General features: G+C 73.7%; 114 protein-coding genes (1 of these 114 running past the window's edge). 60 read left to right on the top strand and 54 right to left on the bottom strand.

Annotated elements, in window-relative coordinates; translation table 11 throughout:
- Window positions 1–676, top strand: the 3' portion of a protein-coding gene (locus tag AB0C04_RS23410) for an iron-siderophore ABC transporter substrate-binding protein (RefSeq protein ID WP_357058011.1). The gene continues 269 nt to the left of window position 1, outside the view; the window shows 676 of its 945 coding nt (coding positions 270–945); the start codon falls outside the window, past its left edge; its stop codon occupies window positions 674–676.
- Between the two features lie 111 nt (window positions 677–787).
- On the opposite strand, the gene AB0C04_RS23405 is transcribed toward AB0C04_RS23410, so the two are convergent.
- The 4 genes from AB0C04_RS23405 to trmB form a co-directional block, all read right to left on the bottom strand.
- Window positions 788–1681 (bottom strand): DUF559 domain-containing protein, encoded by an 894-nt coding sequence (locus tag AB0C04_RS23405; RefSeq protein WP_357058009.1) that lies wholly within the window; start codon window positions 1679–1681, stop codon window positions 788–790.
- A gap of 177 nt (window positions 1682–1858) precedes the next feature.
- Window positions 1859–2503 carry a hypothetical protein gene (locus tag AB0C04_RS23400; protein WP_350873089.1) on the bottom strand — a complete coding sequence of 215 codons (645 nt, stop codon included), beginning with the start codon at window positions 2501–2503 and terminating at the stop codon, window positions 1859–1861.
- A gap of 118 nt (window positions 2504–2621) precedes the next feature.
- Entirely contained in the window at window positions 2622–5135 is a 2514-nt protein-coding gene (locus AB0C04_RS23395) for a DUF3516 domain-containing protein (protein WP_357058007.1), read from the bottom strand.
- A 58-nt stretch (window positions 5136–5193) separates the two neighbouring features.
- Entirely contained in the window at window positions 5194–5823 is a 630-nt protein-coding gene (gene trmB / locus AB0C04_RS23390; protein WP_357058266.1) for a tRNA (guanosine(46)-N7)-methyltransferase TrmB, read from the bottom strand.
- Between the two features lie 489 nt (window positions 5824–6312).
- Between trmB and AB0C04_RS23385 the strand changes: the two genes are divergently transcribed.
- Both AB0C04_RS23385 and AB0C04_RS23380 read left to right on the top strand, forming a co-directional pair.
- Window positions 6313–6837, top strand: a complete 525-nt coding sequence (locus tag AB0C04_RS23385; RefSeq protein ID WP_357058264.1) for a hypothetical protein — start codon at window positions 6313–6315, stop codon at window positions 6835–6837.
- A 7-nt stretch (window positions 6838–6844) separates the two neighbouring features.
- A complete protein-coding gene (locus AB0C04_RS23380; protein ID WP_357058005.1) occupies window positions 6845–7618 on the top strand; it encodes a class F sortase in 774 nt (257 codons plus the stop codon).
- Window positions 7619–7624: 6 nt separating this feature from the next.
- On the opposite strand, the gene AB0C04_RS23375 is transcribed toward AB0C04_RS23380, so the two are convergent.
- The 3 genes from AB0C04_RS23375 to AB0C04_RS23365 form a co-directional block, all read right to left on the bottom strand.
- Window positions 7625–7924: an antibiotic biosynthesis monooxygenase gene (locus AB0C04_RS23375; RefSeq protein WP_350873085.1), complete on the bottom strand. Its 300-nt coding sequence runs from the start codon at window positions 7922–7924 to the stop codon at window positions 7625–7627.
- 28 nt (window positions 7925–7952) lie between these two features.
- Window positions 7953–8750 carry an exodeoxyribonuclease III gene (locus AB0C04_RS23370; RefSeq protein WP_357058002.1) on the bottom strand — a complete coding sequence of 266 codons (798 nt, stop codon included), beginning with the start codon at window positions 8748–8750 and terminating at the stop codon, window positions 7953–7955.
- Window positions 8751–8846: 96 nt separating this feature from the next.
- Complete coding sequence (locus AB0C04_RS23365) at window positions 8847–9767, bottom strand: PAC2 family protein (RefSeq protein ID WP_357058000.1); 921 nt, start codon at window positions 9765–9767, stop codon at window positions 8847–8849.
- Window positions 9768–10188: 421 nt separating this feature from the next.
- On the opposite strand from AB0C04_RS23365, the gene AB0C04_RS23360 reads away from it, so the two are divergent.
- The 3 genes from AB0C04_RS23360 (at window position 10189) to AB0C04_RS23350 (ending at window position 12141) form a co-directional block, all read left to right on the top strand.
- Complete coding sequence (locus AB0C04_RS23360) at window positions 10189–11052, top strand: peptidase M23 (protein ID WP_357057998.1); 864 nt, start codon at window positions 10189–10191, stop codon at window positions 11050–11052.
- Window positions 11053–11194: 142 nt separating this feature from the next.
- Entirely contained in the window at window positions 11195–11338 is a 144-nt protein-coding gene (locus AB0C04_RS23355) for a hypothetical protein (protein ID WP_350873081.1), read from the top strand.
- Between the two features lie 47 nt (window positions 11339–11385).
- Window positions 11386–12141, top strand: a complete 756-nt coding sequence (locus tag AB0C04_RS23350; protein ID WP_357057996.1) for an EcsC family protein — start codon at window positions 11386–11388, stop codon at window positions 12139–12141.
- Window positions 12142–12161: 20 nt separating this feature from the next.
- On the opposite strand, the gene AB0C04_RS23345 is transcribed toward AB0C04_RS23350, so the two are convergent.
- Window positions 12162–13013, bottom strand: coding sequence for a GDSL-type esterase/lipase family protein (locus AB0C04_RS23345; RefSeq protein ID WP_357057994.1), 852 nt, complete (start codon window positions 13011–13013; stop codon window positions 12162–12164).
- A gap of 241 nt (window positions 13014–13254) precedes the next feature.
- Between AB0C04_RS23345 and AB0C04_RS23340 the strand changes: the two genes are divergently transcribed.
- From AB0C04_RS23340 to AB0C04_RS23315, 6 genes are all read left to right on the top strand, one after another.
- Complete coding sequence (locus AB0C04_RS23340) at window positions 13255–14124, top strand: LLM class F420-dependent oxidoreductase (RefSeq protein WP_357057992.1); 870 nt, start codon at window positions 13255–13257, stop codon at window positions 14122–14124.
- An 89-nt stretch (window positions 14125–14213) separates the two neighbouring features.
- Entirely contained in the window at window positions 14214–14477 is a 264-nt protein-coding gene (locus AB0C04_RS23335) for a DUF6343 family protein (protein ID WP_357057990.1), read from the top strand.
- A gap of 12 nt (window positions 14478–14489) precedes the next feature.
- Window positions 14490–15908: an NADP-dependent succinic semialdehyde dehydrogenase gene (locus tag AB0C04_RS23330; protein ID WP_357057988.1), complete on the top strand. Its 1419-nt coding sequence runs from the start codon at window positions 14490–14492 to the stop codon at window positions 15906–15908.
- Between the two features lie 41 nt (window positions 15909–15949).
- Window positions 15950–16915 (top strand): TIGR03885 family FMN-dependent LLM class oxidoreductase, encoded by a 966-nt coding sequence (locus AB0C04_RS23325; protein WP_357057986.1) that lies wholly within the window; start codon window positions 15950–15952, stop codon window positions 16913–16915.
- Between the two features lie 37 nt (window positions 16916–16952).
- A complete protein-coding gene (locus AB0C04_RS23320; RefSeq protein WP_357057984.1) occupies window positions 16953–18533 on the top strand; it encodes a Na+/H+ antiporter in 1581 nt (526 codons plus the stop codon).
- Window positions 18530–18787: a UBP-type zinc finger domain-containing protein gene (locus AB0C04_RS23315; RefSeq protein WP_357057982.1), complete on the top strand. Its 258-nt coding sequence runs from the start codon at window positions 18530–18532 to the stop codon at window positions 18785–18787. Before AB0C04_RS23320 ends, AB0C04_RS23315 begins: the two co-directional genes overlap by 4 nt.
- Before the next feature lie 30 nt (window positions 18788–18817).
- Here AB0C04_RS23315 and AB0C04_RS23310 read toward each other — a convergent pair whose 3' ends face one another.
- The 4 genes from AB0C04_RS23310 to AB0C04_RS23295 form a co-directional block, all read right to left on the bottom strand.
- Window positions 18818–19351 (bottom strand): GNAT family N-acetyltransferase, encoded by a 534-nt coding sequence (locus AB0C04_RS23310; RefSeq protein WP_357057980.1) that lies wholly within the window; start codon window positions 19349–19351, stop codon window positions 18818–18820.
- A gap of 13 nt (window positions 19352–19364) precedes the next feature.
- Window positions 19365–20702: an MFS transporter gene (locus tag AB0C04_RS23305; protein WP_357057978.1), complete on the bottom strand. Its 1338-nt coding sequence runs from the start codon at window positions 20700–20702 to the stop codon at window positions 19365–19367.
- Window positions 20703–20887: 185 nt separating this feature from the next.
- Entirely contained in the window at window positions 20888–21154 is a 267-nt protein-coding gene (locus AB0C04_RS23300) for a hypothetical protein (protein WP_357057976.1), read from the bottom strand.
- A 75-nt stretch (window positions 21155–21229) separates the two neighbouring features.
- On the bottom strand, window positions 21230–23842 hold the full coding sequence (locus tag AB0C04_RS23295) for a glycoside hydrolase family 9 protein (protein ID WP_357057974.1): 2613 nt from the start codon (window positions 23840–23842) through the stop codon (window positions 21230–21232).
- A 246-nt stretch (window positions 23843–24088) separates the two neighbouring features.
- Between AB0C04_RS23295 and AB0C04_RS23290 the strand changes: the two genes are divergently transcribed.
- Complete coding sequence (locus AB0C04_RS23290) at window positions 24089–24814, top strand: protein phosphatase 2C domain-containing protein (protein ID WP_357057972.1); 726 nt, start codon at window positions 24089–24091, stop codon at window positions 24812–24814.
- A gap of 7 nt (window positions 24815–24821) precedes the next feature.
- Here AB0C04_RS23290 and AB0C04_RS23285 read toward each other — a convergent pair whose 3' ends face one another.
- The 3 genes from AB0C04_RS23285 to AB0C04_RS23275 are packed head-to-tail and all read right to left on the bottom strand — an operon-like array spanning window position 24822 to window position 28619.
- On the bottom strand, window positions 24822–27503 hold the full coding sequence (locus AB0C04_RS23285; protein WP_357058262.1) for an ATP-dependent helicase C-terminal domain-containing protein: 2682 nt from the start codon (window positions 27501–27503) through the stop codon (window positions 24822–24824).
- 28 nt (window positions 27504–27531) lie between these two features.
- The gene (locus AB0C04_RS23280) at window positions 27532–27732 is read right to left on the bottom strand and encodes a DUF397 domain-containing protein (protein WP_357057970.1); all 201 of its coding nucleotides are present in this window, start codon (window positions 27730–27732) and stop codon (window positions 27532–27534) included.
- 44 nt (window positions 27733–27776) lie between these two features.
- On the bottom strand, window positions 27777–28619 hold the full coding sequence (locus AB0C04_RS23275; protein ID WP_350873066.1) for a helix-turn-helix transcriptional regulator: 843 nt from the start codon (window positions 28617–28619) through the stop codon (window positions 27777–27779).
- Window positions 28620–28761: 142 nt separating this feature from the next.
- Here AB0C04_RS23275 and AB0C04_RS23270 point away from each other — a divergent pair, with 142 nt between their 5' ends.
- From AB0C04_RS23270 to AB0C04_RS23260, 3 genes are read left to right on the top strand one after another with little or no spacing between them, the layout of a single operon-like run.
- Window positions 28762–29388 (top strand): GPP34 family phosphoprotein, encoded by a 627-nt coding sequence (locus AB0C04_RS23270; protein ID WP_357057968.1) that lies wholly within the window; start codon window positions 28762–28764, stop codon window positions 29386–29388.
- A gap of 40 nt (window positions 29389–29428) precedes the next feature.
- A complete protein-coding gene (locus tag AB0C04_RS23265; protein ID WP_357057966.1) occupies window positions 29429–30958 on the top strand; it encodes an APC family permease in 1530 nt (509 codons plus the stop codon).
- Window positions 30955–31545, top strand: a complete 591-nt coding sequence (locus AB0C04_RS23260) for a GNAT family N-acetyltransferase (RefSeq protein ID WP_357057964.1) — start codon at window positions 30955–30957, stop codon at window positions 31543–31545. Before AB0C04_RS23265 ends, AB0C04_RS23260 begins: the two co-directional genes overlap by 4 nt.
- 153 nt (window positions 31546–31698) lie before the next feature.
- Here the strand turns inward: AB0C04_RS23260 and AB0C04_RS23255 are convergent, their stop codons facing one another.
- Window positions 31699–32514 (bottom strand): SigB/SigF/SigG family RNA polymerase sigma factor, encoded by an 816-nt coding sequence (locus AB0C04_RS23255; protein WP_357057962.1) that lies wholly within the window; start codon window positions 32512–32514, stop codon window positions 31699–31701.
- A gap of 378 nt (window positions 32515–32892) precedes the next feature.
- Between AB0C04_RS23255 and AB0C04_RS23250 the strand changes: the two genes are divergently transcribed.
- On the top strand, window positions 32893–33618 hold the full coding sequence (locus AB0C04_RS23250) for a hypothetical protein (RefSeq protein WP_357057960.1): 726 nt from the start codon (window positions 32893–32895) through the stop codon (window positions 33616–33618).
- 20 nt (window positions 33619–33638) lie between these two features.
- Here AB0C04_RS23250 and AB0C04_RS23245 read toward each other — a convergent pair whose 3' ends face one another.
- Window positions 33639–35228 carry a phospholipase D-like domain-containing protein gene (locus AB0C04_RS23245; protein WP_357058260.1) on the bottom strand — a complete coding sequence of 530 codons (1590 nt, stop codon included), beginning with the start codon at window positions 35226–35228 and terminating at the stop codon, window positions 33639–33641.
- A gap of 135 nt (window positions 35229–35363) precedes the next feature.
- On the opposite strand from AB0C04_RS23245, the gene AB0C04_RS23240 reads away from it, so the two are divergent.
- Window positions 35364–35492, top strand: a complete 129-nt coding sequence (locus tag AB0C04_RS23240) for a hypothetical protein (protein ID WP_357057958.1) — start codon at window positions 35364–35366, stop codon at window positions 35490–35492.
- 52 nt (window positions 35493–35544) lie between these two features.
- On the opposite strand, the gene AB0C04_RS23235 is transcribed toward AB0C04_RS23240, so the two are convergent.
- Together AB0C04_RS23235 and AB0C04_RS23230 are read right to left on the bottom strand one after the other, a co-directional pair.
- Complete coding sequence (locus tag AB0C04_RS23235) at window positions 35545–36531, bottom strand: pirin family protein (RefSeq protein WP_350873059.1); 987 nt, start codon at window positions 36529–36531, stop codon at window positions 35545–35547.
- Between the two features lie 9 nt (window positions 36532–36540).
- Window positions 36541–37023, bottom strand: coding sequence for a MarR family transcriptional regulator (locus AB0C04_RS23230; RefSeq protein WP_357057956.1), 483 nt, complete (start codon window positions 37021–37023; stop codon window positions 36541–36543).
- Window positions 37024–37178: 155 nt separating this feature from the next.
- On the opposite strand from AB0C04_RS23230, the gene AB0C04_RS23225 reads away from it, so the two are divergent.
- Together AB0C04_RS23225 and AB0C04_RS23220 are read left to right on the top strand one after the other, a co-directional pair.
- Window positions 37179–37709 (top strand): GNAT family N-acetyltransferase, encoded by a 531-nt coding sequence (locus AB0C04_RS23225; protein WP_357057954.1) that lies wholly within the window; start codon window positions 37179–37181, stop codon window positions 37707–37709.
- Between the two features lie 42 nt (window positions 37710–37751).
- Window positions 37752–38339 carry a DUF1684 domain-containing protein gene (locus AB0C04_RS23220; RefSeq protein ID WP_357057952.1) on the top strand — a complete coding sequence of 196 codons (588 nt, stop codon included), beginning with the start codon at window positions 37752–37754 and terminating at the stop codon, window positions 38337–38339.
- Between the two features lie 67 nt (window positions 38340–38406).
- On the opposite strand, the gene AB0C04_RS23215 is transcribed toward AB0C04_RS23220, so the two are convergent.
- On the bottom strand, window positions 38407–38991 hold the full coding sequence (locus AB0C04_RS23215; protein WP_357057950.1) for a general stress protein: 585 nt from the start codon (window positions 38989–38991) through the stop codon (window positions 38407–38409).
- Between the two features lie 82 nt (window positions 38992–39073).
- Entirely contained in the window at window positions 39074–39874 is an 801-nt protein-coding gene (locus tag AB0C04_RS23210; protein WP_357057948.1) for a helix-turn-helix transcriptional regulator, read from the bottom strand.
- A 139-nt stretch (window positions 39875–40013) separates the two neighbouring features.
- Here AB0C04_RS23210 and AB0C04_RS23205 point away from each other — a divergent pair, with 139 nt between their 5' ends.
- Complete coding sequence (locus AB0C04_RS23205; RefSeq protein WP_357057946.1) at window positions 40014–40514, top strand: metallophosphoesterase; 501 nt, start codon at window positions 40014–40016, stop codon at window positions 40512–40514.
- A gap of 13 nt (window positions 40515–40527) precedes the next feature.
- Here the strand turns inward: AB0C04_RS23205 and AB0C04_RS23200 are convergent, their stop codons facing one another.
- On the bottom strand, window positions 40528–40743 hold the full coding sequence (locus AB0C04_RS23200; protein WP_357057944.1) for a DUF3072 domain-containing protein: 216 nt from the start codon (window positions 40741–40743) through the stop codon (window positions 40528–40530).
- Window positions 40744–40881: 138 nt separating this feature from the next.
- Between AB0C04_RS23200 and AB0C04_RS23195 the strand changes: the two genes are divergently transcribed.
- Window positions 40882–41817 carry an FAD-dependent oxidoreductase gene (locus AB0C04_RS23195; protein ID WP_357058258.1) on the top strand — a complete coding sequence of 312 codons (936 nt, stop codon included), beginning with the start codon at window positions 40882–40884 and terminating at the stop codon, window positions 41815–41817.
- A gap of 55 nt (window positions 41818–41872) precedes the next feature.
- Here the strand turns inward: AB0C04_RS23195 and AB0C04_RS23190 are convergent, their stop codons facing one another.
- The 3 genes from AB0C04_RS23190 to AB0C04_RS23180 all read right to left on the bottom strand — a co-directional run bounded on the left by AB0C04_RS23190 (window position 41873) and on the right by AB0C04_RS23180 (window position 46124).
- A complete protein-coding gene (locus AB0C04_RS23190) occupies window positions 41873–43165 on the bottom strand; it encodes a cation:proton antiporter (protein WP_357057942.1) in 1293 nt (430 codons plus the stop codon).
- Window positions 43166–43272: 107 nt separating this feature from the next.
- On the bottom strand, window positions 43273–43950 hold the full coding sequence (locus tag AB0C04_RS23185; RefSeq protein ID WP_357057940.1) for an HAD family hydrolase: 678 nt from the start codon (window positions 43948–43950) through the stop codon (window positions 43273–43275).
- Window positions 43951–43994: 44 nt separating this feature from the next.
- Window positions 43995–46124: a SpoIIE family protein phosphatase gene (locus tag AB0C04_RS23180; RefSeq protein WP_357057938.1), complete on the bottom strand. Its 2130-nt coding sequence runs from the start codon at window positions 46122–46124 to the stop codon at window positions 43995–43997.
- Window positions 46125–46391: 267 nt separating this feature from the next.
- On the opposite strand from AB0C04_RS23180, the gene AB0C04_RS23175 reads away from it, so the two are divergent.
- Window positions 46392–47258 carry a hypothetical protein gene (locus AB0C04_RS23175; RefSeq protein ID WP_357057936.1) on the top strand — a complete coding sequence of 289 codons (867 nt, stop codon included), beginning with the start codon at window positions 46392–46394 and terminating at the stop codon, window positions 47256–47258.
- Window positions 47259–47336: 78 nt separating this feature from the next.
- Here AB0C04_RS23175 and AB0C04_RS23170 read toward each other — a convergent pair whose 3' ends face one another.
- Entirely contained in the window at window positions 47337–47690 is a 354-nt protein-coding gene (locus AB0C04_RS23170; RefSeq protein ID WP_357057934.1) for a DUF6401 family natural product biosynthesis protein, read from the bottom strand.
- Window positions 47691–47842: 152 nt separating this feature from the next.
- Between AB0C04_RS23170 and AB0C04_RS23165 the strand changes: the two genes are divergently transcribed.
- Window positions 47843–48289, top strand: coding sequence for a hypothetical protein (locus AB0C04_RS23165; protein WP_357057932.1), 447 nt, complete (start codon window positions 47843–47845; stop codon window positions 48287–48289).
- On the opposite strand, the gene AB0C04_RS23160 is transcribed toward AB0C04_RS23165, so the two are convergent.
- Window positions 48286–48498 carry a hypothetical protein gene (locus AB0C04_RS23160; RefSeq protein ID WP_357057930.1) on the bottom strand — a complete coding sequence of 71 codons (213 nt, stop codon included), beginning with the start codon at window positions 48496–48498 and terminating at the stop codon, window positions 48286–48288. The two genes, AB0C04_RS23165 and AB0C04_RS23160, sit on opposite strands and share 4 nt — an antisense overlap.
- A 155-nt stretch (window positions 48499–48653) precedes the next feature.
- Here AB0C04_RS23160 and AB0C04_RS23155 point away from each other — a divergent pair, with 155 nt between their 5' ends.
- Complete coding sequence (locus AB0C04_RS23155) at window positions 48654–49949, top strand: MFS transporter (protein ID WP_357057928.1); 1296 nt, start codon at window positions 48654–48656, stop codon at window positions 49947–49949.
- On the opposite strand, the gene AB0C04_RS23150 is transcribed toward AB0C04_RS23155, so the two are convergent.
- The 4 genes from AB0C04_RS23150 to AB0C04_RS23135 form a co-directional block, all read right to left on the bottom strand.
- Entirely contained in the window at window positions 49946–50206 is a 261-nt protein-coding gene (locus tag AB0C04_RS23150; protein ID WP_350873043.1) for a hypothetical protein, read from the bottom strand. The genes AB0C04_RS23155 and AB0C04_RS23150 overlap by 4 nt on opposite strands.
- A gap of 158 nt (window positions 50207–50364) precedes the next feature.
- Window positions 50365–50826: an SRPBCC family protein gene (locus tag AB0C04_RS23145; RefSeq protein WP_357057926.1), complete on the bottom strand. Its 462-nt coding sequence runs from the start codon at window positions 50824–50826 to the stop codon at window positions 50365–50367.
- A 49-nt stretch (window positions 50827–50875) separates the two neighbouring features.
- Window positions 50876–51292, bottom strand: coding sequence for a DUF2795 domain-containing protein (locus AB0C04_RS23140; protein ID WP_357057924.1), 417 nt, complete (start codon window positions 51290–51292; stop codon window positions 50876–50878).
- 45 nt (window positions 51293–51337) lie between these two features.
- Complete coding sequence (locus AB0C04_RS23135; protein ID WP_357057922.1) at window positions 51338–52318, bottom strand: YihY/virulence factor BrkB family protein; 981 nt, start codon at window positions 52316–52318, stop codon at window positions 51338–51340.
- A gap of 190 nt (window positions 52319–52508) precedes the next feature.
- Between AB0C04_RS23135 and AB0C04_RS23130 the strand changes: the two genes are divergently transcribed.
- Window positions 52509–52910: a ChaB family protein gene (locus AB0C04_RS23130; RefSeq protein WP_350873039.1), complete on the top strand. Its 402-nt coding sequence runs from the start codon at window positions 52509–52511 to the stop codon at window positions 52908–52910.
- A 63-nt stretch (window positions 52911–52973) separates the two neighbouring features.
- On the opposite strand, the gene AB0C04_RS23125 is transcribed toward AB0C04_RS23130, so the two are convergent.
- Window positions 52974–54407 (bottom strand): aldehyde dehydrogenase family protein, encoded by a 1434-nt coding sequence (locus AB0C04_RS23125; RefSeq protein WP_357057920.1) that lies wholly within the window; start codon window positions 54405–54407, stop codon window positions 52974–52976.
- 72 nt (window positions 54408–54479) lie between these two features.
- Here AB0C04_RS23125 and AB0C04_RS23120 point away from each other — a divergent pair, with 72 nt between their 5' ends.
- Window positions 54480–56084 carry an NAD(P)/FAD-dependent oxidoreductase gene (locus AB0C04_RS23120; RefSeq protein WP_357057918.1) on the top strand — a complete coding sequence of 535 codons (1605 nt, stop codon included), beginning with the start codon at window positions 54480–54482 and terminating at the stop codon, window positions 56082–56084.
- A 425-nt stretch (window positions 56085–56509) separates the two neighbouring features.
- On the opposite strand, the gene AB0C04_RS23115 is transcribed toward AB0C04_RS23120, so the two are convergent.
- Together AB0C04_RS23115 and AB0C04_RS23110 are read right to left on the bottom strand one after the other, a co-directional pair.
- The gene (locus tag AB0C04_RS23115; RefSeq protein ID WP_350873036.1) at window positions 56510–57277 is read right to left on the bottom strand and encodes a polyprenol monophosphomannose synthase; all 768 of its coding nucleotides are present in this window, start codon (window positions 57275–57277) and stop codon (window positions 56510–56512) included.
- 230 nt (window positions 57278–57507) lie between these two features.
- Entirely contained in the window at window positions 57508–57954 is a 447-nt protein-coding gene (locus AB0C04_RS23110; protein WP_357057915.1) for an SRPBCC family protein, read from the bottom strand.
- A 267-nt stretch (window positions 57955–58221) separates the two neighbouring features.
- Between AB0C04_RS23110 and AB0C04_RS23105 the strand changes: the two genes are divergently transcribed.
- Genes AB0C04_RS23105 through AB0C04_RS23070 form a run of 8 tightly spaced genes read left to right on the top strand, consistent with a single transcriptional unit; the run spans window position 58222 to window position 66873 of the window.
- On the top strand, window positions 58222–59847 hold the full coding sequence (locus AB0C04_RS23105) for an HAD-IIIA family hydrolase (protein WP_357057913.1): 1626 nt from the start codon (window positions 58222–58224) through the stop codon (window positions 59845–59847).
- Window positions 59844–60821 (top strand): glycosyltransferase, encoded by a 978-nt coding sequence (locus AB0C04_RS23100; RefSeq protein WP_357057911.1) that lies wholly within the window; start codon window positions 59844–59846, stop codon window positions 60819–60821. Before AB0C04_RS23105 ends, AB0C04_RS23100 begins: the two co-directional genes overlap by 4 nt.
- A complete protein-coding gene (locus AB0C04_RS23095) occupies window positions 60806–62023 on the top strand; it encodes a glycosyltransferase (RefSeq protein WP_357057909.1) in 1218 nt (405 codons plus the stop codon). Before AB0C04_RS23100 ends, AB0C04_RS23095 begins: the two co-directional genes overlap by 16 nt.
- Entirely contained in the window at window positions 62020–62718 is a 699-nt protein-coding gene (locus tag AB0C04_RS23090) for an SIS domain-containing protein (protein WP_357058256.1), read from the top strand. The genes AB0C04_RS23095 and AB0C04_RS23090 overlap by 4 nt, the downstream gene beginning before the upstream one ends.
- Window positions 62719–62728: 10 nt before the next feature.
- A complete protein-coding gene (locus AB0C04_RS23085; protein ID WP_357057907.1) occupies window positions 62729–64258 on the top strand; it encodes a PfkB family carbohydrate kinase in 1530 nt (509 codons plus the stop codon).
- Window positions 64259–64272: 14 nt separating this feature from the next.
- Complete coding sequence (locus AB0C04_RS23080; RefSeq protein WP_357057905.1) at window positions 64273–64956, top strand: SDR family oxidoreductase; 684 nt, start codon at window positions 64273–64275, stop codon at window positions 64954–64956.
- On the top strand, window positions 64953–65906 hold the full coding sequence (locus tag AB0C04_RS23075) for a glycosyltransferase family 9 protein (RefSeq protein ID WP_357057903.1): 954 nt from the start codon (window positions 64953–64955) through the stop codon (window positions 65904–65906). Before AB0C04_RS23080 ends, AB0C04_RS23075 begins: the two co-directional genes overlap by 4 nt.
- Complete coding sequence (locus AB0C04_RS23070; RefSeq protein ID WP_357057901.1) at window positions 65890–66873, top strand: DNA topoisomerase IB; 984 nt, start codon at window positions 65890–65892, stop codon at window positions 66871–66873. Before AB0C04_RS23075 ends, AB0C04_RS23070 begins: the two co-directional genes overlap by 17 nt.
- A 16-nt stretch (window positions 66874–66889) precedes the next feature.
- On the opposite strand, the gene AB0C04_RS23065 is transcribed toward AB0C04_RS23070, so the two are convergent.
- The gene (locus tag AB0C04_RS23065; RefSeq protein WP_357057899.1) at window positions 66890–67654 is read right to left on the bottom strand and encodes a TetR/AcrR family transcriptional regulator; all 765 of its coding nucleotides are present in this window, start codon (window positions 67652–67654) and stop codon (window positions 66890–66892) included.
- Window positions 67655–67736: 82 nt separating this feature from the next.
- Here AB0C04_RS23065 and AB0C04_RS23060 point away from each other — a divergent pair, with 82 nt between their 5' ends.
- Complete coding sequence (locus AB0C04_RS23060; protein WP_357057897.1) at window positions 67737–69308, top strand: MFS transporter; 1572 nt, start codon at window positions 67737–67739, stop codon at window positions 69306–69308.
- A gap of 111 nt (window positions 69309–69419) precedes the next feature.
- Here the strand turns inward: AB0C04_RS23060 and AB0C04_RS23055 are convergent, their stop codons facing one another.
- The 3 genes from AB0C04_RS23055 to AB0C04_RS23045 all read right to left on the bottom strand — a co-directional run bounded on the left by AB0C04_RS23055 (window position 69420) and on the right by AB0C04_RS23045 (window position 72399).
- On the bottom strand, window positions 69420–69923 hold the full coding sequence (locus tag AB0C04_RS23055; protein WP_357057895.1) for a hypothetical protein: 504 nt from the start codon (window positions 69921–69923) through the stop codon (window positions 69420–69422).
- Window positions 69924–69999: 76 nt separating this feature from the next.
- On the bottom strand, window positions 70000–71631 hold the full coding sequence (locus AB0C04_RS23050) for a RecQ family ATP-dependent DNA helicase (RefSeq protein WP_357057893.1): 1632 nt from the start codon (window positions 71629–71631) through the stop codon (window positions 70000–70002).
- A gap of 234 nt (window positions 71632–71865) precedes the next feature.
- Window positions 71866–72399: a hypothetical protein gene (locus tag AB0C04_RS23045; protein WP_357057891.1), complete on the bottom strand. Its 534-nt coding sequence runs from the start codon at window positions 72397–72399 to the stop codon at window positions 71866–71868.
- A 79-nt stretch (window positions 72400–72478) separates the two neighbouring features.
- Between AB0C04_RS23045 and AB0C04_RS23040 the strand changes: the two genes are divergently transcribed.
- A complete protein-coding gene (locus AB0C04_RS23040; protein WP_357057889.1) occupies window positions 72479–72970 on the top strand; it encodes a hypothetical protein in 492 nt (163 codons plus the stop codon).
- A 115-nt stretch (window positions 72971–73085) separates the two neighbouring features.
- Window positions 73086–73361, top strand: coding sequence for a hypothetical protein (locus tag AB0C04_RS23035; RefSeq protein WP_357057887.1), 276 nt, complete (start codon window positions 73086–73088; stop codon window positions 73359–73361).
- A 25-nt stretch (window positions 73362–73386) separates the two neighbouring features.
- Here the strand turns inward: AB0C04_RS23035 and AB0C04_RS23030 are convergent, their stop codons facing one another.
- Together AB0C04_RS23030 and AB0C04_RS23025 are read right to left on the bottom strand one after the other, a co-directional pair.
- On the bottom strand, window positions 73387–74337 hold the full coding sequence (locus tag AB0C04_RS23030; protein ID WP_357057885.1) for a TIGR03557 family F420-dependent LLM class oxidoreductase: 951 nt from the start codon (window positions 74335–74337) through the stop codon (window positions 73387–73389).
- Window positions 74338–74388: 51 nt separating this feature from the next.
- Complete coding sequence (locus tag AB0C04_RS23025; protein WP_357057883.1) at window positions 74389–74514, bottom strand: hypothetical protein; 126 nt, start codon at window positions 74512–74514, stop codon at window positions 74389–74391.
- A 214-nt stretch (window positions 74515–74728) separates the two neighbouring features.
- On the opposite strand from AB0C04_RS23025, the gene AB0C04_RS23020 reads away from it, so the two are divergent.
- On the top strand, window positions 74729–76228 hold the full coding sequence (locus tag AB0C04_RS23020; protein WP_357057881.1) for a glycoside hydrolase family 3 protein: 1500 nt from the start codon (window positions 74729–74731) through the stop codon (window positions 76226–76228).
- Between the two features lie 45 nt (window positions 76229–76273).
- Here the strand turns inward: AB0C04_RS23020 and AB0C04_RS23015 are convergent, their stop codons facing one another.
- Together AB0C04_RS23015 and AB0C04_RS23010 are read right to left on the bottom strand one after the other, a co-directional pair.
- Window positions 76274–76561, bottom strand: coding sequence for a GNAT family N-acetyltransferase (locus AB0C04_RS23015; RefSeq protein WP_357057879.1), 288 nt, complete (start codon window positions 76559–76561; stop codon window positions 76274–76276).
- Window positions 76558–77784 carry a cysteine desulfurase-like protein gene (locus tag AB0C04_RS23010; RefSeq protein ID WP_357057877.1) on the bottom strand — a complete coding sequence of 409 codons (1227 nt, stop codon included), beginning with the start codon at window positions 77782–77784 and terminating at the stop codon, window positions 76558–76560. Before AB0C04_RS23010 ends, AB0C04_RS23015 begins: the two co-directional genes overlap by 4 nt.
- Before the next feature lie 63 nt (window positions 77785–77847).
- On the opposite strand from AB0C04_RS23010, the gene AB0C04_RS23005 reads away from it, so the two are divergent.
- From AB0C04_RS23005 to AB0C04_RS22975, 7 genes are all read left to right on the top strand, one after another.
- Window positions 77848–78216, top strand: coding sequence for a hypothetical protein (locus AB0C04_RS23005; RefSeq protein ID WP_350873014.1), 369 nt, complete (start codon window positions 77848–77850; stop codon window positions 78214–78216).
- 62 nt (window positions 78217–78278) lie between these two features.
- A complete protein-coding gene (locus tag AB0C04_RS23000) occupies window positions 78279–79100 on the top strand; it encodes a DUF1206 domain-containing protein (protein ID WP_357057875.1) in 822 nt (273 codons plus the stop codon).
- An 81-nt stretch (window positions 79101–79181) separates the two neighbouring features.
- Entirely contained in the window at window positions 79182–80378 is a 1197-nt protein-coding gene (locus AB0C04_RS22995) for a mechanosensitive ion channel family protein (RefSeq protein WP_357057873.1), read from the top strand.
- Window positions 80379–80627: 249 nt separating this feature from the next.
- Window positions 80628–81062 carry a phage holin family protein gene (locus AB0C04_RS22990; protein WP_357057871.1) on the top strand — a complete coding sequence of 145 codons (435 nt, stop codon included), beginning with the start codon at window positions 80628–80630 and terminating at the stop codon, window positions 81060–81062.
- The gene (locus tag AB0C04_RS22985) at window positions 81059–81400 is read left to right on the top strand and encodes a DUF3618 domain-containing protein (protein ID WP_357057870.1); all 342 of its coding nucleotides are present in this window, start codon (window positions 81059–81061) and stop codon (window positions 81398–81400) included. The genes AB0C04_RS22990 and AB0C04_RS22985 overlap by 4 nt, the downstream gene beginning before the upstream one ends.
- Complete coding sequence (locus AB0C04_RS22980; RefSeq protein WP_350873009.1) at window positions 81397–81669, top strand: DUF4235 domain-containing protein; 273 nt, start codon at window positions 81397–81399, stop codon at window positions 81667–81669. The genes AB0C04_RS22985 and AB0C04_RS22980 overlap by 4 nt, the downstream gene beginning before the upstream one ends.
- A 287-nt stretch (window positions 81670–81956) precedes the next feature.
- Entirely contained in the window at window positions 81957–82160 is a 204-nt protein-coding gene (locus AB0C04_RS22975) for a cold-shock protein (RefSeq protein WP_007075740.1), read from the top strand.
- Between the two features lie 140 nt (window positions 82161–82300).
- Here AB0C04_RS22975 and AB0C04_RS22970 read toward each other — a convergent pair whose 3' ends face one another.
- Window positions 82301–82495, bottom strand: coding sequence for a hypothetical protein (locus AB0C04_RS22970; protein ID WP_350873008.1), 195 nt, complete (start codon window positions 82493–82495; stop codon window positions 82301–82303).
- A gap of 79 nt (window positions 82496–82574) precedes the next feature.
- Window positions 82575–83558, bottom strand: coding sequence for an aldo/keto reductase (locus AB0C04_RS22965; protein WP_357057867.1), 984 nt, complete (start codon window positions 83556–83558; stop codon window positions 82575–82577).
- Window positions 83559–83641: 83 nt separating this feature from the next.
- On the opposite strand from AB0C04_RS22965, the gene AB0C04_RS22960 reads away from it, so the two are divergent.
- Window positions 83642–84436: a trans-aconitate 2-methyltransferase gene (locus AB0C04_RS22960; RefSeq protein ID WP_357057865.1), complete on the top strand. Its 795-nt coding sequence runs from the start codon at window positions 83642–83644 to the stop codon at window positions 84434–84436.
- Entirely contained in the window at window positions 84433–85458 is a 1026-nt protein-coding gene (locus AB0C04_RS22955; protein ID WP_357057863.1) for an adenosine deaminase, read from the top strand. Before AB0C04_RS22960 ends, AB0C04_RS22955 begins: the two co-directional genes overlap by 4 nt.
- Before the next feature lie 285 nt (window positions 85459–85743).
- Here the strand turns inward: AB0C04_RS22955 and AB0C04_RS22950 are convergent, their stop codons facing one another.
- On the bottom strand, window positions 85744–87141 hold the full coding sequence (locus AB0C04_RS22950) for a HAMP domain-containing sensor histidine kinase (protein WP_357057861.1): 1398 nt from the start codon (window positions 87139–87141) through the stop codon (window positions 85744–85746).
- A 29-nt stretch (window positions 87142–87170) separates the two neighbouring features.
- Window positions 87171–87860: a response regulator transcription factor gene (locus AB0C04_RS22945; RefSeq protein WP_350873003.1), complete on the bottom strand. Its 690-nt coding sequence runs from the start codon at window positions 87858–87860 to the stop codon at window positions 87171–87173.
- A 73-nt stretch (window positions 87861–87933) separates the two neighbouring features.
- On the opposite strand from AB0C04_RS22945, the gene AB0C04_RS22940 reads away from it, so the two are divergent.
- A complete protein-coding gene (locus AB0C04_RS22940) occupies window positions 87934–88854 on the top strand; it encodes an ADP-ribosylglycohydrolase family protein (RefSeq protein WP_357057859.1) in 921 nt (306 codons plus the stop codon).
- A gap of 316 nt (window positions 88855–89170) precedes the next feature.
- On the opposite strand, the gene AB0C04_RS22935 is transcribed toward AB0C04_RS22940, so the two are convergent.
- Window positions 89171–90115, bottom strand: coding sequence for a DUF1775 domain-containing protein (locus AB0C04_RS22935; RefSeq protein ID WP_357057857.1), 945 nt, complete (start codon window positions 90113–90115; stop codon window positions 89171–89173).
- A 310-nt stretch (window positions 90116–90425) separates the two neighbouring features.
- On the opposite strand from AB0C04_RS22935, the gene thrS reads away from it, so the two are divergent.
- Window positions 90426–92432 carry a threonine--tRNA ligase gene (gene thrS / locus AB0C04_RS22930; protein ID WP_357057855.1) on the top strand — a complete coding sequence of 669 codons (2007 nt, stop codon included), beginning with the start codon at window positions 90426–90428 and terminating at the stop codon, window positions 92430–92432.
- A gap of 57 nt (window positions 92433–92489) precedes the next feature.
- Here thrS and AB0C04_RS22925 read toward each other — a convergent pair whose 3' ends face one another.
- Window positions 92490–93227: a D-Ala-D-Ala carboxypeptidase family metallohydrolase gene (locus AB0C04_RS22925; protein ID WP_350872999.1), complete on the bottom strand. Its 738-nt coding sequence runs from the start codon at window positions 93225–93227 to the stop codon at window positions 92490–92492.
- A 211-nt stretch (window positions 93228–93438) separates the two neighbouring features.
- Between AB0C04_RS22925 and AB0C04_RS22920 the strand changes: the two genes are divergently transcribed.
- Window positions 93439–93951, top strand: coding sequence for an HIT domain-containing protein (locus AB0C04_RS22920; RefSeq protein ID WP_350873373.1), 513 nt, complete (start codon window positions 93439–93441; stop codon window positions 93949–93951).
- Window positions 93952–94050: 99 nt separating this feature from the next.
- Here the strand turns inward: AB0C04_RS22920 and AB0C04_RS22915 are convergent, their stop codons facing one another.
- Complete coding sequence (locus AB0C04_RS22915; RefSeq protein WP_357057852.1) at window positions 94051–94533, bottom strand: hypothetical protein; 483 nt, start codon at window positions 94531–94533, stop codon at window positions 94051–94053.
- Window positions 94534–94627: 94 nt separating this feature from the next.
- Here AB0C04_RS22915 and AB0C04_RS22910 point away from each other — a divergent pair, with 94 nt between their 5' ends.
- The gene (locus AB0C04_RS22910; protein ID WP_357057850.1) at window positions 94628–95686 is read left to right on the top strand and encodes an aldo/keto reductase; all 1059 of its coding nucleotides are present in this window, start codon (window positions 94628–94630) and stop codon (window positions 95684–95686) included.
- 21 nt (window positions 95687–95707) lie between these two features.
- On the opposite strand, the gene AB0C04_RS22905 is transcribed toward AB0C04_RS22910, so the two are convergent.
- Window positions 95708–97870: an elongation factor G-like protein EF-G2 gene (locus AB0C04_RS22905; protein ID WP_357057848.1), complete on the bottom strand. Its 2163-nt coding sequence runs from the start codon at window positions 97868–97870 to the stop codon at window positions 95708–95710.
- A 251-nt stretch (window positions 97871–98121) separates the two neighbouring features.
- Here AB0C04_RS22905 and pgsA point away from each other — a divergent pair, with 251 nt between their 5' ends.
- The 8 genes from pgsA (at window position 98122) to AB0C04_RS22865 (ending at window position 104870) form a co-directional block, all read left to right on the top strand.
- Window positions 98122–98754, top strand: coding sequence for a phosphatidylinositol phosphate synthase (pgsA, locus tag AB0C04_RS22900; protein WP_357057846.1), 633 nt, complete (start codon window positions 98122–98124; stop codon window positions 98752–98754).
- Window positions 98751–99662: a phosphatidylinositol mannoside acyltransferase gene (locus AB0C04_RS22895; protein WP_357057844.1), complete on the top strand. Its 912-nt coding sequence runs from the start codon at window positions 98751–98753 to the stop codon at window positions 99660–99662. The genes pgsA and AB0C04_RS22895 overlap by 4 nt, the downstream gene beginning before the upstream one ends.
- Window position 99663: 1 nt before the next feature.
- Entirely contained in the window at window positions 99664–100824 is a 1161-nt protein-coding gene (locus tag AB0C04_RS22890) for a glycosyltransferase family 4 protein (RefSeq protein WP_357057842.1), read from the top strand.
- 80 nt (window positions 100825–100904) lie between these two features.
- Complete coding sequence (locus tag AB0C04_RS22885; protein ID WP_350872992.1) at window positions 100905–101408, top strand: hypothetical protein; 504 nt, start codon at window positions 100905–100907, stop codon at window positions 101406–101408.
- A 253-nt stretch (window positions 101409–101661) separates the two neighbouring features.
- Complete coding sequence (gene pdxS / locus AB0C04_RS22880) at window positions 101662–102579, top strand: pyridoxal 5'-phosphate synthase lyase subunit PdxS (RefSeq protein ID WP_357057840.1); 918 nt, start codon at window positions 101662–101664, stop codon at window positions 102577–102579.
- Window positions 102580–102586: 7 nt separating this feature from the next.
- Window positions 102587–103192 (top strand): pyridoxal 5'-phosphate synthase glutaminase subunit PdxT, encoded by a 606-nt coding sequence (gene pdxT, locus AB0C04_RS22875; protein ID WP_357057838.1) that lies wholly within the window; start codon window positions 102587–102589, stop codon window positions 103190–103192.
- 306 nt (window positions 103193–103498) lie between these two features.
- A complete protein-coding gene (locus tag AB0C04_RS22870; RefSeq protein ID WP_350872989.1) occupies window positions 103499–104248 on the top strand; it encodes a YebC/PmpR family DNA-binding transcriptional regulator in 750 nt (249 codons plus the stop codon).
- Window positions 104249–104255: 7 nt separating this feature from the next.
- Window positions 104256–104870 carry a DUF402 domain-containing protein gene (locus AB0C04_RS22865; protein WP_357057835.1) on the top strand — a complete coding sequence of 205 codons (615 nt, stop codon included), beginning with the start codon at window positions 104256–104258 and terminating at the stop codon, window positions 104868–104870.
- A 138-nt stretch (window positions 104871–105008) separates the two neighbouring features.
- On the opposite strand, the gene AB0C04_RS22860 is transcribed toward AB0C04_RS22865, so the two are convergent.
- The 4 genes from AB0C04_RS22860 to AB0C04_RS22845 all read right to left on the bottom strand — a co-directional run bounded on the left by AB0C04_RS22860 (window position 105009) and on the right by AB0C04_RS22845 (window position 109009).
- The gene (locus AB0C04_RS22860) at window positions 105009–106070 is read right to left on the bottom strand and encodes an ABC transporter permease (protein WP_357057833.1); all 1062 of its coding nucleotides are present in this window, start codon (window positions 106068–106070) and stop codon (window positions 105009–105011) included.
- Complete coding sequence (locus AB0C04_RS22855; protein WP_357057831.1) at window positions 106067–106960, bottom strand: ATP-binding cassette domain-containing protein; 894 nt, start codon at window positions 106958–106960, stop codon at window positions 106067–106069. Before AB0C04_RS22855 ends, AB0C04_RS22860 begins: the two co-directional genes overlap by 4 nt.
- An 82-nt stretch (window positions 106961–107042) precedes the next feature.
- Window positions 107043–107735: a response regulator transcription factor gene (locus AB0C04_RS22850; RefSeq protein ID WP_357057829.1), complete on the bottom strand. Its 693-nt coding sequence runs from the start codon at window positions 107733–107735 to the stop codon at window positions 107043–107045.
- Window positions 107732–109009 (bottom strand): sensor histidine kinase, encoded by a 1278-nt coding sequence (locus AB0C04_RS22845; protein ID WP_357057827.1) that lies wholly within the window; start codon window positions 109007–109009, stop codon window positions 107732–107734. The genes AB0C04_RS22850 and AB0C04_RS22845 overlap by 4 nt, the downstream gene beginning before the upstream one ends.
- Window positions 109010–109187 lie beyond the last annotated feature (178 nt).

Genomic DNA, 109187 nt, shown 5'->3' with positions numbered 1-109187 from the left:
GGAGAAGCTCGCCGGCATCAAGGAGGTCGGCGTGCTCACCGAGCCCGACCTCGAGGCGATCAACGCGCTCAAGCCCGACCTGATCCTGGGCAGCAAGTTCCGCCAGGAGAAGTTCTACGACGAGCTGGCCGCCATCGCGCCGACCGTCTTCACCGACAAGGTCGGCATCACCTGGAAGGAGAACTTCCTCCTCGACGGCAAGGCGCTCGGCAAGGAGCAGCAGGCGCGCGACCTGCTGACCGCCTACGAGACCAAGGCCAAGGAGTTCGGCACCAAGCTCGGCGACGCCGCCAGCCGCAAGATCTCCATCGTGCGCTTCCTCCCCGGCGCCATCCGGGTCTACGGCCCCGACTCGTTCTCCGGCATCGTGGTGGGCGACACCGGCCTGGGCCGGCCCGAGCGGCAGCAGCTCGCCGCCAAGGAGGACAAGCGCTTCGACGTGGTCAGCCCCGAGCGGATCAGCGAGGTCGACGGCGACGTCATCTTCGTGACCGCGTACGGCGACAAGGCCGCGGCCGAGCAGGCCAAGGTCACCGGCGGCACGCTCTGGAAGGGCCTCTCCGCAGTCAAGGCGAACAAGGCGTACGTGGTCGCCGACGAGGTCTGGATGACCGGCATCGGGGTCGGCGCCGCCAACAGGATCCTCGAAGACCTCCAGAAGCACCTCACCGCCTGACCCGCCCCCGCACCGATCAAGATCCGCGCAACTTCCCTGAAGATGCTGTCTCCGAGAGTTCGGAGGCAGCACTTCCCCCGAAGTTGCGCGGATCTTGGCGTTGGGGGTGCGTCACCGAGTGCGGGACGCCAGGGCACGTCGGAGTTCGGCGACGATGCCGTCGAAGTCCTCGCGGAACCGCTTCGCCGTCACGTGCAGCACTGTCCACCCCTCGCCGACTAGGCGGTTGAGGCGTCGCCGGTCACGGTGGAACTGCTCAGGATCGTGGTGCCACAGGCCGTCGTACTCGATCGCGACCCGGTGCTGTGGCCAGGCGAGGTCGAGCCGTGCGACGAATCGCCCCTCGTGCTCCAGCACGAACTGGCTGACCGGCCTCGGAAGGCCGGCCAGCACGAGCCGGACCCGTAGTCGGGACTCCGGAGGCGACTCCGCCCCCGGGTCGGCCAGCTCCGCCACTCGGAGCATGCGGCGCCATCCGCGCAGCCCGACCCGGCCGCGCGCGTCGTCGAGCAACTGATCCGTCTGCACCAGGCGTTGCCCGGCGATCCCGTCCACGAGGGCCACCGCCTCCTCGACCGGGAGCCACTGCGCCAGGTCCCAGCAGGTCCGCCGAGGCGTGGTCAGTGGAATCCCGGCACGGAGTCGTACGTCGGTCTCGGACACCTCTGTGGCGTGCACGGCGAGCCCCGCGACGGGACCGAAGCGCTGCCCCGCCGGCACCAGCACGTCGAGCGGTTCGGCGAAGCCGACTGATCCGACGCCGTAGAGCGCCGCGGCACTCCGACCCGCGATCGCCGCACTTGAGGGCAGGACCCATCGCACCGCGGCGAGGCAGCGGGTGCGGTGCGAAATCGTCAGTCGGGAATCGGCGTAGACGTCGCGGAACAGCGGCCGCCATGCTTTGCTGCGCAACTCGGTGCGGGTGAGCAACCCTCGGGTCACGACCTCGGAGCCCCGGAAGACCCGGCCGTGGAGAAGGTCTGGGCGGTGTGGGGGAACGGGCATGCTGCCACCCTGGACGACGTCCGCCGCCCCGCGCAGACCCTGTGGATAACCCCGGCGGGGGTACGCCAACGCAAGATCCGCGCAACTTCCGGGAAGATGTCGCCTCACGAGCCACGGAGGCAGCAACTAACCGGATGTTGCGCGGATCTTGGCGCTGGGCGTGGTGGGTGGGTGGGGTTAGGCGGCGGTGGTCCAGAGGGAGCGGAAGGCGGCGGCCTCGCCGGCGAGCCAGCGTTCGACCTGGTCGGCCTTGACGCCGTCGGGCATCCGGTGCGCCTGGCCGCGCCGGACGTCGACCAGGACCGGCTCGGCGTGCGGGAGCACCGCGTCCATGTGTCGGGCCATCAGGTGGAGCGTGGCGAGCGCGGTCTCCTCGCTCGGCGGGGCCTCGTCGAAGTGCAGCCGGACGGCCTCGACGCGTCCGTCGTCGTGACGTAGGCCGAAGTGCGGGTTGATCTTGACGGGCAGGTCGCCGAGCATGGCGAGCGCGTCGCGGGTCTGAGCCAGGTCGACCGAGGCGGGCTCGCCGAGGGAGTGCAGCCAGGTGGTCGCGCCGGGCACCAGCGCCTGGTAGAGCGGGCGCCAGCGCGGCTTGACCAGGTCGACCACCTGGTCGAGGTGGGTGCCGCCGGTGTGGAAGGCGATGTCGGCCTTGAGCGCCTTGACGAACTGGCCGTGCGGGTTGAAGCCGTGCCGGCTGGCCCGCTGCTTGCGCAGCCCGCCGACGAAGGTCGCCTTGGTCGGGCCGGTGCGGTCGACGTAGCGGGTGAAGCCGAGCAGGGTGGCGTAGGGGGTGAGCGGGGCGGAGGCGGGCGCGGTCACGGTCGTCCTCCCAGGTCAGGAACCGGTTTAGTACATACATTCTAATCGACGGTCCTGACATCGCCCAGCGCACGAAAGGGGCCGTCCGGGCATCCCGGACGGCCCCTGAAAAGAAGTTCTAGAGCTGGCCGACGGAGGTGATCCGCACGACAGCGGCGCCCACCTCGTCCGAGGCGACCAGGTCGATCTCGGCGCTGATCCCCCAGTCGTGGTCGCCGTCCGGGTCGTCCAGGATCTGCCGGACCGTCCACCGCTCCCGGCCCTGTTCGATCATGAGCAGCGCCGGTCCGCGGGCGTCCGGCCCGGTCCCGATCGAGTCGTACGACTCGAAGTAGGGCGCCAGCGCGTCGGCCCAGGCGTCGTAGTCCCAGCCGTCCGCGGCGTCGAGTTCGGCGAGCAGGTCCCAGCGGCGCAGCGCGGCCAGCTCCACCCGGCGGAACAGGGCGTTGCGCACCAGCACCCGGAACGCACGGGCGTTGCGGGTGACCGCCGGCGGTCGATCGTCGAGGGCGGCGTGCGCCTCGGCCACCTCGGCGACGTCGGACGGGTTGCGCAGCCGCTCCCACTCGTCGATCAGGCTGGAGTCCACCTGCCGGACCAGCTCGCCCAGCCACTCGATGAGGTCGACCAGCTCCTCGGTCTTCGCGTCCCCGGGGACGGTCTGCCGCAGCGTCTTGTACGCGTCGGCGAGGTAGCGCAGCACCAGCCCCTCAGAGCGGGACAGCCCGTAGAACTGCACGTACTCGGTGAAGGTCATCGCCCGCTCGTACATGTCCCGGACGACGGACTTGGGGGAGAGCTGGTGGTCGGCCACCCACGGGTGCCCCTGCCGGTACATCTCGTAGGCCGCGTCGAGCAGCTCCGCGAGCGGCTTGGGCCAGGTCACCTCGTCGAGCAGTTCGAGCCGGGCCTCGTACTCGATGCCCTCGGCCTTCATCGCGGCGACCGCCTCGCCGCGGGCCTTGAACTGCTGGGCGGAGAGCACCTGCCGCGGGTCGTCGAGGATCGACTCGATGACCGAGAGCACGTCGAGGGGGTACGCCGGGGATTCCCGGTCCAGCAGCTCGATGGCGGCCAGGGCCAGCGGCGACAGCGGCTGGTTGAGGGCGAAGTCGAGCTGGAGGTCGACGGTGAGCCGCACCCGGCGCCCGGTCTCGTCCGGCTCGGGCAGCTCCTCGACCACACCGCCGGCGCGCAGCGCCCGGTAGATGGCGATCGCCCGGCGGATGTGCCGGCGCTGGGCGGCCCGCTCCTCGTGGTTGTCGGTCAGCAGGTGCCGCATGGCGGCGAACGCGTCGCCGGGGCGGCCGATGACGTTGAGCAGCATCGAGTGGCTGACCTGGAAGCTCGAGGTGAGCGGCTCCGGCTCGGCCGCCACCAGCCGGTCGAAGGTGGGCTGCCCCCAGCCGACCGACCCCTCCGGCGGCTTCTTCTTGACCACCTTGCGCCGCTTCTTCGGGTCGTCGCCCGCCTTGGCCAGCGCCTTCTCGTTCTCGATCACGTGCTCGGGCGCCTGCACCACCACCCGGCCGATGGTGTCGAAGCCGGCCCGGCCGGCCCGCCCGGCGATCTGGTGGAACTCGCGGGCCTTGAGCAGCCGGGTACGCGTCCCGTCGTACTTCGAGAGGCCGGTGAAGAGCACGGTGCGGATCGGCACGTTGATGCCGACGCCGAGGGTGTCGGTGCCGCAGATGACCTTGAGAAGCCCGGCCTGGGCGAGGGTCTCCACCAGGCGGCGGTACTTGGGCAGCATGCCCGCGTGGTGCACGCCGATGCCGTGCCGGACCAGCCGGGACAGCGTCTTGCCGAAGCTGGAGGTGAACCGGAACCGGCCGATCGCGGCGGCGATCATGTCCTTCTCGGCCCGGGTGCAGACGTTGACGCTCATCAGCGCCTGGGCGCGCTCCAGCGCGGCGGCCTGGGTGAAGTGCACGACGTAGACCGGGGCCTGCTTCGTCTCCAGCAGCTCCTCGAGGGTCTCGTGCATCGGCGTCATCGCGTACGAGAAGAGCAGCGGGACCGGCCGCTCGGCCGACCGGACGACGGCGGTCGGCCGCCCGGTGCGCCGGGTCAGGTCGTCGACGAACCGGGTGGTGTCGCCGAGGGTCGCCGACATCAGGATGAACTGCGCCTGGGGCAGCTCGATGAGCGGCACCTGCCACGCCCAGCCCCGGTCGGGCTCGGCGTAGAAGTGGAACTCGTCCATGATCACCTGGCCGACGTCGGCCCGGGCGCCCTCGCGCAGCGCCAGGTTGGCCAGGATCTCGGCGGTGCAGCAGATGATCGGGGCGTCGGCGTTGACGCTGGCGTCCCCGGTGAGCATGCCGACGTTCTCCGCGCCGAAGATCTCGCAGAGGGCGAAGAACTTCTCCGACACCAGCGCCTTGATCGGCGCGGTGTAGAACGTGGTCCGGTCGTCCGCCAGGGCCGTGAAGTGCGCCGCCACCGCGACGAGGCTCTTGCCGGAGCCGGTCGGGGTATTCATGATCACGTTCGCGCCGGAGACGATCTCGATGACCGCCTCCTCCTGGTGGGGGTAGAGGTCGAGGCCGCGCTCCTTCGCCCAGCCGGCGAACGCGTCATAGAGGGTGTCGGGGTCTGCGCTTGCGGGCAGCGCGGCGGTGAGCGTCATATCCCGTCCATGGTGCCTGGATCATGCCCCTCCGCGCCAACCGGCCGCGGCCCGCCCGTCAGCGGCGGTGGCGGATCAGGTCGAAGATCGGGCGTCCGGCGGTGAGCGCCCGCCGTTCGAACTTCGTCACCGGCCGGTGCGCCGGCCGCGGGGCGAACCCGCCGTGGGGGTCGACCAGCTCCGGGTCGGCGTCGAGGGTGGCCCGCATCACGTCGGCGTACTCGGCCCAGTCCGTGGCGCAGTGCAGGGTGCCGCCGGGGGCCAGCCGGCTGCGCAGCAGCGCCACGTGCGCCGGCTGGACGAGCCGCCGCTTGTGGTGCCGGGCCTTCGGCCACGGGTCCGGAAAAAAGATGTGCACCGCGTCGAGCGAGTCGACCAGCAGCCGGCGGACCAGCTCCAGGGCGTCGCCCCGGGCCACCCGGACGTTGCCCAGCCCGCGCCGCTCCACCAGGCCGAGCAGGTTGGCGATTCCCGGCGTGTGCACCTCGACCGCCAGGTAGTCCCGACCCGGGTCGGCGCCGGCCATCGCGGCGGTGGTCTCGCCCATGCCCGAGCCGATCTCCAGCACCACCGGCGCTTGGCGACCGAACATCCCGGCGAGGTCGACCGGGCCGCCGGGCCCGTCCGGGACCTCCAGGCCGTACGCGGAGAAGAGCCGGCCCAGCGCGTCGGTCTGCCGGTCGGACATCCGCCCGCGGCGGGGGTGGAAGGTGCGGATGGTCCAGGGCGCCGCCGGGTGCTCCGCGGCGGCGCTGAGGTCGTGGTCGGTGAAGGTCACAGCGCTGCGAGCGTACGCGACCGTCCTGCCGGATCGGATGTGATGTACGCCCGGGGATGAGAGGATCCATCTCGTACGGCAGACCGGGCGGTCCGCTGCCCGGCACGTCCGCGACGGTGTCGGGAGGGGGTTGGTTCAGTGACCCGCGCTGGCTTCGTGCTGTCGGCCCTCGTCGCCGGTGTGCTGCTCGCTGCCGGCCCGAATCTCGGCGAGAGCCAACCGTTCGCCACCGGGCCGCCACCGGCCGGTGGTCCGGCGATCACCGGCGATCCCGCGCTTACCGTGGACCCGGTAGCGGCCACCGATCCGGCCCCCGGGAATGATCCCGCGTCGTCCGATGAGCCGGCGCTGGTCGTTGATCCGGCGTTGGCTGACGGCTCGGCGCTCGCCGGTGACCCGTTGCCGGTCGGCGACGCCGCCCTGGCCGGCGGGTCGGCGCTGGCCGGTGCGCCGGCGCCCGGTGAGCCGGGCAGCTCGCAGCCGCCGCCGAACCCGGTCGTCGACGTCTTCGTCGAGGTCAGCCCGAGCACCGTCCAGCCGGGCTACCTGGTCGGCATCAAGGCCAGCTGCCGGGACAACTCGATCCCGGCCATCGTGGTGTCGGACGCCTTCGGCCGGGTGCAGGTGCAGCCGCAGCGCGGCCTGCTGACCGCGTCGCCGATGGTGCGTGAACGCACCCGCCCCGGCAACTACCGGGTCAAGCTGGAGTGCCGTGACGGGGAGACCGCCTCGACCATGCTCCAGGTGGTCAAGGCGGTGAAGCCCAGCCGCGGCCCGGCCACCGGGTTCGGTGGCGGCGGCGCGGGCGGCTTCACCGGGGGACTGCTGGTGCCCGGTGGGATCGCGCTGACCATCGCCGGCCTCGTCGTCGCCGTCGTCGCGCTGCGCCGGCCGCGCACGGTGCGCGGCAGCAACCGAGGCTGAGCCCGCGATGCCGGCCCCCCGCCCCAGCCGCCCGCCCGTCGGATCGCCGGCCGACCGCTCGGCGCTCGCCCAGCGGGTCTCCATCACCCACGCGATCACCGCGCAGCCAGCCCCGCCGGTACGCCCCGCCGCCGGCCGGGGCACCGGCGTCCGGAACCGGCGACCCGGGCGCTCGCCCTGGACGGTGCCGATCGCCGTGGTGCTGGTGTTGGCCGGGGTCTTCGCCACCGGCGCCGGGTTGGGCCGCTCGGTCGGGCCGCTGGAGTGGGCCACCAGCGGCGGAGACCGGCCGGCCCGCAGCGACAGCGCCGCCCTGCGGGCCAGCCGTCCGGTGAGTCTCTCGGTGCCGACGATCAAGGTGTCCGCACCCATCGCGCCGGTCGGGCAGGCCCGGGACGGCTCGATCGCCGTGCCGCCGCTGGAGCGGCACAACGAGACCGGCTGGTACGACCGGGGCCCCACTCCGGGCGAGCCGGGTCCGGCGGTGATCGTCGGTCACGTGGACACCAAGAGCGGCCCGTCGGTCTTCTACGACCTGGGCAGGCTGAAGCCGGGGGACACCATCGAGGTGGCCCGGGCCGACCGGTCGGTGGTGGTGTTCCGGGTCGACACGGTGGAGCACTTCCCGAAGGACCGGCTGCCGGCCGAGCGGATCTACGGCCACGAGGGCCCACCGGCGTTGCGGTTGATCACCTGCGGCGGTGAGTTCGTCGGCGGTCGCACCGGCTACACGGACAACATCATCGCCTTCGCCTCGCTGCAGTCCACCCGGAAGCCGTAGCCCCGGTCAGGGCACCTGTTGGATCACCTCGAACTCGAGGAGGGTGGCGCCGGAGGCGACCGGGCGCTGCTGCTGCCCGGCGTGCGCGGCGCGGGACGGCCCGGCCGCCCAGGCCTGGTAAGCCTCCTCGGACTCCCACTTCGTGTACACGAAGTAGCGGCTCTCCCCGGCGACCGGGCGGAGCAGCTCGAACCCGAGGAAGCCGGGGGAGTTCTCCACCGCGCCGGCGCGGGCGGCGAACCGCTTCTCCAGCTCCTCGCCGGCACCGGGCGGGACGTCGATCGCGTTGATCTTCACGACTGCCATGCCCCCACCCTAACCAGCGGAGGCCGGCTCAGAACGTCTCGACCGCCGGCACCAGGGCGGCGTCCACCACGATCGGCGCGTGATCCGAGGGGCCCTTGCCCTTGCGCGCCTCCCGGTCCACGTACGCCGAGCTGACCACCCGGATGAACGGTGCGGAGGCGTACACCAGGTCGATCCGCATGCCCTTGTTCTGGTGGAACATCCCGGCCCGGTAGTCCCAGTAGGTGAACGGGTGCGGCCCCTTCATCGGGGTGGGCACCACGTCGCTGAGCCCCAGGTCGCGCAGCGCCGCCAGCGCGGCCCGCTCGGCGGGGGTGACGTGGGTGGAGTGGGTGAAGACCGCCGGGTCCCAGACGTCCGCGTCGGTCGGCGCGACGTTGAAGTCACCGCAGACCGCGAGCGGCAGCTCCCGGGTCAGCTCCTCCTCCAGCGCGTCGCGCAGCGCGGAGAACCAGGCGAGCTTGTACGCGTAGTGCGGGTCGTCGGGCGCCCGGCCGTTCGGCACGTACACCGACCAGACGCGCAGCCCGCCGCAGGTGGCCGAGATGGCCCGCGCCTCGGGCTCGGGGAAGCCCGGTTCGCCGGGGAAGCCGACCGTCACGTCGGTCAGGCCGACCCGGGAGAGCAGGGCCACCCCGTTCCACCTGCCGTCGCTGTGGCTGGCCACCGTGTAGCCCAGCTCGCCCACCTCGGCCACCGGGAAGGCGCCGTCCGGGCACTTGGTCTCCTGGAGGCAGACCACGTCCGGGGCGGTGCCGGCGAGCCAGTCGAGCAGCCGGGGCAGGCGGGCCTTCACCGAGTTCACGTTCCAGGTCGCCAGGCGCATGGTCCCAGCCTGCCGCATCGGTGCCCGGGGCGCCGGCCGGCGCCCCGGGATGTCGCGCCATCGCGGGTCAGCCCGGGGATGTCATCCCTTCGCGGGTCAGCTCCCGGGAGTGTCGTTCGGGCGGGTCTGCTCGGCCAGGAACCGCTCCAGCTCGGCGCCGAGCTCCTCGGCGGTGGGCAGCGGCCCGGCGTCCGGGGCGAGCAGGTTCTTCTCGCCCCGTCCCCGGGCGAACGCGTCGTACTGCTCCTCGAGGGCCTGGACCAGCGCCGCGGCGTCCTCGGTCTGGGCGACCTGCCGGTCGATCTCGACCCGGACCACCTCGGCGGCGGAACGCAGCCCGTCGCGGGGCAGCAGCAGCCCGGTGCTGCGCGAGATCGAGGAGAGCAGGACCTCCGCGGCGGCCGGGTACTCGGTCTGCGCCACGTAGTGCGGCACGTGGGCGGCGAAGCCGAGCGCGTCGCGGCCCAGCTCGCCGAGCCGGAACTCGAGCAGGTGGCCGACGCTCGCCGGCACCTGCACCTGCTGCAACCACGGCTCGTAGCCGGCGATCAGGTCGCGCCGGGTGGCGTGTGCGGTCACCCCGGTGGGCCGGGTGTGCGGCACCGCCATCGGGATCGAGTTGAGCCCGACGGTGAGCCGGACGTCCAGCCGGGCGGCGAGGCCGGCGACGGCCGCGACGAACCGCTCCCACTGCAGATCCGGTTCGGGGCCGGTGAGCAGCAGGAAGGGCGTCTCGTCGTCGTCGCGCAGCAGGTGCAGCTCAAGCTTCGGCGTGTCGTACGACTCCCAGTGGTCCTCGACGAAGGTCATCACGGGGCGCCGGGACCGGTAGTCGAAGAGCTGGTCGACGTCGAAGGTGGCGATGGGGCGCGCCTCCAGCGAGGTGAGCAGCTGCTCGCGGGCCAACCGACTGGCGTTGCCGGCATCGACGAAGCCGGTGAGGGCCTGGATCAGGACCGGCTGACCGAGGTCGGGCAGATCGTCGGTGAGCTCGTAGAGCTCGTGTGGGTCGAGCACCGGTGCGGACCTCCCTGGGATGTGCCTGTGGGGCGCCACCGCGTGCCGTGACGCCCGGTTCCGGCAACGTACCCGCCATCCTGGCGCATTCCTTCCCCGGGCGGTCCGTTCTCCGGGCCGGGATCAGGATCGGGCAAATCGCCTCATTCCACCAGTCGGCCCGCCGATGGTGCCCGTTCGGACGATGCCGGCATGGGACGGACGGCTGAGTTTGATGATCACTCCGGCGATCGCGTCCGGATGGTGGGTTTCCTCCCGGTCCTGCGCGGTCGAGTGGCGCAGGAGGTTTCTCCGGTCCGCGAGGTCCGTCCGCTGCTGGCCCCGGCCCGGCCCGACCGTCCCCCACCGGGCCCGAATAGTGTGGCCAGGGCCACGAGATCACCGAGGGTAATCAGCAGGGGTGCCTGCCTAGCCTCGGCTGATGCGTGACGACGACACCCCCGACGACCCGAACGCCCCCACCGACCCGTATGTCCACTCGGATGACCAGCCATCGGCCGAACGGCCGATCCGGTGGAGTCGTCTGCGGGCCGCAGGTGGCATCCGGAAGCTGAGCACCGCGCCGGGTCGAGTGCGGGTCGCGCTCGCCGCCGGCGTGGTCTGCTGCCTCGGTCTGGCGGCGTTCGCCCAGGTCGGCGACCGGACCGCCCAGGCGGACCCGCTGGCCGCCCGTGCCGACCTGGTCCAGCGGGCCGAGCAGGAGCGGGCCTCCCGCGGCCTCGACCGCACCCCGACCGCCGAGCCCACCGCCCCGGCCGCGACGCCGGCGGCGAAGTCGGCCGCTCCCGCCCCGACCCGCAGCGACCCGGACACCGGGTCGGACCGGCCCGCGAAGCGGGTCGCGCCGGTGGCCGGCCTGAGCAGGGCGCAGATGGCGAACGCCGAGACGATCGTGCGTACCGGCCGGGAGATGGGCGTGCCGCGCCGGGGACTGGTGATCGCGGTGGCGACCGCGATGCAGGAGAGCAACCTCTACAACTACGCCAGCGGCGTGCTGCCCGAGTCGCAGGACTACCCGCACCAGGCGATCGGCTGGGACCACGACTCCGTGGGGCTCTTCCAGCAGCGTCCCAGCAGCGGCTGGGGCCCGGTCGGCCGGCTGATGGATCCGGCGTTCGCCACCCGGCAGTTCCTCACCGCCCTGGAGCAGGTGCCGGGTTGGCGGCAGATGCGGCTGACCGAAGCGGCCCAGGCGGTGCAGGTGTCGGCCTATCCGGACCTCTACGCCCAGCACGAGTGGCGGGCCACCGAGGTCGTCGACGCCGTCGCTCCCGCCGGGCGTTAGCCGGCTCCGGCCGGGCGCTGGATCGTCCCGGCCGGGCGGTAGTCTCCGACCACTGTGGACGGTTGCGAGTCGGCCATCCCGGGTACATCCGTTGTCGGTTCCAGGTACACATGAGAGACGGCACACCGACTGGAGGACCGAGATGTCTCTGTTGCAGCGAATCAGCACCTTCCTGCGCTCCCCGAAGGGGCAGCAGCTCGTCGCGCGCGGGCGCCAGGAGCTGGCCAAGCCGGCCAATCAGCAGAAGCTGCGCGGGCTCGCCGCGCGGCTGAACAAGCGCCGCTGAGCGCCGCCGGACCGTCGTACCCCCTGTGCCGACCCCCGGGAGTTTCTGTGACCGATTCCGTGCCCGCCGACGGCCAGCCGCCCACCTCCCTGCCGCAGCCGCCCGCGGTGCCGCCGGCCGCACCACAGGACGTCCCGGAGGCGCCGCCGGCCACCCTCTGGGACCGGATGCGCGACGACCCCCAGTACGCCCCGGAGCACCTCGCCCTGGAGGCGGTGCGCCGTCTCGGACCTGAGGCGGCGCAGTGGGCCCGCCGGGCCCGGGCGGAGCAGCCCGGCGCCTCCGCCGACGTGCTGGCCGAGCAGGCGGTCCGCAAGTTCGTCAACCGGGCGCGGCTCTCCGGTGCCGTCTCCGGTGCTGCCGGGCTGCCCGGCGCGGTGATCGACGTGGGCGTGCTGGCCTGGACCCAGGCCCGGATGGTGCTGCACGTCGCCGCGGCCTACGACGTCGACCCGCTGCACCCCGACCGGGCCACCGACCTGCTCGTCCTCCAGCGGGTGCACAAGGTGGCCGAGAGCGCGCGGCTGGCGCTCGGAGTGGCCGCCGGCCGGGAACGCGCCGGCGCGCTGTTCGGCACGGGCGGGCAGCGTCCGCTGGGCAAGGTGATGCTGCGCCTCGGCGTCCGGCTGGCCCAGATGGCCGGGGTCCGGGCCGCCAAGCGGGTCTTCGCCAAGCTCGTCCCGGGCGCCGCGATCATCCTCGGCACCTGGGCCAACTCCACGGCCACCACGGATCTCGGCGAGCGTTCCCGGGCGCTCTTCCGTCAGCGGGGCAACCCGGTACCCGGTCCGCGCCGGTCCTGACCCGTGGCAGGGGTGTCGGGTCAGTCGGCGAAGCCGGAGGCGCGCCAGGTCACCTCGGCGAGGCGGTCCTGCCCGGCCGCGTTCGGGTGGAACCAGTCCAGCGGGTTTACCAGGTCCAGGGTGAACCGCACCCGGTGCACCGCACCGCCGTCGTGCCGGCACCGCGACCCGTACGCCCGGCACGCGGCGACGAGTTGGGCGTTGTAGGCCCCGATCCGCTCCCGGAAGGCGGCCCGGCGGGCCCGGTCGGCGGGGGCGGTCGAGGTCGCCCCGGCCAGCAGGGCCGGGCAGACGCCGCGCCGCCAGGCCCGGACCGCCCGGGAGTCGGTGTGCCCGACCTCCCAGAGCCGGTACAGGTCGGGGATGCTGACCACCAGCACCCGCACCTTCGGCCGGCCGGCGCGCAGCGCACGTAGCCCCCGGTCCACACCGGCGCGGAACTCGGCCACCGGGGTCATCTCCTCGATCCCGCCGCGGCAGGCGTCGTTCGCGCCGATCAGCACGGTCACCTGGTCGGGCCGGTCCCGGGCCGCGGCCCGGGCCTGCGCCTCGAGCGCCGCCGCCCGGGCGCCCGGGCGGGCGTGGTTGTACGCCCGGCCCCGGATCGCCGGATCGCGGTCGAGCAGCCGCCGGTAGAGGCTCTCCACCCGCAGCCCGTCCCCCGTCGAGAAGGAGTTGCGCTGGCACGAGGTGAGCACCAGGCAGGAGCCGAAGCCGGTGGTGATCGAGTCGCCCAGGGCGGCGATGCCGCCGGACGAGCCGGGTGGCGGGGTTTCCCGGGGCGGGCGGTTCGCACCCTCACCGCCGCCCTCGCAGGCGAGCGCGACCAACGCCAGCAGGCAGGCGACGGCGGTGACCCAGCGTCGAGGCATGACCTTCCCCGTCCGGCAGCGCAGAGCAACGGCGCGGTCACTCTATGCGCGTGTTCGGCGGTGGTGGGCGGCTGATGTCGGGTATGCGGCAGACCGGTGTCGCCGCCGAGGCCCGCGTGGTACCGGCGCGCCACCGCCGTCCGGGTGACCTCGCGCCGAGGATTGACTTCGCGCGTTCTCGAAGTGGAACTCTTGGCCGAGTCGTCGCCGACATCTGCGCGCCGCGAGGAGGCTGTGGGACATGAAACTCGGTCTGCACTACTGGAGCTTCACCACCCCGCCGGAGCCGGGGCTGATCACACCCACCCTGGCCCGGACCGCGCAGATCGCCGACGAGACCGGGTTCGCCGCCTTCACCGTGATGGACCACTACTTCCAGATGGACGCCGTGGCGCGGGCCGAGGAGCCGATGCTGGAGGCCTACACCACCCTCGGCTACGTCGCCGCCATGACCGAGCGGATGGCGCTCGGCGTGCTGGTCACCGGGGTGATGTACCGGTACCCGGGGCTGCTGGCGAAGATCGTCACCACCCTGGACGTGCTCTCCAACGGTCGCGCCCGCCTGGGCATCGGCGCCTCCTGGTACGAGCGCGAACAGAGTGGCCTCGGCGTGCCGGTGGTACCCGTGAGCGAGCGGTTCGAGCGGCTCGAGGAGACGCTGCAGATCTGCCTGCAGATGTGGAGCGAGGACAACGGTCCGTTCGAGGGCAGGCACTACCGGCTGGCCGAGACGCTCTGCGTGCCCGCCCCGATCCGCCGGCCCCGCCCGCCGATCATGATCGGCGGCAGCGGTGAGAAGAAGACGCTCCTCCTGGTCGCCCGGTACGCCGACTCGTGCAACCTCTTCGGCGGCAACACCGACGAGTTGCGCCACAAGCTCGGCGTGCTCCGGTCGCACTGCGAGGCCGAGGGGCGCGACTACGACAGCATCGAGAAGACCGTGGTGATGCGCGTGTCACCCCTGGACGAGCCGGACGCCTTCCTCGCCGCCGCCCAGGAGTACGCCGCGCTCGGGGCGACCGAGCTCCAGGTGACCCCGGACCGGCACCCGGTGGAGTTCGCCGAGCAGGTCGGCGAGCGGCTCCTGCCGAAGCTCGCCGACATCGGCTGACCGGGCCGGCGGTTCGCGGACCGGGCGAGGCGGCGCTACCTCGCCCGGCCGTTCCGGTTAAGCCCGCCGATCCGGGGTAGGTCGGAAGAATGACGAGATCGCAGCCCCGGCGCGCCCGTGGCACGGTCGGGCACGCGTACAGCGCGCTGAACCTCCGGCTCGCGCTCGCCAGCTTCGGGCTGGTGATCATGGCTATCTTCGCGGTCCTGGCGTTCCTGGCCGGCGTGGTGTGGCTGGGCGTGGTCTGCGCGTTCTTCGCGGTCGTCGCCGTGGTCGACCTGATCATCATCCAGCGTCGCCGCGCCGCCCGCCGCCGGGAGGAACCTGGCGCACAGCACTCACTGTTCGAGTGACAGGAGGACGAGATGTCCATCGCCACCACCAACCCCTCCACCGGACAGGTGCTCAAGTCGTACGACCCGATGTCCGCCGAGCAGATCGACGCCGCCATCGAGCGGGCCGACCTGGCGTACCGGCAGCTGCGCGGCACCACGATCGAGCAGCGGGCCGGATGGATGAACGCGGCGGCCGACCTGCTGGACGCCGAGCGCGACGAGATCGCGCGGATCATGACCACCGAGATGGGCAAGACGTACGCCGCGGCCAAGGCCGAGGTGACCAAGTGCGCCGCCGCCTGCCGGTTCTACGCCGGGCACGCCGCCGCGTACCTCGCCGACGAGCCGGCCGACGCGGCGGCGGTCAAGGCGCGCCAGGCGTTCATCCGCTACCAGCCGATCGGGCCGGTGCTCGCCGTGATGCCGTGGAACTTTCCGCTCTGGCAGGTGATGCGGTTCGCCGCGCCCGCGTTGATGGCCGGCAACACCGGCCTGCTCAAGCACGCCTCGAACGTGCCGCAGACGGCGCTGCTGCTGGAGGACCTGTTCCGCCGGGCCGGCTTCGCGGAGGGGGCGTTCACCACCCTGCTGGTCGGCTCGGACGCGGTCGACACGATCCTCTCCGACCCGCGGGTGCGTGCCGCGACGCTGACCGGCAGCGAGGGCGCCGGCCGGTCGATCGCCCAGATCGCCGGCCGGGAACTGAAGAAGACCGTGCTGGAGCTGGGCGGCAGCGACCCGTTCGTGGTGATGCCCTCGGCCGACCTGGACCGGGCCGCCCAGGTGGCCACCACCGCGCGGTGCCAGAACAACGGGCAGTCCTGCATCGCCGCGAAGCGGTTCATCGTGCACACCGACGTCTTCGACGCCTTCGCCGAGAAGTTCGCCGCGGCCATGGCCGCGCTGCGCGTCGGCGACCCGATGGACGACGGGACCGACGTGGGCCCACTCGCCACCGAGCGGGGCCGTGACGAGGTGAACGGCCAGGTCCGGGACGCGGTCGAGAACGGCGCCACGGTGCTCGTCGGCGGTGAGCAGCCCGACCAGGACGGCTGGTGGTACCCGCCCACCGTGGTCACCGACCTGACCCCGGAGATGCGGATGTGGCGCGAGGAGGTGTTCGGCCCGGTCGCCGGCCTGTTCCGGGTCTCCTCGTACGAGGAGGCGATCGAGGTGGCCAACGGGACCAGCTTCGGCCTCGGCTCGAACGCCTGGACCCAGGACCCGGACGAGCAGCGGCGCTTCGCCACCGACCTCGACGCCGGCAACGTCTTCATCAACGGCATGACCACGTCCTTCCCCGAGCTGCCCTTCGGCGGGGTGAAGAACTCCGGCTACGGGCGGGAGCTCTCCGCGCTGGGCATGCGCGAGTTCTGCAACACCAAGACGGTCTGGGTCGGCGGCGACGACATCGGCCCGGTGGGGTCCGCCGGGGCGCACGCCGAGTAGTGGTGCTTTAGCCGGCGCCGTCCTGGGTACGGAACGCAGCCATGACGGTGTTCGGCTTCCACGCGTCCCACGAGCAGATCCATCCCCGCGCCCTGCTGGAAGCGGTGATCCACGCCGAGCGGGTCGGCTTCGACGCCGCCATGTCCTCGGACCACTTCTCGCCGTGGAGCACCCGCCAGGGCCACTCCGGCTTCGCCTGGTCCTGGCTCGGCTCGGCGCTGCAGGCCACCGGGCTGCCCTTCGGGGTGGTGAACGCGCCGGGACAGCGATACCACCCGGCCGTCATCGCCCAGGCGATCGGCACCCTCGCCGCGATGTACCCGGGCCGGTTCTGGGCCGCGCTCGGCACCGGCGAGGCGAGCAACGAGCACATCACCGGTGACGGCTGGCCGCGCAAGGACGTCCGTGCCGCCCGGCTGCGCGAGTGCGTGGACGTGATCCGGGCGCTGCTGGCCGGTGAGGAGGTCAGCCACGACGGGCTGGTCCGGGTGGACCGGGCCCGACTCTGGACCCGACCCGAGCAGCCGCCGGCGCTGATCGGCGCGGCGGTCAGCGTCGCCACCGCCCGCTGGTGCGCCGAGTGGGCGGACGGGTTGATCACGGTCAACGCGCCGGTCGAGCACCTGCGCCGGATGATCGACGCGTACCGCGAGGCCGGCGGTCGGGGCCCGCTGCACCTGCAGGCGCACCTCAGCTGGGCGCCCGACCAGGCCGAGGCCGAGGCCGTCGCCCACGACCAGTGGCGCAGCAACGTCTTCGCCCCGCCGGTCTGCTGGGACCTGGAGACAGCCGAGCACTTCGACGCGGTCTCCGCCGACGTGCCCCTGGAGCGGGTGACCCGGGTGGTGAACGTCTCAGCCGACCTGGGCCGGCACGTCGGCTGGCTGGAGGAGTACCAGGCGCTCGGCTTCGACCAGATCGCCCTGCACCACGTGGGCCAGCAACAACGGCCCTTCCTGGACACCTTCGGCGCCGAGGTGCTGCCGAAGCTGCGCGCCGCCCACTGATCGTCCGCACCGGGCGCGCCGCCTAGGCTCCTACCCCATGGAGGGACTCTTCGAGGTCGTCGTCTTCCTGGCGGTCGCGACCCTCGGCGCCGCGCTGGCCCGCAAGCTCGGGCTGCTGGCGCCGATCGTCCTGGTGGTGGCGGGTCTCGTGCTCTCCTTCGTGCCCGGCTTCCCGCACGTCCGGCTCGAACCCGAGCTGGTGCTGGTCGGGATCCTGCCGCCGCTGCTCTATGTGGCGGCGCTGGAGACCTCCGTGCCGGCGTTCCGGCACAACCTGCGCCCGATCCTGCTGCTCGCCGTCGGGCTGGTGCTCTTCACCGCGGTCGCGGTCGGGTTGGTGCTGCATCTGCTGCTGCCCGCGGTGCCGTTCGCCGCCTGCCTGGCCCTCGGCGCGGTGGTCGCCCCGCCGGACGCGGTCGCCGCGACGGCGGTGGCCCGCCGGATCGGGCTGCCCCGCCGGGTGGTCACCATCCTCGAGGGCGAGAGCCTGCTCAACGACGCCACAGCGCTGGTGCTGTTCCGGGTCGCCGTCCTGGCCGCCGTCGGCTCGGCGGTCGGGGTGGCCGAGGTGACCAGGGAGGTGCTCGTGTCGGCCGGCGGTGGCGTGCTGATCGGCGCGCTCGGCGCGCTGGTCTTCGGTTTCGTGCACAAGCGGATCAGCGATCCGCTGCTGGACAACGCGCTGTCGCTGATCATCCCGTTCGCGGTGGTCTTCACCGCCGAGGAGATCCACGCCTCCGGAGTGGTCGCCGTGGTGGTCACCGGGCTCGCCCTGGGCCACAAGCTGCCACGACTGCTGTCGGCCGCGTCCCGGCTTCAGGTGGGCGCGGTCTGGCGGCTGGTCCGGTTCCTCCTGGAGGGGCTGGTCTTCCTGCTGGTCGGCCTTCAACTGCCGGACGTGCTGCAGGATCTGGACGAGCCGGCCGCTCGGGTGGTCGGGCTCACCGCGGCGGTGCTCGGCGTCGTCATCGTGGCCCGCTTCGTCTGGCTCTTCCCGGTGACCTACCTCACCCGGTTGGTGCCCCGGCTCCGGCGCGGGGAGGCGAAGCTGGCGAAGCCCGCGAAGTATCCGGCCGTGGTCGGCTGGGCGGGAATGCGCGGCGTGGTGACCCTGGCGGCCGCGCTCGCGCTGCCGCTCACCCTGGCCGACGGGGCGCCGTACCCCCGGGCGCTCTTCATCTGGCTGGCCTTCGCGGTGATCGTGGTGACCCTGGTCGGTCAGGGCGCCACCCTGCCGGCGGTGGCGCGACGGCTCAAGCTGCCCCCGGACGACGCGGTCCAGGACGCGCTCTCCGCCGCCGGGGTGCAGCAGCTGGCCAGCCGGGCGGCCCGGGAACGCCTCGACGAGCTGGCCGACACCGCTCCGAAGCCGGTGGTGAACCGGCTGCGCCGGGCGGTGGACGATCGCACCAACATGGCCTGGGAGCGTCTCGGCAGCGCCGAACGGGAGACCCCCTCCCAGGCGTACGGGCGACTGCGGCAGGAGATGATCGACGCCGAGCGGGAGGTGTTCCGGGTCGCCCGGGACAGCGGCCGGATCCCCGAGGAGGTGCTCGTGCGGGCCTATCGTGATCTGGACCTGGAGGAATCGTTGTTGAAGCAGGAGGGTGGCGAATGAGCTGCCAGCATCTGACCGAGGCCGGCACGGCCGAGCCGCGGGCCACCGGGGAGTGCCCGGACTGCGTGGCGATCGGCAACGCCGACTGGGTGCACTTGCGGGCGTGCCTCAGCTGCGGGCACGTCGGCTGCTGCGACTCCTCGCCCAACCGGCACGCGACCAAGCACTTCGAGCAGACCTCGCACCCGGTGATGCGCTCCGTCGAGCCGGGGGAGTCCTGGCGCTGGTGCTTCGTGGACGAGGAGATCGGCTGAGCCGTCGCCGCCGGTGGGCGGGGACGGGAGTCAGGGCAGGCGGCGGGCGAGCACCTGGCCGGGCCACGGCTCCCGGCCCGGGCGCCGGACGGTGAACGGGTCGGTGCGGGTGAAGCCCTGCCGCTCGTACCACCGCACCAGCGCGCCGTCGCCGCCGGCGTAGCAGTCCACCCGGAGCAGCCCGACGCCACGGTCGCGGGCCAGCTCGGCGGCCTGCGCCAGCAACCGGCCCCCGATCGCCTGGCCGGCGTACGCGCGGTCGGTGACCAGCAGGTTCACGTACACCTCCGGCTCCGTGGCGGCCGGCACGTACTCGGTGGCCGCGCCCACCACCAGGGCGCCGACCGGGCGTTCGCCGAGCATCGCCAGCCACAGCCCGCCCGACCCCGCCCACGCGTCCGCCTGGGCGATCCGGCGGGGATCCGCCGAGGCCGGCTCGGTGCCCCACTGGCCGGTCCGGCCCCGCGCCACGAGCCAGGCGGTCGCGTCGTCGAGCAGGCGCAGGACGGCGGGCGCGTCCGTGGGGTCACCGGGCCGGACGGTCAGGTGCTGCGCAGCGGTCATGGCTGACATGCTCCTACAACGACGACCGCGGATGCTCGGCGTCATCCTGCCCGGCCGTCGCCGTGGCGAGCCCGGCCGGCGGCGTCGCGTCCCGACCGGGCGTCGCCGTGGCGAGCCCGGCCGGCGGCGTCGCGTCCCGACCGGGCGCACCGGCGGGCCGGTTGCGCAGCGCCCACCGGGTGAGCCCCGGCACGAGCAGGCCCACCAGGGCGAAGAGGGCGACCAGCCCGATCCAGCCGGCGCCGCCGCCGTCGAGGACCGCCCAGGTCAGCAGGGCCGGTCCGGCCGCCCGGGTCAGGCCGGCGAGCAGCCCGTCCACCCCCTGGTAGGCGCCGATCGCGGCCGGGTCGGCCAACTCGTAGGCGAGCCCGGCGCCAGCCGTGCCGTGCCACAGGTCGCCCACCGTGTAGACGGCCGTGCCGAGCAGCAGCAACCCGATCGCCAGACCGGATGGCGCGACGCCGGCGGCGGCGTAGAGCAGCATGGCCGCCGCGAGCACCAGCCCGGCGCGGCGCATGGTGCGGGCGGCCGGCAGGGCACGTCGGGCGCCGCGGCTCAGCCGGACCGCGAGCAGCACGGTGAGCACCGTGTTGACCAGCAGGACCGCCGACACCGTCACCGGTGGCGCGCCGGCCCGGTTCACCGCCCAGAGCGGCAGCACCAGGGTGAGCACCACCCAGTGCAGCGAGAGCAGTGCCGACGCGCCGCTCACCGCCAGGAACGGCCCGTCCCGCAGCGCGCGACCGACCCGGGGCGGCCCGCCGGCGACGCGGGCCGGCGGAAACGCCGGCAGCCGCATGATCAGCGCCGCGGAGACCAGATAGCTCGCCACGTTCCCGAGCACCAGCAGGTGGTAAGCGACCGGTGTGTCCGCCGCGAGCGCGAAGGCGGCCAGCCCGGCGCCGAGCGCGATGCCGAGGTTGGCCACCGCGCGCAGGGTGGCGAAGGCGTGCACCCGCCCCTGTGGACCGCCCACCGCGGCGACCAGCGCCGCCCGGATGGCGAGGTTGCCCGAGACCAGCAGCGCGTCCAGCACCGCCACCGCGAGGAACACCGGGAATGAGCCCACCAGCAGGTACGACGCGGCGACGGTGGCCTGTAGCAGCTGAAGTGCGGCCCGCAGGGTACGCGGGTCGTACCGGTCGGCGAGCGCGCCCAGCGGCACGCTCGCGGTGAGCCCGACCAGCCCGGCGACGGTCAGGCCCGCGCCCACCGCGGCCGGGCTCAGTCCGACGACCCGGGTGAGATAGAGCGCGGACCCGGTCAGCCAGAGGCCGAGCCCGACCGTGTTCGCCAGGGTGGCCAACGCCAGGGTGCGCAGGTGCCCGGGCGGCGGCAGCGGCGAGGCCATCAGCGTCGCCTACGGACGGCGGCGCGCGCGGGACCGGGCATGGCTCGACCGTAGGTCCGCACCCTCGGCTGGGGAGTGCCCGACGGGCGCGACGCCGGTCACAGCCGTCCGGCGCCCCACCGGGTCACTGCCGCCGGCGTCAAACCTTGTCCGGGCCGGCGCGGACGATCGTGCCGAACCGATCGTCAGGGGGCGCCGCCGGATTCGCTCGTGACGCCGGCGTCGGTGGCCAGACCGTCGTTGCCACCGTAGCCCTTGCCCCGGGTGCTGCCCCGGGAGCGGCGGCCCACGTCCCGCCGACTCTGCCGGATCGCCTGGCGCGCGATCCGCAGCGTCTCCTCCCGGCCGGCCCGGGCCCGCCGTCGCCGTCGGCGCGCCACCAGCATCGTCACCACCACCACAGCGGCGAGGGCGAGCGGCGCGCCGATCGCGAGCCACAGAGAGGTGTCCATGACCGGAACGGTAGGCCGGGCCCGCCAGCACGGGTCCGCCCCGGCGCGACCGGGGTCGCGCCGGGGCGGGGGTGCTCAGGACGATGTGCACCTGGTGCCGTTCACCGTGACCAGGCCGGGGGGCGGGTTCGCGCCGCCGCCGGTGGTCGCGTTGAACCCGAAGGTCACCGTGCCGTCGGGGTTGATCCGGGCGTTGTACGACTCGTTCCGGGCGGTCACCGTGGCGCCGGCCTGGGTCACCTTCGCCAGCCACGCCTCGCGCACCTTCTGGTCGCCGGTGAACGCGAACCGGACGGTCCAGCCGTTCACCACCGTCGCGCCGGTGTTGCGGACGGTCAACTGGGCGGTGAACCCGGTGCCGCCCTGCCAGGTGCCGTGGTTGGTGTACGTGACCGCGCAGGTCGCCGCCGGCACCGCACCGGCCTCGCCCTGGTCGGCGAGGAACGACGCGATCCAGGCCAGCGCCGAGTTCCAGTTGATCGCCACCTCGTTGGTCGCGTACGAGTTGATGTCGTCGACGTAGCAGAACATCGGCGCACAGCCGGCGAGCAGCTGCGCGGCGAACGGATCCTGGAGGGCGGCGTTCGCCCCGCCGGCCAACGAACCGGCGGGCGGGTGCGGCGAGGCGGGGTCGAGCTGGTGGGCGAAGATCCGGCTGTGCTGGTTCTGCGCGGCGTGCTCGCCCCACCCGGTCACGTACGAGATGTTGAGCGCGTTGCGGCCGAAGAGGTAGTCCGCCGCCTGCACCGCCCCGTCCCGGTAGCGCGCGTCCCCGGTCAGGTCGAAGGCGGTGGCCAGCACGACGGCGTTGTTGATGATGTTGCTGTTGCCACCCCAGACGTAGCTCCCGGCGTCGCCCGGCAGCGGCAGCCCGTAGGCCTGCCGGTCCAGCTCGGTGAGGTACTCGTCGGCGGCGGCGGTGACCGAGGCGCGCACCCGGGCCAGCTCGGCCGCGGGCAGCGCGTTCGGCACGGTGGCCAGGTCGAGCCGGCCCAGCGCGGCGACGCCCTGCCAGCCGAAGCCGCGCGGGTGGAAGACGTCCGCGGTGTGCTGTGGTGACGCGGTCAGGTCGCTCAGATAGGCCGGCGCGCCGGTGGTCAGCCACAGCTCCACCGCCGCCCAGTAGAACTCGTCGGTGACGTTCGAGTCGTCGTACGCCCCGCCGCCGGTGCTGTCGGTCGGGCTCGCGTACCGGGTGGGGTTGGCCTTGGCCGCCGCGTAGGCGGTGGTGGCCGCGGCACGGCAGCGGGCGGCGAACGCGGCGTCGTAGGAGGCGTAGAGGCGGGCGCACTGGGCCGCGGTGGCGGCCAGGTTGAGGGTGGCGGCGGTGGACGGCGGGTGCAGCTCGCGCGGCTGCGGGTCGTCCTGCGGCGCCAGCGGCAGGCCGGTCCAGTTCCGGTCGTGGATCTTGTGGTGGGCCATGCCGGCGAGCGGCCGGCCGGCGCGCACCTGCATGCGCAGCAGGAACTCCAGCTCCCAGCGGGCCTCGTCGAGGACGTCCGGCACCCCGTTGCCGCGTTCGGGCACCCGCAGGGTGCCGTCGCCGAGCGCGGTCCCGCCGTCCGCGGTGGCCGCCGTCTTGGTCCGCTCGAACGCGTTCAGCAGCTGGTAGGTGGCGATGCCGCCGTTGACCACGTACTTGCCGTGGTCGCCGGCGTCGTACCAGCCGCCGCGCACGTCGAGCCGGTAGTCGCAGACGCCGGGTTGGCAGGGCACGTCGGTGTCGCCCTGGTTGGGCGCGACGCCGACGTGCCCGGCCGGGCGGGCGTACTCCGGGCCGAGCAGTTCGCCGTCGATGGCGATGCCGCTGCGCTGGGCGTAGAAGAACTGGAGCGAGTCGGCGCGCAGCCGGTCGTAGAGGGTGCCGGAGATGTCGAACGGGTGGCTGGTTTCGCCGTCGGCCACCAGGGTCAGCCCGGCGCCGGGGGTGCGGTACGCGGAGAAGTCGATGCTCTGCACGTTCTGGCCGGAGGCGGGGTCCACCCCGCGCGCGTCGGTGCTGCCGCTCGCCAGCACCGCGCCGGTGGCGGAGCGCAGCTGCCAGGGCAGCGGCTCGGTCGCGTCGGTGACCACGGTGGCGTTCTTCGGCCCGCCGGGAAGGTAGCCGACCTGGTTGACCCGCACCCGCGGCCCGGTGTCCGGCTCGTACGGCTCAGGCGGCTCGCCGCCGCGCAGCGAGACGTTGTCCAGGCAGGCGGTCTGCTCGTCGGCGCTCCCGCCGACCTGGAAGATCAGCTGCGCGGAGGGGTTGTCGTCCGGAACGGTGAAGGTTCGCTCGACCCGCTGGGCGGTGCCGCCGGCGGTGACGGTGACGCTGGCGTAGCCGGTGTAGGGCGCGCTGCCCAGTTGCAGCACCGCGGTGACCGGGGTGCCGGGGCTGGCGGAGACGTCGAAGGCGAGGGCGTACTCGGCGCCGGCGGTCAGCGCCACGCCGTCCTGGCCGATGCCGGCGTCCCACGGGTTGGCCAGCCCGCCGGGGACGGTGGCGCAGAGCCGGCCGTCGGTGATCCCGAGCGGGCCGGTGCCGTAGGAGAACCAGGGGGCGATGCCGGTGCTGAAGTCGCCGTTGTCGATCTGTTCCGGTGCGTCCGGTGGCGGCTCGGCCTGGGCCGGGCCGGCGCCGACGCCGGTGAGGGCCAGGGTGGTCGCCGCGGCGAGCAGCGCGCGGCGGCGTCGGGATGGCTTCACGGGGGGTCCTTCCGGGACGGTGGGCGGATCGGTGGTGGCGGGCCGCAGTTGAGCTGGGAGCGCTCCCAGCTTGTCCGGTCGATGTTTCCAGTGGTCGGCGGCGCTGTCAATCGATCCTGCTTGATGAACTGCGGCGATCCGTGACCCGTCGGAAGTCGGCGGAGGACAGTGAGATTCGCCGCGCCACGCGGCGTCGGCGTGATCTCCTAGAGACAACTGCGCCCTTCGCCTGGCAGGCTGCCTCCCATGACCCTGAAGCTGCGTTCCGTGGGAACGAGCGACCGTGGGCTGATCCGCAGCGGAAACCAGGACGCCCTGCACGCCGGCACCTGGCTGGTCGCCGTCGCCGACGGCATGGGCGGCATGGCGGCCGGTGACCTGGCCAGCGCGATCACCATCGACGCGGTGGCGCCGCTGGACGTCGAGACCCCGGAGGACGCACTGGTGGCCGCCCTGCAGAGCGGCATCGAGCTGGCCACCACGCGGATCCGCCAGGCGGTCAGCGAGGATCCGGAGCGGCAGGGCATGGGCACCACGCTCACCGCCCTGCTCTTCGCTCGCACCGGCAGCTGCCTGGCGCTCGCCCACATCGGCGACTCCCGCGCCTACCTCTACCGCGAGGGCGTGCTCAAGCAGATCACCCGGGACGACACCTTCGTACAGATGCTGGTCGACCAGGGCCTCATCACTCCTGACCAGGCCAGCAGCCACCCGCGGCGGGCCGTGGTGACCCAGGCCCTGCAGGGCGACGAGGTCTCCCCGTCGTACGCGACGATGGTGCCCCGGGACGGCGACCGGTGGCTGCTGTGCAGCGACGGGCTCTCCAACGTGGTCCGTCCGGACACCCTGGCCGAGGTGCTGGCGGAGCATCCGGACCGGGCCGAGTGCGCCCGCCGGCTGATCGACCTGGCGCTGCGCGCCGGCGGCCCGGACAACGTCACGGTGGTCGTCGCCGACGTCGTCGAGGAGTGACGGGCGCTCAGCGTCGGCGCGGGGTGGCGTGCCGGGTCGGCGTCGCGGTGCTCGGATCCTCCGGCCAGGGATGCCGGGGATAGCGACCCCGCAGCTCGGCCCGGACCTGCGGATAGCCCACCCGCCAGAAGGAGGCCAGGTCCGCGGTGACCGCGACCGGACGGCCGGCCGGTGAGAGCAGGTGCAACAGCACGGGCACCCGCCCGCCCGCGATCCGGGGAGCGTCCCGCCAGCCGAAGGTCTCCTGCAACTTCACCGCCAGCACCGGCGCGGCCGGGTCCGCGTAGTCCACCCGGATCCGGGAGCCGGTGGGCACGGTGAGCCGCTCCGGGGCGACCTCGTCCAGGCGGGCCGCCAGGGCCCAGGGCAGCAGCCGGCGAAGGGCGGCCGAGACGTCCACCCGGGCCAGGTCCGCCCGGCGCCGCGCGCGGGCCAACTCCGGGCCCAGCCAGACCGGAGCGGCGGCGAGCAGCGCGGCGTCGTCGACGTCCGGCCACTCGTCGCCGAGCGCGTGCCGGCAGAACGCCAGCCGTTCGCGCAGCGCCCGGGCAGCCGGGGTCCAGTCCAGCAGGCCCAGCCCCGTGCGGCGCAGCCCGGTCAGCAGGGCCTCGCCGACCTCCGCCGGGTCGGGGCGGGTCAACGGGCGCTCGACCAGCTCGACCGCGCCGAGCCGGACCACCTCCCGGGCCACCACGTCGGCGCCGGACCAGCCGACCTCCCGTTCGGTGCGCAGCATCGGCCCGCCCGCCTCCCGGGCGGTGGCCTCGTCGAGCGCGGTGGCGAGCCGGATCCGCGCGCTCGGCGCGCCGGGGGAGCGGTCGGCCACGGCCACCGCCAGCCACTGCGACCCGGCCAGCCCCGACCCGGGCGTCAGCTCCGCCTCGGTGCCGCCGGTCATCAGGTACGACGACCCGCCGGGGCGGCGCACCCGGGCGAGCCGCTCCGGGTGGGCCAGCCCGACCAGCAGCCCGGCGGCGAGGTCATCCGGCAGCCACTGCGAGCCGGACCGTCGCTGGCCGCCGGCACCAGCCGATCCCGGTGGGCGCGCCGGTCGGGTGCCGCCCCGGCCGGATTGCTCGGCGTCCCGGCCCGCGTCCGCGGTGGACCCCGCCCCGGTACCGCCGGTCGCCGCGGGCAGGCTGGCGCGCAGCCGGCGTACCTCGGAGCGCCAGCGCGCGGTGGCCGCCGGGACGACACCGTCGCGCAGCCGGCGCCAGGCGGCCGTCAGGTCGTCGCCCGGGCCGGCGACCGTGTCCTCGGCGAGCAGCGCGACCACCTCGGCCGCCCGATCGGCGCCGACCCGGTCGGCTCCGTCGAGCAGCGCCCGGGCCAGCCGGGGGTGGGCGCCCGCGGCGGCGATCGCCCGGCCCCGTCCGGTGATCCGGCCCGCCGCGTCGACCGCGCCGAGGGTGGTGAGGGTGTCCCGGGCGACCGTCATCGCCGCCGCCGGCGGCGGGTCGGGCAACGCCAGCCCGGTCCCGTCCGGGCGGCCCCAGGCGGCCAGGTCCAGGGCGAAGCCGGTGAGGTCCGCCGTGGCGATCTCCGGCTCCGGCTGTGCGGGCAGCCGCTCATGGATCGCCGCCGACCAGCAGCGGTAGACGTATCCGGGTGCCTCGCGGCCGGCCCGGCCGGCGCGCTGGGTGGCCGCAGCCCGGGACACCGGCACGGTGACCAGCGCGCCGAGGCCGCGGGCCAGGTCCATCCGGGCCACCCGGCTCAGCCCGGCGTCCACCACCATCCGCACCCCGGGCACGGTCAGGCTGCTCTCGGCGACCGCGGTGGCCAGCACCACCCGGCGGTTGCCGGCGGCGTCCGATCCCGGACGCGCCGCGCTGTCGGACCTGCCGGGCCGAGATGGGCGTGGGCGCAGGGCCGCGTCCTGCTCGGCGGCGCGCTGGCGGCCGTGCAGCGTCAGCACCTCGACGGTCTCGGGCAGGTCGCCCAGTCGACGGGCGACCGCGGCGATCTCACCCGCCCCGGGCAGGAAGACCAGCACGTCGCCCTCGTGCTCGCGCAGCGCCCGGCGGACGGTAGCCGCCACGTGGTCGAGCAGGGCGCGGTCCACCGGGCCGGCCCCCGGCGCGAGCACCGGCCGGGGCGGCGGCGCCCAGATCCGGGTGACCGGGTGCAGCGCGGCCTCCGCCCGGACGATCGGGGCGGGGGTGGCCGCACCGCCGAGCAGCGCGGCGAACCGGTCCGCCTGCGGGGTGGCCGACATGGCCAGCAGCCACAGGTCGGGGCGGAGCGCGCCGCGCGCCTCCACCGCGAAGGCGAGCGCGAGGTCGGCGTCGAGCTGCCGCTCGTGGCACTCGTCGAGCAGCACCGCGCCGGTGCCGGGCAGCTCGGGATCGTGCTGCAACCGGCGGACCAGCAGCCCGGTGGTGACGACCTCGACGCGGGTGTCCGGGCCGACCCGCCGTTCGCCGCGGACCGCATAGCCGATCCGGCCGCCGACCCGCTCACCGAGCAGGTCGGCCATCCGCCGGGCCGCCGCCCGCGCGGCCACCCGACGGGGCTGGGCGATCAGGACCCGCCCGTCGACCTGGTCGGCGACGGCCAGCGGCGCGAGCGTGGTCTTGCCGGTGCCCGGTGGGGCCACCAGGACGGCGGCGCCGCTCGCGCGCAGGGCCGCGACCGTCGCCGGCAGCACCGCCCGCACCGGCAGGTCCAGGCGTACGTCGGAGAGCACGGCCCAGTCTCGCACCGCCCCCGGCGGGTCAGTCGGGGCGTACCCCGTCGACGCCGGCGACGAAGGCGCGCCACGCCGTCGGCGGGAAGACCAGCACCGGGCCGGACCGGTCCTTGCTGTCCCGCACCGCCACCCGGCCGGCGGTCGGGCCGACCTCCACGCAGTTGCCGTTACCGCTGCTGCGGGAGCTGGTGCGCCAAGGCACCCGGTTCTTCTCGAGCACGTTCATTCGCGGTACCCCCGTCTGGGCTGGCGTGCGCCGCGTCAGGCGGGTCACGCAAAGTAACGAGCAGCCTCCGCCAGGCGGGTCAACGACGCCGCCGGATCCAGTGCCATCCGGCACAGCTCCTCGTGCACCAGGCTATACCCGCGCACATGATCGGCTTCCTCCAAGGCCAGCCCTAACGTGAGGTTATCCAGGTAAACCACGGACGCGTCGGCGGCGTCGGGGAAGTTCAGGACGACGTACGGAGTGCTCATGGCGGGGTGCCCGCCAGCGCTGAATGGAAGTACCTGGATTGTCACGTTGGGTAACTGGGCGACCCGACCCATGTGGACCAACTGCTCGGCCATCACGACCGGGCCGCCGACCGGGCGCAGCAGCACCGCCTCGTTCAGCACCACCGACAGCCGCACCGGGTCGTCCCGACGCAGCACGTTCTGCCGGTGCAGCCGGGCGGCCACCTTGCGCTCCAGGCCCTCCTCGCCGGCGGTGCGCCGGTAGATCTCCCGGGCGTACGCCTCGGTCTGCAGCAGGCCGGGCACCGACTCGGCCTCGTACGTGCGCAGCTGCGCCGCCTCGGCCTCCAATCCGACGTAGAACTCGAACCACTCGGGCAACACGTCGCTGTAGGTCTGCCACCAGCCGCGCTGCTGCGCCCCGCGGGCGATCTCGATCAGCGCCTCCGCGTCGGCCCCGGTCACCTGGTAGAGCGCGAGGGCGGCCCGCACGTCGCGCGGTTTGATGCCGATCTGCGCGTTCTCGATCCGGGACAGGTTGCTCTTCGACATGTCCAGTTGGCGGGCGGCGACATCGAGGGTCATGCCCGCTCGTTCGCGGAGCTGACGGAGTTCGCGGGCGATGCGGCGGCGGCGGACGGTAGGGCTGGCGGTCACCGTGCGAGTCTGCCACGGCAAGATCCGCAGGTCGCATGAGCACGCAGTGCAACTTTCAAAAGTGGGAGTTGCATTGCGAAAGCGGCGGGTGCATCCTTTTCCGGTCGCGGATCACTGTGGACACCCCTGCTCAGGAGGACCGTTGCTCATCGCCGACGAGTTCTTCCTGATCGCCCACAACGACAGCCGGGGCAAGGCGAAACTCCATCCGGCCGCGAACGGGCTCGGTCTCGCCGCCGGGCTGCTCGGTGAGCTGCTCCTGTATGGACACGTGATGGTCACCGACGGGCTGGTCACCGTGCTCGACCGGCGCCCGCCGGCGGACGCGCTCGCGCACACCGTGCTCGACCAACTGGTCGGCGAACCGCAACACCAGGCGGTCCGCACCTGGCTGAGCTTCCTCGCCCAGACCTCGGTCGCCTCCGTCGGCGAGCGGCTGGCCCGGGCCGGCGTGCTGCGCCGCCAGGAGACCCGCCGGCTGCTGCGAACCTCGGTCAGTTATCTGCCGGTCGACCTGAACGCGGTGGCCTGGCCGGCGACCCGACTGCGCGCCCTGCTCGACCGCCCCGAGCCGCCGAGCGTCCCGGACGCGCTGCTGCTCGGCCTGATCGTGGCCGCGGGGCTCTCCCGCGAGGTGCTGTGGAGCGCCGGGCCGCGCGCCCACCACCGGCTCAACGTCCTCATCCCGGCGCTGCCCGCGCCGCTGAAGGAACTCGTCGCGCACACCGAGGCCGCGGTCGGCGCGGCGGTGCTGCGCCGCGTCACCTGACCCGGCACCCCCACCCCTCCCTCGCGAATCGGAGCAGCCGATGCCCCCGACAGCTACCGTCGAACGACCGAGCAACGTCTCCGAGTCACTGGCCCGGGGGCGTCTCGGCGTCCCCTCCGTGATCTTCTTCGTGCTCTCCGCCGCCGCGCCGCTGACCGTGGTGGCCGGCGTGGTCACCACCGGCTACGGCGTCATCGGGGTGACCGGCATTCCGCTGGCCTTCCTGGTGATCGCCGCGGTGCTGGCCCTCTTCTCGGTCGGCTACGTCGCGATGTCCCGGCGAGTGGCCAACGCGGGCGCCTTCTACGCCTACATCTCCCGGGGCCTCGGCCGACCGGCCGGGGTCGGCGCGGCCTGGGTGGCACTGATCGCCTACAACGCCCTCCAGGTCGGGCTCTACGGCACGATCGGCATCGCCGCCGAGCCGGTCCTGGACCGGTTCTTCGGCATCACCCCGGCCTGGTGGGCGGTGGCACTGGTCGCCTGGGCGATGGTGGCGGTGCTGGGCATGCTCCGGGTGGACATCAACGGCATGGTGTTGGCGGCGCTGCTCATCGCCGAGATCGCGGTGATCCTCGTCTTCGACCTGGGGCAGCTCAGCCACCCGGCCGAGGGCGGGGTCAGCCTGGCCGCGCTCTCGCCGGAGAACCTGTTCGTGCCGGGCGTCGGCGCGCTGCTGGTGCTCGCCACCACCGGCTTCGTCGGGTTCGAGTCCTCGGTGGTGTTCAGCGAGGAGACCAAGGATCCGAAGCGGACGGTGCCGCTGGCGACGTACCTCTCGGTCGTCATCATCGCCGCGCTCTACGCGCTGTCGTCCTGGTCGATGACGGTGGCCACCGGGCCGGACCGGATCGTCGCCGAGGCGGGCGAGCAGAGCGTCGGGCTGATCTTCAACCTGGCCGGCGCGCACCTCGGCGACACCGCCGTCGCCATCGGTCAGGCGCTCTTCCTCACCTCGGTGCTGGCCGCCATGATCTCGTTCCACAACACCACTGCCCGGTACGCGTTCGCGCTCGGCCGGGAGCGGGTGCTGCCGGCGGTGTTCGGGCGGACCGCGCCGCGCTCCGGCGCGCCGCGGGCCGCCTCGCTCGCGCAGACCGTCCTGGGCCTCGTGGTGATCCTGCTCTACGCGGCCAACGGCTGGGACCCGGTGGTCAAGCTCTTCTTCTGGGGCGGGACGGCGGGTGGGTTCGGGGTGCTGCTGCTGATCGCCACCACCTCGATCGCGGTGATCGCCTTCTTCGCCCGGGGCGCCGCCCCCGAGACGCTCTGGCGGCGGGTCATCGCTCCGGGACTGGCCACCGTCGCGCTTCTGGTGATCGTCTGGCTGGCCGTGGCGAACTTCGCCGACCTGCTCGGCGTGGCCCCGGACTCGCCGCTGCGTTGGGCGATTCCGGCCGCCTACCCGGTCGCGGCGCTGCTCGGTGTGCTCTGGGCGCTGGTGCTGCGAGGCAGTCGACCGGACACGTACGCCCGGATCGGGCTGGGCGCGGAGAGCGCGGCGACGGCGGCGCTGCCGGTCCCGCGTACGGGTGGAGGCACCACGACCGAGGCGGAGGCGCGGCGATGACCGAGCTGCAGATCGAGCGGCTCGGGCCGGCGGAGACCGCGCTGGTCGCCGGGCGGATCGCCGAGGCGTTCAGCGTGATCGACGCGACCGCCTGGCTGGTGCCCGACGCGGCCAAGCGGGAGGCGGTCCTGGCCGGCAACTTCGAGATCCTGGTCGAGCACGCGATGCGGCACGGCTTGGTGCACGGCACCGCGGACCGGGCGGCGGTGGCCGTCTGGTTTCCGTCGGTCGGTGAGCCGGCCCCGCCGCCGGAGGCGTACGACGCCCGGCTCGCCGCAGCCTGCGGCGAGTGGACCGAGCGCTTCCAACACCTCGACGAACTCTTCGCCGCCCATCATCCGCACCAGGACCATCACCACCTGGCCTTCCTGGCGGTGCGACCGGAGCGGCAGCGGCAGGGGCTGGGCACCGCCCTGCTCCGCCACCACCACGCTTGGCTGGACGCCCACCGGATGCCGGGCTACCTGGAGGCGAGCAGCGAGAGCAGCCGTGACCTGTACGCGCGGCACGGCTACCGGGTCGCCGAGCCGTTCCGACTGCCCGACGGCACGCCGTTCTGGCCCATGTGGCGGGAGCCCGCGGGCTGAGGTCCTGTCACCCCCGCCGACGACCCGAGCCGGGCCGCCCCGAAGGAGCGGCCCGGCTCGGGCGCATTGTCACGTGTGCGTGACGCTGGGTCAGGGGTTCCGCCCCGGACGTGGTCGGTGGCCGGGCCACCAGGCCCGGCCACCGGTGCACCGTCAGTAGGCGCCGTCGAGCTGCCCCCGCAGCTTGGTCAGCGCGCGGGCCAGCAGCCGGGACACGTGCATCTGCGAGACGCCGATCTGCTCGGCGATCTGCGACTGGGTCAGGTTGCCGTAGAACCGCAGGGTGAGGATCTTCTGCTCGCGCTCGTCGAGGGTGGCCAGCGCGGGGCCGAGGGCGACCCGCAGCTCGGCCAGCTCGAACTCGCTGTCTTCGCCGCCGAGCATGTCGCCCAGCTCGGTGGCCCGCTCACCGTCGCCGGTGGGGGTGGAGAGCGAGACGGCGTTGTAGGCCCGGGCGCCCTCCAGGCCCTCCAGCACCTCTTCCTCGGTGAGCTTGAGGTGGGCGGCGATGTCGGCGACCGTCGGCGAGCGGCCCAGGGTCTGCAGCAGCGAGCTGTTGGCGTCGGAGATGGCCAGGCGCAGCTCCTGGAGGCGACGGGGCACCCGGATGTCCCAGGTGCGGTCGCGGAAGTGCCGCTTGAGCTCGCCGATGATGGTGGGGATCGCGTAGCCGGCGAAGTCGACGCCGCGGGACGGGTCGAACTTGTCGATCGCCTTGATCAGACCGATCGCGGCGGTCTGCGCCAAATCGTCGCTGGGCTCGCCGCGACCGCTGTAGCGGTGGGCGAGGTGGTTGGCGAGCGGCAGCCAGGCCTCGATCGCCTTGTCGCGCATCGCGGCACGCGACGGGTGGTTGGTGGGCAGTGCGGCCATCGCGTTGAGCAGGTCTGCGGCGCTGTCGGAGAGCGACCGTGGGTCGAGCTTCCTGGTGCCGCTCGTCGTCTGCTCGCTGATCGTTGGCGCGGTCATGGGTGGTCCTCCCTGCACCTCGTCCGCGGATAAAAGACGTGACGCTTTGGTTTAGCTTCGGATGGGCCGTTCGGGACTCACCTTAGCCTGATCGTCTTGCCTAAATCTAGCCGAAAGGCTGATGTACTTATGCGATTTTCTGTCATGTTAGGGGGCGAAACCGGCATAACCGCGATCGCCTGTGAGACGCATTACGGGTTCACTCGGCCCACCCACGGCCACCTGGACATCGCGCGCCGGCACCCGGACGGGTGAGGAGATCCCGCCGAGCGGTCAACGTGAAATCCGACATGAGGCGCGCAGTGTCTACTTTCCGTCCTTGTCCCGTGTACGGGACCACCCGTAGGTTCGGCGCATACCCATTGGGATGGAGGCGCCGTGCTCGACCCTGCCGCTCCCCAGCTCGTCGTGAACAGCCGCACCCTCTACTTCAGCTGGCTGCCGGCGGACCCGGGCGCGGTCGCTGCGCTGGTGCCGGCCGGGCTGCGTCCTCGCCCGGACCGGCAGGTCTTCCTCAACCAGTACGTGGTCGACGACGAATCCCAGACCTCGGGCTTCGGCGCTTACAGCCTGACCTACCTCGGCGTGTCGCTCAGCGGGGTCGACGCCCCGGGTGGCATCAGCCCGGGCGGCTGGTGGACGAACTATGTCGCCTCCAGCCCCCAGGTGCTCGACTACGCCCAGGCCCGCGGCGCGCCGGCGCTGCTCGGCGGGACCGTCATCGACGTACACGACGGCACCCTGGTCGCCGAGACCGAGCTGGACGGTGTCCCGGTGATCCGGGCCCGTTGCCGGGTCGGGGACACCGGCCACCTGATCAGCAGCGGCCACCACCGCTACTTCACCCGACGCAACGGGCGGCTGGTCAGCTCCGTCTACCCCTACCTCGCCGAACCGGTGACTCCGTTCGAGATCGAGTCGGTGGAGTTCCTCGAGCCGGAGCACCCGGTCTACGCGCTCCGCCCGGCCAACCCGCTCGTCATCTCCTGGGGCTTCTACTCTCCGCGGGCGTCGTTCGCCTACCCCGGCGGGCTGACCGTGCACGCCGGCGACGCCGCGCTGCCGAGCGAGCGACTCGCCGGCTTACCGGTTCCGGCGGCCTGACCGTCCCGGCCACCCGAGGTTCACCAGGTGCCGGCCCGTCGGGCATGCAACGGTCGCCCGTCCGGGTCGTAGAGCAGCCGGTACATCGGTAGCGCCCACGCCCGGGTGAACCAGCCCAGCCGCTCCGGACGATGCGGTCGCAGCCGGCCGGGCGGCCGGAGGCCGGCCTGCCCGCCGTCGTACCACCCCTGCAGGGCGTCGGCGGCCGCGGTCAGCGTGGCGACGGCCTCGGCCGGGTCGAGCAGGTCGGCGTCCTGCCCGCCGGCCGGATCCCGGTCCAGGTGCTCGCGCCAGAGCCGCAACCGCAGCTCCCGGGCGAAGACCCGGGCCCCGTCGCCCCGCCCGGCCGGGTCGGTCGGCGCCCGGTCGTCCCGGGTGTCGTCCAGCACCGCGCAGGAGAGCTCGCTGTCGTGGGTCCACGAGCGGCGGTTGAAGTTGTCGCTGCCCACGCTGGCCCACACGTCGTCGACCACGCAGACCTTCGCGTGCACGTAGACCGGGTCGCCGGACGGGTTCTCCAGGTCGAAGACGTGCACCCGGTCGGGCGCGGCCCGTTCGCAGAGCGAGAGCGCCTGCTCCCGGCCGACCATGTTCGGCGGCAGGGCCAGCCGGCCGTCCACGTCCGGGTAGCGCGGCACCACCGCGACCAGGTGCAGCTCGGGGTTCTCCCGCAGCGCGCGGGCGAAGAGGTCGGCCACCTCCGCGGACCAGAGGTACTGGTCCTCCAGGTAGATCAGCCGGCGAGCCCGGCGCACCGCCTTGGTGTAACCCCGGGCCACCGTCCGCTCCCCGTCCGGGGCGAAGGAGTAGCGCGGCCGCACGGCCGGATAGGTGCGCAGCACCTGGATCTGGTGCGGCCCGCACGACGGGGGATCGGCCGGCTGTTCCGGCAACGGATCCGGGCTCAGATCGGCCCCGCGCAGCCGGTCCCGCAGGAATGCCAGCGGGTTCTCCGAGTCCAGCGGCATCGGGTCGGTCCACCGCTCCCGGAAGAGCGTATCCAGCGCGCCGACCACCGGCCCGCGTACCGCCAACTGCACATCGTGCCAAGGTGGATGCGGACCGTAACGGCTCGACATCTGCACCGCCTGCGGGTCGCCCCGGTGACCGGCGTCGTCCCGCCGGCTGTGGCACAGGTCGATCCCACCCGCGAAGGCGATGTCCCGCCCCGGATCCGCCGGATGTCGCAGCACCACCAGCTTCTGGTGGTGCGAGCCGCCGCGGCGTACCCGCTGGTCGAGCAGGACCTCGCCGCCGGCCGCGGAGATCGTCTCGCTGAGGTCGCGGTTCTCCGCCTCGCTGTAGGCCAGGGCGTCCAGGTGCGAGCGCCAGATCAGGCCCTTCACCACCACGCCGCGCTGGGCCGCCTGGGCGAAGAGTTGGGCAACCGTGGGGCCGTCGGGGCGCATGAGCTGATCGGGGTCACCGCGCCAGTCGGTGAAGAAGAGGTGGTCACCGGCGGCCAGCGCCTCGACCTCGGTGACCAGCCGGTCGAAGTAGGCCGCGCCGTGAATTAACGGCTCGGCCAGGTTTCCACCGGTCCAGACGGGTAACTCAGAGACCGGGTTGGCACGTTCGGCTGCGGTGAGGAACCAGTCCTGCAGCGGCAACGTTCCGTCCCTCCCGAGGTCAACCACGTCCTCACGGTAGGACCCCCGCCGTGGGTCCGCACCCCGGCCGGCGACACCTGTGCCCTGGCCGGCGTCCACCCCGACTCAGACGCGAACAACCGAGGAGGCCACACCATGCCCAGCGAGACGACGAATCCCCTGACCGAGCACCGCGAGCCGGCGGTGGAGGGCGAACGGGGAGCGCTGGTCGCCGTGTTCCTCATGGTCATCCTCGGAGTGGCTGGGATCTTCGCCGTCTCCTGACCGGCGACACGCGCGGGCGGCGGGGTCGACCCCCGCCGCCCTGAGCCGTGGGTCAGGGGCGAGGACCCTGACCGTCGGTGTGCGGCAGCCGCTCGGCCGGGATGACGCCGAGCTTGCCGGCCTGGAAGTCCTCGAACGCCTGGAGCAGCTCGTCGCGGGTGTTCATGACGAACGGGCCGTAGTGCGCGACCGGCTCCCGGATCGGCTGCCCACCCATGATGTAGAGGTCCAGCGCCGGCGTGTGCGCGTCCTGGCTGGCGTCCGCGGTGAACCGGAGCGCGTCGCCCGGGCCGTGCACCGCGAGCTGGCCGGTGTGCACCGGCCGCCGGTCGGTGCCGACCGTGCCCCGCCCGCCCAGCACGTAGGCCAGGGCGTTGAACTCCGGCCGCCAGGGCAGGTCCACCTGCGCGCCCGGCTGAACGGTGACGTGGGTGATGGTGATCGGGGTGTGCGTCGAGCCCGGGCCGTGGTGCCCCGCGACCTCACCGGCGATCACCCGGATCAGCGCCCCGCCATCGGGCGTGGTGAGCAGCGCCGACTCCTTGCCGCGGATGTCCTGGTAGCGCGGCGGGTTCATCTTGGCGACCTTGGGCAGGTTGACCCAGAGCTGGGTGCCGTGGAACAGCCCACCGCTCATCACCAGGTGCTCCGGCGGGGCCTCGATGTGCAGCAGCCCGCTGCCGGCGGTCATCCACTGGGTGTCGCCGTCGGTGATGGTGCCGCCGCCGCCGTGCGAGTCCTGGTGGTCGAAGACGCCGTCGATGATGTACGTGACGGTCTCGAAACCGCGGTGCGGGTGCCACGGGGTGCCCTTCGGCTCACCCGGCGCGTAGTCCACCTCGCCCATCTGGTCGAGGTGGATGAACGGGTCCAGGTCGGTCATCGGCACTCCGGCGAAGGCCCGGCGCACCGGGAAGCCCTCGCCCTCGAAGCCGCTCGGGGCGGTGGTGAGCCGGCGGACCGGCCGGAAGGCGGTGGACTCGTCGAGCCGCGGCAGGCGGGGCAGGACGAGGACGTTGTCGACGGTGATCGCGGGCATCGGTGGCTCCTAGTTCTCGGCGTGGGTGACCGACGCGTCCCGGGCCGCCCGAAGGCGGTGACCGAGGCGTTCGAAGACCCGGGTGAGGCAGGCGACCTCGTCGTCGTCGAGGTCGTCCATGAGGTGGGTCCGCACCGACGCCAGATGGTGGGGTGCGGCGTCCCGCAGGGTGAGCAGACCGGCGGCGGTGAGCACCGCCTCGCTGCCGCGCCGGTCGTCCGGGCAGGGTTGACGGGTGACCAGGCCGCGTCGCTGCATCGTGGAGATCTGGTACGTCAGCCGGCTGGGGGAGAAGACCAGCCGGCTGGCCAGCTCGCCCATCCGCAACCGCTGGCCCGGCGCCTCGGAGAGCAGCACCAGCACGTGGTAGTCGGCGAAGCTCAGCTCGCTGTCGGCGCGCAGGTCCTCCTCCAGCTGCGTGAACAGCCGTTGGCTGGACTCGATGTACGCGCGCCAGGCGGCGAGTCGGGCGCTGTCCAGGCTCTCGGTCACGGCACCAGGATAACACTCTTTCAAAATTTAACTAGTTGCCCGACTGTCGCGTGGCTCACCCTGATCCGGGCGTACGGAAGGGTGGTGCAGGTTTGAAGGAAACCCGGTTCGACATCCGGCGGTGCCAGGCGAGCTGGTGTGCCAGACTGCCCGGCGTGGAGCACCTGGAACTGACCGCCGACGACCTGCTGTTGCGCCCCTGGCGGGAGGCGGACGCGCCGGCGGTCCGCAACGCGTTGCGCGATGCGGAGATCGCCCAGTGGAACCCGCAGGGCGGGCCGGTCGACGACGAGTCGGCGCTGCGGTGGGTCCGTCGCCGGGCGGACTGGTCGGCCGGCGACCACGTCTCGCTGGCGGTCACCGCCGCGGCGGACGGCGTTCTGCTCGGCTCGGTGTCGCTGCACCACATCAACGGCGACAACGCCGCGATCGGCTACTGGACGGTGCCCGAGGCGCGCGGCCGGGGCGTCGCGTCGCGCGCGGTCGACCGGCTCACCCGCTGGGGCTTCGAGCGGCTCGGACTGCACCGCGTCGAGCTCTGCCACGCCAGCGTGAACCCGGCCTCCTGCCGGGTCGCCGAGCGCGCCGGCTACCCCGCCGAGGGGACGCTGCGGGAATCCTTCCGGTACGGCGACGGACGCCGCTACGACGAGCACCTGCACGCCCGGTTGGCGACCGACCGGTGATCGGTCCGCCTCGCCGGACCGCCCGCGGACTAGGCTCGCGGGGTGGACGACCTCGACCTGCTCGACTGGCGGGAACGAACCGCGCGGCTCTACCTCTCCGACGTCGACCTGGCGGGGTTCCGGGCGGAACGTGACCGGCTCTTCGCGAACCACCCGCAGAGCCCGATCCCGCCGCCGGACCGCGCCGGTTTCACCGGGCTGCGCTATCACCCGCCGGACCCCACCACGGTGGTCGAGGCGCCGCTGCGCCCCGCCGAGGGTGGACTCGACATCGACACCGGCGGCCCGGACGGCGTGATCCACTACCGGCGGGTCGCCATCGCCGACACCGCGTGGGGTCCGCTGACCCTCTGGTGGATCGCCGCGTACGGCGGGGGGCTCTTCGTGCCCCTGCGCGACGCCACCTGCGGACAGGGGAGCTACGGCGGCGGTCGCTACCTCACCGACACGGTGAAGGGCACCTACGGGCGGGGGCTGACCATGCTCCCCGGCGAGCGGGTGCGGCTCGACCCGAACTACCTCTACAACCCCTCCTGCGCCTACGACGACCGGTGGGCCTGCCCGCTCGCCCCGGCGGAGAACCGGGTCGAGGTGGCGCTGCGCGCCGGCGAGCTGGCCTACTCCGGATGAGCTGCCCGGGGTGACCGGTCCACCCCGGCGCCGGGCGGGCGCCGGGGTGGCCTCACGACGTTCGGTCTCAGCGCGTGCTCGGGTTCGGCGCCGTCATGTGCAGCCGGCCGAGCAGCTGCCGGGCCTGGTCGGCCAGGTTCGCGTTGACGATGACGGCGTACTGGCCGGCCCGTAGCGAGCTGGCCGAGGTGAAGTCCCGTTGGCCACCCGTCATGGCGTGCGCCACCGCGCCGAAGATCGCACCCCAGATCGCGCCGATCACCAGCCCGATAACGATCACGGCGAGCCAGTTGCCGACCGTGAAGATGCCGAAGAGCAGGCCGATGAAAAGACCGAACCAGGCCCCGGTGCCGCCGCCGACGAGCGCTGCGCGGCCGGTGGTCATCCGGCCGAGCACCGTCTCCACCAGGGTGAGATTCGTGCCGACAATGGCGGTGTGCTCGACCGGGAAGCGGTTGTCCGCCAGATAGTCCACGACACGCTGCGCCGACGGGTAGTCCGGATACGACCCGATCGTCACGGTCGGCGGCCCACTCTCCGGGCCGTGGCCGTCGCCGGGTGTCGCAGGCCGTCCCGCCGGACCCGACGGAAGCAGGTCACCGCCGGGCATGGCCGATCGCCAGCCGCCGGTCGAACCCGAAGAACTGGTCATGAGCTTCCTCCCTCGTCCAGCCGACCGGGTTCCCGCCCGTGCCGCCCGGTAACGCCCCGCCCGGCGCGGATGCGCCGCGCGGTCAGCGGACGGGCCGGCGCAGGTGGGCGGCGGTGGCCTCGTCGGCGGGGAAGAACGACTCGATGGAGAGTTCCTGGACGGTGACGTCCAGCGGCGTGCCGAACGTCGAGACGGTGCTGAGCAGCCGTAGCTCGCCGTCGTCGTGGCGCAGCCGCAGCGGCACCACCACGTCGCCGGGGCCGGGCAAACCGACCTCCGGCGTGCCGCCCGGGTAGCCGCGCAGCTCGTCGTGCAGAGCGGCGAGGTCGGCGTCCGCGGTCAGCCCGAGCTGGCGTCGCAACCGGCCGAGCAGGTGCCCGCGCCACTCGGCGAGGTTGACGATCCGGGGCGCCAGACCGTCCGGGTGCAGGGTCAGCCGCAGCGCGTTGGCCGGCGGGCGGAGCAGGTGGTCGGCGACGCCGGCCGTGAGCAGGGGCAGCGTGGCGTTGCCCGCGACCAGGTTCCAGAGCCGGTCCACCGCGACCGCCGGATACGGCTCGTGCGCCCGCAGCACGGTACGGACGGCGTCCAGCACGCGGCGCAGCTCCGGGCTGTCCAGCGGCGCCTGCGAGAAGACCGGCGCGTACCCGGCGGCGAGCAGCAGCTGGTTGCGATCCCGCAGCGGCACCTCGAGGTGTTCGGCCAGTCGGAGCACCATCTCCCGGCTCGGCGTGGACCGGCCGGTCTCCACGAAGCTGAGATGCCGGGCGGAGATCTCCGCCTCGATCGCCAGCGCGAGCTGGCTGAGCCGACGGCGCTCCCGCCACTGTTTCAGCAGCCGACCGACCGGCGGCTGCCGCCGCTCGGCGACCGTCTGCTCCATCGGCCCATCTCAGCACACGGCCCGGGCGAGCACGGGTTGCCCGTCCCCGCCGGACGGCCGCCGCCCGGCGCGAGATGCGCTGTGAAGACCCCGGAACGGCGCGGCCCCGGAAACCGCGGTACGGCCGGAGAATGGGCGGATGCGCCTGGTGATCACCGCGGACACTCACGTGCCGAAGCGGGCTCCCGACCTGCCCGCGCCGCTCTGGGCGGCGATCGAGGAGGCGGACGTGGTGCTGCACGCGGGAGACTGGGTGGACGAGTCGCTGCTCGACGCGATGCTGGCCCGGTCCCGCCGCCTGGTCGGCGTCTACGGCAACAACGACGGGCCGCCACTGCGGGCACGGCTGCCCGAGGTCGCCCGGGTGGAGCTCGACGGGCTGCGCGTCGCCGTGGTGCACGAGACCGGGCCGCGTACCCGCCGGGAGGAGCGCTGCGCCGCCCGGTTCCCCGATGTCGACCTGCTGGTCTTCGGCCACTCGCACATCCCGTGGGACACCCGGGCGCCCGGCGGGCTGCGACTGCTCAACCCGGGCTCGCCGACGGACCGCCGGGCGCAGCCGCAGGCCACCTACCTGACCGCCCGGGTCGCGGCGGGGCGGCTCGACCAGGTCGAGTTGCACCGCCTTCCGCCGCGCTGACCCGAGCCGGGGGTCACCGGCCCCGGCCGGTCTCCTCCTGGAGCTCGTCGATCCGCTTGGACGCCTCCGCCTTGGTCAGCCCCTCCGGCACCTCGGCGTCGGCCTCGCGGGCGAGCGTGGCCAGGTAGGACTCCTGGGCCGCGGTCGGCGGCTCCGCGCCGGTCACCCACTCGTCCGGGTCCTTGACGGCGCCCTGCGGGTTGGTCTGGTCGCTGGTGTGGTCGGTCATCATCTCCACCTCTCTTCGAACAGGCGTGCCAATACCCCGATCGGCCCCGGTTCATGCCGGTTCCCGGCGCGTGGCGGCGGACCCCGATCCGGCGGTGCGGCGCTTACCATCAGCGGCGTGAACGCGGACCGGTCGGGCGTGGTGGTCGTCGGCGCCGGTATCGCCGGCGTGGCGTGCGCGGTGGAGCTGGCCCGGGCCGGCCTGCCGGTGCGGATCCGCGAGCGGGCCCACGTGCCCGGCGGCCGGATGGCCAGCAAACGCTTCGACGGCCGGCCCGCCGACCTCGGCGCCGCCTACTTCACGGTCAGTGACCCGGACTTCGCCGCCGTCGCCGAGAGCTGGCGGGCGGCCGGCCTGGCCCGGGAGTGGACCGACACGTTCGTGGCGTACGACCGGGATGGTCGGCGCGCGGTGTCCGGACCGATGCGCTGGGCCGCACCGCGCGGGCTGCGCTCGCTGGTCGAGCACCTGGCCCGCGACCTCCCGGTGACGGTCGACCGGCTGGTGCTCGGCGTCGATCCGGGACCGAGCGTGGACGGCGACCCGTGCGAGGCGGTCGTGCTGGCCATGCCCGGCCCGCAGGCCGCGCTGCTGCTGGCCCCGGCGTTGGCCGCCGCCACGATGGCCGCGCAGGCCCAACGGTGGTCGCCGTCGCTCGCCGGGGTGCTGCGGTTCCCGTCGCGGTGTTGGGAGGACTTCCGGGGCGCCTTCGTCAACGACCACCCGCTGCTGACGGTGGTCTGCGACGACGGCGACCGGCGCGGCGACGGCGCGCCGGTCCTGGTGGCGCACACCACGCCGGAGTTCGCCGCCGGCCATCTGGCCCAGCCGACCGGCGCCGGACCGGCGATCGAGGAGGCGGTCCGGGACCTGCTGGCGCTGCCCGAGCCGGCGGAGCACGTACACGTGCACCGCTGGACGTACGCGAAGCCGACCGTCGCCGGTACCGGCACCCACCACCTCGACGCGGACGCCATCGGCTTGGCCGGGGACGCCTACGGCACGCCCCGGGTGCAGAGCGCCTGGCGCTCCGGCCGGGACCTCGGTCGCGCCCTGGTCGACCGGTTGCGCTGACCCGCCCACGGTGCTCGCCGAGCTGGGTGACCGCGTCGGTGAGCGCCCGGAGCGGTCAGCTCGCGGCGGTGGCGACGCTGGGCTCGGCGGGTCGTCCCTCGGCCGGGTCCCCGGTGCGTTCCCCGGCCCGGTCCAGCAGTTGCATCACGGGTGTCGCCGCGACGCCGTGCACCACCACCGAGACGATCACCACCAGCCCGACGGTGGCCCAGATCAGCTCGGCCTGCGGGAAGTCGGCCTTCGTGGTCGCGTACGCGAGGTAGTAGAACGAGCCGACGCCGCGGATGCCGAAGAGCGCGATGACCCAGTGCTCGGCCGGTCGGCCGGGAGCGCCGCGCAGCGACAGCCAACCGACCAGCGGCCGGACCACGAAGACCAGCGCCAGCCCGACCGCCGCCGCCGGCCAGGTCAGCGGGCCGAGCAGCCCGCCCACCACGGCACCGCCGAAGAGCAGCAGCAGCAGGACGGTGAGCAGCCGCTCGACCTGCTCGGCGAAGTCGTGCAGCACCGAGTGGAACTCGTGGGTCCGCTCGGCGGCCCGGATCGCCCGGGCGGCCACGAAGACGGCCAGGAAACCGTAGCCGCCGGCGACCTCGACCAGCCCGTACGCCAGGAACGTGGCGGCCAGCGCGAGGAAGCCCTCGGCGTGCCGGGCCAGCCGTAGCTTGCTCGGCGCCCGGAAGAAGAGCTTGCCGAGCAGCCAGCCGATCAGCAGACCGCCACCGACGCCCACCCCGACCTTCCACACCACGTCGACGGTGAACCAGCCGGCCAGCCAGTCACCCGGGGCCAGGCTGGTGGTCGCGATGGCGATCGCCGCGTAGACGAACGGGAACGCCAGCCCGTCGTTCAACCCGGCCTCCGAGGTGAGCGCGAAGCGGACCTCGTCCTCCGAGTCCTCCACGTCGGTCGGCTCGCCGACCTGCACGTCGGAGGCGAGCACCGGGTCGGTCGGGGCGAGCGCGCTGGCGAGCAGCAGCGCGGCCGCCGGCACGAGGCCGGCCCACCACCAGCCGAGCAGGGCCACCGCGGCGATGCAGAGCGGCATCGCGATGGCCAGCAGCCGCCAGGTGGCCGACCACCGCGACCAGCTCAGCGGCCGATCGATCTTCAGCCCCGCGCCCATCAGGGCGACGATCACCCCGATCTCGGTCAGGTGGGTGGTCAGCTCGGGATGGGCCAGCGGATCCGGCGTCGGCAGCCCGGTGGGCAGCAGGAACACCGCCATGCCGAGGCCGAGGAAGGCGATCGGCATGGAGAGCGGCCGGCGTTCCAACACCCTGGGCAGGATCCCGGCGAGCAGGGCGCCGACGCCCACCAGCGCGAAAGCCACGTCTACCGGTTCCACCCGCACCACCCTCCGACCGTGCCCGCGAGGGGCGGGCAGGTGGTGACACACCTTGCCCCGGCGGACCGCCGGCTATGCCTGCCCCTCGCGGCCAACCCCCGGCGGCGTCACCGTGGCCGGGTCAGTGGCGAGTCGTCCAAGGTCGCCAGCAGCGCGGCCGGGTCGTCGTAGACCGCCACCGCGCCCGCCCCGGCCAGCTCGCCCCGGCTGGTGCCGCCGCAGGTCAGACCGACGCACGGGATGTCGAGCTTCCCGGCGGCGGCGACGTCCCAGACCGAGTCGCCGACGAAGACCACCCGCTCGGCGGCCAGCCCGGACTGGTCCAGCGCGGCGATCAGGATGTCCGGCGCCGGCTTGCTCTGCTTCGCGTCGGCCGACGAGGTGACCGCGTCGATGACGTCGTCCGCGTCCAGCGCGCGGCGCAGCGCGCTGACCTCGTGCTCGGCGGCCGAGGTGGCGAGCACCACCCGCAGCCCCCGTTCGGCGCAAGCACGCAGCAGGTCGGCCGCGCCGGGCAGCGGCGTCAGCCGCGCCCAGTACTCGGCGTAGAGGGTGTCGTGCGCGTCGCGCAGCTTCGGGTCGGCGTCTTGGTCACGTTCCGGGCCGAGCAGATGGTCGAGCAGCTTGTCCGAGCCCATCCCGATGGCCCGGTGCACGTCCGCCATCGGCACCGGCCGTTCGGTCTGGCGCAGCGCCTCCCACCAGCTCACGGTGTGCAGGTACGTGGTGTCGACCAGGGTGCCGTCGACGTCGAACAGGACACCTGCCGGATTGTCGGTAGACATGGCCGTCCTCCTACCCGTTGCGGGCCCGCCTGACGCCCCCGGGCTCAGTCAGCCGGGAGGAGGATCTCGAACCACACGGTCGAGCCGCGGACCGTCGGGTCCGTCCCCCAGGCGTCGCTGAGTTCCTCGATCAGCCCCAGCCCGCGGCCGCGGCTGCTCAGCGTGTCGGTCTGCGCCCGGGTGACCGTGCCCCGGGTGCCCGAGTCGGCGACCGAGACCAGCAGCCGTTCGGCGCTGAGGTCGATCTCCACCCGGGCCGCGGTGCCCGCGTGCAGCAGCGCGTTGGTGGTCAGCTCGCTGGTGCAGAGCACGGCCGCGCCGATCACCGACTCCGGCACCTGCCACTCGCCCAGCTGGGCGCTCATCCAGTGCCGGACCCGGCTCGGGGCGGTCGGCTCGGCCGGCACCTCCATGCCCGCCGAGCGGCTCGCCTTCAACGCGTGCTCGACGGCGAGCACGGCGACGTCGTCCTCGGTGGTGCCGGCGACCGCGCCGGTGGCCACCGCGCAGAGCGCCCGCGGGTCGCTGCTGGTGGCCGCGGAGACCGCGGCGGCGAGCGCGCCGAGGCCGGCGGTGAGACTCTGCCGCCGCCGCTCCACCACGCCGTCGCTGTAGAGCAGCAGGGTGTCGCCCGGCGCGAAGCGGACGGTGCCGGTGGCCGGTTGGGAGCCGAGGCCCAGCGGCGCGCCCACCGGCACGTCGAGGAACTCGGCGTAGGGGCGGTCGTCGGGGGTGCCACGGCGGATCAGCGGTGCCGGATGCCCGGCGCTGGCCAGGGTGATCTCCTGCCGTTCGGCGTCGACCACGCCGAAGACCACGGTGACGAAGAGCTCGTGCGTGCCGGCCTCGGCGCCCAGGCTGGTGACCAGCCGGTCCAGCCCGGCCAGCACGGCGTCCGGGCTGGGGTCGGTCAGCGCCAGCGCACGCAGCGCGGCCCGGACCTGCCCCATCCGGGCGGCGGCCTGCACGTCGTGCCCGGCGACGTCGCCGAGCACGATGCCGAGCCGACCGTCGGGCAGCAGGAAGGCGTCGTAGAAGTCCCCGCCGGCGGCGTTGCCGTCGACGCCGGGGTCGTAGCGGGCGGCGATGCGCAGCTGGGGAAGGTCCGGCAGGTGCTCCGGGAGCATGCTGCGTTGCAGCAGCTGGGCGGTGCCGTGCTGGGTCTCGAACCGGCGTGCCCGCTCGGCCGCCTGGCCGATCAGCTCGGCCGAGGCGGCCAGCAGCGCCCGCTCCGCGGCCGACCAGAGACGTGCGGCCTGGTGGCCGACCGACAGCCCGCCGCGTACCACCGTGGCCCGCAGCGGCACCGCGGCCAGCGAGACGATCTTCTGGTCGTGCCGGTCCGCGGCGGCCGCTCGAAGCGGCTGACCGTCGCCGGTGAACAGCGGCGCCCCGGTCGCCGCGGCCTGCACCACCGGGTCGGGCCAGTCGACGGAGGTACGCCGCCACAGCGGGGGAAGCCGCTCATCGGCCTCGTCCATCAGCTCGCCCCGGATCCGCCGGACCATCCGCCAGCCGCCGCCACCCTCGTCCACCGCGAACGCGACCCGGTCGGCGTCGAACGTGGTGATCGCGTAGCGCAGCGCCACCCGGGCGACGTCGTCGAGGGTGAGCGTGCCGGCGAGTGCGGCGGCCACCTCGCTCAGGCTCTGCAACTGCTGAGTGGCGTGGGTGGTCTCGGCGGCCACGTTCAGCACACCGACGATCCGGCCGGTGCTGTCGCGCACCGGCGAGTAACCCCGGGTGAAGACCGCCCGCTCGACCACGCCGCTGCGGCCGCGGACCAGCGGAAGGCTGGTCTCCCGCTCGAGGAAGGTCCCCCCGTCGCGGTGGATCCGACCGATCACGTCCCCGACGCCGGGCAGCTGCCACAGCTCGGCGAACACGTCGCCGGCCGCCCGGCCGACCGCCGCGGGGTGCCGGTCGCCCATCAGCTCGGCGTAGCCGTCGTTGTAGAGCAGGACGCGGTCGTCACCGTGCGCGAGCGCCATCGGCACCGGTGAGGCGAGGATGAGGTCGACGACCGCGCGCACCGCCGGGTCCCACGCCGGCCGCGGGCCGAGCGAGGTGCCGGCCCAGTCGTGGCCGAGTACGACGCCCGCCGCGCCGGTCCCGCCGGGTGCACCGGAGACCGGAGCTGGTGGCGTGGGGACTCGCCCGACCGTTCCTGGCATGCCCGCAGCCTAGCCCGAGCGCCCGCCGACTGTTTCCGATCATGTGCGGTGCGTCGCGAGCGTCGTTGCGGGTTCCGGACGAGCACGTGGTGCGGGCCGCGGTTGCGGCGCGGGCGCGGTGGCCACCCGGCGATGCCCTCACGGGCGTTCCGGCAGGTCAGGGTAGTTGTGGCCCGACTTGTCGGAAAAATCCCGTGGATCCGCCCGGCGTGCCGCTCAAGGGACTGGGTAAGCCGCGGCGCAGAGCATGTGACAGGGAGGGACAACATGCGGGAAACCCTGGCGGTGCAGCAGGTCGATATCGGAAATGCCGTCTCCGACGCGTGGCGGGAGGTGCTGCTCTTCGTGCCGAAGGCCGTCGCCTTCATCGTGATCCTGGTGATCGGGTGGATCATCGCCCGGGTCGTCCTGAAGGTCGTGGACACGGTGCTGGAGCGACTGGGCTTCGACAAGGCGGTCGAGCGGGGCGGGATCAAACGCGCGCTCGAGCGCAGCAAGTACGACGCCAGCGACATCCTGGCAAGGCTCGCGTACTACGCGGTGCTGCTGTTCACCCTGCAGTTCGCCTTCGGGGTGTGGGGTCCGAACGCGATCAGTGACCTGATCCGGGGCGTGGTGGCCTGGCTGCCACGGGCCTTCGTGGCGATCATCATCGTGGTGGTGGCGGCCGCGATCGCGAACGCCGTACGCGATCTGGTAAGCGGGGCGCTCGGTGGACTGTCGTACGGCCGGGTCCTGGCCGACCTGGCCGCGATCTTCGTCATCGCGCTCGGCATCATCGCGGCGCTGAACCAGGTGGGCATCGCCACCACGGTGACCACGCCGGTGCTGATCGCGTTCCTGGCCACGGTGGCCGGCATCCTGATCATCGGTGTCGGTGGTGGTCTGGTGCGACCGATGCAGTCCCGCTGGGACCGCTGGCTGGACCGGGCGGCGGAGGAGTCCCGGGCGGTGCAGGCGCACCGGCAGGCCAGGGCGGCCGGGCGCGGCGACGTCGAGCGGCAGATGGCCGACCGGACCGGTGCCGAGCGCACCCAGGCCGCCCGGGAGGCGCAGCAGTCGACGATGGCCGGCGGACAGGGCACCTACCAGTCCGGCAACGTCACCGACGAGACCCAGCAGTTCCGGCCCTAGGGCCGGAAGGGGTGGCACCGGGGAGGGGTCCGCGCGCGGCGCGGGCGCCCTCCCCACGTCGTGTCCGGCGCCCGGGCGTCAGCCGTGGCCGAGCGGGCGGGCCAGTGCGCAGACCGCGAGCAGCCGGGTGAGCAGCCAGTCGGGGTCGGACCAGTCGACCGGGCCGGCGGGCGGTTGCCAGCCGTGCTCGAGCGCGGCGGCGCGGACGCCCTCCGCGTAGCCGGCCAGCGCCGCCACGGTCAGTGGCAGCCGGTCGGAGTCGAGGCTGTCCCGCACGGCCGCCGCATGCTGGTCGACCAGGGCGAGCAGGCCGGGCCGCTCGGCCGCGGCGGCGAGCCCCGCGGCGCCGACGGCGACGGTCAGGGCGGCAAGGGTGGACCGCGCCGAGTCGACGGCGGTACGGGAAACGACCCGGTTGAACGGCACACGCATGGGGAACGAGGCTAACCGACCCCAACCCCGGTCGACCTCGGCCGCCCGGTCGGTGTGCGCCCGGCCACCGGCTCGCCGAACTGGCCGACCGGGCCAGCCCGGGGCGGGGTGGAACCGGCCGGACGGGCCCGGCACGGAGCAGGGAGGCACGGATGGGGCAGCAGGACGGACCCGACGAACAGCATCGCCGGCCGGCCGGGGTCGGCGACGAGACGGTGGCCGCGCTCGGCAAGCTCAGCGAAGCCCTGGAGTGCGTGGAGCGGGCCCGTGGGCACCTCTACTCGCTGCACCAGCTGATCGGGCACGCCGATCTGATGCTGGACGACGCGGTCGAGCAGTTTCGCTCCGCCGGGCACCCGGAGATCGCCGAGCGGATCTCCGACGAGCTGCTGGGGCGCAACGTCATCGCCGGCCGGTGGACGTTCCAGATCGTCGAGGACTTCGACGACGGCTACTACGCACTCTTCCGAGAGCTGGACCGGCGGGCCCGCGAGCAGTTGGTCGACGGCCGGCGTCACCTCTACGAGGCGGAGATGAAGGAACGACGGCGCACCCGGGGCCGCCCCGGGCACGAGGCGCGCCCGGGTGCCGCCGGCTAGTCGCCGGAGCTGGCGCCGGCCGGGCGCCGGCGGGCGGCGTCATCGGCGATGATCACTGTGGCCACCATCAGCGCGACGCAGAGGCTGAACAGCCAGGAGTCGTCGGAGACGAGCCAGGCCGAGACGGGCGCCTGGAGCGCGGCCAGCAGGAAGCCGAGCCAGGCGAGGCGGCGCTGACGTGGGGAGAGGATGCCGGAACCCTGTTGCATCCCGAAAGTCTTACGCGACACGGCCGGATTGCCGTCGTCCGTTCGGCCGATTCTGGATGAGCTGTCCGTTTTCCCGACCATCCGGGCGTCATTTCTTGTCGTGACGGGGGACCCGGCCGCCACCGGCCGCCGGTCCGGGCGGAAGATGTTCGTCCGTGTCCACCACCCCCGCGCCGCCCCGGGCATCCCTGCTCCTGCTGGCCTACCTAGCCTTCGTCAGCCTCGGCCTGCCGGACGGGCTGATCGGGGTCGGCTGGCCGTCGATCCGGGCCGACTTCGGCGTGCCGACCGAGGCGGTCGGCCTCGTGCTCACCGCCGGCACCGCCGGATACCTCACCTCGAGCGTGCTGGCCGGCTTCACGCTGGCCCGGCTCGGGGTGGGCTGGCTGCTCGCCGGCAGCACCCTGCTGGCCAGCCTGGCGCTGACCGGCTACACGGTCAGCCCCGGCCTGGCCCTGATGATCGGCTGCGCGCTCGTGCTCGGGTTGGGCTCCGGCGCGATCGACTCCGGGCTCAACGCGTACGCGGCCGGCGCGTTCGGGCCGCGACACATGAACTGGATGCACGCGTTCTTCGGGCTCGGTGTGGCGATCGGTCCACTGATCATGACCAGTGCGCTCAGCCTTGGGCTGGCCTGGCGGTGGGGGTACGGCATCGTGGCCGTGGCGCAGCTCGCCCTCGCCGCCGCCTTCGCGCTCAGCGTTCGGGCCTGGCGGGACAGGTCCCGCCCGGCGATCCCGGACGCGCCCGCCGCGGTCGCCGACGCGGCCTCGGGGCCGGTGGGGTCGCTCGGTGTGGCGCCGACCGCCAGCACCACCGACGCCGACCGTGCGGCCGTCGGCACCGCCGGGCCGCCGATCTCCCGGCCCGTGCCGGTACGGGAGACGCTGCGGCTGCCGGCCGTCTGGCTGGGCGCGGTCGCGTTCGCGCTGTACGTGGCGATCGAGGTCGCCGCTGGGCTCTGGGCCTTCCTGCTGCTCACCGAGGGGCGGGGACTGGCCGACGCCACGGCCGGTCTCTGTGTCTCCGCGTACTGGGGCAGCCTCTTCCTCGGACGGGTGGTGCAGGGGGTGGTGGCCGAGCGGCTGGGCGCGGCCCAGGTCCTGCGGGGCAGCCTGCTCGGGATGGCCGCCGGTGCCGCGCTGATCGCGCTGCCCGCCCCGGCCTGGGTGGCGGTGGCCGGGCTCGTCGTGGTCGGCTTCGCCGCGGCCCCGGTCTTCCCGCTGCTGACCCTCACCACCGCCGACCGGGTCGGCGCGGCGCACGCGGACCGGACCATCGGGCTGCAGATCGGCGCGGCCGGGCTCGGCGGGGCACTGGTCCCGGCCGGGATCGGAGTTCTGCTCGGCAACGTCTCGGTGCAGGCGCTGGGGCCGGCGCTGTTCGTGCTCGCTGTCGCGCTGATCGCCCTGCACGCGGCCGCTTCGCGCCGACCCGGGGTCGCGCGCTAGCCGTTGTCCGGGCCGGTGCGGCCGGTGGTCGACGGCCGGTAGGCGCGATCCGGGTCGGTCGGCTCCCGGCCGGCGCCGGCGGCCTGCCCACCCCGGTCCGCCGCCTCCGGCCCGTGCCCGAACGCGGCCTCCTCACCGGCGTCGTTGCCGGTGACGTCGTCGGCCTGCCCGTCGATGCTCGAGCCTGCGACGGCCCGCTCCAGTTCCTCCAGCGGAGTCCGTTCCTCGTCCCGCCACACTCTGCCGTCGTCCGTCATGTCTTCGCGGTACCCCCGGGCCGTGATCGCAAACGGCGCCGGGGGCGCAAACGGCGCACGGGCGCAGACGGCTCAGGCGCGGACGGCTCCGGGGCGCACGGCGATGGCCGCCGGAGTTCCGGCGGCCATCGGAGGTTCGTCTTCCCGGGGGATGGGGGTCACGGCTGCGGGCGGTCGACCTTCCCGCGCCAGGCGCCCGTCTCCTGACGGCGGCGCTCGATGAACTGCTTGAACCGCTCCAGGTCGCCCTTGGCGCGCCGGTCGACGATGCCGAGCTTGTCACCGGCCTTCTCGACCACGCCGTGCGGCTCGAACTCGAGCTGCAGGGTGACCCGGGTGTTCGTCTCGTCCAGGCGGTGGAAGGTCACCACGCCGGCCTGCTGGGTGCCGCCGGTGGAGCGCCAGGCGACCCGCTCGTCGGGAAGCTGTTCGGTGATCTCGGCGTCGAACTCGCGCTTCACCCCGGCGATCTCGACGGTCCAGTGGGTCATCGTGTCCGACAGCTGGCGGACCTCCTGCACCCCCTCCATGAAGTGGGGGAACTCCTCGAACTGGGTCCACTGGTCGTACGCGGTCCGCACCGGGACGGAGACGTCCACATGTTCGGTCACGCCACTCATCAGCATCCTCCTCAGTTCGCCGCGGCCGGCCGGGTCGGGTCCCGGCCGGTCACCAGCGAGTCGTCTCGTTCTTGTTGCCGAGCGCGGCCCAGACCTCGGAGATCGTCTGGTACCGGGTCCCCTCCGGCAGGCGCTCCAGGTCGGCGATGATGTCGTCCGGCGCTTCGTTGCTCTGCGCGTTGGCGATCAGCGCCTCGCGGTCGCCGGGCAGGGCGGTCATCGTGATGAACCGTCCGAACCGGCTGCGCCGCTCGACGTCCTGCGAGCTCATTCCCTTGGGTGCGCCGCTGCGCAGCTCACCCGCGGGCGCCGTGGTCGCCTCCGGCTGGTCCTCGCCCGCCGGCTCCGGCACGCGCGACTCGTCGACTCGCGAGCCGCCGGTTCCCGGCCCCTGGACGAGGCCGGCCACCTCCTGGCTCATCTGCTCGTCGATCCTCGGTCCGTGCTTGCTGTTGCCACGCTCCATGCCTTCTGCGCTACCCGTCGAGACCGGCGCTAAACCGGCAAGCGGTCATGAACCGGCCGGTGCCCGGGGCGGCAGCACGGGCTCCTCGGGCGCTGACTCGCCGGCCTGCAACCGCCGTCCCCGCTGCAGTTCGGCGTTGATCTGCACGCCCAACATCAGCGCCGAGTTTGACAGGTAGAGCCAGACCAGGAACGCGATGACCGCACCGAGGCTGCCGTAGGTGGCGTCGTACGAGCCGAAGTTGGCCACGTAGAGGCCGAAGCCGAAGGAGGCCACCGCCCAGGCGACCAGCGCGACCGCTCCGCCCGGAGTCAGCCAGCGGAACCGGGGCTGACGCACGTTCGGGGCGATCCAGAACAGCAGCGACAGCAGCACCATCATGATCAGGGCGAGCACCGGCCACTTGGCCACGCCCCACACCGTGCGGGCCAGGCCGCCGGCGTTGACCAGGTCGCCCACCGCGTCGGCGACCGGCCCGCTCACGATCAGCCCGACGGCCACCACGGCGAGCAGCACCAGCGTGACCGCGGCCAGCCCGATCTGCATCGGGCGCAGCTTCCAGACCGGCCGCCCCTCGGTCACCCCGTAGATCGCGTTGGAGGCGCGGGTGAACGCGCCGATGAACCCGGACGCGGACCAGAGCGCGCCGAGCAGACCGAAGCTCAGCAGCACCTTCGCCGAACTCTCCTGGTCGACCACGTCGCGGACCACGCCGACGAACCCCTCGTTCGCCACCACCGAGCCGGCGCCCATCTGCCGCGCCAGGTCCAGCACCGTGTCCACCGTGCGCTCGCCCTCGGAGACCAGCCCGACCAGCGAGACCACCACGACGGCGGACGGGAAGAGCGCGAGCACCCCGTAGTAGGTGAGCGCGGCGGCCCAGTCGGCGCAGTTGTCCGAGAAGAAGTTCCGCACACTGCGGACCAGCACCCCGCGCCAGGTCCGCCAGCTCAGTTGCCGGATCCGCCGGGGCAGGCGCGGTCCCCGCTGGTCACCGAGCGTCGCGCCGGGGTCCGTCGTCGTCATGTGCCGCTCCCTGTGCCCCCGACCGCCGGATGGTCCGGTCCGTCCGGCTGAGCCTGGCCCGGCCGGTACCCAGGGCGGAAAGCCCGTAAACGGGCCGGGGCCGGGCGGACGTGCCGGCGGTTTGCGGGGCCCGGTCGGGGGAACGGTCAGATGAGGATCGTGAGCACCCGTCGACGCGGAGGAGGACGAGATGCCCGGGCGCGAGGTACTGCCCAGCACGCTGCGGCGCTCCCCGGACAAGGCGCAGCGCACCTGGGAGAAGACACACGACTCGGCGGTGGAGACGTACGGCGAGGGCGAGCGGTCGCACCGCGCCGCCTTCGCCGCCGTGAAGCACGAGTTCGAGAAGGTCGGCGACCACTGGGAGCCGAAGGGGCGCAAGGGCCCCAGCGACCGGCAGGCGGCCGGCGGTGGCCCGGCGCGCCGCGCGCCCACCGCGGGCGGCGTGGACGCCAACGCCACCAAGGACCATCTGATGGAGGTCGCCCGCAAGCTGGACGTGCCGGGCCGGTCCCGGATGAACAAGCCGGAACTGGTCAAGGCGATCGAGAAGGCCAACAACCGGCAGACCGCCAAGGCGCGGGGCCGCTGACGCCGATCGAGAAGTGCCGTGCGGGGTGGCTGTCCGGAGACGGGCGGCCACCCCCTCGTTCGGTCACCAGTGCCCGCCGCCCGGCGCCTCGATGTGCACGGCCTTGGTGGCGGTGAACTCGTCGAGCAGCTCTGGGCCGTACCCGAAGCCCTGGCCGCTGCCGCGCCGTGGGTGCGCGGCGCCGCCCGGCGCGCCGCCGAAGACCGCGTTGACCTTCACGGTGCCCACCGGCAGCTCCTTCCAGGCCCGCTGCGCATGGCTCATCGAGCCGGTCAGCACCGTGGCGCCCAACCCGTACGGCGAGTCGGCCGCGCACCGCAGCGCCTCGCTGAACGAGTCGACGACCACCACCGGGGCGACCGGGCCGAACGTCTCCTCGCGCACCAGCGGCATCTCGTGGCGGCAGTCGGTGACCACGGTCGCCGGGTAGAACGCGCCCGGCCCGTCCGGCAGCGTGCCGCCGGTGCGGATCCGCGCCCCCTGCGCCACTGCCGCCGTCACCTGGCCGTGCACCCGGTCGCGGTGCTGCCGGTCGACCAGCGGGCCCAGCTCGGTCGCCGGGTCGCGGCCCGACCCCATCCGCAGCGCCTTGGCCCGGTCGACCAGCGCGGCCACGAAGTCCTCGGCCACGTCCCGGTGGGCGTAGATCCGCTCCACCGCGACGCAGATCTGGCCGGCGTTGGCGAACGCGCCCAGCGCGGCCTCCCCGGCCGCCCAGACCGGGTCCACCCCGGCGTCGACGATGAGCGGGTCGCTGCCGCCGTTCTCCAGCAGCACCTTCGCGCCGGTGCGCGCGGCGGCAGCGGCGATCGCCCGGCCGGTCTCGGTGGAGCCCACGTGCGCCACCAGGTCCACCTCCTGGGCGGCCAGCGCCGCACCGGTCTCCGCCGCGCCGGTGAGCAGGGAGAGCACTCCGGGCGGCAGCGCCTGGTCCAGCGCCCGGGCCAGCAGCCAGCCGGTGGCCGGGGTGCGTTCGCTCGGCTTGTAGAGCACCACGTTGCCGGTGACCAGGGCCGCGCCCAGCAGCCCGCAGGAGACCGCCACCGGGTCGTTCCACGGGGTGATCGCGGCGACGACGCCGCGGGGCTGCGGTGCCATGAAGTCGATGGCGTGGTGACCGCCGTGCAGGGTCCGCCCGCCGCGCATCGGCGCCAGTTCGGCGTACTGTCGCAGGGTGCCGATGCCCGCCTCGACGCCACCGCGGGCGTCCGCCAACGGTTTGCCCATCTCCGCGGTGACCGCCGCGGTCAGCTCCTCGGACATCGCCTCGACCGCGTCCGCGGCGCGGTGCAGGGCCGCCGCCCGCTCTGCCGGCGCGGTGCCCGCCCACTCCGCCGCGACCTCACGGGCCGCCTCCACCGCCTTGCCGACCACGTCGGCCGTCGCCATCGGCGCCGAGCTGACCGGCGAGCCGTCGGTCGGGTCGTGCACGACCAGCTCGCCCTCCTCGCCGCCCGCTCCCCAGACTCCACCGATGAGCTGCGCAACCGTGTACATGCGGCGCTGGATGCCCCGGTCTTGCCGAGACAAACGCGTTTCGCCTGGTTGCGCCCGGGGTAGGCGGGTCGGATGACTCCCACCGGCGCGGAGAGCGCGGACGCCGTCGTCGTCGGGGCCGGGCACAACGGTCTGGTGGCGGCCAACATGCTGGCCGACGCGGGCTGGGACGTGGTGGTGCTGGAGGCGACCGGGACGCCCGGCGGCGCGGTGCGTTCGGCCGAGGTGACCGCGCCGGGCTACCTGAGCGACCTGTACAGCTCGTTCTACCCGCTCGGCTACGCCTCCCCGGTGCTGCGACGCCTCGACCTGGGCCGTTATGGGCTGACCTGGCGGCACGCCCCGGACGTGCTGGCCCACCTGATGCCCGACGACCGGGCCGCGGTGATCAACCGGGATCCCGAGGTCACCGCGGCGTCGCTGGAGGCGTTCGCGCCCGGCGACGGTCAGCGTTGGCTGACCGCGTACGGCGACTGGATCAAGGTCGCCGAGCCGATGCTGGAGGCGATCACCACCCCGTTCCCGCCGGTGCGAGGTGGGCTGACCCTGCTGCGCCGGCTGCGGATCTCCGGCGCGCTGCGGCTCGCCCGGCGGTTGGTGGTGCCGGTCCGCAAGCTGGGCGAGGAGGTCTTCGACGGCCCCGGCGGGCCCGCGCTGCTGGCCGGCTGTGCGCTGCACACCGACCTGTCCCCGGAGGAGGCCGGCTCCGGGGTGTACGGGTGGCTGCTCGCCATGCTCGGCCAGCAGGTCGGCTGGCCGGTGCCGGACGGCGGCTCGCAGCGGATCACCGACGCCCTGGTGGCCCGGCTGAGCGAGCGTGGTGGCCGGATCCTCTACGGCGCCCGGGTGGACCGGGTGCTCACCGCCCGGGGCCGGGCGATGGGGGTACGCACCGACGGCGGCGCGCTCTGGCGGGCCCGCCGGGCGGTGCTCGCCGACGTCCCCGCCCCGGCGCTCTACCTCGACCTGGTCGGCGCGGCGGCGCTGCCGCCCCGCTTGGTGGAGGACCTGGCGCACTTCCGCTGGGACGGCTCCACGCTCAAAATGGACTGGGCGCTCTCCGCGCCGGTGCCGTGGCGTAACCGGGCGGTGGCGACCGCCGGCACCGTGCACCTCGGCGCGGACGTGGACGGATTGACCCTCTATTCAGCAGCGCTGGCCCGCGGGGAGCTGCCGCGGGATCCGTTCCTGCTGGTCGGCCAGATGACCCTGGCCGATCCGAGTCACTCCCCGCCGGGCACCGAGTCGCTCTGGTCGTACACCCACCTGCCGTTCCGCCGGGAGTGGCGGGCGGAGGAGATCGCCGAGCACGTCGAGCGGATGGAGCGGGTGCTGGAGGAGGCCGCGCCCGGCTTCCGCAGCCTGATCGTCGGACGGCACGTGGCCGGCCCGGTCGAGTTGGAGCAGGGCGACCCGAGCCTGGTGGGCGGCGCGGTCGGCGGCGGCACCTCGGCCGCGTACCAGCAGCTGTTCCTGCGCCCGATCCCCGGCCTCGGCCGGGCGGACACCCCGGTCGACCGGCTCTTCCTGGCCAGCGCGTCCGCGCATCCCGGCGGTGGGGTGCACGGCGCGCCCGGTGCGAACGCCGCCCGGGCCGCACTGGCTCGCGACGGCGCCCTGACCGGCCCCCTTTACGCGACCACGATCGGCGCGGCCAATCGCGCGATCTACAGCTGAGCTGCCGCCCGCTGACCGCCGCCCGCTGAGCTGTCGCCCGCCGAGCTGCTGCTCGCTGACCGCCGCCCCGCGTTCCGCCGGCACGCCGCCGCCTGCCGCTCCGGAGCAGCCGCAACGGGCGGCGCGCCGGCAACGGTTACTGGGCGGGAGGCAGGCGCCGCCCCGGGGACACCACCTCCGACGCCTTTGCTCTGCTTCAGCCGAGGCAACAGCCACCCTGGGTGACAGCCCGCACGGGCGTGCCTGTCCCACCGTTCGCGACCGGCCAGCTCAGCGTGGTGTTGCCTCGGCTGAAGCAGAGCAAAGCGCGGAGCGTGCAGCGCCCTGGCCGGGAGCGCTAGCTACCGAGGGTGATCTGACGCTGAGTGACCGCGCCGTTGGTCGTCCGGCCCGCCCGGCAGTCCGGGCGGGCCCGGCCGATGCGCTCAGCGCTCGATGTTGCGGTGCTTGCTGCGCAGCTTGAACGGCATCAGCGCACTCTCGATCTTCGTGGCGGTGGTCATCTTCGAGTCACCGTCCCGGCGCTCCTCGAAGCGGATCGGCACCTCCAGGATGGTGTGCCCGAGCCGGGTGGCGAGATAGTGCATCTCCACCTGGAAGCTGTAGCCGTTGGACTGCACCCGCTCCAGGCCGATGTCCCGCAGCGCGTCCGCCCGCCAGATCTTGAAGCCGGCGGTGAGGTCGCGGATCCGCACTCGCAGCAGGGTGTGCACGTAGAGGTTCGCCCAGCCGCTGAGCGCGCGCCGGTACAGCGGCCAGTTCTCGTCCAGCTCACCGCCGGGCACGTACCGCGAGCCGATCACCACGCCCGCCTGCGTCGACAGCAGCGCGCCCAGCATGCCCGGCAGCGCCGCCGGCGGGTGGGAGAGGTCGGCGTCCATCTGCGCCACGTACTCGGCGCCGCCGTCGAGGGCGCGGCTTATCCCGTCCACGTACGCCCGGCCGAGGCCCTCCTTGCCCGGGCGGTGCACCACCTCCACCCGGTCCGGGTGCTCGATGGCCAGCTTGTCCGCCACCTCGCCGGTGCCGTCCGGCGAGTTGTCGTCGGCGACCAGGATCTTCAGGCCCGGCAGCGGCAGGGCGAGGAGCCGCTCGACCAGCACCGGGAGGTTCCCCGCCTCGTTGTAGGTGGGGACCACGACGGTCAGGCGTGCGTCCCGCCACGGGGCGGGCAACTGCACGGGTTCGATCATGACGGACATCCTCGGTTTGCGGACAGGGATTCACTGAGAGGGTATCCAGTTGCCGCTTCGTCGTCGTAAAGGCTCCCCATCCGGTGGTTGTGCGGAGGCCGACGAGCGCTCTCGCGGGGGCATCGGGGAGCGGAATCAGCGGCGGTGACGGGCCACGCCGGCGAGGGCGAGAGCCCGGGCGACCGCGTGGCCCACCCCCGCGCTCGCCCCGGTGACCACCACGACCTGGGTCATCGCTGGGTCTTCTGCCGAGTGGCGATGTCCGAGAGCCGGTTGAGCGTCTCCCGGTTGCGCAGGTGCAGCACCAGGTCGTTGAGCTTGTTGCGGACCCAGCGCAGTGGCCCCGCGGCGAAGTCCTCCCCGATCCGCACGCGGGTGGCGTGCTCGCCGACCGGTTCCAGCGTGAACGTCACGATCGCCTCACCGGCCGGCCAGAGCCCGGCGCGCAGCACCAGCCGGTGCGGCGGCTCGGAGTGCAGCACCGTCGAGGCGTCCTGCAACGAGACCGGCCACGGTCCGGCGCGGTGGTGCAGCTGGCTGCCGACCCGTGGCCAGTCGTCGTCCACGTCCCGGACGTGCGTGGTGCCGACCACCCAGTCGCTGTACGTCCACCCGTCGGCGAGCACGTCGAAGACCTGCTGCGGGGGAGCCTCGATAACTTTCTCCACAGTCGCCACAGCATCCCCGTACCCGCCCACCGACCGGGGCTAACGATGCCGACGGGTTAGCTTCTCGGGGGCGACGGGTAACGCCAGCGCGGGCGGCCGTGCGTGGGCGCCGGCGCGCGCGGTGGTCCTGCCGCGTCGAAGATGATGTTTACTCCCCGGGGCGCCGGGAACCCGCCGGCTGTGCGACAGGACCAGGTGAAGCCGGATCAGCGCAGGTCAGCCCGGGTTTTTGCCGGTGCTGGCCGGGCTGGGTCCGGCTCGGTTCTGTACGACGCGGTGCTGCTCGACCGGGACGGCACGTTGGTGGAGGACGTGCCGTTCAACGGTGACCCGGAGAAGGTGCGGCCGGTGCCGGGGGCGCGGGCGGCCCTGGACCGGTTGCGGGCCGCGGGGCTGCGGCTGGGCGTGGTGACGAACCAGTCGGGGCTGGCGCGGGGGTACTTCACCGAGGCGCAGATGCACGCCGTGCACGCCCGGATCGAGCAGCTGCTCGGGCCGTTCGACACGTGGCAGGTCTGCCCGCACGACGACAGCGACGGGTGCGGGTGCCGTAAGCCCGCGCCGGGGCTGGTGCACGCGGCGGCGGCGGATCTGGGCACGGTCGCCAACCGGTGCGTGATGGTGGGGGACATCGGCCGCGACGTGTCCGCGGCGCTGGCGGCGGGCGCGACCGCAGTGCTGGTGCCCACGCCGGTGACCCGGCCGCAGGAGGTCGCCGCCGCGCCGTGGCTGGCCGCGGACCTGCCGGGCGCGGTGGCGGAGATCCTGCGCCGGCAGCAGGCCGTCATCCCGGCCGCCGAGCCGAGCCGCACCCGGGGGACCGTGCTGGTGGTGCGGGCCGACTCGGCCGGGGACGTGCTGGTCACCGGCCCGGCGATCCGGGCCGTCGCCGCCGGCGCCGACCGGGTCGTCATGCTCTGCGGGCCGCGCGGTCGCGCCGCCGCAGAGCTGCTTCCGGGCGTCGACGCGATCGTCGAGCACCGGCTGCCCTGGATCGACCCCACACCCGAACCGGTCGATCCGGCCGACATGCACGACCTCACCAGCCGCCTCGCCGCCCTGCGCATCGACGAGGCGGTCATCTTCACCTCGTACCATCAGTCGGCCCTGCCGCTGGCGCTGCTGCTGCGCCTCGCCGGCGTGCCCCGGGTGGCCGCCATCAGCGACGACTACCCGGGCAGCCTCCTCGACCTCCGTCACCGGGTCCCGACCGGCGTACCCGAGCCGGAGCGCGCGCTCTCCCTCGCCGCCGCCGCCGGTTACGGCCTGCCCACCGGCGACGAACCCGGCCTACGGCTGCGCCCGGAGGTCCGCCGGCCCCCGGCGCGGCTCGGGGCGCCCGGCTACGTCGTGCTGCACCCCGGCTCGTCGGTACCCAGCCGGGCCTGCCCGCCCGAGCTGGCCGTCCGGATCGCCCGGTCGCTGACCGACGCGGGGCACCGGGTGGTGGTCACCGGCACGCCGGACGAGCGGCGGTTGACCGCCGCGGTGGCCGGCTCCGTCGGGCTGGACCTGGGCGGCCGTACCGGGCTCGCCGAACTCGCCGCGGTGATCGCGGGCGCGGGGGCGGTGGTGGTCGGCAACACCGGCCCGGCCCACCTGGCCGCCGCGTTCGGCGTGCCGGTGGTGAGCCTCTTCGCTCCCACCGTCCCGTTCGGACAGTGGGGCCCCTACCGGGTGCCCACCGTCCGGCTCGGCGACGCCACGGCCGGTTGCCGGGACACCCGTGCCGCCGCCTGCCCGGTCCCCGGGCACCCCTGCCTGGCCGGGATCGACCCGGCCGAGGTGGTCGAGGCGCTGCGGCTGCTCGGCGTACCGACTGATCCGGTTCGGACGGTGAGCGCCGGCGCGGGCCCGGCCGGCGTGACGGTGGTGTCCGCCAGCGGCGGGAGCGGCCGATGAACCTCCTGCTCTGGCACGTGCACGGCTCGTGGACCACCGCGTTCGTGCACGGCCGGCATCGGTATCTGGTCCCGGTCACCCCCGACCGTGGGCCCTACGGCCTCGGCCGCGCCCGTACCTACTCCTGGCCGGAGACCGCCGTCGAGGTGACCCCGGCCGACCTCGCCGACGTCGACGTCGACCTGGTCATCCTGCAACGCCCCGAGGAGATCGACCTCGCCGAGCAGTGGTTGGGTCGCCGCCCCGGGCGGGACGTGCCCGCCGTCTACGTCGAGCACAACACCCCGAAGGACGGCGACGTCCCGAACAGTCGGCATCCGATGGCGGACCGCGACGACCTGCTCGTCGCCCACGTCACCGGGTTCAACCAGCTCTTCTGGGACACCGGCGGCACCCGCACGACGGTGATCGACCACGGCGTCGTCCCGCCGACGGTGGAGTACACCGGTGAGCTGGACCGGCTCGCCGTGGTGATCAACGAGCCGGTGCGCCGCTGGCGGGTCACCGGCACCGACCTGCTGCCCCGGTTCGCCGAGATCGCCCCGCTGGACGTCTTCGGCATGAAGGTGGCCGGCCTGGCAGCCGAGCTGGGCCTGCCACCCGAGCGGGTGACCAGCTACGACGACGTGCCGCAGGCCCGGATGCACGCCGAGCTGGCCCGGCGGCGGGCGTACCTGCACCTGTGCCGGTGGACGTCGCTCGGGCTGAGCCTGATCGAGGCGATGACGATGGGCATGCCGGTCGTCGCGCTCGCCACCACCGAGGCGGTGATGGCGGTGCCACCGGGCGCCGGCACCCTCGCCACCCGGATCGACACCCTGCTGGACGCCGCCCGCCGGTTCGTGGCCGAACCGGAGTTCGCGCGGCAGGCCGGCGCGACGGCCCGGACCGCCGCCCGCGACCGGTACGGCCTCGACCGTTTCCTCGCCGACTGGGACCGGCTGCTGGAGGAGGAAGTATGCGCATCGCGATGATCTCGGAGCACGCCAGCCCGCTCGCCATTCTCGGCGGCGAGGACGCAGGCGGCCAGAACACGCATGTCGCGGAGCTCTCCGCCGCGCTCGCGGCCGCCGGGCACGACGTACGGGTGTACACCCGGCGCGACGCGGTGGACCTGCCGGTGACGGTCCGCGCTCCGGACGGGTACGACGTCGTGCACGTACCGGCCGGGCCGGCCGAGCCGGTGGCCAAGGACGCGCTGCTGCCGCACATGCGGGACTTCAGCGACTGGCTGGTGGAGCGGTGGCGCGGCGGCGACTGGATGCCCGACGTGATCCACGCGCACTTCTGGATGAGCGGGTTGGCGGCGCTCGCGGCCAGCCGGCAGACCGGGGTGCCGGTGGTGCAGACGTACCACGCGCTCGGCACGGTGAAGCGGCGCTACCAGGGCGTGCAGGACACCAGCCCGGCCCGGCGGGTGGCGTACGAGCGGGAGCTGGGCCAGTCGGTGGACCGGGTCGTCGCCCAGTGCCAGGACGAGGTGGGGGAGCTGGTCCGGATGGGCGTGCCCCGGTCCCGGATGACGGTCATCCCGTCCGGGGTCAACCTCAGCTCCTTCGCCCCGCTCGGGCCGGCGGCCGACCGGGAGCCGGGACGGGCCCGGATCCTGACCGTCGGCCGGCTGGTGGAGCGCAAGGGCTTCCAGACGGTGATCCGGGCGATGGCGCTGGTCCCCGACGCCGAGTGCGTGGTGGTCGGCGGCCCGCCGGCCGGGCTGCTGGAGAGCGACCCGTACGCCCGGCGGCTGCGGGCGCTCGCGGGCACCTGCGGGGTGGCCGACCGGGTGCGCCTGGTCGGCGCGGTCCCGCGCGAGGAGATGGGCCGCTGGTACCGCTCGGCCGACATCCTGGTCGCCGCCCCCTGGTACGAGCCGTTCGGGCTCACCCCGCTGGAGGCGATGGCCTGCGGCGTGCCGGTGGTCGGCACCGCGGTGGGCGGGATCAAGGACACCGTGGTCGAGGGGGTCACCGGCGACCTCGTTCCGGCCCGCGACCCGCGCGCCCTGGGCGACGCGATCCAGGGTCTGCTCGACGACCGGATCCGCCGCTTCGCGTACGCCACCGCGGCTCAGGAGCGGGCCCGGCTGCGCTACTCCTGGGCTGCGACCGCGGAGCGGCTGGTGGAGATCTACGGCGAGGTGGCCGCGGTGCGTCGGCCGACCCGGGTGGTGGCCTGATGGCGGCGGGCTCGCTGCTCGAGACCCACCTGGCGAATCTGGCCGCGGCCCTGCTGCCGTTCCGCGATTACGAGCGGATGCTCACCGGGTGGGGTGAGACGCTGGCCCGGCGGCTGGCCGGTGGTGGGCGGCTGCTGGTGGCGGGCAACGGCGGCAGCGCCGCCGAGGCCCAGCACCTCACCGCCGAACTCGTCGGCAAGCTCCGCGACGACCGGCAACCGCTCTCCGCGATCGCCCTGCACGCGGAGACCTCCGCGATGACCGCCATCGGCAACGACTACGGCTACGACGAGGTCTTCGCCCGTCAGGTCCGCGCCCACGGTCGCGCCGGGGACCTCCTGCTCCTGCTCTCCACCAGCGGGACCAGCCCCAACCTGCTCACCGCGGCCCAGGCCGGCCGCGATGCCGGGCTCAGCTGCTGGGCCTTCACCGGCCCGGCGCCCAACCCGCTCGCCGACGCCTGCCATGAGGCGCTCGCCATCGCCTCACCGGACAGCCAGGTGGTGCAGGAGCTGCACCTGGTCGCCACCCACCTGCTCTGCGAGTACGTGGACCAGGCCCTACCCGCCGTGCTCGGCGCGTCGGTCGGTGTCACCCCGCCCTCGGTCGAGCCGGTCCGCTCCGGCGGCGTGCGTACCGGGGTGGAGGTGGTGCTGGACGGCGGGGCCGGGCAGGGGGTGCAGGCGCGAGGATGAGGGGGGAAGCGTGACGGGACCCGTGGTGGTGGTCGGTGACACCCTGCTCGACCGGGATGTCGAGGGGGTGGTCAACCGACTCTGTCCGGACTCTCCGGTGCCGGTTCTCGACGAGACCGAGTACGTCGACCGGCCGGGCGGTGCCGGCCTGGCCGCGGTCTTCGCGGCCGCCCAGGGAGCCGAGGTGGTGCTGGTGACCGCGCTCGCCGACGACGCCGGCGGCGCCCGGCTGAGCGTGCTGCTCAACGCGGCCGGCGTGCAGGTGTACGCGCTGCCGCTGGCCGGGTCCACGGCGGAGAAGATCCGGCTGCGGGCGCGTGGCCGGGTGCTGCTGCGCCACGACCGGGGTGGCCCGGCCGGCGACCCGGGTGAGCCGAGCGAGGCGGTGCTCCGGGTGATCGCGAACGCCTCCGCCGTGCTGGTGAGCGACTACGGCCGGGGTGTGGCCCGGCATCCGGCGCTGCGCGCGGCGCTCGCCGCGACCCGGGCGCCGGTGGTCTGGGATCCACACCCGCGGGGGCCGGCGGCGGTGCCCGGCGTGCACCTGGCGACGCCGAACGAGTCCGAGGCCCGCGAGCTGATTCCCGCGCTGCCCGGGGCGACCCGGCTGGCGACCGCCTCCCGGGGCGCGCAGGGGCTGCGCCGGCGGTGGCAGGCCGGCGCGGTCGCGGTCACCCTGGGCGGCGACGGCGCGCTGCTCTGCCACGCCGGGTCGACGCCGCTGGTGGTGCCCGCCCCGAACAGCGCCGAGGGGGACACCTGCGGCGCCGGCGACCGGTTCGCGGCCGCCGCGAGCCTGGCCCTGGCCCAGGGTGCGCTGGTCTCCGAGGCGGTGCAGGCGGCGGTCGCCGAGGCGTCCGCGTACGTGGCCGGTGGGGGAGTGGCGACGGCGCTGCCGCCCCCGGTGCGGCCGGCGGTCAGCACCGCGGCCGGGGTGGGCGGTGAGCGGGTCGGCGTCGCCGCGGTAGCCGGGGTGCTGGCCGAGGTACGCGCCGCCGGCGGCACGGTGGTGGCCACCGGAGGCTGCTTCGACCTGCTGCACGCCGGTCACGTGGCGACGTTGCAGGCCGCCCGGCGGCTCGGTGACTGCCTGATCGTCTGCATGAACTCGGACACCAGCGTCGCCGGCCTGAAGGGCCCGGAGCGCCCGGTCGTCCCGCAGGGTGACCGCAGCCGGCTGCTGGCGGCGCTGGGCTGTGTGGACGCGGTGATGATCTTCGACGAGCCGACACCAGACGCCGCGCTGTCCTGGCTGCGTCCGGACATCTGGGTGAAGGGCGGGGACTACGCGGGCGGCGCGGGCGACGCCCCGGCCCTGCCCGAGGCGGAGATCCTGGGTCGCTGGGGCGGGCACACGGTGGTGGTGCCGTACCTGGACGGCCGCTCGACCACCGACATGATCGCCGCGGCCCGCGCGGGCGGGCAGCTGACCGGGGCGTGCTGCGCCGAAAGCGCGCACCCGGCCGCCTGGTCGGCGTCGACGCCGGAGCCGCCCGTGTGGCCCGGCGGGACGTCGGCGACGACGGGGCGGGCCCGGTGACCGGCAGCCCGCCCATGACCGGGCGCACCGTGCTGGTGACCGGCGGGTCGAGTGGCCTGGGGGCAGCGGTGGTCACCGCGGTGGCCCGCGCCGGCGGCCGGCCGCTGGTGATCGACCGGCAGCCGCCCGGCGACGGGGTGCCGTGGGTCGAGTGCGACCTGGCCGACACCCGGGCCGCCGAGGCGGCCACCCGGCAGCTCGCCGAGCGCTCCGGCGGCCTGGACGCGGTGGTCACCGCGGCCGGGATGGACGTGCCGGGCCGGCTGGTCGACGTCCCGGCCGACACCTGGGAGCGGATCGTGACGGTGGACCTGCTCGCCACGGTGGCGGTGGTCCGGGCCGCGCTGCCCTTTCTGGAGAGTTCCCGGGGCAGCATCGTCACGGTCGCCTCGACGCTCGGCGTCAAGGCGGTCAGCGACGCCACCGCGTACTGCGCGGCGAAGTTCGGGGTGGTCGGCTTCACCCGCGCCCTCGCCGCCGAGTTGGCCGGGCAGGTCAACGTCACCCTGCTCATCCCCGGTGGCATGCGGACCGCGTTCTTTGACGAGCGGGACGAGCAGTACCGGCCGGGGCCGGACGCGAGCCTCAACGACCCGGCCGACAGCGCCGCCGCGGTGATGTTCGCGCTCGCCCAGCCGCCCGGCTGCGCGGTCCGCGAGATGGTGGTCTGCGCCGAGCAGGAGACGTCCTACCCGTGATCCTCGTGCTGCGCGCGCTGGGCGTCGGCGACCTGGCCACGGCCGTGCCGGCGCTGCGCGCGCTGCGGGCGGCGTACCCGGACCGGCGGTTCGCGCTCGCCACGCCGGCCTGGCTGGCGCCGCTGGTCGAGCTGGTGGGCGGCGTCGACCAGTTGCTCGACACCCCCGAACTGGGGGCGGCCCGCTGGCCCGGCCCGGCACCGCGGCTCGCGGTAAACCTGCACGGCAGCGGTCCGCAGTCGCACCGGATGCTCGCCGCCGCCGAGCCGGGACGGCTGCTCGCCTTCGCGAACCCGGCGGCCGGTTTCACCGACGGGCCGGCGTGGGACGAGACCGAACACGAGGTGGACCGCTGGTGCCGCCTGCTGGCCTGGTACGGGATCCCGGCCGACCGGGCCGACCTGGCGCTGCGCCGGCCGCCGGCGACCGGCCTGCCGGCCGGGGTCACCGTGCTGCACCCGGGTTCGAAGATCGCCGCGAAACGGTGGCCCGCCGACCGGTTTGCCGCGCTGGCCCGCCGGCTGGCCGATCGGGGCCACCGGGTGGTGCTGACCGGGTCTGCCGACGAGCGCCCGCTGGCGACCCGGGTGGCCGCCGTCGCCGGGTTGCCCGCCGAGGCCGTGCTGGCCGGGCGCACCGACCTCGGCGAGCTGGCCGCGGTGGTCGCGTACGCCCGGGTGGTGGTCAGTGGGGACACCGGAGTGGCGCACCTGGCGACCGGTTTCGGCACCCCGTCGGTGGTGCTCTTCGGGCCGGTGCCGCCGACCCGGTGGGGCCCGCCGCCGGAGCGTCCCCGGCATCGGGTGCTCTGGGCCGGTGCGGGTGATTGGCCCAGTTGGGACGGGGTAGGTAGCCATCCGACATTGGCGGCGCTCGGGGTCGACGAGGTCTCCGCCGCGGTGGACGAGGTGGAACGGGTGGTGCGGGTCTCCGGTGCGGTTGCGGCGTAGTGATCCGGGCGGGCCGGGGTACCGGCGCCGCCGGCGTGGGAGTGGCTGGCTCTTTCTGCGTCCGGAGGGCGATCCGGTCCGCGACCCGGACGAGTTGGCCCGGCTGCGCGCCCTGGTCATCCCGCCGGCCTGGCGCGACGTGTGGATCTCGCCGTATCCGAACGGGCACATCCAGGCCACCGGGATCGACGCGGCCGGCCGCAAGCAGTACCTGTACCACCCGGCCTGGCGGCAGAAGCGCGACGAGGCGAAGTTCGACCACGTGCTGGAGGTGGCCCGCCGGCTGCCGACGCTGCGCGAGCAGGTGGAGCAGGATCTCGACGGGCGTGGGCTGAACCGGGACCGGGTGCTCGCCACCGTCGCCCGGCTGCTGGACATGGGGATGTTCCGGGTCGGCAGCGACCAGTACGCCGCCGGCGACGACCCGACGTTCGGGGTGGCCACCCTGCGCCCCGAGCACGCCCGGTCCCGGGGTGGCTGTGTGGTCTTCGAGTTTCCGGCCAAGGGCGGGATCGAGCAGGTGCGCCGGATCGAGGACCCGGAGCTGTGCCGGGTGCTGCTCGACCTGCGCCGGCGTCGCCGGCAGGCGGACCGGCTCTTCGGCTACTGGGACGGCCACGACTGGCGCGACGTGCGGGCCGACGAGGTCAACGAGTACCTGCGCGATGCCAGCGGCGGGGAGATGACCGCCAAGGACTTCCGCACCTGGCACGCCACCGTGCTGGCCGCGATCGAGCTGGCCACGGCGGGGCCGGCCCGGTCGGTGACCGCCCGTCGCCGGGCCGTGTCGGGGGTGATGCGGGAGGTGGCGGAGCTGCTCGGCAACACCGCGACCGTGGCCCGTACCTCCTACGTGGACCCGCGGGTGGTCGACCTCTACCACGACGGGGTGGTGGCCGAGGTGGACCCGGCGGCTCCCCGGGAGGAGGCCGAGCGGGTGGTGCTGGAGCTGCTCGAGGACGCCTGAGCGGTCGCCGGCGGCCTCAGTCCGCGGCCCGGCCCCTCACCAGCGCCTCGACGCCGTCCAGCAGCCGGTCGAGACCGAAGGCGAACTCGTCGTCGGGGTCGTCGTCCCGTTCCAGTACGCCGGCGGCGATCACCGCCTGCAGCGCCGGGAAGCGGGCCGGGTCGGCCACCCGGGCGACCAGTCGCGAGTACTCCGGCATGATCTCGTCCATCCGCCGGCCCGACGCGGCGCTCGCCTCCTGGACCTGCGCGGTGAGCAGCGCCTCGTTGCGTACGTAGCCGGTGAGCAGCAGCATCACCGACATCTTCTCGGCGGCGGTCAGCCCGGTGCCGTCGAGGCAGCGCAGCCCGTCCTCCAGCCAGCCGAGCGTGTGCGGGGTGAGCGGCGGGCCACTGATCGGGACCCGGACCACCCACGGATGCCGTTGCAGCGCCGCGCGTTCGGCCCAGGACCACCGGGCCAACCCGGCCCGCCAGTCCGGCCCGGTCCCGCCCGGGCCGGGCGGCTCCCCGTACGCGGCGTCCACCATCAGGGTGAGCAGCTCCTCCTTGGCGCCGACGTACCGGTAGAGGGCCATGGTCCCGGCGCCCAACTCCTTGGCGACCCGGCTCATCGAGACGGCGCCCAGCCCTTCGGCGTCGGCCACGGCGACGGCGGCGGCCACGATCCCGGCCAGCGTCAGCCCTGGTCGCGGCCCCTTGGGCGCGCGCTCGCGCAGCCCCCAGGCGGCCTCGATGACCGGCGGCAGCGGCGGGCCGGTCTCGTCTTCTGTCGGCTCCACGGTTCCTCCTTGCCGACACATCCTAGTTCTGCGTATGGTCTACGCAATTAAGCGTACGTCATACGCAGAAGGAGTTCCCCTCATGACTTCGAACCCGCGCGCCGGACGCCGGGAGTGGATCGGCTTCAGCGTGCTGATGCTGCCCCTGCTCCTGGTCTCCATGGACGTCTCGGTGCTCTACTTCGCCGTACCGTTCATCAGCGCCGAGCTGCACCCGACCGGCACCGAACAGCTCTGGATCTTCGACATCTACGGCTTCGTCCTCGCCGGGCTGCTGATCACCATGGGCTCGCTGGGCGACCGGATCGGGCGACGCCGGCTGCTGCTCTGCGGCGCGCTGGCCTTCGGCGCGGCGTCGCTGCTCGCCGCGTACGCCGACAGCGCCGGCACGCTGATCGCCGCCCGCGCCCTGCTCGGCGTCGGTGGCGCCACCCTGATGCCGGCCACCCTCGCGCTGGTCCGCAACCTGTTCCACGACGAGAAGCAACGCGGCACCGCCATCGCCATCTGGACCGCCACGCTCACCGGCGGCATCGCCATCGGCCCGGTGCTCAGCGGCATCCTGCTCGAACACTTCTGGTGGGGCTCGATCTTCCTGATCAACCTGCCGGCGATGCTGATGCTGCTCCTGCTCGCCCCGGCGCTGGTGCCGGAGTTCCGGGATCCGGCCGCCGGCCGGTTCGACGTGCTCAGCTCGGTGCTCTCGCTCGGCGCGCTGCTGCCGGTCATCTACGGCGTCAAGGAACTAGCCCGCGCCGGCTGGGCGGCCGGCCCGGCCCTGGCCATCGTCGCCGGGCTGCTGGTCGGCGTGGTCTTCCTGCGCCGGCAGCGCCGGCTCACGCACCCGATGGTCGACCTCGCGCTGGTCCGCCGCCGGGCGGTCGGCGGGGCGCTCGCGGTCAACCTGGTCGCCATGTTCGCCATGGTCGGCTTCGCCATCTTCACCACCCAGCACCTGCAGTCGGTGCTCGGCTTCAGCCCGCTGCGCGCGGCACTGTGGAGCCTGCTGCCGTCCCTCGTGGTCGGTGGAGTCGCGCCGCTCGCCGCGGCGCTGGCCCGGCGGATCGACCGGGCGTACCTGATCGGGGCGGGCTTCGTCATCGCGGCCGGCGGCTTCGTGCTGCTGACCCGGGTGCCGGTCGACGACGGCCTGGTCACCCTGCTGCTCGGCGCCAGCGTCTACGCCGCCGGCCTGGTGATGGTGATGTCGCTGGTCACCGAGCTGGTGCTCGGCGCGGCACCGCCGGAGCGCGCCGGGGTCGCCTCGGCGCTGACCGAGTCGGGCAGCGAGCTGGGCGGCGCGTTGGGCATGGCGGTGCTGGGCAGCGTCGGCAACGCCGTCTACCGGCGGGAGGTGGCCGACGGGCTACCGGGTGGCCTGCCGGCCGACGCGGTGGGCGCGGCCAAGGAGACTCTGGGCGGGGCGCTCGCGGTCGCCGGGAACCTGCCCGCCGACGCGGCTGCCGTGGTGCGGCACGCCGCAACGGCCGCGTTCACCGACGGCCTGCACCTGGCCGCCGGCGTCGCCGGCGCGCTGATGCTGCTCGCCGCCGCCCTGACCATCGCAACGCTACGCGGAGTGACTCCCCGCACGGCAGCCCCGACCCCCACCCCCGACCCGCTCCACGCCGACGCCCCCGCCCCCACGCGCTGACGCCGCAGCGCGACGTCGGCGTCGATCATGCAGTTGTGGTGCCTCGCGAAAGGCGTACGGGCGCAGAAATCGCCCACCACAACTGCATGATCGACCGCGGTGGGGCGGGGGTCAGTCGTTGAGGACGTGGGAGAGGCGGTCGCGGAACCGGCGCTCGGAGTCGCTGACCACGTCGCCGCCGAGCCCGAGGATGCCGCCGGTGGAGGCCGCGCCGACCACCTGCTCGGCGATCTCCACCAGCCAGTGCTTGTACGCCCCCGCCTCGCCCTCGTCGACCCGGGCGGCCAGCAGCGCGGCGGCCTCGCCGGCGCGGCCGAGCACGTCGTCGATCATCACCTTCGGGTCGGCGGGGGAGATGGCCGGCAGCTCCTCACCCGCCTCCGGGTCGCCCACCCGGGTCACGATCTCGCCGGCCACCGCGGCGACCAGCGGGCTCGCCGACTCCCGGCCGGCGGCGATCGTCTCCAGGCCGGCCGCGTTCTCGGCCATGGTGCGCCGGGCGCCGTCGGACTCGGCCGCGCTCGCCGCGGTCAGCACCGACTGCGGTAGGCCGACCAGCAGCCCCCACTCCCCGTCGGAGAAACCGAACCCCGTGTACGCCGGCTGTTCGATCACGGCAACGCCCCTTCCAGCTGTCTGTTGCGGTACGTCCCTCGGCGCGCGCCGGCAGCGGCGCGGCGCCCGGCTCAGGCTAGTCCAGCGTCAGCAGGCCCTGTTCGGACACCACGCGCACGGACAGCGTCTTGTACCCCACCTCGTCGAAGAGAACCGTCATCCGGTCCTCCTCGTAGCTGAGCACCAGCCCGGCGCCCCACTCCGGATGGCGGACCTGGCTGTGCACCGGGAACGGCCCGACCGCGCCGTTGCCGGCGATGCTGGTGCCGGCATGGCAGTTGTCGCAGTGCCCGCAGACCTCGGTCATCTGCTCGCCGAAGTACGCCAGCAGGGCCTGCATGCGGCAGCCCGTGGTCTCGGCGAAGGCGCGCATCATGTCGGTCCGGGATCGGGTGACGCTCTGCTGCCGCTCCGCCTCGGCCAGCGCCGCCGCCGCGGCGTCCACCGGTGCGGGGGAGTAACGGGGGGCGCCGATGCGTCCCTTCGAGCGGAGCTCGGCGGCGCCGACGTGCTCCAACAGCGACAGGTACTGGCCGAGCTTGCGCGGGCCGAGCCCGGTCAGCTCGCGCAGCTCCTTCTTGGAGCCCGGCTTCTTGCGCAGCAGCGCGGCCAGGTCGCGCAGCTCGCCCGCGTCGGGCAGTCCGCCGGTGAAGAACCGTTGCAGGCCCACGTCCTCGGCCTGCCAGAGCAGCAGCAGCCGGGCCGGGTCGCCGTTGCGGCCGGCGCGGCCGATCTCCTGGAAGTAGCTGTCCGGCGAGTCGGGCAGGGCCATGTGGACCACCCAGGCGATGTTCGGCTTGTCGATGCCCATGCCGAACGCCGAGGTGGCCACCATGATCGGCACCTGGTCGGCGAGGAACGCCTCGTGCAGTTCGCCGCGCGCGCCGGCCGGCATCCCACCGTGGTAGTACTGGGACGGGTAGCCGGCTCCGGTGAGCTTCGCGGCCAGCTCCTCGGCGGCGCGCCGGGTGGGCACGTAGATGATGCCGGGCCGGGTGTCGTCGCGGAGCAGGGCGATCAGCCGCCGCCACCGGTAGTCCTCGGTGGGGCAGTAGGCGACCTCGAGGAAGAGGTTGGGCCGGTCCAGCCCGGAGACCACCACCTCGGGGTCGCGCAGCCGTAGCCGGGCGATGATGTCGTCGCGGACCGGCGGGGAGGCGGTGGCGGTCAGCGCCACCACCGGGGGCCGGCCGATCCCCTCGATCAGATGGCCGAGCGCCAGGTAGTCGGGGCGGAAGTCGTGCCCCCACGCCGAGATGCAGTGCGCCTCGTCGATCGCCACCAGGGCCGGCTTCAGCGACCGGACCTCGGCCATCCGGTCCGGGTTGCTGAGCTGCTCCGGGGTGATGAAGAGGAACTCGGCCCGGCCGGCCCGGATCTCCTCGATCGCCTCGGCCTGCTGGTTCGGGGTCTCGTCGGAGCTGATCCGCACCGCGCGCAGCTCCGGGCGCTGCCGCTCGTTGAGCGCCGCGATCTGGTCCTGCTGGAGGGCGAGCAGCGGCGAGATCACCACGGTCGGACCGGGGATCAGGCTGGCCGGGATCTGGTAGATCGCCGACTTGCCGGCGCCGGTGGGCAGCACCACCAGGGCGTCGCGGCGCTTCATGACCGCGCGCATGGCGGCCAGCTGGTTGGGCCGCAGCGCGTTCCAGCCGAAGAGGCTCCGCGCCGCGCGGCGCAACGTCATCGAGTGCGTGGACAGCTTCATCGAGGGCCGGAGGTACCCGAGCTGATCAGCGCCGAAACACGACCTTCCGCATTGACAGCAGGGGTGCTCCACACCACTTTCACGGACAAGGAGGAACTCCTCGCTCCAGCCCCGCTCGCGACGACCGTGGCGGCCCTGCCCGATCCGCTCGGCGGGCGGGCTGCGGTGGCCCGGCGAGACCGTCGCCGCTCCAGCTTGATCTCGATCGTGGTGCGAGGCACGTGGGCCGCGAGTTCAGTAGCCGTAGCGGGCGCGCAGATACACAGCGAGATCCTCATCCTCCTCGTTCGCGACCACGTCGGCGGTCACCGGGTTGCCCGCCCTTCGGAACACCAGGTAGGAATCCGCGCCGAAGCTCCATCCGAAGGTGTCCGGCACGGACGAGGCGGGGAACGGGAAGGCGGCATCCGTCGGAGCCATGACGGCGGGCTGCGTCGGCGCGGCGGCGAATCCGTCGAGGATGCGGTCCAGACACTCCGGGGACGCGGTGAAGTGCAGGTAGAGCTCGCCCATCGGCCCGGTCATGTCCTCGACGTTGGCGTAGCGGAGACCGTCGACGTCGCACGGGAGGCTCAGCTGGTAATGCGGCAGGATGTCGTCCTCGAAGTCACCCCGCGTCACCCCGAAGATTCCGTCCGGGTGACGGTAGGGCCGCGGCCCCCAGAAGTGGGCCGGGGGATAGAGCCACACCGCCAACCCGGCGGCCGCCAGTGCGGCCGCACCCCACCGCCACAGTCGAGCCCGGTGCCACCAAGGAATCCCCGTCATGCCGAGCGACCCTATCCCCGAGGCGCAAACCTCGCGGCCTCACCAGAACTGTCGCCCAAACCTGTGCGAAACTCCGGCAATGCTCCGATCCGTAGAGATCAACACGGTCGTCGTCCTGCCGGAGTCGCCCTTTCACAACGTCCATTGGCGCGACACACTGGAACTGAGTCTGGACTGCTTCATCTGCCAACGCAGCGGCCGCACCACCATCTTCGTCATGGGGGCGGAACGGGCCGTCTGCTCCGGCGACGACCAGACCGAAGAGCACTACACCGCCGGGCGAATCGCCGCGTTCGACCACACGCAGGAAGACCGCCGAACCAGCCTTCGAGCCGTGGTCGATTACTGGTGGGCGCCCTTCCACGATGCGAAGCGGGATGAGCCTGCCACCGCTCTCACCCGGAGACCGTGGGTCCGGCACCACCTCGGCTATTACTGCCCGGAGCAGAATAAGTCGGGCCAGCTCGACCTCCAGACGAACGAGATTCGGCCGGTCTCCAGCTGCTGTGAACACTGCTCCGCGCCCCTCATCCAGAGCCAGGAGGCGCCGCACATCCGGCTGTTGACCTAGCTCGCCACAATCAGGCGGGTCGGGCGCCGTGTTCGGGCAGCGGGAGTCGCTGGAGCACCGCGCATGGTGCACCCACACTGATGCCGGTGTCGACCCGTGTGCTGGTGATGTAGCTGTGGCAACCGACGTCGTGAAGGGCGGGGCACTGTGGGCGAACGCCCTCCACGAGGCGCTCGTGGCGATGCACTGCCTCGGGCCCGCGCAGTTCCTCGGCCGTTCCGTCACTCCGGACTTCTACCTGCCGGTGCCCGACGGTCAGGGGGTTCCGGCCGAAGACCCGCTGCGAGGTACGGAGCTTGTGAGCCGCCGCCGTGAGGACCTCCCGCCCCGACCGACCTGGCGCTGTGACGCCCTCGCCGGACGCTTCACCGGCTGGGCCCGCGCCCGCTAACGTCACCGCCGTCGACAGTGCCGGGTCACCGGAAGCGGGGCAGGATCTCGCGCTGGTAGAGGTCGAAGAGACCCTGGTGGTTCGGGCCGGTGTTGGCCACGTAGATCTCGTCGAAGCCGGCCTTGGCGTACTGGTCGATCATTTCCAGGTGCGCGTCGACGCTGTTGCCGCAGACGAACGTCTCCTTCATCATCTCCGGCTTGACCAGCTGCGCGGCCTGTTCGAAGTGGCGCGGTGAGGGGAGCACCTGGGACAGCTCGCCGGGCACCCCGGAGTTCGGCCACCGCTCGTACGCGATCCGCATCCCCTCCTCCTCGCTGTCGGCGTACGCCGCTTTGAAGCCGGCCTGGCACGGCTTGTCGCCGCCCCCGCCGTCGCGGAAGCGCTGGACCAGCTCGGCGTCCGGGATGGTGCTGACGTAGCCGTCGCCGAGGCGGGCGGCGAAGTCGACGGCCTTCGGGCCGAAGCCGGAGATGTAGATCGGCGGCGGGGTGTCCGGCAGGGTGTAGATCCGGGCCTGCTCGACGGTGTAGTGCTTGCCGTGGTGGTTGACGAAGCGGCCGGCCCACAGCTCGCGCAGCACCCCGATCGCTTCCTCCAGCATCTCCAGGCGGACGTCGGCCTGCGGCCAGGCGTCGCCGAAGATGTGCTCGTTGAGCGCCTCGCCGGTGCCGACGCCGAGGACGAACCGGCCGGAGTGCAGCACCGCGCTGGTGGCCGCCGCCTGGGCGATGACCGCCGGGTGGATCCGGACGGTCGGGCAGGTGACCGCGGTGGTCACCGGGAGCCGGCAGACCTGGCTGAGCGCGCCGATCATCGACCAGACGAACGGGCTCTGCCCCTGGGCGTCCACCCAGGGGTGGTAGTGGTCGGAGATCCACAGCGCCTGGAAGCCGGCCCGTTCGGCGCCGCGGGCCTGCTCCAGCAGCTCGGCCGGCCCGTACTCCTCACTGGACAGGAAGTAACCGATCTTCATCATTCCCCCTCGCGCCGTGTAACGGGTCAACGAGGCAGGCGGTACCCCGGCTCAGCGCCGCCGGAACATCGCACGGATCGCGGCCAGCAGCAACAGGCCGCCCACCACCAGCCCGAGCAGGCGTACGCCGGGGATGTCGGCCGGGCTGGTCGCGTCGGCCAGCAGCGTCGGTTCCATCCCCGCACTCTGCCCACCGGAGGCCCCGGCCGGCAACTGTAAGGTTTATTGACTATTCGAACCCGCAGTGTGACCATGGCAGCACCGCCCGCCCGGGCGGGCCGCCAGGCGCGGAAGAGTGGGGGTACGGGGGCCGCATGAGCGAGCGCGTGCAGCGGACGGTCGGGCGGGGCGCAGCAGCGCCCGCGAACGCCGACCGGCGGGAGGCGTCAGCATGAGCCTTCCGGCCGGCAACCTGGCCGCGCTCGCGGCCGCCGTCCTGCAACCCGGATTCGTCGGCGTCACGCCACCGCCCTGGGTCTGCCGGTGGCTCGGCGAAGGGCTCGGGTCGGTGGTGCTCTTCGCCCGCAACGTGGTCGACCCTGAGCAGGTCGCCGCGCTCACCGCCGCGCTGCGCGCGGAGCGCCCCGACATCATCGTCGCGATCGACGAGGAGGCCGGCGACGTCACCCGGATCGAATCCGGCCGGGGCAGCTCACGGCCGGGCAACTTCGCCCTCGGCGCGGTGGACGACCCGGAGCTGACCGAGGCGGTCGCCCGGGACCTCGGTGCCGACCTGGCCGGCCTCGGCATCACCCTGAACTACGCCCCGGACGCCGACGTGAACTCCAACCCGGCCAACCCGGTGATCGGGGTCCGCTCCTTCGGCGCGGACCCGGAGCTGGTCGCCCGGCACACGGCCGCCTGGGTGCGCGGGCTGCAGACCGGCGGGGTGGCGGCCTGCGCCAAGCACTTCCCCGGCCACGGCGACACCCGGGTGGACTCACACCATGACCTGCCGCTGATCACCGGCGGCCGGGACCGACTGGACGGCACCGAGCTGGCCCCGTTCCGGGCCGCGGTGGCGGCCGGGGTCCAGGCGGTGATGACCGGCCATCTGCTCGTGCCGGCGCTGGATCCGGAGCTGCCGGCCACGTTGAGTTCGCGCATCCTCGGCGGGCTGCTCCGCGACGAACTCGGCTTCTGCGGCGTGGTGGTCACCGACGCGGTGGAGATGCGGGCGGTCGCCGACCGGTACGGCTTCGCCGGCGCCACGGTCCGGGCCCTCGCGGCCGGTGCGGACGCGATCTGCATCGGTGGCGAGCGGGCCGACGAGGCCGCCGCTCAGGAGCTGCGGGACGCCATCGTCGCCGCGGTGATCGCCGGCGAGTTGCCGGAGGAGCGGCTCGCTGAGGCGGCCAAGCGGGTCGGGCAGCTCGCCGCCTGGAGCGTCGCCGCCCGCGCCGAGCTGCCCGGTCGGGCCGGCCACCGGGCCGATGGCTCGCACGTGGGGCTGGTCGCCGCCCGCCGCGCCCTGCGGATCACCGCGACACCGGCCGCCGCCCGGCGGATTCCGCTGACCACCCCGGCCTACGTGGTGGAGTTCGAACCGCCGCGCAACATCGCGATCGGGGCCGAGACGCCGTGGGGGATCGGCGCGCCGCTCACCGACCTGCTCCCCGGCACCGTCACCCACCGCTACGCCGAAGCGGAGGTGCCGGCCGACCCGATCGCCGGGGCGGGCGCGCGGCCGGTGGTGCTGGTGGTCCGCGACCTGCACCGGCACGACTGGATGCACGACGCGGTCAGCCGGGCGCTGGCCGCCCGACCGGACGCGGTCGTGGTCGAGCTGGGCGTGCCCGAGCTGGTGACCGGCGCGGTGCACGTGGCGACGCATGGGGCAACCCGGGCCAGCGCGCGAGCGACCGCCGAGCTGCTCGTCGGCGCCGCATGAGGCGGCCGTCCCGGCCGCCGGCAACGGCCCCCAGGTGCTCAGCGGTCAGGGCTGGACGGCCACCATGGTCGCGTACTCGGGGTGCCGGTCGATGAAGGCGGCCATGAACCGGCACACCGGGACGACCTTGCCGCCGCGCTCACGCACCTGATCGAGGGTCTGGCGGACCAGCGCCGCCCCGACGCCCATGTTCTGGAACCGGGGATCCACCTCGGTGCGGGTGAAGACCAGCAGCTCGCCCCGCGGCTCGTACGCGGTGAACCCGGCCAGCGCGTCGTCGACCAGGATCTCGAACCGGTGCTTGGCGGGGTTGTCCTCGACCAGGGTGCTCACCCCGCCATTGTCCCCGCCCCGCCGGCCAGCCGGTCCAGTTCGCCGAGCAACCGGTCGACCTCGTCGGCCGTGTTGTAGTGGTAGATGCTGGCCCGCACCGCACCGCCGCTGTCCCGCAGCCCCATCGCGGTGAAGTACTCGTAGGCGTAGTAGTCGCCGGCGGAGAGGCAGACGCCGGCCGCGCCGAGCGCCGCCTGGGTCTGCGCCGGGGCCATCCCGGCGAGCCGGAACGAGACGGTGGGCCAGCGCCGGGCCGGCGAGCCGTAGACGGTGATTGCGGGCCGCGCGGCGAGCCCGGCGAGAAGCCGGTCCAGCAGCGCCTCCTCGTGCGCCTGCGCGGCGGTCAGCCCGGCCCGGACCCGGGCCCGCCGGTCGCCGGTCGCCGCCGGATCCAGCCCGGCCAGGTGGTCCACCGCGGCGGCCACCCCGGCGAGCAGCGGAAAGCTCGGCGTGCCGTACTCGAAGCGCTCCGGCACCGCGTCGGAGGAGGGGATCAGCTTCGCCGGGCGCAGCGCCGCCCAGAAGGCCGGGTCGGCCACCATCGCGGCGAGGTGCGGCCCGGACCACTTGTAGGCGCTGGTGACCAGCACGTCCGCGCCGAGCGTCGCCAGGTCGGTCGGCGCGTGCGGCACCGCGTGCACGCCGTCCGCGACGACCAGCGCGCCGACCGCGTGCGCGGTCTTGGCGATCGCCGGCACGTCCGGGACGGTGCCGATGGCGTTGCAGCCGGCGGTCACCGCGACCAGCCGGGTCCGCTCGGTGACCAGGTCGGCGTACTGGTCGGCGGGCAGCTCGCCGGTGGCCCGGTCGAACTCCGCCCACCGCACGGTCGCCCCGGCGGCCTCGGCGGCCTGGACCCAGGGCCGCACGTTCGCGTCGTGGTCCAGCCGGGAGAGGACCACCTCGTCGCCGGGGCGCCAGCCCGCGCCGAGAGTGCGGGCCAGGGTGTAGAGCAGCGCGGTCGCACTCGGCCCGAGCACCACACCGGCCGGGTCGCCGCCGACCAGGTCGGCCACCGCCGACCGGGCCCCGGCCACCAGCTCCAGCGATCGCTGGCCGGGGCGGAAGGCGGTGCTGCGGTTGCCGGTCGCGGCGCGCATCGCCGCGCTGACGGCGTCGATCACCGACCCGGCGGTCTGGGTGCCACCGGCACCGTCGAGGTGGACGAAGCCCTCGGCCAGGGCGGGGTAACCGGCCCGGACCCGGGTGATGTCGAACGGCATGTCGCCGACCCTATCCGCCGTCGCCGCCCGGCCGGTTCGCGGGCGTCTCGTACCCTTGGCCGGGTGACGAATCGACTCGGCAACTCCCCGCTGACCCCCACCCGCCGCGCCGCCGGCCTGTTGGCCGGCCTGGCGCTCGGCGTCGCCGTGCTGGCCGGCTGCAGCTCCGAGGGCGCCTCCACCGACTGCAGTCTCGCCGGCTCCTGCACGGTCACCTTCCAGCGTGGCGTCGACGCGAGCGCCAACATCCTCGGCGTCGAGGCCAAGCTGGTCGGCGCGCAGGACGACCAGGTGACCGTCGAGGTCGCCGGCGAGCAGGTCACCCTGATCACGGGCCAGCAGGCCGCCGAGGTCGCGGGCCTCGCGGTGACCCTGGACAGCGTCAGCGATCAGGAGGTCAAGATCCGCGTTTCGCAGAATTCCGGCAGCTGACAGCGCCGCGGGCGGCGGTGGCCGACGTTTGGGGATCTTCGCATTCGGAGATTGAGGGCGGCATGTCTCTCACCCGGAACGCCGAAGCCACCGCCTCCCGTACGGCGAACAGCAGGTGGCTGGAACTCCTCGCCCGGGCCGGATTCATCGGCTACGGCATCGTGCACCTTCTGTTCGCCTGGCTGGCATTGCAGATCGCGTTCGGCAAGTCCGCCGACGACGGCGACCAGTCCGGCGCCCTGCGAACCCTCGCCGAGCAGCCGCTGGGCAAGTTCCTGGTCATCGCGACGGCCGTCGGCCTGCTCGCGATGGCGATCTGGCAGGCCCTGGAGGCCGCGGTCGGGCACCGGGCGGAGCGCGGCAAGGAACGCGTGTGGGAGCGGCTCGCCTCGGCCGGCCGCACGCTGGTCTACCTCTACTTCGCCTGGACCGCCTACAAGGTCTTCTCCGACGCCGGCTCGAACTCCGCCGACAAGCAGGAGGCGCTCACCGGGCAGGCGATGCAGTCCTCCGGCGGTCGCTGGCTGGTCGGGCTCGCCGGGCTGGTGCTCGCCGGGATCGGTGTCGGCCTGGTGATCTACGGCCTGGTCAAACGCTTCGAGAAGCACCTGAAGACCGGCGAGATGAGCCCGCGGACCCGCAAGACCGCCCGCCGGCTGGGCATCGCCGGCTATGTCGCCAAGGGCATCGCGTACGGCATCGCCGGGGTGCTGGTCGTCGTGGCCGCGGTGACCTACGACCCGGAGAAGGCCCGCGGCTTGGACGCCGCGCTGCGCACGCTGCGCGAGCAGTCCTACGGCAGCCTGCTGCTGACCCTGGTCGCCCTCGGCATCGGCGCCTTCGGCGTCTTCTGCTTCCTCCAGTCCCGCTACCGCAAGGTCTGAACTGGTCGATACCGGTGCCGCCGGGCACGATAGGGGTTTTGCCCGAGGCCCCCTCGCGCCCGGCCCGGAGGGAGAGAGTCTGTGCAGAGTTACCTCGGGACGGTCGTCGTCGCGCTCGCCGCGGCGGCGATCGCCCTTCTCGTGGTGGCGGTGGTACACCGGATGATCCGGCGCTTCGGCCGCCGGTCCCGGCTGATGACCGAGCTGACCGACCACGCCCACCGCCCGTTCCAGGCGGCCGCCACCGTGCTGGCGGTCCAGTTCGCCGTCCGGTTCAGCACCGGTTACGCGGTCGGCACCTCGTGGCGGCGGACGCTGCTGCACCTGCTGGTGCTCGCCGTCATCGCCAGCGCCGCCTGGCTGGTCGCCGCGCTGCTGGTGGTGATCGAGGACACCGCGTTGGCCCGCTTCCGGGTCGACGTGCCCGACAACCGGCACGCCCGCCGGGTGCGTACCCAGGTGGTGATGCTGCGCCGGCTGACCATCGCGGTGATCGTGATCCTTGCGGTCGGCGTGATGCTGATGACCTTCCCCAGCGTGCGAGGCATCGGCGCCGGCGTGCTGACCAGCGCCGGTGTGGTCGGTGTGGTGGCCGCGCTGGCCGCGCAGAGCCTGCTCGGCAACGTCTTCGCCGGGCTCCAGCTGGCCTTCAGCGACGCGGTACGACTCGACGACGTGGTGGTCGTCGAGGGGGAGTGGGGACGGATCGAGGAGCTGACCCTCAGCTACGTGGTGGTGCAGATCTGGGACGACCGCCGGCTGATCCTGCCCACCTCGTACTTCACCAGCAAGCCGTTCCAGAACTGGACGCGGACCGAGGCGGCGGTGCTCGGCACGGCCGAGTTCGACGTCGACTGGGCGATCCCGGTGCAGGCGATGCGCGAGGAGCTGCGCCGCCTGGTGGAGAGCACCGAGCTCTGGGACGGCCGGGTCTGCGTCCTGCAGGTGACCGACGCGACCGGTGGCACGATCCGGGTCCGGGCGCTGGTGAGCGCCGCCGACGCCGGCAGCCTGTGGGACCTGCGCTGCCTGGTCCGCGAGCACCTGGTCGCCTGGGTGCGCGACCAACGTCCGATGGCGATGCCCCGGATCCGCACCGAGGTCGGCGACGCCGGCAGCCAGCTCCCGTGGCAGTGGGTGCAGCCGCGCCGCCCGGCTCGGCGGCTGGCCGACGGCGACGTGCCCGACGACGCCCGGATCTTCGGCGGCAGCGATGACGGGGACGCCCGCAGCGAGGCCTTCGTCGGCCCGGACGAGCCCGCCGAGTCCCGCCGCTGACCCGACCGTCTCCGACGCCCCCGGCCCGACGGCCGGGGGCGTCCACGTTTCCTGCCGACGGGTGACGGCGTTTTCCGTGACGGGGGGACTGAGCCGGCCCGCGAGGAGTCGCCCGATCCGGGAGGTTTGACCGCGCGGTGACGGGGGACGTGCTGCCGGACGTCTAGCTCCGAATCCGGCGGTCCACGCACAGGATTGGCGAGCGGCGACTCCGGGCATACAGCGCGGTGACGACGAAAGGAGGACAGCATGGCTGACGTGGCGAACGCCCGCACATCCCGCAACGGGAGCGAGCCCTCCACCGCCGAGCTGGTGCAGCGGGCGACCGAGCAGGTCTCCCGGCTGGTGCGGGACGAGCTGGCGCTGGCCAAGGCGGAGTTGACCAAGAAGGGCAAGCACGCCGGCATCGGCATCGGCCTCCTCGGCGGCGGCGGTGCGCTGGCGTTCTACGGCCTGGGCGCGCTCTGCATCACCGTGGGGCTGCTGCTGGATCTGGTGCTGCCGGGCTGGGCCGCCGCGTTGATCGTCGCGGCCGGCCTCTTCCTCGTCGCCGGCATCATGGCCCTGGTCGGTGCGCTGCAGGTCCGCCGGGCGGTCCCGCCGGTACCGGCGGCGACAGTCCGAAGCCTGCGGGCAGACGTGGACACGGTCGCCGCCGCGGTGAAGGACAGGGGACGGTCATGACAGGCAACGGGCGGGGCGACACCGAGGCGCTCCGCGAGGAGATCCGGCGGACCCGGGTGGAGCTGGGCGAGACGATGGAGGCGCTGGCCGCGAAGGCCGACGTCAAGGCCCGGCTGCGGGAGTCCGCCGACCACGCGAAGCAGCGGATGCGGGAACAGGCCGCGGGGACCGTGGCCCGGGTACGCGGGCAGGCGGCGCAGAAGGCCCAGCTGGCCCGCGCCCAGGCGCATGAGAAGGGTGGCAGCCTCCGGGACAGCCCGGTGCCGTGGGCCGCGGTCGCGGCCGGCGCGGTGGCCACCATGATCGTGCTGTTGATCATTCAAGGGAGGCGCAGGTGAGCAAGGCCATCGGCAGGGCCGCGTACCGGCCGGTCGGCGTGCTGCTGGGCATCGCGGCCGGCACGGTCGCGGGCGCGATCTTCCGCCAGGTCTGGAAGATGACCGCGGGCGACGGCGAGGCGCCCAGCGCCACGGACGAGGACCGCCGTTGGGGCGAGATCCTCGCCGCCGCGGCGTTGCAGGGCGCCATCTTCGCGGTCGTCCGGGCGGCGGTCGACCGGGGCGGCGCGGTGGGCGTCCGTCGGCTCACCGGGCGCTGGCCGGACTGACCGGACATCGAGCGGCGCCCCCTCTCCGGGCAGTCGGGGAGGGGGCCTTTCGCATGCCGTGCAGCGCCACCCAGCGGGTCTCAGACATCCGTCAGGTCACATGTCGGAGAAATTCGTCGGTTAGGTCGTGCAGAGTTTTTGCGTACGTGATTTGCTGTCTCGGCTGTTGCGAGATGGCGTGGGTTGAGAGAAGTCTCCTTCGTGGGGGCCGCCTCAGGCGCCGCTGCTCGAAAACGGCCAATCGGCCGCACGGCGTGCAAGGCCGCCAGTTTTAGAAGGAGATACACATGGCGCAGGGAACCGTGAAGTGGTTCAACGCTGACAAGGGCTTCGGCTTCATCACCGTCGACGGCGGGGGTGCTGACGTGTTCGTCCACTTCTCGGCCATCCAGACCAGCGGCTACCGCACGCTGGAGGAGAACCAGCGGGTGGAGTTCGAGATCGCTCAGGGTCAGAAGGGCCCGCAGGCTGAGCAGGTCCGCCCCATCTGAGCACTATCGGCCGGCCCCCGCCGGCCAACGGGCCGATCCACTTCCGGATCGACAGTGGAGCCCCGCATCCCGCCCCCGGGATGCGGGGTTTTCCCGTTGACCCACACCGTTTCCCCGGCGCCAGGCCGGTGGCGGTCGGGTCAGGACCGGCGGCGGGCCCGCAGGCCGAGCCAGAGCACCACCAGCCCGGCCAGCGCCACCACCGGCCCGATCACCACCCAGATCCGCTCGCCGGTCATCACGCTGCCGCTGACGAAGCCGAGACCCTGGACCGTCCAGACTGCACCGATCACCACGGCCAGCACGCCGAGCGTGAGCGGGAACCAACCCCTCATCGCGTCCCCCTCTCCCCGCACCCCGGGTCTCCAGCATCCCCGGCCGGCGCACCCGCGGCGAGCACCCGCGGGCGGCGGGTCACCACCGGTCGTGCACCCGGGGGCGGATCAGCTCGTCGTAGACCTCGCGGACGCCGGTCAGCTGCTCCTCGGTGAGCGGCGGCAACTCCGCCGCGGCGACGTTGCGCTGGGCCTGCCCGGCGTCGCGGGCGCCCGGGATGACCACCGTCACCCCGGACTGGTCCAGCACCCACCGCAGGGCGAACTGCGCCATGGTGCGGTCCGCGCCGACCAGCGGCGTCAGCCGCCGCACCGCGGCCAGCCCCAGGTCGAAGTCGACCCCGGAGAACGTCTCGCCCACGTCGAACGCCGCACCGTGCCGGTTGTAGCTGCGATGGTCGTCCGCCGGGAAGGTGGTGTGCTCGTCGTACCGGCCGGAGAGCAGGCCGCTGGCCAGCGGCACCCGGGCGATGATGCCGACCCCGGCCGCGGCGGCCGACGGCAGCACCTGCTCCAGCGGCTTGTGCCGCAGCGCGTTGAGGATGATCTGGACGCTCGCCACCCCGGGCCGGGCGATCGCGGTGAGCGCCTGGTCGCAGGTCTCCACGCTCACTCCGTAGCCGGCGATCGCCTTCTCGGCCACGAGCGTGTCCAGGGCGTCGAAGACCGCGTCGTCGGCGAACACGGCGGTGGGTGGGCAGTGCAGCTGGACCAGGTCCAGGGTGTCCACCCCGAGGTTGCGCCGGGACCGGTCGGTCCACTCCCGGAAGTGCGCCAAGGTGTACGCCTCCGGCCGCTGTTCGACCCGGCGGCCCATCTTGGTGGCCACGGTGAGCGCGGCGTCCGGTCGGGTGCGCAGGAAACGCCCGATCAGCCGCTCGCTGCGACCGTCGCCGTAGACGTCGGCGGTGTCCAGGAAGGTGACCCCGGCGTCGACGGCGGTGGCGAGGATCGCCATCGCGTCGTCCTCGCTCACCGTGCCCCAGTCGGCGCCGAGCTGCCAGGCGCCGAGGCCGACGATGCCGACGGTCCGGCCGAGCCGGTCGAAGGTGCGCTGCTCCATGCCCTGAGCCTAGTGATCGCCTTGCCCGGCCGACCACCGGGCCGTACGGTTAAAAAGACGGACGTACGGTTTGGGAGGCGGCCATGTGGGATCCAGCGACGTACCTGCGCTACGGCGACGAGCGGTCCCGGCCGTTCCACGACCTCCTCGCCCGGATCCCGGCCGACCGGCCGCGGACGGTGGTCGACCTCGGCTGCGGTCCCGGCCAGCTCACCGCGACCCTGGCGACCCGCTGGCCGGGCAGCCAGGTGCTCGGGCTGGACTCCTCACCAGAAATGATCGACAAGGCCCGCGAGCTGGGCGCAGCAGTCGAGTTCGCCGTCGGCGACGTGCGTGACTGGCGGCCCGGGCCCGACGCCGACGTGGTGATGAGCAACGCGGTGCTCCAGTGGGTCCCCGGGCACCAGGAGCTGCTCGGCCGCTGGGCGCGGGAGTTGCCCGTCGGGGCCTGGCTGGCGGTGCAGGTGCCGGGCAACTTCGACGCGCCCTCGCACCGGGCGCTGCGCGAGGTCGCCGGTCGGCCGGCCTGGCGGGCCGAGCTGCTTCCGCTGCTGCGTGCGGCCCCGGTCGACGACCCGGCCGACTACGCCGCGCTGCTGACCGGTGCCGGCTGCGCGGTGGACGCCTGGGAGACTACCTACGTGCACCTGCTCCCCGCCGGCGCCGACGCCGCGCACCCCGTGCTCGCCTGGATGGAGGGCACCGCGCTGCGCCCCGTCCGCGCGGCGCTGGACGCCGCGCGGTGGGTCGACTTCCGGGCCCAGCTCGAGGTACGCCTCGCCGAGGCGTACCCGACGCGCCAGGGCCAGGTGTACTTCCCGTTCCGCCGAGTCTTCGTCGTCGCCCGTACCGGCGCCCGTGCCGAGGAGAACCTGTGACCGAACTGTCCACCTTCATCGCCGGACTGCCCAAGGTGGAGCTGCACGTGCACCACGTGGGCTCCGCCTCGCCCCGGATCGTCGCCGAACTGGCCGCCCGCCACGAGGGGCGCAGCCCGGTGCCAGCGGATCCGGCCGCGTTGGCCGACTACTTCGCGTTCCGCGACTTCGCCCACTTCATCGAGGTTTACCTCAGCGTCGTCGACCTGATCCGCGATCAGGAGGACGTCTGGATCCTCACCCACGAGGTGGCTCGTGAGCTGGCCCGCCAGCAGGTCCGCTACGCGGAGCTGACCATCACCCCGTACTCGCACGTGCACCGGGGCATCCCCGCGCCGGCGTTCTGCGAGGCGATCGAGGACGCCCGCAAGCGGGCCGAGGCCGACTTCGGCATCGAGTTGCGGTGGTGCTTCGACATCCCGGGCGAGGCGGGGCTGCCGGCGGCCGAGGAGACCCTGCGCATCGCGCTGGAGGAGCGCCCGGACGGGCTGATCAGCTTCGGCCTGGGCGGGCCGGAGATCGGGGTGCCCCGGCCGCAGTTCAAGCCGTACTTCGACCAGGCCCGGGCGGCCGGGCTGCGGTCGGTGCCGCACGCCGGGGAGACCACCGGCCCGCAGACCGTCTGGGACGCGCTGCGCGAGCTCGGCGCGGAGCGGATCGGGCACGGCATCTCCGCCGTTGACGACCCGGAGCTGCTGACCTACCTCGCCGAGCGGCGCATCGCCCTGGAGGTCTGCCCCACCTCGAACGTACGCACCCGGGCCGTGGCCGGCCTCGACGCGCACCCGCTGCCCCGGCTGGTCGACGGCGGGGTGCTGGTCACCATCAACTCCGACGACCCGCCGATGTTCGGCACCACCCTCGACGACGAGTACGCGGTGGCGGCCCAGCTGCTGCGCGTCGGACCGGAGGGGATCGCCGCGCTGGCCCGCGACGCCGTCACGGCCTCGTTCCTGGACCCGGCCGGCAAGCAGCGGATCACCGCCGAGATCGACGCGTACCTGGCCACGGCCGGACGCTGACCGCGGCGGGCGCAACGGCGAGGAGGAGGGCGCGCGGCGGGAGCTGGTGTGGGGGGACCTGTCTCCCGCCGCGCGCGCGGCTCCACCGACCGGTGGGTGCGCGAGGCGCTGGCCGGTGGATCTGATGGGTTCGTACCGGAATCCTGTCAGCCGCCGGCCCGGTCCGCGCCGTCGTTAACCCGGATCTAAGGAAGACTTGCGCCAGCCCACAACCCGGGCCGCAGCCGGTGCCGGAACGTGGGCCGTGGCCGGTGCCGGATCAGGGCTGGTTGGGCCGGTGCCGGATCAGGGCTGGTTGGGCCGCTGCCGGGGCCAGCGGCGGCCGGCGGACTTCTGCTCGCGGGCCTCCCGCGCCATCCGGCCGACCAGCCCGAACCGGTTGACCTGCCGGGGCGTCGCCTCGGGATCGGCGAGCAGCATCACCACGCTGGCCCCACCCAGCCGGGCCCGGTCGATGCTCACCGAGCCGTTGGCCTGCAACGAGACCCGCTTGGCGATGTCCAGGCCGAGGCCGGTGGAGCCCTGGTCGCTGGTGCCCCGGCGCAGCGCCCGATCCGGATTGGCGATGCCGGGGCCGGCGTCGTCGACGCGGATCGCCACGTAGCCGTCCCGCCGGGAGACCGCCACCTCGAACGCGGTGCCCTGCGGGGTGTAGCGGAAGACGTTGCCGATCACCGCGTCCAGCGCGGCGGCCAGTTCTGCCCGCGGGACCGGCGCCGGGGTGCGCAGCTGCGCCCCGATCACCCGGTGTGGCCGGTTCTGGTCGCCGGCGAGGGCCGCCCAGAACACCATCCGGTCCCGGACCACCTCGCTGACGTCGCACATCGCCGGCCCGGTCTCGTGGGCGACCGCCTTGCGTGTGGTCTTGATCAGGACGTCGATCTCGCCCTCGAGCGTCACGATGGCCTGCCGGATCCGCCGGATCCCGCGCCGGCGGTCCAACTCGGCCTCGCTGAACGTGCCCACGCTGGTGTCGTCGGACTCCAGCGCCTCGGCGTCCAGCCGAAGCACCGTCAGCGGGGTACGCAGCCGGTGCGACAGGTCGGCGACCAGCTCACGCTCGTCGGTGTGGGCCGCGACCAACCGCTCGGCCATCCGGTTGAACGCCAACCCGGCCTCGGCCAGCTCGCGCGGGCCGTTCGGCTCGACGCGTGCCCCCAGGTCACCGTCGCCGACCGCGAGCGCGGCCTCGACCAGCCCCCGGGTGGCGTCCACCGTGCGGGTGGCGACCCGGTCGACCACCACGACGGCCGCACCCACCAGGACTGCGGCGACCCCGAGGAGCAGCAGCCAGCGACCCTCGCCGCCGAGCGCGTCGTCGGGCACGAACACCTCGACCACCGCGACCCGGTCACCGAGCACCACCGGGTCGAGCCGGACGAGACCGCCGGCAACCTCCACCACCACCGAGCGCCGCTGCGCGCGAGCCTCATCGAGCTGGGCCGGGTCGGCCCGGCCGGCGGAGGCGTCCACGTCGAGGCCGTGCACCACCGGACGGGTGGCGTGGTCGCCGCCGGTGGCCGCCACCGCGCGCTCGATCACCGCCGCGTCGGTGCTGACCGCCAACGCCCCGGTGACCAGGGCGCTGCGCCGGGCGGCGTCGGCGATGGCGTCCTCCCGGGCCCGGTCGCCGAGACCGAAGCCGAGCGGAACGAGGAAGGCGAGCGCCGCGAGGGCGCACATGCCGGCCGTGACGAGGGCCAGCGTGGTCCTCAGTCCGGCGCCACCAGGCGAAAGCCGACCCCCCGCACGGTGCGCAGGTAGCGCGGCTTCGCCGCGGACTCGCCCATTTTGCGGCGCAGCCAGTAGAGGTGAACGTCGATGGTCTGATCCTCGCCGACCGATGGCTGCCGCCATACCTCCTCCAAGAGCTCCCGGCGGGACACTACCCGCCCGGGACGTGCGGCGAGATACGCCAGCAGGTCGAATTCCTTGCGGGTCAGCGCCAGCGGCTCACCGTCGAGCTGGGCGCTGCGCTCACCGACGTCGACCCGCAGGCCGCCGACGACGTGCACGGCGGGCTGGACGACCCGGCTGGCCCGGCCGGCCCGGCGCAGCACGGTGGTGATCCGGGCGTCCAGGTGGGCGCCGGTGAACGGCTTGACCATGTAGTCGTCGGCGCCGGCGCGCAGCAGCTTCACCACGGACTGCTCGTCGTCGCGGGCGGTGGCGATGATGATCGGCACGTCGGTGATGCCGCGCAGCATCCGCAGCGCGTCCGAGCCGTCCAGATCGGGCAGGCCCAGGTCGAGTACGACCAGGTCGGGCGTCTCGGCGGCGACCCGGCGCAGCGCGTCCAGCGCCGTGCCGACGGCGTGCACCGCGTGCCCTCGATCGGCGAGGGAACGCAGCATCGCGCCGCGTACGACGTGATCGTCTTCGACCAGGAGGACGGTGGCCACCCCAAGACGGTACTTGGCGTGGCAAGTTGATCGCGTTGCGGCGCACCTCGGAACCCGGCAAGCTGGTACAACGATGTCCTTCACGCTCTTCGCAGACGCCCGCCTGGCGCTCGCCCGGGACAGCCTCGCCGGCCTCTCCGTCGGCGACGCGCTCGGCTCGCAGTTCTTCGTTCCCGGCCGGCACCCGGCCGACCTGGCCGCCGGCCGGCTCCCGCCGCCGCCCTGGGAATGGACCGACGACACCGAGATGGCGTGCTCGGTGGTGGCGGAGCTGGCCGAGTCCGGCCGGGTCGACCGGGACCGGCTGGCCCTCGCGTTCGCCGAGCGCGCCGAGCCCTACCGGGGGTACGGGCCGGGCGCGGTGACCATCCTCCGGCTGATCCGCACCGGCACGCCCTGGCCGATCGCCGCCGCCTCGGCGTTCGACGGGCAGGGCTCCTGCGGCAACGGCGCGGCGATGCGGGTCGGTCCGCTCGGCGCGTACTTCGCCGACTCGACCGCCCGAGCCGCGGCCCAGGCCAGCGCCGCGGCCGAGGTGACCCACGCGCACCCGGAGGGGATCGCCGGCGCGGTGGCCGTGGCGGTGGCGACCGCGCTGGCCGCCCGGGGCCGGCTGGACGGCAGCCGCCCCGCCGCCGACCGGCTGCTCGCCGGGGTCAGCGCCACCCTGAACCCGGGCACCGAGGTGCACCGCCGGGTACGCCGCGCCGCCGACCTGCTCGGCCGGCCGCTGCCCCAGGCGGTGGCGACGCTCGGCAACGGCTCGCGGGTGACCGCGCAGGACACCGTGGGCTTCACCCTCTGGGTGGCCGCCACCCATCTGGACGACTACCCGGCCGCGATCCGGGCGTGCGTCGAGGCGGGCGGGGACGTGGACACCACCGCCGCCATCGTGGGCGCGGTGGTGGCCGCGTACACCGGCGTCGGCACACCTGGTGGTGTCCCGGCCGACTGGCTGGCCGCCCGGGAACCCCTGCCCGACTGGCTCCCCTGACCAACCCCGCCCCGGCCAACCCCGGCCTGACCGATTCAGGCGTGGCCGACGCGGGCCTGGCCGACTCGCGCCTGGTCGATCGGGGCCCTGGCCGATCCCGGCCTGACGACCTCGGCGGCCTGACCGGCCCGGCCGGCTCCGGCGTGACCGGCTCCGGCCTGGCCTGCCTCGGGCGGGTGGTCAACACCAGTTCGCCGACATGGGGGTATCCGGTGAGGTCGGAGACCGCGATATCGGCGACATGGAGTGGATCACGCCGGTCATCGGGCGCTGATCGACTCGGATTCCCGGAGATCGGGGTATTCGGGTCGCCCCGTCACCCCGACTTCCCAGAACCCGAGTGGATCAGGGTGGGACTCGCGCCGGACTGCTCCGGCGCGGGCCGCTGTTCGGCACCCACGGCAGAGCGGGCGGGCTCGGCGGGGTCGGTGCTTTCAACGGGGTCGCTCGTTGCCGGGTCGCCGGCCGGGGAGCGGCGGCGCCAGCGGCTGGCCAGCCAACCGATCGCCGCGCCACCACCGAGCCCGGCGAGCAGGCCCGCGGCGAGGAGCGCGTCGGCATTCCCGCCGGCGGCGTTCCCAGCGGCCTCGTTCCCGGCGCGCGCGCCGGCTGCGCCGTCCACCGTGCCCCGGGCGCCGGCCGGGTCGGTGTCGGCCGCCGGACCGGCTACGGCGCCTTCGGCGTTGGCCGCGCCGCCGTGACCGGTGTGCCCGGCCGGGGCGCCGGCGGCTGCGGGCAGCAGGGTGAGTACCGGGGCACGGTGCGCGCCGGTCGGGTCCGCCCAGCGCACCACCGTGCCGTCGGCGTAGGTCTGGATCACCGGGAAGGTGAGCCGGTCGGTGCGGGGGAGTGGGCCCATCGAGAGCGCCAGCCGGGCCGGGCCGGCCGGGGCTCCGTCGACCCGGATCCAGGTCACCGCCGTGGTGACCGTGGTCACCCCGGTCGAGTGGATGCCGGCCACCGGCTGATCGAGCGTGCGGGAGCTGATCCGGGGAGCCCAGCCGGGCACCGACATCGGGTAGACCTCGGCGATCGGGGCGTCCGCCGGCAGCCGGACCTCGACCTGGCGGGTGCGGGTGCCGGGCCGCTCCTCGGGTACCACGAACTCCAGCCGGACCGCGTCACCCTGCCGGGCCTGGCCGGGATTGGTGGTCACCTCCGCCGCGTGCGCCGTACCGGGCCAGCCGAGCACCGTGGCCGCGGCCAGGGCGGCCAGCGCCGCGGGCCGGCGCCAGCGGCGGCAGCCATCCGTCATCGCCATCTCGTGTCCCCATCCCTGTCCACGCGACCGGCACCGGTCTCCGGCCACACCGGGTAGTTCGGCTCCGAGCCGCAAAAGGTTCAATCGCCGGCGCACCCGGCTGCCCGAGACCGGCCTGGCCGGCTGCACGAGACCGGCACGCCGGCCGGGCGAGGCGGAGTCGGACGGGTTCGGGCGGCCGGGCGGCGCCGCTGGTCGGTGCCCCGGCGCGTGGCTGCGGCGTCGGCGGTCGGGTCGGGCGGGGCGACCGATAGCATCGGCAGGGGCCGGACGCCGGCCCGATCCGTACCGTCTGCTGCGAGGAGTCACCGTGTCCGCACCCCGTACCCCCGCCGTGGCCGACCCCGTCGTCGTCACCGCCGGGACCACGGCGGCCGACGCGGTGGCCGCGGCCGGGCTGCCCGCCGCTGGTCCGAAGGCGATCGTGGTGGTCCGCGATTCGGAGGGCCAGCTGCACGACCTGGACTGGCGGCCGGCGGCCGACACCGAGGTCGAGCCGGTCAGCCTCGAATCGCCGGACGGGCTGAACGTGCTGCGCCACTCCACCGCGCACGTGCTCGCCCAGGCCGTGCAGGACGTCTACCCCGAGGCCAAGCTCGGCATCGGCCCGCCGATCGAGAACGGCTTCTATTACGACTTCGCGGTCGACAAGCCGTTCCAGCCGGACGACCTGGCCAAGATCGAAAAGCGGATGCAGGAGATCGTCAAATCCGGGCAGCGGTTCCGCCGCCGCCGCTTCGGCAGCCTGGACGAGGCGCGCGCCGAGCTGGCCGCCGAGCCGTTCAAGCTGGAGCTGATCGACGTCAAGGGCGAGGGCCTGGACTCCTCCGAGGTGATGGAGGTCGGCGGTGGCGAGCTGACCATCTACGACAACCTCGCCGCGAACGAGGAGAAGGTCTGCTGGTCTGACCTCTGCCGGGGGCCGCACCTGCCGAACACCCGGCTGATCGGGGCGTTCAAGCTGATGCGCTCGGCGGCGGCGTACTGGCGCGGGTCGGAGAAGAACCCGCAGCTGCAGCGGGTGTACGGCACCGCGTGGCCGACCCGCGACGAGCTCAAGGCGTACCTGAAGCTGCTGGAGGAGGCCGCCCGGCGCGACCACCGCAAGCTCGGCGCGGACCTCGACCTGTTCAGCTTCCCCGACGAGATCGGCTCGGGCCTGGCGGTCTTCCACCCCAAGGGCGGCATCATCCGTCGGGAGATGGAGAACTACTCCCGCCGTCGGCACGAGGACGCGGGCTACGAGTTCGTCAACACCCCGCACATCACCAAGGCGCAGCTCTTCGAGACCTCCGGCCACCTGCCCTACTACGCCGACACGATGTTCCCGCCCATGCAGCTGGAGGGCGCGGACTACTACCTCAAGGCGATGAACTGCCCGATGCACAACCTGATCTTCGGGGCGCGCGGGCGGTCCTACCGGGAGCTGCCGCTGCGGCTCTTCGAGTTCGGCACGGTCTACCGCTACGAGAAGTCCGGCGTGGTGCACGGCCTGACCCGGGTGCGCGGCCTGACCCAGGACGACTCGCACATCTACTGCACCCGGGAGCAGATGGCCGGCGAGCTGTCCACGCTGCTCACCTTCGTGCTCGACCTGCTGCGCGACTACGGCCTGGACGACTTCTACCTGGAGCTGTCCACCCGGGACGATTCGCCGAAGTTCATCGGCTCGGACGAGGACTGGGCGGAGGCCACCGAGGCGCTGCGCACTGCCGCCGAGCAGTCCGGGCTGGACCTGGTGCCCGACCCGGGCGGCGCGGCCTTCTACGGGCCGAAGATCTCGGTGCAGGCCAAGGACGCCATCGGGCGGACCTGGCAGATGTCCACCATCCAGGTCGACTTCAACCAGCCGGAGCGGTTCGGGCTGGAGTACCAGGCGGCCGACGGCACCCGGCAGCGGCCGGTGATGATCCACCGGGCGCTCTTCGGCTCGATCGAGCGGTTCTTCGGGGTGCTCACCGAGCACTACGCGGGCGCGTTCCCGGCCTGGCTGGCCCCGGTGCAGGTGGTCGGCATCCCGATCCGCGAGGATCACACCGACTACCTGCACGGCTTCGTCGCCGCGCTGCGCGCCGAGGGGATCCGCGCCCAGGTCGACGCGGGCGACGACCGGATGCAGAAGAAGATCCGTACGGCGCAGCAGCAGAAGATCCCGTTCATGGTGATCGCCGGTGACGACGACGTGGCGGCCGGCACGGTGTCGTTCCGCTACCGGGACGGCTCGCAGCGCAACGGGGTGCCGATGGCCGAGGCGGTGACGCACGTGCTCGACGTGGTCACCTCGCGCACCAACAGCGGCCCGTCCGCCGAGATGTGACGTCGACGGCCCCCGTCCCGACCGGCCGGCCGGGACGGGGGCTGCCGAGCCGGGGTGTCAGATGCCGCAGTTCGGCGCCGACCAGGTGCGGGTCGACTTGTGCGCGACGTGGGTGTGGTCGTTGTGCCCGGGGTAGCCGGGGCCGAGGATCTCGTTGAACCCGTGGTTGCGCGCCTGCTGGGCGAGCCGGCACAGCGAGTGCGGCCCGGCGCCCAGGTCGACGGCGTCGCCGTAGAGGTGCCGGCTCGTCGACGACCCGCCCACCGCGCTGTTGCAGGCGTAGCTGCGGAACGCGCTGGTCACCACGATCTGCTGGTCGCCCAGGGCGTGCCGCATCGCCTGGAGCTTCCACATCGAGACCCGGGCGTTGAACCGGGCCGTGCTGGCCGAGACCGCTCCGCCGGACCAGTCGCTGTTGCAGTCGTTGAACTCGGCGTAGCTGAAGTTGACCGGGGTGCAGTCGTCGTCCTGCAACGCGTAGATCCTGTTGAAGGTCTGCGGGCCGGCGATGCCGTCGGCCGACAACCCGTACGCCTGCTGGAAGCGGCTGACCGCCGACCGGGTGGCCGGGCCGTACGCCCCGTCGAGGGTGAGCACCGCGCCGTTGCCGGGGTAGCCGGCGACCCGGATCTGGAGTTGCCGGACGTCCTCGCCGGACATCCCCTCGGACAGGGTGCGTCCCCAGGTGTAGCAACCGTCGGCGTGGGCCGCGCCGGCGGTGGCGGTGACACCGACCACCGTGCTGACGGCGGTCAGCGCGAGGGCTGCGAGGAAGGTGCCGATTCGTCGGATCACAGGAGTCCTCCATCAGTCCATGCAAGTACATGAATGTATGGAAGTTTCAGCTGCGGGCTTTGGTTCGTCAACAACTTCCATTTGACGCGTTCCTGAACAGACGACATTCCGGTCGGGGAGCGCTGCCCGGTGCCGGCCGTCGCCGCCGGCCGGGACGGTCCGTAGGATCGCCCCTGTGACTGGGGTGGAACGGCACACGAACAGTGGCGGGATGGCCGACGGCCTGGAGCGGCTCTGGACGCCGCACCGGATGACCTACATCTCGGGCGAGGACCGCCCCGCCGAGGGCTACGAGAAGCCGAGCGGCTGCCCGTTCTGCCGAGGGCCGCAGCTGCCCCCGGAGGAGAACCTGCTCGTGGCGCGCGGGCAGCACGTCTTCGCGGTGCTCAACCTCTACCCGTACAACCCGGGGCACCTGCTGGTCTGCCCCTACCGGCACGTCGCCGACTACACCGAGCTGGACGAGTCGGAGACCGTGGAGCTGGCGTCCTTCACCCAGACCGCGATGCGCGTCATCCGCAAGGTCAGCAACGCCCACGGCTTCAACCTGGGCATGAACCAGGGCGGGGTGGCCGGCGCGGGCATCGCCGCGCACCTGCACCAGCACGTGGTGCCCCGCTGGGGCGGCGACGCCAACTTCATGCCGGTGATCGGTCGGACCAAGGTCCTGCCGCAACTGCTCGGCGACACCCGCGACCTGCTCGCCCGCGCCTGGCCGTCCTGACCGCGCCGGCCGGTCCGCCGGAGCCGCGGCGCGCCCGCGATCGCCGTCCGCCGGCCCGGCGCCGCGCCGGTCGGCCGCCGCGGCCCGAGGCCGTGCCGGTCAGTCGCCGCGCAGCGCGGTGACCAGCTCGGGCCAGCTCTCCACCCGGTGTACGAGCGGCAGGTGGACGTCGTGCCGGGCCACCTCCGCCGCCCGGGGGCGGAAGAGGTAGCGGTGCGGCACCGAGTCGAGGTAACCCAGCACCTCGAGCTTGTCGTCGACGAAGTGGGTCAGCCCGAGCCGGCGGGCGATCGGAGCCTTAGCCGGCCGGGTACGGCAGAAGTGCACCCGCCGCACCGGTATCCCCGTGCGGGTGTGGAAGTCGTGGTGGACCAGCCACTCCCGGGTCCGCCGCTCGGTGTCCTCACCGCACTTGCTGACCAGGTGCACCTCGTCGAACGGCCCGGCGGCCAGCGTGGCCAGCGCCTCGAACGCTCCGGCGACGACCGGCGTGCGCAGGTAGTGCTCCCCGAAGAACGAGGTGTCGGCGTCGTCGTCGGCCGGTTCGATGATCACGCCGCCGATGTCCACTCCCAGCCGCATACGGTCGATCATGCCGTACCGGTCGGCGTGCCGCCGTCCACCGGGTTGGCTGAGATGTTGCCGTCGAGCGGACTCGAGGTGGCAGGATCGGCCGATGGCAGTCACGACGCGCCCTTTGGGGCGTAGCGGCATCGAGGTCAGCGCCCTGGGCATGGGGTGCTGGGCGATCGGCGGCCCCTGGGCCGAGGGCAGCCAGCCGCTGGGCTGGGGCGCCGTCGACGACGAGGAGTCGGTCCGCGCGGTGCGCCGGGCGCTCGACCTGGGCGTCACCCTCTTCGACACCGCCGACACGTACGGGGCGGGCCACAGTGAGCGGATCCTCGGTCGGGCGCTGGCCGGCCGGCGCGACGCTGCGGTGATCGCCACCAAGTGGGGCTACACCTTCGACGAGGCGACCCGGCAGGCCACCGGGCACGACGCCTCGCCGGCCTACCTGCGCCGGGCGGTCACCGACTCGCTGCGCCGGCTCGGCACCGACCGGATCGACCTGTACCAGCTGCACCTCGCCGACCTGCCGGTGCCCCGCGCCGAGGCGCTGATCGGCACGTTGGAGGAGCTGGTCGCCGACGGGCTGATCCGGGCCTACGGCTGGAGCACCGACCGCCCGGACCGGGCCGCCGCGTTCGGTCCCGGCGCCGCCGGCGCGACCGCCGTGCAGCACAACCTCTCCGTGCTCCGCGACGCCCCCGAACTGCTCGCCGTCTGCGACAAGTACGACCTGGCCAGCGTCAACCGGGGGCCGCTCGGGATGGGACTGCTCACCGGCAAGTACACCGCCGCGTCCACGCTGCCCCGCGACGACGTACGCGGGCTCGCGCCCGGCTGGCTGGAGTGGTTCCGCGGCGGCCGGCCGGCGCCGGAGTGGCTACGCCGGGTCGCCGCGGTGCGGGCGGCGCTGACCGGCGACGGACGCACTCTGGCCCAGGGCGCGCTCGGCTGGATCTGGGCGCGCAGCGGGCGGACCATCCCGATCCCCGGCTGCCGTACCGTCGCCCAGGTGGAGGAGAACGCCGCGGCGCTCGACCGCGGCCCGCTCGCGCCCGACCAGTTCGCCGAGGTGGAGCGGCAGCTGGCCGCCCTGCGCTCGGCGGCGCTGCGGGGCGCCGACCACGCCCACTGGCCCGCCCCGGCCCTCCCCGCCGTCCACCCCTGACCGGCCCCGCTCCGCGGGTGATCAGGGGTGGGCGTTCTGTTCCTTGCGGATCTGGTCGGCCAGGTGGGCGGGCATGGGGTCGTGGCGGACGAAGCCGCGGCGGAAGGTGCCGGTGCCGGCGGTCATCGAACGCAGCTCCACCGCGTAGCGCAGCAGCTCGGTGGCGGGCACCTCGGCGCGCACCAGGGTGCGGCCCTCGCCGTCCGGGTCCGGCTCGGTGCCGAGCACCCGGCCACGCCGGCCGGAGAGGTCGCCCATCACCGCGCCGACCGAGCCGTCCGGCACCCGGATGGTCACCTCGTCGACCGGCTCCAGCAGGGCCGGCTGGCCCTTCTCGGCCGCGTCCCGCAGCGCCAGCGCCCCGGCGGTCTGGAACGCCGCGTCCGAGGAGTCGACGCTGTGCGCCTTGCCGTCGACGAGGGTGACCCGCAGGTCCACCATCGGGTGGCCGGCGAGCACGCCCCGCTCCATCTGGGCCCGGACCCCCTTCTCCACCGAGGGGATGTAGTTGTGCGGCACCGCGCCGCCGACCACCCGGTCGACGAACTCGAAGCCGCCACCGCGGGGCAGCGGCTCGACCTCGATGTCGCAGACGGCGTACTGGCCGTGGCCGCCGGACTGCTTGACGTGCCGGCCGTGCCCCCGCGCCGCGGCGGTGAACGTCTCCCGCAGCGCCACCCGCACCGGCTCGGTCTCCAGCTCGACGCCGCCGGCGCGCAGCCGGTCCAGCACCACGTCGGCGTGCGCCTCACCCATGCACCAGAGCACCAACTGGTGGGTCTCCGGGTTGCGCTCCAGCCGCATGGTCGGGTCGCCGGCAACCAGTCGGGCCAGGTTGCGGGCCAGGGCGTCCTCGTCGGACCGGCTCTTGGCCACGATCGCCACCGGCAGCAGCGGCTCGGGCATCTCCCACGGCGCGATCAGCAGCGGATCGTCCTTGGCGGAGACCGTGTCGCCGGTCTCCGCGCTGCCCGACTTGGTGATCGCGCAGATGTCGCCGGCGACGCAGGCCGACACCTCGCGCAGCGCGACGCCGAGCGGGGTGTAGACGTGCCCGACCCGCTCGTCGGCGTCGTGGTCGGGGTGTCCGCGCTCGGCCAGACCGTGCCCGGAGACGTGCACGGTCTGCTCGGGACGCAGCGTGCCGGAGAAGACCCGGACCAGGGAGACCCGCCCCACGTGCCGGTCGATCGTCGTCTTGACCACCTCGGCCACCAGCGGGCCGTCGGGGTCGCAGGTCAGCGGCGGCCGGGGGGAGCCGTCCACCCCGGCGACCGCGGGCAGCTCGTGCTCCAACGGCGACGGGAAGGCGGCGGTGAGCACCTCCAGCAGCGCGTCCAGCCCGACGCCGGTCTCCGCGCAGACCGGCACCACCGGGTAGAAGTGCCCGCGCGCGACGGCCTTCTCCAAGTCGTCGATGAGCACGTCGGTGCCGATCTCCTCGCCCTCGAGGTAGCGGTCCATGAGCGACTCGTCCTCGCTCTCCGCGATGATCCCCTCGATCAGCTCGTCGCGGGACTCGGTGATCGCCGGCAGGTGCTCCGGATCCGGCTCGCGGACGTCGGCGGGCAGCCCGCCGGTGTAGTCGAAGACCCGGCGGGTGATCAGGCCGAGCAGGCCGACCGTGGAGACCCCGTCGTCGCCGAGCATCGGCAGGTAGAGCGGCATCACGTTGTCGCCGAAGACGCGCTGGCAGAGCGCCACCGCCTCGTCGAAGTCGGCGCGCGGGTGGTCGAGCCGGGCGACGGCGACCGCCCGGGGCATGTCCACCGCCGCGCACTCCTCCCACAGCGCCGCGGTGGCCGCGTCCATCCCGTCGGCCGCGGAGACGACGAAGAGCGCGGCGTCGGCGGCCCGCAGCCCGGCGCGCAGCTCACCGACGAAGTCGGCGTAGCCGGGCGTGTCCAGCAGGTTGACCTTGATGCCGTTGTGCAGCAGGGGTGCGCAGGCCAGGCTCACCGAGCGCTGCTGGCGCACGGCGGCCGGGTCGTGGTCGCAGACCGTGGTGCCGTCGGTCACCGTGCCGGCGCGGCTGATCGTGCCGCTCGCGGTGAGCAGCGCCTCGACCAGGGTCGTCTTGCCCGCGCCGGAGTGCCCGACGAGCACCACGTTGCGAACCCTCGCGGGGTCGGTCACCACCGGCGCGCCGCCGGTGACACCCTTCTCCTGACTCTTCTGCGCCATCGGGCGCACCTCCCTCAGCCGGTGGTTGGTGGCGAACGCCGCGCGTGACGGGAAGCGGCCCGGGGCGAGTGCGCGGCGATATCCTCCGGTGTCCGCTGCACAGCGGGTTTCCAGACGGTCAGGAGGGTGAGCTGGCTCACCTCCTGGCTCGATCAGACACCCGTTGCGGGGTGCGCACAAGCCTCCGCACCGAGGCTCCACTGACCGGCCGTATCGCCGGACCTGCGGGGACCGTTATCGTGGGGACCGCCATGGCGAAGATCTTCCAAGTGTCGGCCCGCGCGGGGATGACCCGCGTCATTGAGCCGCTTGCCCGCGCCCTGCTCCGTGCGGGCGTCACTCCCAACGCGGTCACCGTGACCGGGACCGTCGGCGTGCTGGTCGGCGCGCTCGGCTTCGGCGCCCGCGGTCACCTGGTCGCCGGCGCGCTGATCGTCACGGTCTTCGCGCTCACCGACCTGCTCGACGGCACGATGGCCCGGATGAGCGGCGGCTCCACCCGGTTCGGCGCGTTCCTCGACTCGAGCATGGACCGGGTCGCCGACAGCGCCGTGTTCGGCGCGGTGGCGTACTGGCTGGCCACCCAGCACCAGTTCTCCGGTGTGGCCGCCGCGCTGCTCTGTCTGGCCGCCGGCGCCCTCGTCTCGTACGTCAAGGCCCGGGCCGAAGGGCTCGGCATGACCTGCAACGTGGGCATCGCCGAGCGCACCGAGCGGCTGCTGATCGTCGGCGTCGGTGGCCTGCTCACCGGCTTCGGCCTCGACCCGGCGCTGGAGACCGCGCTCTGGCTGCTCGCCGCCGTGTCGATCTTCACGGTCGGTCAGCGGATGACGCACGTGTACCGGCAGGCCCAGCGGGTGCACACGCCGGGTGGAAACGGGTGAATCTCACCGAGCTCGGCTACGTCGCCGGCTGGCGGGTGATCCGCGCGTTGCCGCGGCCCCTCGTGGCCGCGGCGTTCCGGGCCGGCGCCGACCGCACCCACCGGCGCGGCGGCGGAGGTACGGACCGACTGCGCGCGAACCTGCGCCGGGTGGTCGGGCCCGACCTGCCCGAGGCCGAGTTCGACGCGCTGGTCCGACGGGCCCTGCGGTCGTACGCCCGGTACTGGATGGAGGCGTTCCGGCTGCCCGCGCTGAGTCGCGAGCAGATCCTGGCCGGGTTCCGCCTCGACGGCGAGGAACTGCTCGCCGCCGACGTGGCCGCCGGCCGAGGCGCGGTGGTGGCGTTGCCGCACGCCGGCAACTGGGACGCCGCGGGCGCCTGGGTGGCCGCCACCGGCTGGCCGATCACCACGGTGGCCGAGCGGCTCAAGCCGGAGGGCGTCTACGAGCGCTTCCTCGCCTTCCGGCAGAGCCTGGGCATGGAGATCCTGCCCACCCACGGCGGTGCGCGCCCCGCGTTCGACGTGCTGGTCGACCGGCTGCGAGCCGGCGCGGTGGTGCCGCTGCTGGCCGACCGGGACCTCTCCGCGCGGGGCATCGAGGTCGACTTCTTCGGGGCCCGGACCCGGATGCCGGCCGGGCCGGCGCTGCTGGCCCTGCGCACCGGAGCGCCGCTCTACGTGGCCTCCATGTGGTACGAACCGGACGCGGCGCACGCGGCGCTCGAGGGGCCGCTGCCGGTGCCCGGACCGGACGAGGGGCCGCTCGACCAGCGGGTGCGGATGCTGACCCAGCGGGTCGCCGACGCTTTCGCCGCGGGCATCGCCCGGCATCCGGAAGACTGGCACATGCTCCAGCGGATGTGGCTGGACCAGCGGAGCCCGACGGTCGCGAACAAGGGTCGTTGACGTGCGGGTCGGCATCGTGTGCCCGTACTCCTTCGACGTGCCGGGCGGGGTGCAGAACCACGTCATGGACCTCGCCGAGGCGCTGATCGCGCTCGGTCACGAGGTCAGCGTCCTCGCGCCGGCCGACGAGGACTCCCCGGTGCCGCCGTACGTGGTGTCGGCCGGCCGGGCGGTCCCGCTGCCCTACAACGGCTCGGTCGCCCGGATCGCGTTCGGCCCGGTCTCCACCGCCCGGGTACGCCGCTGGCTCACCCGGGGCGACTTCGACGTGCTGCACGTGCACGAGCCGTTGACGCTGAGCCTGTCCCTGCTCGCGGTGCTCTCCGCCCGGGGGCCGGTGGTGGCCACCTTCCACACCGCGATCACCCGGTCCCGGGCGCTGGCCGCCGCCCAGGGCGTGCTCCAGATCGTGCTGGAACGCATCACCGCCCGGATCGCGGTCAGCGCGCTGGCTCGCAAGGTGCAGGTCGAGCACCTGGACGGTGGCGCGGTGGAGATCCCGAACGGGGTGGCGGTCGCCAAGTTCGCCGACGCGGAGCCGCTGCCCGGCTGGCCGGGGGAGTGCGGGCCGGGCACCGGCGGCACGATCGGCTTCCTGGGCCGGTTCACCGAGGCGCGCAAGGGCTTCCCGGTGCTGCGCGACGCCTTCATCGAGCTGGCCCCGCACCGCCCCGGCCTGCGGCTGCTGGTGGCCGGGCCGGGCGACCCGGACGACCTGTTCGACCAGTTCCCGGCCGCGCTGCGGGACCGGGTCACCTTCCTCGGCCTGGTGTCCGAGGCGGACAAAGCCCGCATGCTGCGCAGCGTGCACCTCTACGTGGCGCCGAACATCGGCGGCGAGTCGTTCGGCATGATCCTCACCGAGGCCCTGGCCGCCGGGACGACGGTCGTCGCCAGCGACCTCGACGCGTTCCGTCGGGTGCTCGACGGCGGTCGAGCCGGGCGGCTCTTCCCGACCGGGAACCCGGCGGCGCTGCGTGCCGCGCTGGTCGAGCTGCTCGACGACCCGCCGGCCCGGGCGGGGTTGACCGCCTGCGGCGACCAGGTGGTGGCGCACTTCGACTGGCCCACGGTGGCGAAGCGGGTCGTCGAGGTCTATGCGGCGGCGATCGAGGCCACCGACGGGCGGGTCATCGACCAGGAGTGGGTGGGGCTGGGCTGAGCCGCGTGCCGGACGGCGCCGGCGTGACCTTGTCCCCGTGCCGGCCGGACCGGCGCGAGCGGAAGTGGAGCAGCACTACGATGCCGGGCATGTGGTGGGTGACGGGAGCGATCGTGGCCGTCGGGCTGCTCTCGACGTACCTGATCTGGACCGCCGGCCGGGTCGAGCGGCTGCACGCCCGCGCGGAGTCGGCCGCCCGCGCCCTCGACGCCCACCTGTTGCGCCGCGCGGCGGCCGCCGCGGTGCTCGCCGAACGGCGCTACGGCGTCGAGCTGTACGCGGCGGCGCGGATCGCGCTCGACGCCCGCCCGGACGAGCGCGAGGCCGCCGAGAACGACCTCACCCGGCAACTGCGGGTGGTGCAGCTCGACCCGGCCGACCCGGACTGCGAGGCGGTCATCGCGGCCAGCCGCCGGCTCGCCCTGGCCCGGCAGGTGCACACCGATCTGGTCCGCGACGCCCGGTCGGCCCGTGGTCGCCCGCTGGTCCGCCTGTTGCGGATGGGACGCGGGCGGGAGTGGCCGCGCTACTTCGACATCGACGACCCGACGCTCACCGTCCCCGCCGACGTCCCCACCGGCTGACCGCCTCCGCGCCATTTGATCCACTCCGTCTCGCCGATGTGGCGGTGTCCCGGCCGTCCGGATACCGCCACATCGGCGACCTGGAGTGGTTCAGGCGGGTTGTCGCACTGCCGGCGCGGGCGGCGGCGGGGGTGCCGGTGATGGGCGACACATTGCAGGCCACCGGGGGTCTGATTGGCTGTCGGACCGGCGTTGACCCCGGCGTAGCATTTTTGCTTGCCACCCGCCGAGCACGTTCGAGGAGCGATAACCCGTGCCCGAAGCCACCGCCCAGAACCCCAGCGCCAGCCCGGTCGTCGGCACCGCCCGCGTGAAGCGCGGCATGGCCGAGATGCTCAAGGGTGGCGTGATCATGGATGTGGTCACCGCCGAGCAGGCCAAGATCGCTGAGGACGCCGGCGCGGTCGCGGTGATGGCGCTGGAGCGGGTGCCCGCCGACATCCGCGCCCAGGGTGGCGTGTCCCGGATGAGCGACCCGGACATGATCGACGGCATCATCAACGCCGTCTCGATCCCGGTGATGGCCAAGGCCCGCATCGGTCACTTCGTGGAGGCGCAGATCCTCCAGTCGCTCGGCGTCGACTACGTCGACGAGTCCGAGGTGCTGACCCCGGCCGACTACGCCAACCACATCGACAAGTGGGCGTTCACCGTCCCGTTCGTGTGCGGCGCGACCAACCTGGGCGAGGCCCTGCGTCGGATCACCGAGGGCGCGGCCATGATCCGCTCCAAGGGCGAGGCCGGCACCGGTGACGTCTCCAACGCCACCACCCACATGCGCAAGATCCGCCAGGAGATCCGCCGGCTCAGCTCGCTGCCCACCGACGAGCTCTTCGTCGCGGCCAAGGAGCTGCAGGCCCCGTACGAGCTGGTCAAGGAGGTCGCCGAGACCGGCAAGCTGCCGGTGGTGCTCTTCACCGCCGGCGGGATCGCCACCCCGGCCGACGCCGCGATGATGATGCAGCTCGGCGCCGAGGGCGTCTTCGTCGGCTCGGGCATCTTCAAGTCCGGCAACCCGGCCCAGCGCGCCGCCGCGATCGTCAAGGCGACCACCTTCCACGACGACCCGGACGTGCTGGCGAAGGTCTCCCGCGGCCTCGGCGAGGCGATGGTCGGCATCAACGTCGACGAGATCCCGCAGCCGCACCGGCTGGCCGAGCGCGGCTGGTGACCGCCGCGTGAGCGACGTACCCGTCATCGGGGTGCTCGCCCTGCAGGGTGACGTCCGCGAGCACCTCGCCGCCCTGGCCGCGGCGGGCGCGGACGCCCGCCCGGTGCGCCGCCGGCACGAGCTGGACGCCGTCGACGGGCTGGTCATTCCAGGCGGCGAGTCCACCACGATCAGCAAGCTGGTCGACATCTTCGAGCTGCGCGAGCCGATCGACAAGCGGATCGCCGCCGGCATGCCGGTCTACGGCTCCTGCGCCGGGATGATCATGCTGGCCACCGAGGTGCTCGACGGCCGGGCCGACCAGCGCGGGTTCGACGGCATCGCGATGACCGTCCGCCGCAATGCGTTCGGCCGGCAGGTCGACTCGTTCGAGGCGTCCGTGGAGATCGCCGGGGTCGACGGGGAACCGTTCCACGCGGTGTTCATCCGGGCGCCCTGGGTCGAGCGGGTCGGCGCCGGCGTCGAGGTGCTGGGCCGGGTCAGCGAGGGCCCGGCGGCCGGCCGGGTCGTGGCGGTGCGGCAGGGCAACCTGGTGGCCACCTCGTTCCACCCCGAGTTGACCGGCGACCGCCGGCTGCACCGCTACTTCGTGGACCTGGTCCGCGCCGCCTGACCCCCCGCCCGGCCCGCCCGTTCTCGGCTCCGAAAACGGGCGGCGCGCCGGTGGCCCGAGCGGCCGGCGGGCATGATTTGCGGTCCGCGGTCGTTGTGTCTGGGGTGCGCCCGGGTGCCCGGCGCCGTCCCCGGTGGTAGCCGGGTGTGACATGCCGGGGCATGACCTCGGTAGGATTGCCGCGGTTCGGCAGGGCCATCACCCGCGTGGCGTTTCCCGCGGGGGCCGACGGCCACCGGATCGCCCGATGCGGCGTGAATCGGCGTGCCAGTCGACGCAGGCGTGGAATGCAGACGGAGGTAGCAGATGTCCGGCCACTCAAAGTGGGCGACCACCAAGCACAAGAAGGCCGTCATCGACGCCAAGCGCGGCAAGATGTTCGCCAAGCTGATCAAGAACGTCGAGGTCGCCGCGCGGACCGGCGGCGGTGACCCGGCCGGTAACCCGACCCTCTACGACGCCATCCAGAAGGCGAAGAAGAACTCGGTCCCGAACGACAACATCGACCGCGCGGTCAAGCGCGGCTCCGGCCTGGAGGCCGGCGGCGCCGACTGGCAGACGATCATGTACGAGGGGTACGGCCCCAGCGGCGTGGCGATGCTGATCGAGTGCCTGACCGACAACCGCAACCGGGCGGCGACCGAGGTGCGTACCGCGCTGACCCGCAACGGCGGTTCCCTGGCCGACGCCGGCTCGGTGTCGTACATGTTCTCCCGCAAGGGCGTGGTGATCGTCCCCAAGACGGGGACGACCGAGGACGACGTGATGATGGCCGTGCTCGACGCCGGGGCCGAGGAGGTCAACGACCTCGGTGAGGCGTTCGAGGTGGTCTCCGAGCCGACCGACCTGATCGCGGTGCGCACCGCGCTGCAGGACGCCGGCATCGAGTACGAGTCGGCCGAGTCCTCGCTGATCCCGAGCGTCAACGTCCCGCTGGACGAGGAGGGCGCTCGCAAGATCTTCAAGCTGATCGACGTCCTGGAGGACTGCGACGACGTGCAGAACGTCTACGCGAACTTCGACGTCAGCGACGAGATCATGGCGGCGGTCGGCTGACCCGGCCGTGACGGCACGACGTTTCGCGCCGGGCGACGTGGTCGTCCGGCGCGAAGTGCTGCTCGGCGAGGTCTGGTTCGGTTGCCCGACCATCTGCGTCGAGGACTCGCCCGACCTGCTCGCCCTCTACCTGCCGCCGGGCGCCGAGTTCGGCTTCCCGGAGTCCGGCACGTTTCCGTGTGGCCGGCACCCGTGGCAGACCGCCGGGCATCGGGCCTGGAGCGGCCACGGCAAGCTGATGCTGCAACGCCCCGGCGAGGCGCACTCGGTGGACGTCTTCTGGTCGGGGCCGGAGCGCGCCTTCGCCGGCTGGTACTTCAACCTCCAGGACCCGCTGCGGCGCACCCCCGTCGGGGTGGACACCCTCGACCACGAGCTGGATCTCTGGTGGGGCGCGGACGCCGAGCGCTACGTCTGGAAGGACGTGGAGATGTTCGCGCAGCGGCTCGAGGAGGGGCGCTACCCGGGGATGGCCGACGCGATCCGCGACGAGGGCGACCGGATCGCCGCGCTGCTCGACGCGGGCGGGCGCTGGTGGGACGAGAGCTGGGCCTCCTGGCAGCCCGACCCGGCCTGGCCGGTGCCCCGGCTGCCCGCCGGCTGGGACACGGTGCCCTGCTGACCGGCGTGACCCCGCCCCGGACCACGCCGGCCGGGTGATCCACTCCGGATCGCCGACGTGGCGGTGTCCGCGTGACCGGGACACCGCCAGGTCGGCGACGTGGAGTCGACCTGGCCGCTACGACGGGGGCCTACCCGTTCAGCCGAGCGTCTCGCGGGTCCGCCAGGCCGTCCGCACCGAGGTGCGCCCGTTGGTACGCAGCAGCGCGCCCTCGTACACCCGGGCACCGGCGAGCAGGAACGCGGCGGCCGTGGCCAGCAGCAGGATCAGCGACAGCACCGGCTCCCAGCCGGCCGCGTCCCCGGTGAACAGCCGCAGCGGCATCGCGGTCGGCGCGGAGAACGGCAGGTAGGACAGCACCCGCATGGCGGTGGCGTTGTCGTTCAGGAAGATGACCGCGAAGAACGGCAGCATCACCGCGAGCTGCACCGGCATCGACACGCCGCCGATGTCCTCCAACCGGTTGACCAGCGCCCCGGCCGCCGCCCACATCGCCGCGATCAGCACGAAGCCGAGCAGGAAGAACGGCACGAACCAGCCGATCGCCGGCCCCAGCAGGGTTAGCAGCCCGGTGTCGCCGCTGAACGCCATGCCGGCCACCGCGACCAGGGCGACCAGGGCGATCTGGCCGAGGGCGAGCAGCGTCCCGGCGACCATCTTGCCGGCCAGCAGCGCCCGCACCGGCACCGCGGCGACCAGGATCTCCACGATCCGGGTCTGCTTCTCCTCGATGATGCTCTGCGCGATCTGCACGCCGAAGGTCTGCGACGTCACGAAGAAGACGAACGCGAAGACGAACGGCACCAGGAAGGCCACCACCGGGTCCACCGCGTCCGGGTCCAGCAACCGGACCGGCGGCTCGCTGCTCAGCGCGGCCACCACGTCGTCGGGGGCCTCGTCCATGGCGAGCACCGCCGGGCCGGCGACGACCGCGGCGTCCACGTCGCCGTCGCGTACGGCCTGCTCGGCGGCGCGGTCGTCGGGCACCGTCCGCACCTGCAGCCCGGCCGCGCGCAGCGGCCCGGCCGCCTGCTCGGTCACCGCCACAGTGGACGGCCCGCCGGAGAACAGCGGCGGCAGGATGGTCGCCGCCGCGGCGATGAGCAGGAAGAACAGCGTGCTGATCAGGAACGTGCGGTCGCGTAGCTTGACCCGGATCTCCCGGGCGGCGACCAGGCGGGTGGCCTCGAAGGTGTTCACTGGGCGACCTCTCGGAAGATCTCGGCGAGGGAGGGGCTGACCGGTCGGAACGCGCGGACCGGGCCGCGGGCCAGCGCCGCGTGCAGCACCTGCTGCTCGTCGGCGCCGGGGGCGAGGTCGAAGACCGCGCGGGCGCCGTCCAGGTCGACCAGGGTCACCCCGGGCTGATCGCGCAGCCAGCCGGCGTCGGCCTCCACCACCAGCTCGAAGCGGGGCGAGGTGTACGAGGCGCGCAGCTGCTCACGGCTGCCGGCGGCCCGGATCACCCCGTCCCCGATGATCACCAGGTCGTCGCAGAGCCGCTCCACCACGTCCAGCTGGTGGCTGGAGAAGAGCACCGGCACCCCGGTGGCTGCCCGCTCGCGCAGCACGGCGACGACCGTGTCCACGGCCAGCGGATCGAGGCCGGAGAAGGGCTCGTCGAGCACCAGCACCGCCGGGTCGTGCACCAGCGCGGCGGCGATCTGGGCCCGCTGCTGGTTGCCCAGCGACAGCGTCTCCAGCAGATCGTCACCGCGTTCGGCGAGGCCGACCCGCTCCAGCAGCGCGTCCGTGCCGCGGCGGGCGGCCTCGGCGGTCATGCCGTGCAGCCGGCCCAGGTAGGTCACCTGCTCCCGGACGCTCATCTTCGGATAGAGGCCGCGCTCCTCCGGCATGTAGCCGAAGCGCCGGCGGACCTCCCGGGTCAGCGGGGTGCCCTGCCAGCTCACCCGCCCGGCGTCGGCGGCGAGCACGCCGAGGATGATCCGCATGGTGGTGGTCTTGCCGGCGCCGTTGCCGCCGACGAAGCCGGTCATCCGACCGGCGACCACGTCGAAGGACACGTTCTTGAGCACCTGGCGGTCGCCGAAGCTTCGGTCGATGCCGTCGAGGGTCAGCACACTGGTCACGGCGTCCACGCTAGATCCGCGGTTGCCGGCCGCCGTCCGCCCGCCGGTGGAGATCCGGGGTCCACCGCGCGGGGGAGGCCCGTCACCCGCCCGGCCGGACCACCCCGTGCTCGTACGCGAAGACCACCGCCTGCACCCGGTCGCGCAGGCCGAGCTTGGCCAGCACCCGACTGACGTGTGTCTTCACCGTCGCCTCGCCGAGGTGCAGGTCGGCGGCGATCTCCGCGTTGCTGGCGCCCCGGGCGAGCCGGGCCAGGACGTCGCGTTCGCGCGGGGTGAGTTCGTCCAGCGCCGCCTCGCCGGTCCGCGGGTCGGCGGCGGCGCCGGGCCGGGCGAAGGTGGCGATCACCCGTCGGGTGATCTCCGGGGCGAGCAGGCCGTCGCCCCTGGCCAACACCCGGATCGCCTCGACCAGCGCCTCCGGGGTGCCGTTCTTGAGCAGGAAGCCGCTCGCTCCGGCGCGCAGCGCGGCGAAGAGGTAGTCGTCCCGATCGAAGGTGGTGAGGATCAGCACGGCCGGCCCGTCGGGGTCGTCCGTGCCGGTGATCCGCCGGGTCGCCTCCAGGCCGTCGACGCCGGGCATCTGCACGTCCATCAGCACCACGTCCGGGCGTACGGCGCGGGTCATGCTCACGGCCCGCTCACCGTCGGCGGCTTCGCCGACCACCTCGATGTCCTCCTCCACCTCGAGGATGACCCGGAACCCGGTACGGACCAGGTGCTGGTCGTCGGCGAGCAGCACCCGGATCGGCCGGTCGACGCCCGGGGTGCTCACGCCGACTCCCGTACGGCGACGGGCACCGGGAACCGGGCGCGTACCCGCCAACCGCCGCCGGCGCGCGGGCCCACCTCGAGCTCGCCGTCGTGCGTGGTGACCCGCTCCCGCATCCCGACCAGGCCCAGCCCGTCGGCGTTGGGCGGGCGGGTGGCCCGTCCGTCGTCGGTCACGTCGACCTCCACCTCGGTGGCCAGATACCGGATCCGGACGTCGAGCACGCCGGCGCCGGTGGCGTGTCTGATCACGTTGGTCACCGCCTCCTGGACGACCCGGTACACCGCCTGGGAGAGCGACTCCGGCAACGGCGTCGGGTCCCCGTACACCCCGAGGGTCGCCCGGAGCCCGGCGTCGCGGGCCCGCTCCACCACCGCGTCGACCTGGTCGATCCCCGCGGGCAGCTCGGCGCCCGGGCCGACCTCCGAGGCGCGCAGCACGCCGAGCATCCGGCGCAGCTCGTCGACGGCGTTGCGGGCGGACTCCTCGATCGCGGTCAACGCCGTGCGGGCCTTGTCCGGGCTCCGGTCGATGACCCGCCGCGCCGCCGACGCCTGCACGCCCATCACCGACACGTGGTGGGCCACCACGTCGTGCAGCTCCCGGGCGATCCGGACCCGCTCGCCGATCACCGCCCGCCCGCGCGCCTCGGCCTGCGAGCGGCGCAACTCCTCCGCCTGCGCCGCCAGCTCGTGTTGACGACGGGCGGCCAACCAGGCGGTCTCCCCGAAGAAGTACGCGAGACCGAAGTACAGGACGTTCACCAGCACGCCGCTGACGATCGCGGCGAGCACGGGCGGCACCGGCCCGACGGCGTGGGCGAACGCGTCCTCGGGGATGCTGCCGATCGAGATCGCGTAGTACACCCCCAGCCAGACGAACATGGTGGTGATGACGCCGATCCGCAGCCGCCGGGCCATCCGGCGGTCCTGCCCCCACGCGCCGAGGGTGTAGAGGGCGGCGAACAACGCCCACGAGGAGAGCTGCGTCTCCGGGGCGGAGCGCGCCTGCGCGGCGATGAACGCCGCCGACACGACCAGCGTGACCGTCGCAGGGAACCGCCGCCGCCAGATGAGCGGCAGGGTCACCGCGACGGTCCAGAGGATCTGCTCCGGCCAGGACGGCGGCGGGCCGAGCAGGAACGCTCCGGTGCTGCGGGTCAGGGTGAGGCTGAACAGAGCGAGCACGGTGATGGCCAGTCCGCCGTAGAGGTCCAGGCGCCGCTGCTCCGGGGTGGGCCCGCGCCGACGCCATTCGTCGCCCGTGTCGGTGTTCACCCGCACGAGGATGTCACCTCACCGAGCTGGCGACGAACCTGGCCGACGTGCCGGTGGTCAGCGCCTTCGGACGTGCCGCGGCCCGGCACCCACGTGGGTGCCGGGCCGCGCCCGGTAAGCGGGGGGATTGGCGGTTTGGGGTGGCCTTTTTTTCGCAGTTGATTTTTTTCCCAAGACT

The sequence above is a fragment of the Micromonospora sp. NPDC048909 genome, from assembly GCF_040649635.1.
In the GTDB taxonomy this organism is placed as follows: Bacteria; Actinomycetota; Actinomycetes; order Mycobacteriales; family Micromonosporaceae; genus Micromonospora.
This window is presented reverse-complemented; position numbering and strand designations above follow the sequence as displayed.

What these genes read in the sequence shown, in the direction of transcription:
- AB0C04_RS23405 (WP_357058009.1), bottom strand. Translation starts at nt 1,681, where the DNA reads ATGCCCGTTCCCCCACACCGCCCAGACCTTCTCCACGGCCGGGTCTTC.
- AB0C04_RS23395 (WP_357058007.1), bottom strand. Translation starts at nt 5,135, where the DNA reads ATGACGCTCACCGCCGCGCTGCCCGCAAGCGCAGACCCCGACACCCTC.
- trmB (WP_357058266.1), bottom strand. Translation starts at nt 5,823, where the DNA reads ATGTCCGACCGGCAGACCGACGCGCTGGGCCGGCTCTTCTCCGCGTAC.
- AB0C04_RS23380 (WP_357058005.1), top strand. Translation starts at nt 6,845, where the DNA reads ATGCCGGCCCCCCGCCCCAGCCGCCCGCCCGTCGGATCGCCGGCCGAC.
- AB0C04_RS23375 (WP_350873085.1), bottom strand. Translation starts at nt 7,924, where the DNA reads ATGGCAGTCGTGAAGATCAACGCGATCGACGTCCCGCCCGGTGCCGGC.
- AB0C04_RS23370 (WP_357058002.1), bottom strand. Translation starts at nt 8,750, where the DNA reads ATGCGCCTGGCGACCTGGAACGTGAACTCGGTGAAGGCCCGCCTGCCC.
- AB0C04_RS23360 (WP_357057998.1), top strand. Translation starts at nt 10,189, where the DNA reads ATGCGTGACGACGACACCCCCGACGACCCGAACGCCCCCACCGACCCG.
- AB0C04_RS23355 (WP_350873081.1), top strand. Translation starts at nt 11,195, where the DNA reads ATGTCTCTGTTGCAGCGAATCAGCACCTTCCTGCGCTCCCCGAAGGGG.
- AB0C04_RS23345 (WP_357057994.1), bottom strand. Translation starts at nt 13,013, where the DNA reads ATGCCTCGACGCTGGGTCACCGCCGTCGCCTGCCTGCTGGCGTTGGTC.
- AB0C04_RS23340 (WP_357057992.1), top strand. Translation starts at nt 13,255, where the DNA reads ATGAAACTCGGTCTGCACTACTGGAGCTTCACCACCCCGCCGGAGCCG.
- AB0C04_RS23335 (WP_357057990.1), top strand. Translation starts at nt 14,214, where the DNA reads ATGACGAGATCGCAGCCCCGGCGCGCCCGTGGCACGGTCGGGCACGCG.
- AB0C04_RS23330 (WP_357057988.1), top strand. Translation starts at nt 14,490, where the DNA reads ATGTCCATCGCCACCACCAACCCCTCCACCGGACAGGTGCTCAAGTCG.
- AB0C04_RS23325 (WP_357057986.1), top strand. Translation starts at nt 15,950, where the DNA reads ATGACGGTGTTCGGCTTCCACGCGTCCCACGAGCAGATCCATCCCCGC.
- AB0C04_RS23320 (WP_357057984.1), top strand. Translation starts at nt 16,953, where the DNA reads ATGGAGGGACTCTTCGAGGTCGTCGTCTTCCTGGCGGTCGCGACCCTC.
- AB0C04_RS23315 (WP_357057982.1), top strand. Translation starts at nt 18,530, where the DNA reads ATGAGCTGCCAGCATCTGACCGAGGCCGGCACGGCCGAGCCGCGGGCC.
- AB0C04_RS23310 (WP_357057980.1), bottom strand. Translation starts at nt 19,351, where the DNA reads ATGACCGCTGCGCAGCACCTGACCGTCCGGCCCGGTGACCCCACGGAC.
- AB0C04_RS23305 (WP_357057978.1), bottom strand. Translation starts at nt 20,702, where the DNA reads ATGGCCTCGCCGCTGCCGCCGCCCGGGCACCTGCGCACCCTGGCGTTG.
- AB0C04_RS23300 (WP_357057976.1), bottom strand. Translation starts at nt 21,154, where the DNA reads ATGGACACCTCTCTGTGGCTCGCGATCGGCGCGCCGCTCGCCCTCGCC.
- AB0C04_RS23290 (WP_357057972.1), top strand. Translation starts at nt 24,089, where the DNA reads ATGACCCTGAAGCTGCGTTCCGTGGGAACGAGCGACCGTGGGCTGATC.
- AB0C04_RS23280 (WP_357057970.1), bottom strand. Translation starts at nt 27,732, where the DNA reads ATGAACGTGCTCGAGAAGAACCGGGTGCCTTGGCGCACCAGCTCCCGC.
- AB0C04_RS23265 (WP_357057966.1), top strand. Translation starts at nt 29,429, where the DNA reads ATGCCCCCGACAGCTACCGTCGAACGACCGAGCAACGTCTCCGAGTCA.
- AB0C04_RS23260 (WP_357057964.1), top strand. Translation starts at nt 30,955, where the DNA reads ATGACCGAGCTGCAGATCGAGCGGCTCGGGCCGGCGGAGACCGCGCTG.
- AB0C04_RS23255 (WP_357057962.1), bottom strand. Translation starts at nt 32,514, where the DNA reads ATGACCGCGCCAACGATCAGCGAGCAGACGACGAGCGGCACCAGGAAG.
- AB0C04_RS23240 (WP_357057958.1), top strand. Translation starts at nt 35,364, where the DNA reads ATGCCCAGCGAGACGACGAATCCCCTGACCGAGCACCGCGAGCCGGCG.
- AB0C04_RS23235 (WP_350873059.1), bottom strand. Translation starts at nt 36,531, where the DNA reads ATGCCCGCGATCACCGTCGACAACGTCCTCGTCCTGCCCCGCCTGCCG.
- AB0C04_RS23215 (WP_357057950.1), bottom strand. Translation starts at nt 38,991, where the DNA reads ATGACCAGTTCTTCGGGTTCGACCGGCGGCTGGCGATCGGCCATGCCC.
- AB0C04_RS23210 (WP_357057948.1), bottom strand. Translation starts at nt 39,874, where the DNA reads ATGGAGCAGACGGTCGCCGAGCGGCGGCAGCCGCCGGTCGGTCGGCTG.
- AB0C04_RS23205 (WP_357057946.1), top strand. Translation starts at nt 40,014, where the DNA reads ATGCGCCTGGTGATCACCGCGGACACTCACGTGCCGAAGCGGGCTCCC.
- AB0C04_RS23200 (WP_357057944.1), bottom strand. Translation starts at nt 40,743, where the DNA reads ATGACCGACCACACCAGCGACCAGACCAACCCGCAGGGCGCCGTCAAG.
- AB0C04_RS23185 (WP_357057940.1), bottom strand. Translation starts at nt 43,950, where the DNA reads ATGTCTACCGACAATCCGGCAGGTGTCCTGTTCGACGTCGACGGCACC.
- AB0C04_RS23180 (WP_357057938.1), bottom strand. Translation starts at nt 46,124, where the DNA reads ATGCCAGGAACGGTCGGGCGAGTCCCCACGCCACCAGCTCCGGTCTCC.
- AB0C04_RS23175 (WP_357057936.1), top strand. Translation starts at nt 46,392, where the DNA reads ATGCGGGAAACCCTGGCGGTGCAGCAGGTCGATATCGGAAATGCCGTC.
- AB0C04_RS23170 (WP_357057934.1), bottom strand. Translation starts at nt 47,690, where the DNA reads ATGCGTGTGCCGTTCAACCGGGTCGTTTCCCGTACCGCCGTCGACTCG.
- AB0C04_RS23165 (WP_357057932.1), top strand. Translation starts at nt 47,843, where the DNA reads ATGGGGCAGCAGGACGGACCCGACGAACAGCATCGCCGGCCGGCCGGG.
- AB0C04_RS23160 (WP_357057930.1), bottom strand. Translation starts at nt 48,498, where the DNA reads ATGCAACAGGGTTCCGGCATCCTCTCCCCACGTCAGCGCCGCCTCGCC.
- AB0C04_RS23150 (WP_350873043.1), bottom strand. Translation starts at nt 50,206, where the DNA reads ATGACGGACGACGGCAGAGTGTGGCGGGACGAGGAACGGACTCCGCTG.
- AB0C04_RS23145 (WP_357057926.1), bottom strand. Translation starts at nt 50,826, where the DNA reads ATGAGTGGCGTGACCGAACATGTGGACGTCTCCGTCCCGGTGCGGACC.
- AB0C04_RS23140 (WP_357057924.1), bottom strand. Translation starts at nt 51,292, where the DNA reads ATGGAGCGTGGCAACAGCAAGCACGGACCGAGGATCGACGAGCAGATG.
- AB0C04_RS23135 (WP_357057922.1), bottom strand. Translation starts at nt 52,318, where the DNA reads ATGACGACGACGGACCCCGGCGCGACGCTCGGTGACCAGCGGGGACCG.
- AB0C04_RS23130 (WP_350873039.1), top strand. Translation starts at nt 52,509, where the DNA reads ATGCCCGGGCGCGAGGTACTGCCCAGCACGCTGCGGCGCTCCCCGGAC.
- AB0C04_RS23125 (WP_357057920.1), bottom strand. Translation starts at nt 54,407, where the DNA reads ATGTACACGGTTGCGCAGCTCATCGGTGGAGTCTGGGGAGCGGGCGGC.
- AB0C04_RS23120 (WP_357057918.1), top strand. Translation starts at nt 54,480, where the DNA reads ATGACTCCCACCGGCGCGGAGAGCGCGGACGCCGTCGTCGTCGGGGCC.
- AB0C04_RS23115 (WP_350873036.1), bottom strand. Translation starts at nt 57,277, where the DNA reads ATGATCGAACCCGTGCAGTTGCCCGCCCCGTGGCGGGACGCACGCCTG.
- AB0C04_RS23100 (WP_357057911.1), top strand. Translation starts at nt 59,844, where the DNA reads ATGAACCTCCTGCTCTGGCACGTGCACGGCTCGTGGACCACCGCGTTC.
- AB0C04_RS23095 (WP_357057909.1), top strand. Translation starts at nt 60,806, where the DNA reads ATGCGCATCGCGATGATCTCGGAGCACGCCAGCCCGCTCGCCATTCTC.
- AB0C04_RS23080 (WP_357057905.1), top strand. Translation starts at nt 64,273, where the DNA reads ATGACCGGGCGCACCGTGCTGGTGACCGGCGGGTCGAGTGGCCTGGGG.
- AB0C04_RS23060 (WP_357057897.1), top strand. Translation starts at nt 67,737, where the DNA reads ATGACTTCGAACCCGCGCGCCGGACGCCGGGAGTGGATCGGCTTCAGC.
- AB0C04_RS23050 (WP_357057893.1), bottom strand. Translation starts at nt 71,631, where the DNA reads ATGAAGCTGTCCACGCACTCGATGACGTTGCGCCGCGCGGCGCGGAGC.
- AB0C04_RS23045 (WP_357057891.1), bottom strand. Translation starts at nt 72,399, where the DNA reads ATGACGGGGATTCCTTGGTGGCACCGGGCTCGACTGTGGCGGTGGGGT.
- AB0C04_RS23040 (WP_357057889.1), top strand. Translation starts at nt 72,479, where the DNA reads ATGCTCCGATCCGTAGAGATCAACACGGTCGTCGTCCTGCCGGAGTCG.
- AB0C04_RS23030 (WP_357057885.1), bottom strand. Translation starts at nt 74,337, where the DNA reads ATGAAGATCGGTTACTTCCTGTCCAGTGAGGAGTACGGGCCGGCCGAG.
- AB0C04_RS23025 (WP_357057883.1), bottom strand. Translation starts at nt 74,514, where the DNA reads ATGGAACCGACGCTGCTGGCCGACGCGACCAGCCCGGCCGACATCCCC.
- AB0C04_RS23020 (WP_357057881.1), top strand. Translation starts at nt 74,729, where the DNA reads ATGAGCCTTCCGGCCGGCAACCTGGCCGCGCTCGCGGCCGCCGTCCTG.
- AB0C04_RS23010 (WP_357057877.1), bottom strand. Translation starts at nt 77,784, where the DNA reads ATGCCGTTCGACATCACCCGGGTCCGGGCCGGTTACCCCGCCCTGGCC.
- AB0C04_RS23000 (WP_357057875.1), top strand. Translation starts at nt 78,279, where the DNA reads ATGTCTCTCACCCGGAACGCCGAAGCCACCGCCTCCCGTACGGCGAAC.
- AB0C04_RS22990 (WP_357057871.1), top strand. Translation starts at nt 80,628, where the DNA reads ATGGCTGACGTGGCGAACGCCCGCACATCCCGCAACGGGAGCGAGCCC.
- AB0C04_RS22985 (WP_357057870.1), top strand. Translation starts at nt 81,059, where the DNA reads ATGACAGGCAACGGGCGGGGCGACACCGAGGCGCTCCGCGAGGAGATC.
- AB0C04_RS22975 (WP_007075740.1), top strand. Translation starts at nt 81,957, where the DNA reads ATGGCGCAGGGAACCGTGAAGTGGTTCAACGCTGACAAGGGCTTCGGC.
- AB0C04_RS22970 (WP_350873008.1), bottom strand. Translation starts at nt 82,495, where the DNA reads ATGAGGGGTTGGTTCCCGCTCACGCTCGGCGTGCTGGCCGTGGTGATC.
- AB0C04_RS22965 (WP_357057867.1), bottom strand. Translation starts at nt 83,558, where the DNA reads ATGGAGCAGCGCACCTTCGACCGGCTCGGCCGGACCGTCGGCATCGTC.
- AB0C04_RS22960 (WP_357057865.1), top strand. Translation starts at nt 83,642, where the DNA reads ATGTGGGATCCAGCGACGTACCTGCGCTACGGCGACGAGCGGTCCCGG.
- AB0C04_RS22950 (WP_357057861.1), bottom strand. Translation starts at nt 87,141, where the DNA reads ATGTGCGCCCTCGCGGCGCTCGCCTTCCTCGTTCCGCTCGGCTTCGGT.
- AB0C04_RS22940 (WP_357057859.1), top strand. Translation starts at nt 87,934, where the DNA reads ATGTCCTTCACGCTCTTCGCAGACGCCCGCCTGGCGCTCGCCCGGGAC.
- AB0C04_RS22935 (WP_357057857.1), bottom strand. Translation starts at nt 90,115, where the DNA reads ATGGCGATGACGGATGGCTGCCGCCGCTGGCGCCGGCCCGCGGCGCTG.
- AB0C04_RS22920 (WP_350873373.1), top strand. Translation starts at nt 93,439, where the DNA reads ATGGCCGACGGCCTGGAGCGGCTCTGGACGCCGCACCGGATGACCTAC.
- AB0C04_RS22915 (WP_357057852.1), bottom strand. Translation starts at nt 94,533, where the DNA reads ATGCGGCTGGGAGTGGACATCGGCGGCGTGATCATCGAACCGGCCGAC.
- AB0C04_RS22910 (WP_357057850.1), top strand. Translation starts at nt 94,628, where the DNA reads ATGGCAGTCACGACGCGCCCTTTGGGGCGTAGCGGCATCGAGGTCAGC.
- AB0C04_RS22905 (WP_357057848.1), bottom strand. Translation starts at nt 97,870, where the DNA reads ATGGCGCAGAAGAGTCAGGAGAAGGGTGTCACCGGCGGCGCGCCGGTG.
- pgsA (WP_357057846.1), top strand. Translation starts at nt 98,122, where the DNA reads ATGGCGAAGATCTTCCAAGTGTCGGCCCGCGCGGGGATGACCCGCGTC.
- AB0C04_RS22885 (WP_350872992.1), top strand. Translation starts at nt 100,905, where the DNA reads ATGCCGGGCATGTGGTGGGTGACGGGAGCGATCGTGGCCGTCGGGCTG.
- AB0C04_RS22870 (WP_350872989.1), top strand. Translation starts at nt 103,499, where the DNA reads ATGTCCGGCCACTCAAAGTGGGCGACCACCAAGCACAAGAAGGCCGTC.